The sequence below is a fragment of the Streptomyces sp. NPDC048636 genome (genome assembly GCF_040650655.1).
GTDB lineage: Bacteria > Actinomycetota > Actinomycetes > Streptomycetales > Streptomycetaceae > Streptomyces.
The window spans coordinates 1-115,343 of record NZ_JBEZHR010000014.1 but is presented as its reverse complement, the minus strand read 5'-3'; the positions used below and the strand labels follow the sequence as shown (position 1 = coordinate 115,343).

At 72.1% G+C, this 115,343-nt stretch carries 55 protein-coding genes (1 of these 55 running past the window's edge); 19 read left to right on the top strand and 36 right to left on the bottom strand.

Annotated features, from left to right (window positions below; genetic code table 11):
- The 5 genes from AB0C66_RS29285 to AB0C66_RS29265 all read right to left on the bottom strand — a co-directional run.
- Positions 1-1,066: the 5' portion of a glycosyltransferase 87 family protein gene (locus AB0C66_RS29285; protein ID WP_362445087.1), read on the bottom strand. The gene continues 176 nt to the left of window position 1, outside the view; 1,066 of the gene's 1,242 nt are visible here — the first part of the coding sequence; its start codon is at positions 1,064-1,066; its stop codon lies off the left edge, out of view.
- Positions 1,063-2,517: a polyprenol phosphomannose-dependent alpha 1,6 mannosyltransferase MptB gene (gene mptB / locus AB0C66_RS29280; protein ID WP_362445084.1), complete on the bottom strand. Its 1,455-nt coding sequence runs from the start codon at positions 2,515-2,517 to the stop codon at positions 1,063-1,065. Before mptB ends, AB0C66_RS29285 begins: the two co-directional genes overlap by 4 nt.
- A gap of 136 nt (positions 2,518-2,653) precedes the next feature.
- Positions 2,654-3,865, bottom strand: coding sequence for an FAD-dependent oxidoreductase (locus tag AB0C66_RS29275; RefSeq protein WP_362445082.1), 1,212 nt, complete (start codon positions 3,863-3,865; stop codon positions 2,654-2,656).
- Positions 3,862-4,059 (bottom strand): ferredoxin, encoded by a 198-nt coding sequence (locus AB0C66_RS29270; RefSeq protein ID WP_362445079.1) that lies wholly within the window; start codon positions 4,057-4,059, stop codon positions 3,862-3,864. The genes AB0C66_RS29275 and AB0C66_RS29270 overlap by 4 nt, the downstream gene beginning before the upstream one ends.
- A gap of 66 nt (positions 4,060-4,125) precedes the next feature.
- The gene (locus AB0C66_RS29265) at positions 4,126-5,361 is read right to left on the bottom strand and encodes a cytochrome P450 (protein WP_362445076.1); all 1,236 of its coding nucleotides are present in this window, start codon (positions 5,359-5,361) and stop codon (positions 4,126-4,128) included.
- A 493-nt stretch (positions 5,362-5,854) separates the two neighbouring features.
- Between AB0C66_RS29265 and AB0C66_RS29260 the strand changes: the two genes are divergently transcribed.
- On the top strand, positions 5,855-7,792 hold the full coding sequence (locus AB0C66_RS29260) for an FUSC family protein (protein ID WP_362445073.1): 1,938 nt from the start codon (positions 5,855-5,857) through the stop codon (positions 7,790-7,792).
- Between the two features lie 84 nt (positions 7,793-7,876).
- Here the strand turns inward: AB0C66_RS29260 and AB0C66_RS29255 are convergent, their stop codons facing one another.
- The 7 genes from AB0C66_RS29255 to AB0C66_RS29225 all read right to left on the bottom strand — a co-directional run bounded on the left by AB0C66_RS29255 (position 7,877) and on the right by AB0C66_RS29225 (position 13,450).
- On the bottom strand, positions 7,877-8,542 hold the full coding sequence (locus tag AB0C66_RS29255; RefSeq protein WP_362445070.1) for an alpha-ketoglutarate-dependent dioxygenase AlkB: 666 nt from the start codon (positions 8,540-8,542) through the stop codon (positions 7,877-7,879).
- Positions 8,530-9,114, bottom strand: a complete 585-nt coding sequence (locus tag AB0C66_RS29250) for a hypothetical protein (protein WP_362445067.1) — start codon at positions 9,112-9,114, stop codon at positions 8,530-8,532. The genes AB0C66_RS29255 and AB0C66_RS29250 overlap by 13 nt, the downstream gene beginning before the upstream one ends.
- Entirely contained in the window at positions 9,108-9,401 is a 294-nt protein-coding gene (locus AB0C66_RS29245) for an Ada metal-binding domain-containing protein (protein WP_362445065.1), read from the bottom strand. The genes AB0C66_RS29250 and AB0C66_RS29245 overlap by 7 nt, the downstream gene beginning before the upstream one ends.
- A 14-nt stretch (positions 9,402-9,415) precedes the next feature.
- Positions 9,416-10,144 carry a 2OG-Fe(II) oxygenase gene (locus AB0C66_RS29240; RefSeq protein WP_362445062.1) on the bottom strand — a complete coding sequence of 243 codons (729 nt, stop codon included), beginning with the start codon at positions 10,142-10,144 and terminating at the stop codon, positions 9,416-9,418.
- Positions 10,141-10,692, bottom strand: a complete 552-nt coding sequence (locus AB0C66_RS29235) for a methylated-DNA--[protein]-cysteine S-methyltransferase (protein WP_362445059.1) — start codon at positions 10,690-10,692, stop codon at positions 10,141-10,143. The genes AB0C66_RS29240 and AB0C66_RS29235 overlap by 4 nt, the downstream gene beginning before the upstream one ends.
- 90 nt (positions 10,693-10,782) lie before the next feature.
- Positions 10,783-12,261, bottom strand: a complete 1,479-nt coding sequence (locus AB0C66_RS29230) for an AlkA N-terminal domain-containing protein (RefSeq protein ID WP_362445056.1) — start codon at positions 12,259-12,261, stop codon at positions 10,783-10,785.
- A 100-nt stretch (positions 12,262-12,361) separates the two neighbouring features.
- Positions 12,362-13,450, bottom strand: coding sequence for a DMT family transporter (locus AB0C66_RS29225; protein WP_362445053.1), 1,089 nt, complete (start codon positions 13,448-13,450; stop codon positions 12,362-12,364).
- Between the two features lie 399 nt (positions 13,451-13,849).
- Between AB0C66_RS29225 and AB0C66_RS29220 the strand changes: the two genes are divergently transcribed.
- Entirely contained in the window at positions 13,850-16,198 is a 2,349-nt protein-coding gene (locus tag AB0C66_RS29220; protein WP_362445050.1) for a pyruvate dehydrogenase, read from the top strand.
- Positions 16,199-16,244: 46 nt separating this feature from the next.
- Here the strand turns inward: AB0C66_RS29220 and AB0C66_RS29215 are convergent, their stop codons facing one another.
- Positions 16,245-17,021, bottom strand: coding sequence for an SDR family oxidoreductase (locus AB0C66_RS29215; RefSeq protein ID WP_362445047.1), 777 nt, complete (start codon positions 17,019-17,021; stop codon positions 16,245-16,247).
- 130 nt (positions 17,022-17,151) lie between these two features.
- Between AB0C66_RS29215 and AB0C66_RS29210 the strand changes: the two genes are divergently transcribed.
- Together AB0C66_RS29210 and AB0C66_RS29205 are read left to right on the top strand one after the other, a co-directional pair.
- A complete protein-coding gene (locus tag AB0C66_RS29210) occupies positions 17,152-17,769 on the top strand; it encodes a TetR/AcrR family transcriptional regulator (RefSeq protein WP_362445044.1) in 618 nt (205 codons plus the stop codon).
- 45 nt (positions 17,770-17,814) lie between these two features.
- Positions 17,815-19,029 carry a DUF4032 domain-containing protein gene (locus tag AB0C66_RS29205; RefSeq protein ID WP_362445041.1) on the top strand — a complete coding sequence of 405 codons (1,215 nt, stop codon included), beginning with the start codon at positions 17,815-17,817 and terminating at the stop codon, positions 19,027-19,029.
- A 78-nt stretch (positions 19,030-19,107) separates the two neighbouring features.
- On the opposite strand, the gene AB0C66_RS29200 is transcribed toward AB0C66_RS29205, so the two are convergent.
- The 5 genes from AB0C66_RS29200 to AB0C66_RS29180 all read right to left on the bottom strand — a co-directional run bounded on the left by AB0C66_RS29200 (position 19,108) and on the right by AB0C66_RS29180 (position 23,399).
- Positions 19,108-19,836 (bottom strand): SRPBCC domain-containing protein, encoded by a 729-nt coding sequence (locus AB0C66_RS29200; protein WP_362445038.1) that lies wholly within the window; start codon positions 19,834-19,836, stop codon positions 19,108-19,110.
- Positions 19,837-19,871: 35 nt separating this feature from the next.
- The gene (locus tag AB0C66_RS29195; RefSeq protein WP_362445036.1) at positions 19,872-20,519 is read right to left on the bottom strand and encodes a helix-turn-helix domain-containing protein; all 648 of its coding nucleotides are present in this window, start codon (positions 20,517-20,519) and stop codon (positions 19,872-19,874) included.
- A 184-nt stretch (positions 20,520-20,703) separates the two neighbouring features.
- Positions 20,704-21,462: an alpha/beta fold hydrolase gene (locus tag AB0C66_RS29190; protein WP_362445033.1), complete on the bottom strand. Its 759-nt coding sequence runs from the start codon at positions 21,460-21,462 to the stop codon at positions 20,704-20,706.
- Positions 21,463-21,603: 141 nt separating this feature from the next.
- On the bottom strand, positions 21,604-22,491 hold the full coding sequence (locus AB0C66_RS29185) for an alpha-L-glutamate ligase (protein WP_362445030.1): 888 nt from the start codon (positions 22,489-22,491) through the stop codon (positions 21,604-21,606).
- Entirely contained in the window at positions 22,491-23,399 is a 909-nt protein-coding gene (locus AB0C66_RS29180) for a hypothetical protein (RefSeq protein WP_362445027.1), read from the bottom strand. Before AB0C66_RS29180 ends, AB0C66_RS29185 begins: the two co-directional genes overlap by 1 nt.
- 203 nt (positions 23,400-23,602) lie before the next feature.
- On the opposite strand from AB0C66_RS29180, the gene AB0C66_RS29175 reads away from it, so the two are divergent.
- On the top strand, positions 23,603-24,727 hold the full coding sequence (locus AB0C66_RS29175; protein WP_362445025.1) for a carbohydrate kinase: 1,125 nt from the start codon (positions 23,603-23,605) through the stop codon (positions 24,725-24,727).
- On the top strand, positions 24,724-25,662 hold the full coding sequence (locus AB0C66_RS29170; RefSeq protein ID WP_362445022.1) for a pseudouridine-5'-phosphate glycosidase: 939 nt from the start codon (positions 24,724-24,726) through the stop codon (positions 25,660-25,662). Before AB0C66_RS29175 ends, AB0C66_RS29170 begins: the two co-directional genes overlap by 4 nt.
- Positions 25,663-25,695: 33 nt before the next feature.
- On the opposite strand, the gene AB0C66_RS29165 is transcribed toward AB0C66_RS29170, so the two are convergent.
- Positions 25,696-26,355: a PhzF family phenazine biosynthesis protein gene (locus tag AB0C66_RS29165; RefSeq protein WP_362445019.1), complete on the bottom strand. Its 660-nt coding sequence runs from the start codon at positions 26,353-26,355 to the stop codon at positions 25,696-25,698.
- Between the two features lie 87 nt (positions 26,356-26,442).
- On the opposite strand from AB0C66_RS29165, the gene AB0C66_RS29160 reads away from it, so the two are divergent.
- From AB0C66_RS29160 to AB0C66_RS29145, 4 genes are all read left to right on the top strand, one after another.
- Complete coding sequence (locus AB0C66_RS29160) at positions 26,443-27,225, top strand: GNAT family N-acetyltransferase (RefSeq protein WP_362445016.1); 783 nt, start codon at positions 26,443-26,445, stop codon at positions 27,223-27,225.
- A gap of 100 nt (positions 27,226-27,325) precedes the next feature.
- Positions 27,326-27,652 (top strand): MmcQ/YjbR family DNA-binding protein, encoded by a 327-nt coding sequence (locus AB0C66_RS29155; protein WP_362445013.1) that lies wholly within the window; start codon positions 27,326-27,328, stop codon positions 27,650-27,652.
- 188 nt (positions 27,653-27,840) lie between these two features.
- Entirely contained in the window at positions 27,841-28,314 is a 474-nt protein-coding gene (locus tag AB0C66_RS29150) for a hypothetical protein (protein WP_362445010.1), read from the top strand.
- Positions 28,315-28,426: 112 nt separating this feature from the next.
- Positions 28,427-28,726 (top strand): hypothetical protein, encoded by a 300-nt coding sequence (locus AB0C66_RS29145; RefSeq protein WP_362445008.1) that lies wholly within the window; start codon positions 28,427-28,429, stop codon positions 28,724-28,726.
- Between the two features lie 598 nt (positions 28,727-29,324).
- Here AB0C66_RS29145 and AB0C66_RS29140 read toward each other — a convergent pair.
- The 5 genes from AB0C66_RS29140 to sigJ all read right to left on the bottom strand — a co-directional run bounded on the left by AB0C66_RS29140 (position 29,325) and on the right by sigJ (position 36,950).
- Positions 29,325-31,757 (bottom strand): tetratricopeptide repeat protein, encoded by a 2,433-nt coding sequence (locus tag AB0C66_RS29140; RefSeq protein ID WP_362445005.1) that lies wholly within the window; start codon positions 31,755-31,757, stop codon positions 29,325-29,327.
- Between the two features lie 144 nt (positions 31,758-31,901).
- Entirely contained in the window at positions 31,902-32,678 is a 777-nt protein-coding gene (locus AB0C66_RS29135; protein ID WP_362445002.1) for an FHA domain-containing protein, read from the bottom strand.
- A gap of 36 nt (positions 32,679-32,714) precedes the next feature.
- The gene (locus tag AB0C66_RS29130; protein WP_362444999.1) at positions 32,715-34,700 is read right to left on the bottom strand and encodes a serine/threonine-protein kinase; all 1,986 of its coding nucleotides are present in this window, start codon (positions 34,698-34,700) and stop codon (positions 32,715-32,717) included.
- A gap of 206 nt (positions 34,701-34,906) precedes the next feature.
- Complete coding sequence (locus AB0C66_RS29125) at positions 34,907-36,004, bottom strand: FAD-dependent oxidoreductase (protein WP_362444996.1); 1,098 nt, start codon at positions 36,002-36,004, stop codon at positions 34,907-34,909.
- 73 nt (positions 36,005-36,077) lie between these two features.
- On the bottom strand, positions 36,078-36,950 hold the full coding sequence (gene sigJ, locus AB0C66_RS29120; protein ID WP_362444993.1) for an RNA polymerase sigma factor SigJ: 873 nt from the start codon (positions 36,948-36,950) through the stop codon (positions 36,078-36,080).
- 196 nt (positions 36,951-37,146) lie between these two features.
- Between sigJ and AB0C66_RS29115 the strand changes: the two genes are divergently transcribed.
- The gene (locus tag AB0C66_RS29115; protein WP_362444990.1) at positions 37,147-39,678 is read left to right on the top strand and encodes an ATP-dependent Clp protease ATP-binding subunit; all 2,532 of its coding nucleotides are present in this window, start codon (positions 37,147-37,149) and stop codon (positions 39,676-39,678) included.
- 40 nt (positions 39,679-39,718) lie between these two features.
- Here AB0C66_RS29115 and AB0C66_RS29110 read toward each other — a convergent pair whose 3' ends face one another.
- Positions 39,719-40,888, bottom strand: a complete 1,170-nt coding sequence (locus tag AB0C66_RS29110; protein ID WP_362444987.1) for a CapA family protein — start codon at positions 40,886-40,888, stop codon at positions 39,719-39,721.
- Positions 40,889-41,178: 290 nt separating this feature from the next.
- Between AB0C66_RS29110 and AB0C66_RS29105 the strand changes: the two genes are divergently transcribed.
- The gene (locus tag AB0C66_RS29105) at positions 41,179-42,051 is read left to right on the top strand and encodes a class I SAM-dependent methyltransferase (RefSeq protein ID WP_362444984.1); all 873 of its coding nucleotides are present in this window, start codon (positions 41,179-41,181) and stop codon (positions 42,049-42,051) included.
- 136 nt (positions 42,052-42,187) lie between these two features.
- Here AB0C66_RS29105 and AB0C66_RS29100 read toward each other — a convergent pair whose 3' ends face one another.
- The 4 genes from AB0C66_RS29100 to AB0C66_RS29085 all read right to left on the bottom strand — a co-directional run bounded on the left by AB0C66_RS29100 (position 42,188) and on the right by AB0C66_RS29085 (position 46,770).
- Complete coding sequence (locus tag AB0C66_RS29100; RefSeq protein WP_362444981.1) at positions 42,188-44,092, bottom strand: Xaa-Pro dipeptidyl-peptidase; 1,905 nt, start codon at positions 44,090-44,092, stop codon at positions 42,188-42,190.
- A 118-nt stretch (positions 44,093-44,210) separates the two neighbouring features.
- On the bottom strand, positions 44,211-44,441 hold the full coding sequence (locus AB0C66_RS29095; RefSeq protein ID WP_362444979.1) for a DUF5988 family protein: 231 nt from the start codon (positions 44,439-44,441) through the stop codon (positions 44,211-44,213).
- 29 nt (positions 44,442-44,470) lie between these two features.
- Positions 44,471-45,241, bottom strand: coding sequence for an AfsR/SARP family transcriptional regulator (locus AB0C66_RS29090; protein ID WP_362444976.1), 771 nt, complete (start codon positions 45,239-45,241; stop codon positions 44,471-44,473).
- Between the two features lie 716 nt (positions 45,242-45,957).
- The gene (locus tag AB0C66_RS29085) at positions 45,958-46,770 is read right to left on the bottom strand and encodes a methyltransferase domain-containing protein (RefSeq protein WP_362444973.1); all 813 of its coding nucleotides are present in this window, start codon (positions 46,768-46,770) and stop codon (positions 45,958-45,960) included.
- 247 nt (positions 46,771-47,017) lie between these two features.
- Between AB0C66_RS29085 and AB0C66_RS29080 the strand changes: the two genes are divergently transcribed.
- Genes AB0C66_RS29080 through AB0C66_RS29055 form a run of 6 tightly spaced genes read left to right on the top strand, consistent with a single transcriptional unit; the run spans position 47,018 to position 102,515 of the window.
- Positions 47,018-54,301 carry a beta-ketoacyl synthase N-terminal-like domain-containing protein gene (locus AB0C66_RS29080; protein ID WP_362444970.1) on the top strand — a complete coding sequence of 2,428 codons (7,284 nt, stop codon included), beginning with the start codon at positions 47,018-47,020 and terminating at the stop codon, positions 54,299-54,301.
- Between the two features lie 46 nt (positions 54,302-54,347).
- A complete protein-coding gene (locus AB0C66_RS29075; protein WP_362444967.1) occupies positions 54,348-61,073 on the top strand; it encodes a type I polyketide synthase in 6,726 nt (2,241 codons plus the stop codon).
- 42 nt (positions 61,074-61,115) lie between these two features.
- A complete protein-coding gene (locus tag AB0C66_RS29070; RefSeq protein WP_362444964.1) occupies positions 61,116-73,220 on the top strand; it encodes an SDR family NAD(P)-dependent oxidoreductase in 12,105 nt (4,034 codons plus the stop codon).
- Positions 73,221-73,236: 16 nt separating this feature from the next.
- The gene (locus AB0C66_RS29065) at positions 73,237-85,344 is read left to right on the top strand and encodes an SDR family NAD(P)-dependent oxidoreductase (RefSeq protein ID WP_362444961.1); all 12,108 of its coding nucleotides are present in this window, start codon (positions 73,237-73,239) and stop codon (positions 85,342-85,344) included.
- A 43-nt stretch (positions 85,345-85,387) separates the two neighbouring features.
- Complete coding sequence (locus AB0C66_RS29060) at positions 85,388-97,459, top strand: SDR family NAD(P)-dependent oxidoreductase (protein ID WP_362444958.1); 12,072 nt, start codon at positions 85,388-85,390, stop codon at positions 97,457-97,459.
- 16 nt (positions 97,460-97,475) lie between these two features.
- The gene (locus tag AB0C66_RS29055; protein ID WP_362444955.1) at positions 97,476-102,515 is read left to right on the top strand and encodes a type I polyketide synthase; all 5,040 of its coding nucleotides are present in this window, start codon (positions 97,476-97,478) and stop codon (positions 102,513-102,515) included.
- Between the two features lie 75 nt (positions 102,516-102,590).
- On the opposite strand, the gene AB0C66_RS29050 is transcribed toward AB0C66_RS29055, so the two are convergent.
- On the bottom strand, positions 102,591-103,460 hold the full coding sequence (locus tag AB0C66_RS29050; protein ID WP_362444952.1) for an alpha/beta hydrolase: 870 nt from the start codon (positions 103,458-103,460) through the stop codon (positions 102,591-102,593).
- 281 nt (positions 103,461-103,741) lie between these two features.
- On the opposite strand from AB0C66_RS29050, the gene AB0C66_RS29045 reads away from it, so the two are divergent.
- Complete coding sequence (locus AB0C66_RS29045; RefSeq protein ID WP_362444949.1) at positions 103,742-105,001, top strand: cytochrome P450; 1,260 nt, start codon at positions 103,742-103,744, stop codon at positions 104,999-105,001.
- A gap of 81 nt (positions 105,002-105,082) precedes the next feature.
- On the opposite strand, the gene AB0C66_RS29040 is transcribed toward AB0C66_RS29045, so the two are convergent.
- The 6 genes from AB0C66_RS29040 to AB0C66_RS29015 all read right to left on the bottom strand — a co-directional run.
- Entirely contained in the window at positions 105,083-105,421 is a 339-nt protein-coding gene (locus AB0C66_RS29040; RefSeq protein WP_362444946.1) for an acyl carrier protein, read from the bottom strand.
- 86 nt (positions 105,422-105,507) lie between these two features.
- A complete protein-coding gene (locus AB0C66_RS29035) occupies positions 105,508-109,524 on the bottom strand; it encodes a type I polyketide synthase (protein WP_362444943.1) in 4,017 nt (1,338 codons plus the stop codon).
- On the bottom strand, positions 109,521-110,951 hold the full coding sequence (locus tag AB0C66_RS29030) for an FAD-dependent monooxygenase (protein WP_362444940.1): 1,431 nt from the start codon (positions 110,949-110,951) through the stop codon (positions 109,521-109,523). Before AB0C66_RS29030 ends, AB0C66_RS29035 begins: the two co-directional genes overlap by 4 nt.
- Positions 110,952-110,986: 35 nt before the next feature.
- Positions 110,987-111,454 carry a nuclear transport factor 2 family protein gene (locus AB0C66_RS29025; RefSeq protein WP_362444937.1) on the bottom strand — a complete coding sequence of 156 codons (468 nt, stop codon included), beginning with the start codon at positions 111,452-111,454 and terminating at the stop codon, positions 110,987-110,989.
- Between the two features lie 47 nt (positions 111,455-111,501).
- Positions 111,502-111,939 carry a nuclear transport factor 2 family protein gene (locus AB0C66_RS29020; RefSeq protein WP_362444934.1) on the bottom strand — a complete coding sequence of 146 codons (438 nt, stop codon included), beginning with the start codon at positions 111,937-111,939 and terminating at the stop codon, positions 111,502-111,504.
- Positions 111,932-115,343, bottom strand: a 3,412-nt coding sequence (locus AB0C66_RS29015) for a type I polyketide synthase (RefSeq protein ID WP_362444931.1), incomplete at its 5' end; no start/stop codon positions are given. The genes AB0C66_RS29015 and AB0C66_RS29020, both read right to left, overlap by 8 nt.

Here is a 115,343-nt window from a genome sequence, read left to right as displayed (position 1 = left end):
CCAGACTGCTGCACAGCAGCGCGTAGACCACCGCCGCCGTGCGCAGCAGCGTCCGGCGGCGGGCCGGGGACGCACCCGGCCGCAAGCCGGACTCGGCCAGCACCGCCAACGCCGGGATCAGCCACACCAGATGGTGTATCCAGGTGATCGGGCTGATCAGACACGCGGCCACACCGGTCAGCGCGACACCGGCCGTCTCGTCCCCGGCGGCCGCCGCGTCACGCACCCGGTACGCCCAGACCGCCAGGACCGCGAGCACTCCGAGCCCCCACACCGCACCGCTCGGCTGGAGCGGTTCGACCAGCCGCGCCAGCACCCCCTCCCAGGACTGGTTGGAGACATAGGCGAGCGCACCGATGCGGTCGGTGTCCCACAGCGCCTCGGTCCAGTACTCCCGCGAGGCACCCGGTGCCGCCCACGCGGCCAGCAGTGTGGCGGCCACCGCGGTGCCCGCGGCGAGGGCGGCGGCACGCCACCGCCGGGTCACCGCCAGATAGACGATGAAGATCGCCGGGGTGAGTTTGATGGCCGCGGCCAGACCGGTGCCGCAGCCGGCGAACCGGGCGCGGCCGTGTCCCGCCGACAGCAGCCAGGCGTCGAAGACCACCAGGACCAGCAGCAACAGATTGACCTGGCCGAAGCTGAAGGTGTCCCGTACCGGCTCCAGCAGCGCGAACAGACATCCCGCCACGGTGAAGGCGAACCACGGGATCCAGCCCTGCCGGCGCACCAGCGGGCCGATCAGCCAGCCCAGCACGGCGGCCGAGGCGGCCACGTTGAGCGCCGTGCTGATGGTGACCGCGCCCGGCCAGCTCACCAGTGTCATCGGCAGCATGCACAGGGCGGCGAACGGCGGATAGGTGAAGCCGTAGTCCGCGCCGTCCGCCCCGGGGAGGGTGAACTCGTAGATGTGGCCGTCCCGCAGCCAGTGGCCGACCGCCCCGTAGTACACATGGAGGTCGAACCAGTTCCGGTGCAGCGGGACCGTGGCCAGGAACAGCGCCACCGCCGCCAGCAGACCGGACGCCAGCAGCAGCCGTCCGCGCGGGGTGCCCGGCCCGCTCATACCGGACGCTCCGGGCGGTGGCCGCCGGAGGTGGCGGGCCCGGTGGCGAATCCCGGCGTATGCCGGGCGCCCCACAGTGCGAGGAGCGCCAGCGCCCCTCCGCACACCGCGAACGTCAACTGCCGTGCGTCCGGGGCGAATCCACTCGGCAGTACGGCCAGCGCCAGCACTCCGCTGCCCGCCGCCACCGCCCGGCGCACCGCTCCGGCCGGCGCCGCCGCCGCGAGCAGGAACAGTCCCCACAGCACGTACCAGGGCCGCAGCGCCGGGCCGAGCAGGGCCACTGCCGTCAAGCTCAGCCCCAGCGCGTACAGCGGACCGCGCGGCGGCCGCAGCCAGACCACGGCCACCGCCGCGGCGGTGGCCAGCAGCCCCAGTGCTTGCCACGCCGGGGTGGCGAGCGGTGCCAGACCGCTGCCGACCGCGTCCAGCAGGGCGCCGGTGGCACGTCCGAGGATGCTGGTCAGCGCCCAGTTGCCGGGCGACGCCGGGGTGGAGAGCGCGCTGATCCAGCCGTATCCGGTGCCGGTCACGGCGGTGGCCGCGCCCGTGGTGGCGAGCGCCAGCGCGGCGGTGGCCAGCACGGCAGCCACCCGCCGTCCGCGGCCCGCCACCTGGTGTGCCCACAGGGAGGCCACCGCCAGCAGCCCCAGTGCGGCGGGCGCCTTGACGAGGGCGGCGAGGGTGACCAGTACCGCACCGCACGCCGGCCACCGGCCCGTGGCGGCCACCAGCCCGGCGCCCAGCAGTCCGAGCATCACCGCGTCGTTGTGCGCCCCGCCCACCAGATGCAGCAGCAACAGCGGGTTGAGCGCCCCGAGCCACAGCGCACCGGCCGGATCGGTGCCGCAGCGCCGGGCGAGCACCGGAAGCGCCAGCACCATCAGCGCCACCCCGACCAGCGCGACCAGCCGCAGCCCCAGCACCCCGAGGGACGGTTCGGCGCGCGAGGCGTGTGCGACCGCGCTCTCGAACGCCAGGGACACCGGACCGTACGGGGCAGGGGTGTGCTGCCAGAGCGGCGCCACCTCTTCCGCGAGCGGTCCGCCCAGCCGGATCGGGCCATGGGAGTAGACGTCGATCCGCGCGTGCACCATCGCGCCCTGGGCGAGATAGCTGTACACATCCCGGCTGAACAGCGGGGGAGCGGGCAGCAGCGGTGCCGCCCACACGGCGAGCGTGAGCAGCATGCTCCGGGTGCCGGGCGGCCGCGGCCCACGCACCGCGCGGCCCAGCCACCACCAGGCCGCGATCAGCAGGACCAGCCCGAAGTAGGTGCTGACCAGGCCGAGCGCGGCTCTGCCGGAGTCGGGGGTGAGGGCGTCCGCAGCCGGCAGCGCACCGGCCGTCGCTCCCCCCAGCGCCAGCGCCACGGTGCCCGCGAGCCCGAGCAGCCGGCAGTGGCGGGGAGCGACGGTGACACCTCGGACGAGAACACGACGGACCAGCATCCGACCAGCCTCACCAGAGCGCATGGCCGAGACTTGACGTCGCGGTCACCGGCGGCTTGCCGTGAGGTGTCGGCCCGGGCCGGGATGGCGCCTCCCCTCCCGGCCGGCCGCCGGTACCGCCTCTCTCAGCCCGCGCTCACCAGGCGGCGGCGGTCAGGCACTCCCGTGCGCCGATGGACGACCAGGGTGCCCGCTCGACCACCAGCTGGCGCAGTTTGCGCAGTTCCCGCGGGCAGTTCCAGCCGAGCACCCCGACCACCCGGCCCCGGTGACCGTAGGCGGCGACGAAGCGGCGGTGCTCCAGCTCACCGTGGAGCACGGTGAGCTCGGCATCGGCCGGGAAGACGCCGTACGCCTGGATACGGGCGTCGTACTGGTCGGTCCAGAAGTACGGCACCGGGGCGAACGGGAGCTCCTCGCCCAGCAGATTGCGGGCCACGGCCTGCGCCTGCTCGGTCGCGTTCAGCCGGTGCTCCAGCCGCATCGGCGCGTCGAAGTGGCTGTTGTGCCAGGAGGCCACGTCCCCGGCCGCGTAGACCCCCGGCGCGGCCCGGCAGGTGGCGTCGCACTCCACGCCGTTGGTCAGCAGCAGCCCTGACCCCTGGAGCCAGCCGGTGGCCGGGGCGGCGCCGACCGCGACCACCACCAGATCGGCGTCCAGCTTGACGCCGTCGGTCAGCTCCAGCCCGGTCACCCGGCCATCCGTCTCCAGGAACTGGTTCACCCCGGTGCCGCAGCGCACGGACACCCCGTGGTCCTGGTGGAGCTGTCCCACGAGCGCGCCGACGAGGTCGCCGAACTGGCGCCGCATGGGCACCGGCCGGGGGTCGATCAGGGTGACGTCCAGCCCCATGCCACGGGCGGCCGCCGCCGCTTCGGCGCCGAGGAAACCGGCCCCGACCACGGCCACCTTGGGCCCGCGCAGCATGGCGGCGCGCAGCGCGAGGGCGTCGTCGAGGGTGCGCAGCAGATGCATTCCCGCCAGCTCGACACCGGGTAACCGGCAGGGGTTCACCCCGGTGGCGATGACGAGCGAGCCGTAGGGCACGCTGTCACCGCCGTCCAGCAGCACCCGCCCGGCGCCGATGTCCAGTCCGGTGGCGGACCTGCCGAACAGCAACTCGGCGTCCAGCGCGGACAGTTCCTCGTCGGTGCGCAGTCTGATCCGGTCCGGCTCCCAGGTGCCCGCCAGGATCTGCTTGGACAGCGGGGGCCGGTCGTACGGGGTGTGCGGCTCGTCCCCGATAAGGGTGAGACGGCCGTCGTAGCCGAGGGTGCGGAGGGTCACGGCCGTGGTGAGCCCGGCCACGGAGGCTCCCACGATGACCACGTTGCGGGTGTTGTTCACGACTCTGCCAGGGTGATAGCGAGGGCTGGGCATACGGCGGCGGCGTGACGGACGTCGTCGTGCGCCTCGGCGGGCGGGGCGTCGTCCAGCAGGATCGCGACACCGTCCTCGTCGCGCTGGTCGAAGACATCCTGCGCGGCGAGCACGCATTGGCCGGAGGCCACGCATTTGTCCTGGTGCAAGGTCACCCGCATAGGGCTTTCTCTCCTCGATCGGGGGTGGGGGGTTGTCGGAGCGACGCTGGTGGAGGCGGAACCGCCTCACCAGGCGACAGGTAGTTCATGGACCCCGTAGACGATGGAGTCGTGCTTGTAGGGGAGTGCGGCCGGGTCGGCTGCCAGGCGCAGCGTGGGGATGCGCCGGTAGAGCGTGCTGTAGACGACCTGGAGCTCCACCCGGGCCAGCTGCTGGCCCAGACACTGGTGGACGCCGTAGCCGAAGGCCACGTGGTGGCGGGCGTCACGGCCAAGGTCGAGAGTGTCGGGTTCGGCGAAGACCGCCGCGTCGTGGTTGGCCGCGTCGATGGCCAGGATGACGGCCTCGCCCGCGCGGATCAGCTGACCGCCGAGGTCGATGTCCTCCAGCGCCACCCGGCGCAGCCCGGTCTGCACGATGGTGAGATGGCGCAGCAGTTCCTCCACCGCCGCGGCCACGCGGGCCGGGTCGTCGGTGGCGCGCAGCGCGGCGAGCTGCTCGGGATGGCGGAGCAGCGCGAGAGTGCCCAGCGCGATCATGTTGGCGGTGGTCTCATGCCCCGCGACCAGCAGCAGCATGGCGATGGCCGCCAGGTCCCGCCGCTCGAGCAGACCGGGGCCCACCTGCCCGGTGGCCAGCACGGAGAGCAGATCGTCCGCGGGGCGGGCCAGCTTCTCGCCCACCAGCCCGTCCAGATAGTCCATCAGGATCCGCTGGGCCTCGGTGGCCCGGGCCGCGGAGTTGCGGTTGAGCAGGGCCGCGCTGTTGCGCTGGAAGAAGGCGTGGTCGGCGTAGGGGACACCGAGCAGCCGGCAGATGACCAGGGACGGCAGCGGCAGCGCGAACTCCCGCACCAGATCGGCGGGGCAGGGCCCGGCCAACATGGTGTCGATCAGCTCGTCCACCAGTTGCTGGATGGCGGGGCGCATCGCCTGGATACGCCTGACCGTGAACGGGGCGGTGACCAGTCTGCGCAGCCGGGCGTGGGTGGGGTCGTCCATCACGATGAAGGACGTCTGGCGGCGGGCGCGCTCCAGACTGCCCTGGCTCACCTGCGGATAGCCGGGGTGCAGGATGTCACTGCTGATCCGGGGGTCTCCGGCCAGGGCACGCAGCTCCTCGTACCGGGTGACCAGCCAGGCATCGCTGTCGTCCCACAGCCGGACCTTCCGCAGTGGTGCCGTCGCCTGTAACTCCCGCAGTCCGGCGGGTGGGGAGAAGGGGCAGTGCGGGCTCCTGTCGATGGGGTAGCCCGGTTCCGGGCCGGTGCCGCTCGCCGTGTCCGTGAGGGTGTCGGTCATCTCTCCTCCGTTGCCGGTGTAGGGCCTGGAGCAGTTGCTCAACGCGTGTACCGACGGGGTACTAAACGTGCGTTCGGTAACGCGGCGGTTACGGAGGCTAGTTGGGTCCGGCCGGGGAACACAACACGCTCCGTCTAAAGATGGCCACGCTTCGGACACATATGAGCGTGGCATGTGCGCTTCATGGACCTGTGTGATCGGGTTCGGTCATCACCAATATCGGGGCGATCGTGTGCCGTTCATCCCCCGGCTGACCGGCGCCCCGCGCCCCTCCCCGCTCCGGTGTACGACCACCGCCGGACGCCCCGGGATCACCCAGATCTCACATGGCGGAAATACACGGGTTACGGAAGTTCCGCATGACTCCCTTACGGTCGAGGAGACCTGGCCTGATATCCACGCGATCGGGATTCCGAAGCACTACTCGTACCCAGACCGCAACCGCACGCCCACCGCATCCGTGCCGACGCGGTAACCGCACCACGGAGGACCCTTGCGCGTTCGCCCCGCTCCGCCCGACTGGCTGATCCATCCCCTGCGCGGGGTATGGGGGACCGGCGGCCCCGTGCCCTGGGGCGCCGTCGTCCGCGGGGCGCTCGGAGTCGGCCCCGTGGTGGCCGCCGGAGCCGCCTCGGGACACACCTCCGCCGGGGTCACCGCCGGGATCGGCGCGATGTTCGCCCATATCAACGACCGCCCCGCGACTCGCGCCACCCGGGTCGTCCGCATCGGGCTGCCCGCCCTCGCCGGAGCCGTCGGCATGCTCACCGGCGCCTGGCTGGGCACCCTCGGCCTCGGCGCGGCGATCGTGGGCGCGCTCGCCGCCGTCGGGCTGTTCTCGGGTGCGCTCAGCGCCGTCGGGCCGGTCTGCTCGGCGGCCGGGGTGCAGCTGATGGTGCTGTGCGTCGTCGGCGTAGGAATGCCCCTGCCGGAACCCCCGGCGGCCCGTGCCGGGCTGGTCCTCACCGGTGCCGTCTGGGTGATCACCATGGCGGCGCTGCTGCCCCGGGCGGCCCGGCTGTTCCGACGCCGCCCGGTCGCGCGTTCCGACGCGGGCGAGGCCGTGGCCGCCGTCTACGACGCCCTCGCCGGGCTGTTGGCCGCGGTCGGCACCGAGGGCGGCCGCCCCGCCCGGCGTCGACTGACCACCGCGTACGACACCGCCTACGAAGCGCTCTACGCCCACCGGCTGCCGCTCCACCGCCCCGATGTCCGCGCACGCGCGCTGCGCGACCGCCTCGCGGTGGCCGGAGCGCTCAGCGAGGCGGCGCTCACCCTGCTGTGGGAGGACGCGCCCCTCCCCGACGACCTGGCCCGCACTCCCGCCCGGCTCGCCCGCTCGATCCGCACCGGACGGCCCCCCGGCCCGCTGCCCGCGCCCGTCCCGGACACCGCGGGCAAGGTGGCCGTGCACCGCGCGGTACTGCTCGCCGCCCGTGTCTTCGACGGCGAACCGGCGCCCGCCGTCGGTCCCGTGGGCCCCGGCCTCCGGCAGCGGCTGCGCCGCGCCTCGGGTGCGGCCGGTCGCGAGTACGCGGCCCGGGTGGCGCTGTGCGTCGGGGTGAGCACCGCGCTCGCCCGCGAACTCCCCGGTGACCACTGGTACTGGCTCCCCGCCACGGCCGCCTTCCTCGTCAAACCGGATATGGGCCCGCTGTTCTCCCGGGCCGTCTCCAGGGCGCTCGGCACCGCGGTGGGCGTGACCGTCTTCGGCGCGCTCGCCGCCCTCCTCGGCCCGGTGGCCGGGGTGCCCGGTGTCTGGCCGGTGGCCGTGGCCGCGCTCTGCTCGGCCCTGATCCCCGTCTCCGTGCGCCACTTCGCGCTCCAGACCGCCGTCCTCACCCCGCTGCTGCTCTCCCTGGTCTACCTCGGCGGGGACACCGACCCCGGGTACACCCGGCTGAGGGACACCCTGCTGGCCTGCGGGGTGGTGCTGGCCGCCGGGGCACTGCCGGGGCTCGGCGGGCCACGGGCCCAGGTGTCCGTCCGGCTCTCGCTCGCCGTCCGTGCCACCCGCGACCACCTCGACCGGGTGCTGGCCGCCGACACCCGCTACCCGGAACGGCTCCGGCTGCGCCGTGAGGCGTACCGGGCCCTGGCCGACGCCCGCCGGGCGGTGGCGGTGTCCGGCGCCGAACACCCGCCCTTCGGACGGGACCTGGCGGTGTGGGCCCCGGTGGTCTCCGCGCTGGAGGAGATCGTGGACACCGCGACGGCCTGTGGTGTCCGGCTCGACCAGGGCGCCGCGGCCCCGGATCCGGAGCTGGTGACGCGGCTGCGGACCGCGCTGTCGGACCTGGCCGACGCGGTGGCGGCCCGCCGCCCTCCGACGGATCTGGCGCTGCCCGTGGGCGGTGCGGTGGCGGACTGCGCCACGCTCGCGGATGTCACCGCCGGACTGCGCCGGGCGCGTCAACTGGCCTCCTCGTAGGGGCTGTTACTCGCCGTACGCTGTCCCGCCGGGGCCGGTTCGCGGGACCCGTCCCGCCGGATCCGCCCCGCCGGTGTCGGCCCGTCAGCTCGTCTCCGTCAGCCCGGTGACGCGCATGGTGATGTTCAGCCGCCCCGCCGTCAGTCCGGTCGCCGGATCGCCGGTGCCGGGCAGGATCCTCGGCACACCGTGATAGGCGTAGCGCGAGGGGCCACCGAAGACGAACAGATCGCCGGAGGCGAGTTCGAGATCGGTGTAGGGCCTGGTGCGGGTCTCGGTGTTGCCGAAGCGGAACACACAGGTGTCGCCGACGGTGAGGGACACCACCGGTGCGCTGGAGCGCTCGTCCTTGTCCTGGTGCATACCGAGCTTCGCCTGCGCGTCATAGAAGTTGATGAGCGCCGTGTCGGGGGTGTAGCCGTCCGCGGCCCGCTCGTCCTCGTACGCCGCCACCAGTGCGCGGCGGCCCATCTCCACCATCCAGTCCGGGAACGCCGCCACCCGCGCGCCGTTCACGTCGTCCGCGGTCCGGGTGTAGGCGTACGGCTTCCAGTGCCAGCCCACGCACACCGTGCGCACGGACATCACCCCGCCGTTCGGCAGCCGGGTACGGCGGATGGGCACCGGGCCGGTGGCCCAGGCGCGGCAGGCCGTGACCAGGCGGCGCTGTGCGTCCAGGTCGAGCCAGCCGGGCAGATGGACGGCGCCGGGTGCCACGGACAGCCGCGGCCGGGGGATCAGCGCGTCCACCGCGGGTCACCGCCCTCCGGTGCCGGGTGGGAGGTCACCCAGCGGTGCCGGATGTCCCAGCTTCCACCGTCGGCGGTGGCCCCGCGCAGGCCGTGCAGTGTGCCGGGACCGGCCACCGCCGGGAGGCGCGAGTCCCGCAGCGAGGCGAACGCGACGGTGCGCCCCGGATCCCAGTCGGTGCTGTGCCGCAACCGCCGGCTCATCCGGATCCAGCCCAGCGGCGCGGCGGCCACCACCCAGGCGTCCGGTGCCGGTGCGGTCAGCCGCCGGGCCGGGCGCAGCCACGACGCGGCGGTCTCGGGCCAGTCCACCACCGCGACGAGCTGTCCGCCCCGTTCCTGCCAGGCGGTGGCGAACGCCGCGGCGGCGGCGCGCGAGGCGGTGTCGCGGCCGTGGCCGACGGCCACCGTCCCGGTGCGGGGCGCCAGGGCGGTCACCAGGCGGATGACGGCGGCGAGTTCGGCCGCGGTGTGCGGCACGGGACCCGGCAGCGCGCCGTACGCCCTCTCCTCGGCCTCGCCGAGCAGGGGTGAGACGGGCCGCTCATCGGGGTATCGCGAGGTGTTCAGCACGGCTCAGTGGTCTCCCGGTTCGCTTTCCAGCGGGTGTACCGCGCGGGGAGGCACACCGCGTACGGCCGGTATCCGGCCGCGAGCGCGGTGGCCTCGTCCGCGAAGAACACCCGGTCCCGCCGGTAGCCGCCGCGGGCCAGGGCCCGCAGCGCCGAGGGACAGTCCAGCCTCCCGTAGATCCTGGCCCGCCGATGGCCGCCGAGCGTGCCCGGAGCCATGGCGCGGTAGGGACGTCCCGCCGCGTCCAACAGCGTGTACATACGGACGGTGTCCGGTGCGGTGGCCATCGTGGTGGCCGTGGTCAGGAGGCGTCATGGAAGACCAGGCCCAGGGCGTGGCGGTGGCCGGAGCGCACGGTGCTCACCCCGTGCCGCATCGCCCCGGCGGACCAGCCGCGCGCCGAGCGCACCGGCCGGTCGCGGGTGGTGAAGATCAGCCCGTGGCCCTGCTTCAGCACATTGACCGTGCCGCGCGACTGGGCCCGGGGCCGCTGCTCCACCAGCAGGAACTCCCCGCCGGTGTAGTCGCTGCCCTGCTCGTCGAGGCCGATGACCACCTGCAACGGAAAGACCATCTCGCCGAACACATCGCGGTGCAGCGCGTTCCAGTCGCCCGCCCCGTAACGCAGCAGGATCTGGGCCGACCGGCTCTGCCCCGCCGCGTGGCACATCGTGAGCCACGCCTCCAGGGTGTCCGGCCAGGGCGCGGGGCGCCCCAGCCGGTCCGCCCAGTCGCGTGCGACGGCCAGCAGATACGGATAGAAGGCGGCACGCAACTCTGCCACCGGGGTGGGCAGTTCATGGCTGAAGTACCGGTACTGGCCGGAGCCGAAGCGGTGCCGGGCCATGTCGACGGTCGAGCGGAAGCGCGCCTCCTGGTCGTACAGCCCCGCCAGGGAGCGGCACTCGGCGGGCGTCAGCAGCTTCGGAGTGAGCGCACAGCCGTAGGTGTCCAGCTCCCCGGCCATGGCCTGCCAGTCGGCCGCGTCCAGGGCGCGGCGCGCCCTGGTGGCCGTGTTCTTGGTGATCATGCGTGGTCCTTGATGCCCTCGACGCCCTTCATGGCTTCGACGCCGTCGATGCCTTCGACCCCTTCGAGCCGCAGCAGACTGCGCTTGCGCTCCGGACCGCCCGCGTAGCCGCTCAGCGAACCGTCGGCGCCGATGACCCGGTGGCACGGGCGCACGACCAGCAGCGGATTGCGGCCGATGGCCGTACCGACCGCCCGCACGGCGGTGCGCGACGCCCCCGCCCGCTCGGCCAGCGCGCCATAGCTGAGGGTCGTGCCGTACGGGATCTCCTCCAGCGCCTGCCAGACCCGCTGCTGGAACGGGGTGCCGCCGGAGGTGAACTCGATGTCGAACCGGGTGCGCCGCCCCGCGAAGTACGACCGCAGCTGGTCCACGATCGCGGCGAACGCCGCGTCGTCACGCCGCCAGCCGTCGCCGACCGTCGCCCCGCCCCGCTGCTCGGGCACCGAGACTGAGGCCAGCCGGACACCGCCCGGGGCGGTCGTGGACTCCTCCCCCGCCAGCAGCATTTCGCCCAGCGGGCTGTCGAACATGGTGTAGACAGTCATGGTTTCGTTCGCTTTCCTGTGAAGTGTCCTGATCGCTATCCAGTCTGCGGAAATCGGACACCGGATGCTGGCGGGATTCGGACATCGTGTTCATGGTGCGGCCGTGGCCGTGACCGGGGCGTTCCAGCAGTGGTGCATCGCGTACGAGCGCCATGGCCGCCAGCTCTCCGCGTCCTCCAGACGTACTCCGGCGCGGCGCGCCCCCGCACGTACCGCGACGTCCCCCGCGAGCAGCACATCGGGGTCGCCCAGCGCCCGCATCCGGATATAACCGGCCGTCCACGGGCCGATCCCACGCAGCGCCAGCAGCTCCCGCTCGCTGCGCTCCCGGTCGGCTCCGGAGTCCAGGCGTACGGAGCCGTCGGCGAGCGCGGTGGCGATGCCACGCAGCGTCGTACGTCTGCTCCCGGGCATACCGAGCTCGGTGAGCGGCGCGTCGGCCAGGTCCTCGGCGCGGGGGAAGAGATGGGTGAGCGCCCCGTCGGGCTCGGCGAGGGGTTCGCCGTACGCCGCCACCAGCGCATCGCCCAGCCCGCGCCCCGCGGCCACCGAGACCTGCTGGCCGAGGACGGCGCGCACCGCCAGCTCCGACGGGTCCACCGCACCCGGGGAGCGCAGCCCCGGCCGCGCCGCCACCAGGGGCGCCAGCGCGGGATCGGTGCCCAGCCGCTCGGCGACCGCGTAGGGATCGGCGTCCAGGTCGAACAGCCGCCGCATCCGCTGGGTGGCCGTGGTGAGATCGCGTAGCTCGGTCAGCCGCAACCGGCAGTCCAGCCAGCCGCCTTCGCCGAGGCGTTCATCCACCTCGGCGATGCCATGGCCGTGCGGCAGCCGCAGGGTGCGGCGGTAGGTGCGGGCGCCGGGCGCGCCGATGACCTCCTCCACCCCGCCGAGGGCCCGCCGGGCGAGGTAGTCGAAGACCTCGGTGGCCGCGTACGGCCCTCGGTGGGCGAGCCGCAGCGCGACACCGGGACGTGTGCCGCCCCGCCCCGGCCGTTCGATGGGTTTCGTCCGCGGCCCGGCGGCGCGCAGCTCGCCCGGGGTGGCGGCGTAGATCTCGCGCAGGGTGTCGTTGAACTGGCGAACGCTGGAGAATCCGGCGGCGAAGGCGATCTCCGCGGTCTGCATCCGGGTGGTCTGGAGAAGGACCCGGGCGGTGTGGGCGCGCTGGGCGCGGGCGAGTGCGATGGGTCCGGCGCCGAGTTCGGCGTTGAGCTGCCGCTGCACCTGGCGGGCGCTGTAGCCCAGCCGGTCCGCCAGCCCCGCCACACCCTCGCGGTCCACCACCCCGTCACCGATCATCCGCATCGCACGGCCGACCACATCGGCACGCGCGTTCCACGCGGCAGAACCCGGTACGGCGTCGGGCCGGCAGCGACGGCACGCCCGGAACCCCTCACCCTGCGCGGCCGCCGCCGTGGGAAAGAACCGCACGTTCCGCCGCCGCGGCGTGGTCGCGGGACAGCTCGGACGACAGTAGATACCGGTCGTGGCCACCGCGAAGAAGAACTCCCCGTCGAACCGCGCGTCCCGCCCACGCACCGCCTCGTACCTGCTGTCCTCGCTCATCACCCTCCCACTGTGCGCCATGCCGGGGGAGCGGTGCTGGCGGAAATCGGACACCGCGTTCGGGGCGGCGAGGCGGCGAGGCGGCGAGGGGTGGCCCGGCTCAGCGAGGACAGTGGTCGCGCGGTGGCGCCTGCGACGATCCAGGGCGGCCCGCGGACCCGGTTGCCGTGGCGTGCGCGGTGGCGGAGCGGGTGGCATTCGGGGTGCCGGTGGCCACGGTCCGCGAGCCCCTGCCGCGTCGCCAGGGCAGGGCGGCGATCGCGATGGCCACCAGCGCCACGGCGATCCCCACGAAGGTCGAGGGGGTGACCTCGGCACCCGCCCGGGGAAACGCCAGATTCAGCGCGAGCGACCCCAGCAGCTGGCCGGTGATGGTGGCCAGTCCGAGGATGAGCACACCGAGGTGGTGGACGGCCGCGATGGCGATCCCGATGAACACGATCCCGACCGGTCCGCCGCAGTAGACGTACCAGTCCGGTGCGAAGGTGCTCGGCGGCCCGACCGCGAGCGCGTGCACGGCGAACACGGTGACCAGGACGGTGGCGCCCACCGCGAAGTTGGTGAAGGTCGCGGTCGGGGCCGAGCCGGTGGCGACCCGTACATGGCCGTTGACGGCCTGCTGCCAGCTCACACAGGCCCCGGCCACGAGCGGCAGGGCGAGCGTCCAGAGCGGGACGTCGGCGCTCAGCTTGTCCGCCGTGGACACCCCGACCGCCGCGAGGACGAGGACCGACCCGATGATCCGGGGCGCCGTCAGCGGCTGCGGTCCCGCGGGCCCGAGCCCCCTGCGGTCGAAGACCAGCCCGGCGGCGGTCTGTCCGGCCACCACGGCCACCGTGAAGAGTGCCACTCCGAGCACGGTGACCGTCAGGGACTGCGAGAGCACCAGCAGCGCGCCACCGCAGCCACCGAGCACCTGCCACCACTTCAGCCGGTCTTCCCGCACCGCCCGGACCACGGCCCCGGGACCCGTACGCCCCCGCCCGTCCACCTGGTCCCGGCGTCCGGCCCGCCGGGCACCCGAGAGGAGCAGCCCGGCGGCCATCACCACCAGTCCGGAGCCGAAGGAGATGAGCGCCGCGGCGTAGGGGTCGTGCGTCCCGTGCGCCAACTCGCCGTTGAGACGGGACTGTACGGCGATGAGCCCACCGGAGACGACCGCGAGCAGCAGCCAGACGGCGTACATCATGGATCCTCTCGTACCGGTGCGATGGGCGGCTGAGAGGCTACGCCACCCGCCCGACAGGGGTGGAACCCGCCCCCGCGCGCATGCGGTGCGCCCCGCCGGAACGGCCCCGGCCGCCTACCGGACGGCCACCGGCGAGGAGTTGCCCTCCGGCGCGTTCACCATCGGTCCCATGGCCGCCGGCAGTGGGCGACAGGGGCCGGGGCCGGGGGCCGGGACCCGGTAGCCCTTGCGGAGCGCGCGGGCGGAACGGAGACTACGTCTCGCTGGTGATCTCCGAATCCGCTGGCCACGCCGCGTCCCACCAGGACGCGCACGACCGGGGCGCATTCCCACCAGACCGCGCCTGACGAATACGCCGTCCCACCACGACGGTCCCGAACGCCGAGGAGACCGACCCTCATGACCACGAAGACCAGCGCGAGAACGCCCGGGGCCAAGGTCTCCGACGCGCTCGCGGCACAGGACGCGCTGCTGCACGAGGTGGAGCAGCGGGTGCTCTGGCTGGCCACCGCGATCATCGACCACGCCAACCGGGTGCGGCCCAACCCCACCGGGCTGAAGGTGGGCGGGCACCAGGCCTCGTCGGCGTCGATGACGACGATCATGACGGCGCTGTGGTTCGACCGGCTGCGGGCGGGGGACCGGGTGTCGGTGAAACCGCATGCCTCCCCGGTGCTGCACGCGATCAACTATCTGCTGGGGGAGCTGGACGAGCGGTATCTCACCACGCTGCGGGAGTTCGGCGGTCTCCAGAGCTATCCGTCGCGGTCCAAGGACCCCGACCCCGTCGACTACTCCACCGGTTCGGTGGGCATCGGGGCCACCGCGCCGATCTGGGGCGCGCTGGCCCGCCGCTACACCGAGTCCGTCGCGGGCGGCGCGGGCACCGGGCGGCAGTACTCGCTGGTCGGGGACGCGGAGCTGGACGAGGGCGCCTGCTGGGAAGCGATCCTCGACCCGATGGTCGGCGAGCTGGGCGAGATCTGCTGGATCGTCGATGTGAACCGGCAGTCGCTGGACCGGGTGGTGCCCAACATCGGCGCCAACCGCCTCCAGGGCATGTTCGAGGCCGCGGGCTGGCAGGTGCTCACCGTCAAATACGGACGGCTGCTGCGGGAGCTGTTCGCCCGGCCCGGCGGGGACGCCCTGCGGCGGCGGATCGACGAGATGACCAACCCCGAGTACCAGCGGCTGCTGCGCTGCACCCCGGAGCAGCTGCGCACCCGGCTGCCCGGCGACGGCCCCGACGCCGCCGCCCTGCACGGTCTGATCGAGCCGCTGGACGACGCCACCCTGCACGCCGCCATCCGCAACCTCGGCGGACACGATCTGCGGGCGCTCGACGAGGCGCTCGGTGCCATCGACGACACCCGGCCCACCGTGATCTTCGCGTACACGGTGAAGGGGAACGGACTGGCCAGCGAGGGCCATCCGCAGAACCACTCCTCCCTGCTCTCGGCCGACCAGATGGCCGAGCTGGGCGAGCGGGTCGGGATGTCGCTCGACGACCCGTGGCGGCGGTTCGCCCCGGACTCGGCCGCAGGGCGGCTGTGCGCCGCGGTGGCCGCCCGGCTGCGGCGTGAACCGGTCACCCTCACCCCGGTTCCGGAGCTGCCCACCGACATCGGCCGCACCCCCTCCGGAAAGGCCACCACCCAGGCCGCGCTCGGCCGCGCGCTGCTGGACCTCACCCGGGCGGCCCCGGAGGCGGCGCGCCGCGTGGTGACGCTCTGCCCCGACGTCAGCTCCTCCACCAACCTCGGCGGCTGGGTCAACAAGGTCGGGGTGTGGTCGGCGGCCGAGGACCGCCGCGACTGGTTCGAGGACGACCCCGAGACCATCCTGCACTGGCGCGAGCGGCCCACCGGCCAGCACCTCGAACTCGGCATCGCGGAAGGCAACCTGGTCGGGCTGCTCGCCGAACTGGGCGCCACCTGGAGCCGCTGGGGCCAGCCGCTGCTGCCGATCGGGGTGCTCTACGACCCGTTCGTCGAACGGGCCCTGGAACCCTGGTCGTTCGGGATCTACGCGGGCGGACAGTCGATCCTGGTCGGTACGCCCTCGGGCGTCACCCTGGCCCCCGAGGGCGGGGCACACCAGTCGGTGACCACTCCCTCGGTCGGGCTCGAACAGCCCGGCTGCGTCACCTACGAGCCCGCCTTCGCGATCGACGTGGAGTGGACGCTGCTGGCCTCGCTGGCACAGCTCGGACGGCCCGACGGCACCTCCGCCTATCTGCGGCTCTCCACCCGCCCGGTGGACCAGAGCCTCGCCGCCGTGCCCACCGACCCGGCGGCCCGTGAGCGCCGCCGCCGACAGGCCGTCGCCGGGGCGTACCCGCTGGTGCGCTCCGCCGGGCAGCCCGCGGTCACCATCGCCGCGATGGGCGCGGTGGTGCCCGAGGCGCTGCTGGCGGCCGAGCGGCTTCAGGCGCAGGGGACCCCCGCCGACGTCGTCTGTGTGACCAGCCCCGGGCTGCTCTTCGACGCCGTGCAGGCCCGTTCCGGCCGGGGCGAGGGCGACAGCTGGGTCCTGGACGCGGCGTTCCCCGCGCACCGGGCGGCCCCCCTGGTCACCGTGCTCGACGGCCATCCGCACACCCTGGCGTTCCTCAGTGGTGTCAACCAGGTGCGCGCCACCCACCTCGGGGTGACCCGGTTCGGCCAGTCCGGCGATCTGGAATCGGTGTACCGCTACCACGGGCTGGACGCCGACAGCATCGTCGGCGCCGCGCTCGACGTGTCCTGACGGTCCGCGGGGCCGAGCGGTAGGAAGGGGCGGCGGGCGCGGCGGTCTAGCGGACCGCCAGCCCGCCGTCCACGTTCATGATGGTGCCGGTCGTCCACCCGGCCTGGGGCGAGGCGAGGAAGGCCGCGGCGGCGGCCACCTCCCTCGGCGCCCCGATCCGGCCCAGGGGATAGGCGTCACCGGTGCGCCGGTCGTGTTCCGCCCGCTGCTCGGCGCTCATCGGGTCGATGTGCTCGCGCTCGTACGCCGCGGTGCGCACCGCGCCGGGGGCGATGGCGTTGACCCGGACCCCGGACGGGCCCAGTTCCCCGGCGAGCGCCCGCGTCATCGCGTTGATCGCGCCGCGGCCGGCGGAGTAGGCCGCGGACGGGCGGTCGGTCCCGGTCGAATCCGCCCAGTAGCTGGTGATGTTGACGATGCTGCCGCGCCCGGCGGTGAGTGCCGGAAGCAGCGCCTGGGCGAGCAGGAACGGCACCCGCACATTGAGGTGGAGCATGGTGTCGAAGGTGTCGGCCGAGGTCTGGGCGAGCGGGCTGAAATGTGCCGTTCCCGCGTTGTTGACGAGGGTGTCCACCCGGTCGGTGAGCTCCAGCACCCGCTGTGCGGCGGTGGTCACGGCGTCGTGGTCGGCCAGATCGAGGCGGAGGGTGCGAACGGTCGTCCCGTGGCGGGACAGGGTCTGCCGGGCCCGGTCCAGCTTCTCCGGATCGCCCGCGATCAGGACGAGGTCGGCGCCTTCCGTGGCGAACGCGTCGGCGATGGCGTAACCGAGACCCTCGCTGCCGCCGGTGATCACTGCGGTGGTGCCGACGAGATGAGGCAAGGCCGGGCTCCTTCGGGGTGACGGTGGACGGCGGACGGACCCCCGTAAGCGGACAGATCATGTCCGGTTAACCTCTCCGCAGCGTAGATATGTGGACAGAATCTGTCCAATTCTGTCTAGGGTTGAGGACATGCCCTCCGCAGAGCGGCCCGAGCGACCGCCCCGCGCGGACGCCCGGCGCAACGCCGCCCGGGTGCTCACCGGCGCGCGCCAGGCGGTCGCCGCCCACGGCCTCGATGTCAGCTACCACGAGATCGCACGACGGGCGGGCGTCGGCGTCGGCACCGTCTACCGCCGCTACCCCGAACGTGGTGAGCTGATGGAGGCCGTCCTCCTCGATCTGCTCGGTGAACTGACCGCCGGTGCCGAACGGGCGCTGAGCCGGGGAGCCGACTGGCCCGCCTTCACCCGCTTCTTCACCGATCTCGCGTTGCGCACCGGCGGGAACGCGGGGCTCTCGGCCTCCCTCGACGACCGCGGCGGTCCTCGGGTGGCCGCCGCCCGTCGGCAACTGCTCGAACTCCTGCGACGGCTGACCGAACGGGCCCAGCGCGTGGGCACTCTGCGCCCGGATCTGTGCTGGTATGACCTCCCATTCCTGGCCAAGGCCGCCACCAGCGGTGCCGGAGTGCTGGATCTGTCCGCCGACCCACGACGGGCCGAGCGCTGCATCAGGGTCGTCCTGGACGGGATGCGGCCACCGGCGGCCGGTCCCGGTCAGGAGGGACCGGCGGCCGGTCCGCCCTGACCGGGCCGGCTCCGCTCGCGCACCCGTACCGCACACTGGTGTGTCATGGAGTTGCAGATCACCGCCACCTCGCCCGAGCACCCGGCATCCCTCCTCGATCTGCCGTGGCACATCCCGCTGGAGGAGTGGCCGGACGAGCACCTGGTCTCGCTGCCCCGCGGTATCTCCCGCCATGTCGTCCGGTTCGCCCGCGCGGGCGGCGAGGTGGTGGCGGTCAAGGAGGTCGGCGAGTGGGCGGCGGTCCGCGAGTACGGACTGCTGCGCGATCTGGACCGGCTCGCGATCCCCGCGGTGGACGCGCTCGCGGTGGTCACCGGACGCACCGGCGAGGACGCCGAGCCGCTGGAACCGGTGCTGGTCACCCGGCATCTGGTGGGGTCGCTGCCGTACCGCTCGATGTTCGAGACGACGATGCGGCCCAGCACCATCAAGCGGCTGCTCGACGCGCTCGCCGTACTCCTGGTGCGGCTGCATCTCGCGGGCTTCGCCTGGGGCGACTGCTCACTGTCCAACACCCTCTTCCGACGGGACGCGGGCGCCTATGCCGCGTATCTGGTGGACGCCGAGACCGGCCAGCTCCAGCCGCGGCTGACCACCGGACAACGCGAGTACGACGTCGAGGTGGCCCGGGTGAACATCGCGGGCGAGCTGATGGACCTGGAGGCCAGCGGCTCACTCCATCCCTCGGTCGACCCGGTGCTCTTCGGTCGAGCCATCGCCGAGCGGTACGCCGAGCTGTGGCACGAGCTGACCCGGCAGTCGGTCTATCCGCTGGCCAAACGCCACTACATCGACCGGCGGGTGCGGCGCCTGAACGACCTGGGGTTCGATGTGGCGGAGATGCAGATCGAGCGCTCGCCCGACGGGGACGCGGTCACCTTCGTGCCCAAGGTCGTCGACGCGGGCCATCACCAGCGCCAGCTGCTGCGGCTGACCGGGCTGGACGCGGAGGAGAACCAGGCCCGCAGTCTGCTGAACGACCTGGAGACCTGGATGGCCACCCAGGACGACTACGCGCCCGGCGATCCGCTGGGCGCGCGGCCGGAGGTGCTGGCCCACCGCTGGGTCCGCGATGTCTTCCGGCCGACGGTGCGCGCCGTGCCCCTGGAGCTGCGCGGCGCGACCGACACCGCGCAGATCTACTACGAGCTGCTGGAACACCGCTGGCAGCTGTCGGAGCGGGTCCGTCATGACGTGGGCCTGGACGCCACGGTCGAGGACTACATCCGGACCGTGCTGGCCGGTCGTCCGCACGGCTGAGCCGTCCGCACGGCTGAGCCGTCCGCACGGCTGAGCCGTCCGCGACGGCCCATGGCGACCCGCGGCGTCTCGGATGGCTCAGCTGAAGAGACCCGCGAGCCAGGACCGCCAGGCCTCACCGGTCCGCTCGGCGTCGGCGTCCGGGCCGAAGTCGTGCACACCGAAGCCGACCGGGGCGCCGAAGTGGTTCCGGCCGAACAGGCGGAACATCGCCCGGTCCGTGCGCAGCCCGATGAAGTACGCGTTGCGGTAGTCGAGCACGGCCTCCGCCGGGCCGACGCCGGGCAGTTCGACCCGGACCGAGGCGCCCTCCGCGGTGCCTTCCGTGAGCCCGAGTCCACGGGCGACCACCTCGAAGGCGCCCGGCGCGTTGGACGCGTCCGGTCCGTCGCCACCGGAGAACACGGCGGGCCGTCCGGTGAAGTGCTCCAGATACTGGCGCAGCGTGTGCAGATAGAAGTCGGTGTGCTTGGCGGCGCCGTCGTACTGGTTGTCCCAGTCGTCGACGAAGATGCCGCTGTGCACATAGCGCACCCAGGATCCGCCGCCCACCCGCGGCTCGATGATGTGGTCGAGCTGGTTGAGGGTCTGCTGGGAGATCCCCTCCACCTCCTCGACCCGGCCGGTCAGCCGGTGCGGAGGGTCCCAGGTGGTGACGGTGCCGCCGAAGGGCGCGGCGCCGCCCTGCCGCGGTTCGTACTCCATCGGCCACAGCCATCCGGCCGTGCCGGTGGTGATCGCGTCCCAGACCTGCTCCGGGTCGGCGTCCGTCTCGAACTCGCGGACGATCTCGAATTCCTTCGACATGGTGGTACTCCTTCGCCGGATTTCACCGGACTCGATCATTCTGAACGGGGCTCTTCGACGGCGGGCTTTTCGACGGCGGGAGGGTCAACAGCGGGCGGACCGGGTTTGACCGTGGGGTGGAGTGCGACGACGACCCGGTGGTCCCGGCCGCCCTCCGCATCGTCGGTGTGGTACTTGGAGATCAGCGCACCGACACCCCGCGTGAGCTCCTCCACGAACGCGGCCCGGTCGGCGGCCGAGGCGAAGCGCACCTCGCCGTCCAGCGCGTAGGTCGCCAGCCGCTTGCGGGCCCGTGCCGCCCCGGTGATCAGCGTGCCGACGTCCCGCACCAGCCGGGCCGCCACCGCCAGCAGCCAGCGGGCGGAGAGCTGATCGCGGAAGCGGGCCGGGTCGGGCTCGACCGCGGCGAGGGCGGCGGGCGAGATCACATAGGACGCCGCGGTGGCCCGCATCAGCCGCTCGGTGACATTGCCCTTTCTGCGCTCACCGACCAACTCGACCAGGCCGTGCCGCTCCAGCGCCTTGAGGTGGTAGTTCACCTTCTGCCGGGGCAGTCCGACCCGGCCGGCGAGCATGGCCGCCGACGCGGGTTCGGCGGCGAGCTCGGCGAGCAGCTTGGCCCGGACGGGGTCCAGCGAGACGGCCGCTGCCGTCGCGTCCTCGATCACGCTCACGTCCAACATGGCTCCACCGTCCCACCGAAAACTTTATTTGTCCAGACTCTCAAAGTTGTCGGTCAATGGACGGCGCGGGCGCGGGCGGGCGGGGGCGCGGTCCACGGGGAAGATTCACGGGGGAGCGCACGTACAACAGCGCCCCGCCGAGGCCCGGTGTCCGGGCCGACGGGGCGCGAGAGCCGTGAGCGGGTCAGGCGGGCGGCGAGGACAGCACCTCGGAGATCGACGCGATGACGCGCGGCGCCTCGCTGTTCAGATAGAAGTGGCCACCGGGGTAGGTGCGCAGCGCGAAGTCACCCGTGGTGTGCTCGCTCCAGGCGCGGACCTCCTCGACCGACGCCTTGGGGTCGCTGGTGCCCACATGGGCGTGGATCGGGGCGGCCAGCCGCGGGCCCGGCGCGTAGCGGTAGGTCTCGGCGGCCTTGTAGTCGTTGCGGATCGCGGGCAGCACCATCCGCAGGATCTCGTCGTCGCCGAGGAGCTGGGAGTCGGTGCCGCTGAGCGACTTCACCTCGGCGATCAGACCCTCGTCGTCCCGCTGGTGCACCGTCTCGTCGCGGTGGGCGGAGGGCGCGCGGCGCCCCGAGGCGAACAGCGCCACCGGCACCACGCCCTTCTGCTCCAGGCGCAGCGCGACCTCGAAGCCGAGGGTCGCCCCCATGCTGTGGCCGAAAAGCGCGAGGGGCTTGTCCGTCCACGGCAGCAGCTCCGGGACCAGGGCGTCGGCCAGGTCGCGGATGGAGTCGAGGCACTTCTCGCTCCGGCGGTCCTGGCGGCCCGGGTACTGGATGGCGAGGACGTCGACCTTGGGGGACAGGGCCTTGGAGACCGGGAAGAAGTAGGAGGCCGATCCGCCGGCGTGGGGCAGGCACACCAGTCGCGTCGCCGCCTCCGGCGCGGGATGGAACTGCCTGATCCACAGACTCGTGCCGGTGGGCTGTGCGGTCACCTGACGTCCTTTCGTACCGCGGGATCGACCGGCCGCTGTCGCGGACCGGCCGTACGCATGGCTGGACCTCGCACGGAGGAGAGGTTCAGCCTGCCGGGGTCAACGCGCCCCCGGCAACCCCTATTTCGGCCGCTGACGCCCCTAAGGTCCGGTCCGTCCCTCGTTCACCTGCGGCTTCAGGGGGACGGGGAGCACGCCCACGTCCGCGCGCCGGTGGGGCGCGCCGTGCGCGGCGGTGCGCAGCGCCAGCTCCGCCAGCGCGCGCGGGGCGCCCACCTGTCCGCGGACCCCCGGAAACGCGTTGATGTCCACGATCAGGGGGGTGCCGCCGCCCGTGTCGATCACATCCACGCCGTACACCTCCAGGGCGAAGACCGAACCGACCTCGTGCACCAGTTCCCGCCAGACCGGCGGCAGTTCACCGAGGGCCGGCGGAAGGCCGGGGCCGGGGCCGTCGGGTGCCAGTTCCGAGCGGCGCCGCGCGGCGAACACCGTGCCCGCGATCACCCAGAGCTTATGGTCCCAGCCGTCGTTGGGGGTGAGGTCCTGGACCACCACGGGCTCATCGGGCCAGGCGGCGGCCAGGTCCCGTAGCGCCGCGGTGGTGTCGGCCCGCGCCACCAGATCGTGCCGACGGCTGTGGCGGCTCTTCACCACGACCGGACCGCCGAGCCGTTCCGCCGCCAAACCGCCGAGCGCCGGTACGGTGCGGGTGGCGGCGAACGGCAGCCCGGCCCGGCGGGCCAGCCCGGCCATCGCCGTCCGGTCCTGACAGAGTCCGGTGGCCGCTGCCGAGTTCACCACCGGGGCGCCGCGCCGCTCCAGGGCGCGGGCGAGCGTCAGCGCCCGGGGCGTTCTGGCCTTCAGCAGATACACATCGGCGAGGGCGTCGGGGGAGTCCGGGTGGTTCGCCGTGCCGTGCGCGGCGGCGGGGTCCAGGGTCACCACCTCATGGCGGGGTGTCAGCAGGGCCGTGGTGTCGGCGAGAAGCTGATGACCGGGGTCGGAGGTGATCAGGCCGATACGCATCAGCCGCCGCTCACCGCCGTCACCGCCGCCGCGCGCACGGGCGCAGCGGCCCCCAACGGAGGCCCGGCCACCGCACCCTGAAGGGGGAGCCGGGGGCCGTCGCCGCGCGCCAGCTCCAGCACCGCACGCGCCACCCGCGCCGCCGCGTCCGGCACCTCCCGGAAGCTGGGGAAGTCGTTCACATCGACGACCACCGGGCCCTCCGGCCCCAGCAGTACATCGATCCCGTACAGATCGAGTCCGTAGACCACCCCGACCTCGGTGGCGAGGGCGGCCACCTCCGCGGGCAGCGCCACCCGCCGACCGGGTACGCCCCGGTCGGGCCCGAGCGGTGAGGGGCGCTCGGCCGCGTACAGCTCACCGCCCGCGCAGTACACCTTGAGGTCGAGGCCCGAGTTCGGTACGTACGGCTGGGCGATGAGCACACCGTCCGCGGCCAGTTCGGGGCTCAGCGAGGCCAGCCGCCGAGGTGAGCCCACCAGCCGTACCGCCCGCCCGGAGCTGCCGTCCGCGGGCTTGACCACCAGTGGGTACGCCGAATCCGGTATCTCGGCGAGGGCCTCGGGCCGGGCCGCCGTCCAGGTCGGTGGCACCGGCAGGCCGCGGCTGTGTCCGATCGCCGCCGCCAGCGCCTTGTCCCGCACACCGCGGATCGAGCGGGCGTCGTTGACGGTGGTGAGCCCGACCGCCGCCGCGGCCTCCAGCAGGGTCAGACCGGGGCCGCCGGAGACGGTCTTGAGTACCCACGCGTCATGGCTGCCCGCCCGTACCGCGTCCGAGATACGGGTGAGGGAGGTGCCCGGGCGGATCACATCGACCTGATGCCCCCAGGCGGAGAGCTGGTGGATCACCTCGCGGGGCATCCCGTCGTGGCGATAGCGCTCCTCCACCAGAAAGCAGAGTCTCATCGGGCTTCTTCCTCGTCACCGGACAGGTTCTCCTGGGCTGTTGCCAGGTGTCCGGCCAGCCGAGGCCCCTCAGGATGTCATCCGCCGTTCCGGCGTGATCTTCTGCCCCGGGGATGGCGGGCGACCGGGCTCTCCCGTCACCGCCCGGACTCCGCTGATGCGACTCTGTTTATTCGACTAAGTTTCCTTTACTCTGCTGAACCATGATGCTGACGCACCGGGAGCGCGAAATCCTCGCGTTGCTGCGACGGGATCCGCTGGCCGGACCCCAGACCATCGCCGACGCCCTCGGGACCACCCGGGCCGCGGTCAACGTCCATCTGTCCAACCTGGGCAAGAAGGGCGCCATCCTGGGCCGCGGCTACATCGTGCGCCAGGAGAACGCGGTGGTGGTCATCGGCGGGGCCAATGTGGACGTCAAGGTGCGCAGCCTCGCCCCCGTCGCGTACCACACCAGCAACCCCGGCCGGTCCCACACCAGCCCCGGCGGAGTGGCCCGCAATATCGCCGAGAACCTCGCCCGGCTGGGCACCCCCACCCATCTCATCGCCGCCGTCGGCCAGGACCCGGCGGGGGAGCGGCTGCTGAGCGAGACCCGGGCCACCGGGGTGCGGGTGGACCATGTGCACCGCAGCGCCCACCCCACCGGCACCTACACGGCGGTGCTGGACGCCGACGGCGATCTGGTGGTGGCCATCGCCGATATGGCCGCCACGGACGGTCTCGGTCCGGCACACCTGGACCACGCGCGGGAGCTCGTCGGCCACGCCAGCATGCTGGTGCTGGACGGCAATCTCTCCCCCCAGGTGCTGGCCTACGCGCTGGACATCGCGTCCGCCACCGGCGTCCAGACCCTGATCGACCCGGTGAGCGTCCCCAAGGCGGCGCTGCTCGCCCCGCTGTTCTCCGGTGCACGCCCGGTGTTCGCCGTCACCCCCAACCTGGCCGAGCTCGGCGCGCTGACGGGGCATCCGGTCGGCGGGGACGACCGCGCACTGCTCACCGCGGTGACCACCCTCCACGAGCGCGGGGTCCAGCAGGTGTGGGTACGGCTCGGGGAGCGCGGCAGCCTGCTCAGCACCGCCGACGCGGGCCACACCTTCCTGGACGCGCCACCGGCCGACGTACAGGACGTGACCGGCGCCGGGGACGCCATGCTCGGAGCCTTCGTCCACGCCCTGCTCACCGGTGCCGAACCGGTCGAGGCCGGCCGCTTCGGCCACGCCGCGGCGGCCCTGACCGTGGCCACCACCGCCACCGTACGACCCGACCTGACCGTGCGTCTGATCGAGGACGCGCTGAACGCCCCCCTGCGGAGGACCCCATGACCAGCCCTCACCCCCGGCTCACCCTCGGTGCGGAGGTCCGGGACGCGCTGCGCGACGGCCGCCCCGTGGTCGCGCTGGAGTCCACCATCATCAGCCACGGGATGCCGTATCCGCAGAACGTGGAGATGGCCACCGAGGTCGAGGAGATCATCCGCGGCGAGGGCGCCGTCCCCGCCACCATCGCCGTGCTGCACGGCGAACCCCGCGTCGGACTCGACCGGGAGGATCTCGAGCTGCTCGCCACCAGCCCCGAGGTGCGCAAGGTCAGTGTGCGCGATCTGGCCCAGGTGATGGCGCGCGGCGGGCACGGCGCGACCACCGTGGCGAGCACGATGCGGCTCGCGTCGCTCGCCGGTATCAAGGTGTTCGTCACCGGTGGCATCGGCGGTGTCCACCGCGGTGCGCAGCACACCTTCGACATCAGCGCCGACCTCACCGAACTGTCCACCACCCCGGTGGCGGTGATCAGCGCCGGGGTGAAGAGCATCCTCGACATCGGGCTGACCCTGGAAACCCTGGAGACCCTGGGCGTGCCCGTCCTCAGCTATGGCACGGACGCCTTTCCCGCCTTCTACTCCCGGGTCAGCGGCTTCCCGTCCCCGCTGCGCGCCGACTCCCCCGAGGAGATCGCCGCCATCATGCGCGCCCAGTGGGGCCTGGGTCTGAGGGCGGGGCTGTCCATCGCCAACCCGGTGCCCGAGGCCGACGAGCTCCCCGCCGAGCGGATCGACGGCATCATCGAGCAGGCGCTCGCCGAGATGACGGAGGCGGGAATCACCGGCAAGGACGCCACCCCCTATCTGCTCGGCCGGATCGTCGAGCTCACGAAGGGGGAGAGCCTGGCCACCAATATCGCGCTGGTCAAGAACAACGCGCGCCTCGGAGCCCGGATCGCCCTCAACTACGCGCGGTCGGCGGAGGACACCGCGGCATAGCCGGGTCCGTCCACCACGGTGTGCGGGTCCCGACTACAGCGTGCGGGTCTCGACGAGGACGACCCGGCCGCCGATCTCGACGGAGCCGTCCGGCTGGGGGCTGGTGAGGATCTGTGCACCCGCGCCCTGCGTGATGTTGAGGGAGCGGCCCAGCTCGTACGACAGGGTCAGCGCGGCCGAGCCGGTGGCCTCGTCCTCCACGATCGCGTCGCCCCGGCGGGGGAAGCCACGGGCCCGTACCCGCCCGGCCGGTTCGTCCAGCCACGCCCACGCGTAGAGCCAGCCCTCGCCCTCCGGCGGGGCGGGGAGCGCGTCGACCTCGGCCGCCGAGGCGTACTGCTGGGCGCGCCGCCCCGAGGCCCACTCGGGGCGGCCGGTGACCCACGTGAACTCGCCGTCCTGGCGGGCGAAGACCTCACCGGCGGGCGGCAGCAGCTCGGGCACATCCAGCAGCCAGGCGGTGCCCACCAGGGGATGGCCCGCGAACGGCAACCGGGCGCTGGGGGTGTAGATGTCCACGACGCCCCGTTCCGGGTCGTCCACGAACACGGTCTCGCTGAAGCCCAGTTGGGCGGCGAGCCGCTGCCGCCGCTGTTCACCGCGTACCGCGCGGCCGTCGCGCACCACACCGAGTTCATTGCCGCCACGGCCGTAGGGCCCGCAGAACACCCTGAGCACGTCGAGATCCGTCACCCCGGCATTCAAACATGATCGCCAGCCGGAGCGGTCCGGTCGGGAAACCGGTTGCCGGACCGCCGCGGGCGGTGCTGAGGTGAGCGGATGGATCGAGACGCGGTACTGGCGCTGTACGACCGGCGGATGCGCCGGGGAGCCCTGCCCGATGGCCCCGGCGCGCGTATCGAGCGCGCGGGCGCGGTGGTGCGCCAGACCGGCGCCCGCCAGGACTGGAACGGGGTGCTCTGGTCCGATCTGGACCCGTCCACCGCGGACGCGGAGATCGCGGCGCAGATTCGCCATTTCGCCGCCCTGGGCCATGAGTTCGAGTGGAAGCTCCACGCACACGATCAGCCGGACGACCTCGCCGAGCGGCTCCGGGCGGCCGGTTTCACCCCCGGGCCCGCGGAGACCCTGATGGTCGCGGGAACCGGGGACGTGGACGCCGGGGAGGGGTCGCCCGAGGGCATCCGGCTCTGCCCGGTGAGGGACGCGGCCGGTGTGGAGGCGGTGGCCGAGGTACGCGAACGGGTCTTCGGACCCGACGGCGGGCGTCTTCGGCACCGGTTGCTCGCCCGGCTCGCCGAGGCGCCCGGCACCGCCGTCGCGGTCCTCGCCATGGCCGGTGACCGCCCGGTGAGCGCGGCACGGCTGGAGCTGACGCCGGGCGCCCCCTTCGCCGGGCTCTGGGGCGGCGGCACGGTGCCGGAGTGGCGCGGCCGGGGTGTCTACCGCTCGCTGGTCGCCTACCGCGCCCGGGTCGCGGCCGACCACGGTTACCCCTGGCTCCAGGTCGACGCGTCCGATATGAGCCGCCCGGTGCTGCGACGGCTCGGCTTCGTACCGCTGACCACCACGATCCCGTTCGTTCACCCGGGCCGGACCTGACGGGTGGATCGTGTCGGGCCCCCGGCGTCCGGCGATCCATCCGGCGATCCAACGGACAGGCCCCGGCTCCGCTGTCGGTGGTGTGCCTTACGGTCGGCCCATGACGACGTCCGACGATGTCCGCGAGATCGCTCTGTCGCTGCCCGAGACGGCGGAGAAGGTCGCCTGGTCCATGCCCACGTTCCGGGTGGCCGGGAAGATGTTCGCCACCCTTCCCGAGGACGAGACCTCGATCGCCGTCCGATGCCCCAAGGAGGAGCGCGACGAACTCGTGCTCGCCGAGCCGGAGAAGTTCTGGATCGCCGACCACGAGGCCGGGTTCGCCTGGGTCCGGGTCCGGCTCGCCGCGCTGGAGGACCGCGAGGAGCTGCGGGATATCCTCCTCGACTCGTGGCGGCAGGCCGCCCCCACCCGACTGCTGGACTAAAACCCTGCCCGCTCGCCGTCCCGTCCCCTCCCGCGGACCGCCCACGACCGCACCTCTCCTCGAATTGTCCGGTATCCCCGTTCGAGGACGTCACCGACACGGGTGAAAGCCGGGCCACTTCCGGGCTATCGGAGTGCTGGATTCCGCTGAGCGGGGTTCCCTGGAGGGGGATCGGCAAGGGAGGCCGCATGGTGCACGGCCATAGGACCAGCCGCTCCGCGGACCGCCGCGGACCCTGCGCGACCGTCCTGGTCGTGCTGCTGGCGCTGACACTGCTGCACACCGTGCTGTCCCAGGGCGCCTCTCAGACTCCGCCCCCTGACCAGGGCCACTGCGGTGCGTTCCGCGTTCCGGCCCCCGCCGCGCCGCGCGCGCAGGAGGAGACCTCCGGCGCGGCGCGGCCCGCCGCGCTTCCGGTCCGAGACGGCGATGGGCACCCCGCCGGTCACACCGGACACGGTGGTCCCGGCGGTCACGCCGGGCGTGCCTGCGCCACCTCGGCCCCCGGCGCCCGCTCGGTCTCGGCCGCGCCCGGCCATATGGTGCTCGCCGCGGTCCGCGGCCGGATCGCCGACCACACCACCGGCCCCGGCACTTCCGACACCGGAGCGGCGCCCCTCGCCCTCCAGTTCTCCTCGCGCAGCGTCGTTCTGCGCTGCTGACCGGCCCCGGGCCGTCCGTCACCCGCTCTCCACGCGTGCCCAGCGGGCCGCGGGGACGGTCCGCCCTTCGCCCCGTCAGCAGTCAGATCTCCGACACCGCAGGAGTACAGCCATGCCTCTCGACGTCCACGCCGCCATGCGGGCGATGATGCGGGCCGAGGCGGCCCGGTGCCCGTCCGCCCCGGCCAACGCCGCACCGCCGCCCCCGCCCGCCATCGACCCGGACGAGCCGATGATCGATCCGCCCGCCCCCACAGGGGACCCGCGGCCGGTCACCGCCGCCGTATCGGCCCCGGCGAACGCGCCGCGACGGCGCCCGCCGAGGCCGCACCGCTGGCGGACGCTACCGCGCGCCCTGCGGCGGGTCTGGTCGTTCCCCCTGGTCCGGAGCGGACCGGCCGGGGACCGATGACACCGGTCGCGGCCCGTACACCGACGGCCGTCCGGGCCCCGGGAGCCGTCGCGGTTCACCACCGTGCCGGGGGACCGGAAACGCGTCGGCCCACCGTGGCCCGCGCACCTAGGCCAGGCACCTGGGCCGAGCAGCCCGGGCCGCGCATCTCGGCCGAGCACTTGGGCCAGGCACCCGGACTGCGCACCCGGGCCGAGTACCTGGGCCAGGCACTTGGGCCGAGCACTTGGGCCGCGCCCGCGCATCTCGGCCGCGCACCTGGGCCACGCACCTGGGCCGAGCACCCCGGACCGCGCATCTCGGCCGAGCACCTGGGCTAGGCACCCGGGTCGAGCAGTCCGGACCGCGCATCTCGGCCGAGCACTTGGGCCGCGCACCTGGGCCGAGCAGTCCGGACCGCGCACTCTGGCCGCGTACCCGGGCCACGCGCCCGGACCCTGTGCGGCCACGACCGCTCCGCCATGGTGATCCGCTGACTTTCGACGACCAGGTCGGCCCGCGGGGCGCAGACGGTGCCGCCGTAGGCGGTCCGGGCGCGCCGCGAGAACCCCGGCCGCCGCACCCCGCGCTCACACTGTCACGGCATCCGTGCGGCTGCTCAACCGCCGGTCCCTGACGGCCCGTTCGACAGGAGCCTCTCGCGCTGCGCCACGGCCCAGGCGTAGCCGGGGTCCAGCGCCACGGCGCGCTCCAGGTCCGCCAGCGCCTCCGCGCGCCTGTCCAGGGCCTCGAGGGCCATCGCCCGGCTCCCCAGGGCCCACGCGTACCCGGGATCGAGCGCGAGCGCACGGTCGTACTGTGTCACGGCCTCCTCATGACGGCCCGCCAGCCGGTAGACATCACCCCGCTCTCCCGCCGTGCCCGCCACCTCTGGCTCCAGCTCCTCCGCCCGGTCCAGATCCGCCAGCGCACCCGTCACATCCCCCACCACACCGCGCAGATGGGCCCGCCGGACCAGGGCCCAGACATAGTCCCCACGCAGCCCGACGGCCCGGTCGAGATCGGCCAGAGCCTCCCGCGCCCTGCCGAGCGCCGCCTTCGTCTGGCCCCGACTGCCCAGGGCGACCGGATCCGCCGGGTCGGCCTCGACCACCCGGTCCAGCCACTCCAGCGCCTCCTCGTACCGGCGCGCCCTGCGATAGGTCTCACCGCGCTCGCGCGGGATCCAGGTCGAACCCGGCTCCAGGGCGTCCGCGCGGTCCAGCGCGGCCAGCGCGTCGTCGACATTCCCGGCGGCCCGGTGGACCACCGCGCTGCCGAAATGGGCGCGTACACAGCCGGGGTCGAGCTCCAGCGCCCGCCGGAAGTCGGCCAGGGCCTCGTCATACTCCTCGACCGAGCGGCGGTGCCAGCCGCGGACGACCAGCGCCCCGACCCGTCCGGCGACGTCCAGCTCCGCCCGGTCCAACAGCAGGCCCATCACCTCGACCCCACGCCGCCGTTCGTCCGCCAGCGCCGCGAGCGCGCTCTTGCCCCAGGCGCGCACGGCGTCGTCATCGGTGTCCTCACCGGCTTCCAGGAGCGTGCGCGCCCACTGCCGCGCCACCACCGTGCCCGCGTCACAGGCGTCGATCCCATCCCGCAGCACGCCGGGCAGCGCCACGGCGGGCCGGGCGCACAGCAGGTGATAGCACTCCTCGAGGCGCAGCGCCCGCCAGCGCTCCCGCTGCCATGGCGCGGCCGCGGGCTCCCGCTCGCCGGTGTCGGCCTCCCGGCCTCGGGCGAAGGACTCCGCGAGCCGGGTGTGGGCCGCGCTCCACCGCTGGGGCGAGGTGGTCCGGCGGAGCCTCAGCATGGGCGCGCGGACCACGTCGTGATAGCGGGCGAGCCCCGCGCGCTCGGTCACGAACGGGAGCGCGCGCAGCCAGCCGAACAGCTCCGCCGGGTCCGCCGGGTCCGTGCTCCCGGCCCGGGCGGACTCCTCGTGCACCGCCGCCCGGAACACGTCCTCGTTCAACCGGCGGGGCAGCGCGCCCGCCAGGGCGGCGGTCCGGCGCACCGGATCCCGCTCCCACTTCAGGAACCGCTCGACGGCCGTGGCGCTGGGGTCGTCCACCCCGTCCGGCCCGTCCGCGTTCTCGGCGAGCGTGGAGACGAGCACCGGCAACCGGCCCGACAGCCGCAGCACATCACGCACCACCGGCTCGTCCGTGACCCCCTTGGCGGCGAGCAGCTGCCGCGCCTCGGCCTCGGTGAACGGCTCCAGCGGCAGCTCGGCGACCACATCGCTGAGCTCGGCCCAGCAGCCGGGGTCGAGCCGGGTCTGCCCGGCGAGCACGAGCACCGTGTTGGCGGGCAGGGTGCCGTACCGCTCGCTGGTGAGCAGGGCGCGCAGCCACGGATCGAGCGACGGACCGGTGCGCTCATAGGTGTCGAAGCACAGCACGGCCCATGGCGCCGCGGCCGCCGCCTCCGACAACTCCCGGACCAGCAGCGGGGTCAGCGCCTGTACGGGGTCCAGCACCAGCTGGACGTCCTTGGGGTCGCGGAAGCGCGAGCTGAGCGCCGCCCGCACCCGGTCCGTGCCCTGGGCGAGCGGCACCGGGTCGACCGCGCCCGCCAGCGCCCCGACACCGGGCACCAGACCCAGCCCCGCCAGCCCGGCCCGCGCGGCGGCCAGGCTGCCGGTGGAGGGCGCCACCGGCTCGCCGTCCACCGGTATCGCCGCCGCCTCATGACGGCGCTGCCGGTAGAGGGCCAGCTTGCGGTCCAGGGCGGTGAACGGGTGCCCCTGCCGGGCGAACGCTGCGCTGATCGCGGCCATCGCCTCGACCACGCCGTCGGCCGACTCGTCGACACAGGCGGTGAGGGCGCCGTGCTCCTGACGGGCGGTCTGCTCCAGCTGACGCAGCAGCCAGGACTTGCCCACCCCCGCGTGGCCGTGGACGTGGAAGACGAAGCGATGCCGCTCATCGTCCGGTGGCAGGCCGAAATTGGCCCGGAACGCGTCCAGTTCGCCGCGACGCCCCACGAATCCGGCGCGTCTGCGCCGCTGGATCAGCTCCTGCATCGACGGCCGTGCCCGCCCCATCGACCCCTCCTCCCCGTCGCGCCCAGTCTGCCAGCCGGATCGGACAACGGGGCCGCCATCCCCTCAGCCGCCATCCCCTCAGCCGGGGAACCAGCCGGGCCAGCCGCGGAACCAGCCGGGGAGCCAGCCGGGTCGGCCGGGGTATCAGCCGGGGAACTCGTCCTCGATCAGCTCCAGATCCGGTGGCACCAGCGTCGTCGACTCGGTGAGCCCCTTGAGCAGGTTGTGCAGCAGTGTGTGGTCGCTCGGCCCGGCGAACTCCCGCTCCCGCACCACCGGATAGGGAAAGTCGCCACCCTTGGTCAGCCGATGGCGCACGGCTTCCACCTTGTGCTCGATCCGGCGCTTGGACCACTTCGCGTCCGGGTGGAGACAGCCGAGTTCGGCGGCCGCCTCCCGGTACGACAGCGGCCGTGGATCCACCTCGTAGAGCAGATAGCGCTGGCCCAGGACCACCAGGACCAGCCGCTCGTCCTCCTCCAGGTGCCACCGTTTGGGCGGCACGGTGAGGGCGGCCTGCCGGGGCACAAGACCTTCGCCACCGTGGTCGGTCACAAACAGCTCGACCAGGTGTTCCCGGGGGCCCGAGCCCTTCACGAACAACGGGGTGTAGCCGGTGGCGAGCGGCATCGGCTCGGTACTGGTGTGCATCATCTGCCCACGGGGCAGCCGCAGCAGCTGCTGTCCGGTGTTGCGCAGCCACCACTGGCGGTCCTGGTAGGTGAGTTCGCCGTGGCGACGGCTCACCCGCAGGTCGTCCTCGCCGACCCGGAGATCGACCTCCGGCTCCCCGCCGCGCCCGAACCGGATGGTCGCACCCGGCCGCGGTGCCACCGCGAGACCACCGGTCAGCGAACGCGCGTGCAGGGTGCCCGGCCGGGAGGGGGTGACGCCGTAGGCGAGGCTCCGGGGGTGGTTCATCCTGGCTCTCCTTGGCGGTTCGGATCCGTGGCGGCGTCAGGCCGAGCGCAGTACGGCGGCGGCCGAGCGGGTGAGCTTTCTGGCCGTGGTGCACAGCTCGTCCGCGGCGGAGTCCCCGGCCACCACCAGATTGAGCGTCTCGACCGCCTTCTGGCCGTGCTGGTCCGCGTACGAGCGGTACACCACACGGGCCAGACAGGTCCCCTCGCCCTCCCCCTCCGGTTCGACGAACGCGCGGTAGCCGCTGAAGAGCGTTGGGGTCCCGTCCTCGCCGTCCAGCGGCTGGCCGCGGTCGAAGCGCAGGTCCACCGAGAGGTCCCGGGTGCTGCTGGACCAGTCGCAGTCCCACCCCGCGTAGCCGACGTCCGGGTCGTTCGCGTCGATACCGGGGACGACCTCCAGGGCGGCGGGGTCCAGCAGCTCACAGGCGTGTTTCCGGGCCAGCGAGGCGGCGGGGAGCGCGGGTGAACGGCGTGCGATCCCGCCCCGGTTGAGCGCCTTCACCGCGGTGTCGGTGGCCGCGTCGGCGATGTCGCACAGCGCTGCCCGCCCCGACTCCACCTGTTTCGCGGTCACCCGTACGAAGGCGTCGTCCTCACCGGAGATCACCAGGCTCCGTTCGCACGCCTCGCCATCGCTTTGGTCCTTGATGATCCCGACCTTGCCCACGGTCTTCGGCGGTCCGGTCAGCTCCGGCGGCGGCCCGTGCTCGAAGTCCACGTTCATGTCCACGACGCCCTTACCGTCCGCGCTCACCAGGACGTCGCAGCGGTCGAAGTTGCCGTAGTCCCGGTCGAGTTCGGTGTCCCCGAAGCGGCGCAGCGCCGTGGCCTCGGTGAGGGCGCAGGGATCGGCCGTGGAAGGGTCGCCGAAGGTCGACGCGCCGTCCCGCGCGGACACGTCCTTCGACGACGCGGACCCCGAACGGGTGTGCTTCTCGTCGGCCCGGCCGCCCGGGGTGAACGGGTTCAACGGGGTGAAGGGCAGGACGACGGCGAGGGCCACCGTGACCGCCCCGGCCCCGACCAGCCCGGGGCGGCGCCGGACGAGCCCCGTCAGTCGGCTGCCGTGCCATGACTCCGCCGGGGAACCGTCGGGGTCGTCCCCGTCGGCGTTCGCGTGGCCATCCGCCTGTCCGGTGGCCGGGAGGGTGGTGAGGGCACGGAGGTCGGCCAGATTCGGCAGGGTGTCCGTATCCCCGGCGGCCCGCTCCAGCAGGGCGCGGACCTCGGCCGCCCCGGGTCGCCGTGCCGGATCGGCGCGCAGCATCGCCGGGAGCACCGTGGCCAACGGCCCCAGTTCGCACCCCAGTTCGGGGTCCTCGCCACCGTCTTCCACGGACTCCCGCATCACCACGGTGCTCCGGGGTTCGGTCCTGGGGAGCTGTCCGCCACGTCCGGGCGGGCTTCCGGTGACCAGCGCGTACAGGGTGGCGCCGAGGGAGAACACGTCGGACGCCGGTTCGGGTACGCCCCGGACGACCTCGGGCGCGGCATAGGCGGGGGTGTAGCCGATGGCGGTGTTCGGTGTGATGGACTGCCGGTGGCCGAGCCGGTAGGCGGTGCCGAAGTCGGTCAGCTTGGCCGAACCGCTCTCGGTGACCACGATGTTTCCCGGCTTGATGTCGCAGTGCACGATGCCCTCGCGGTGCAGGGCGGCCAGCGCGTCCGCGATCTGCGCGCCCACACGCGCGGCGAGCTCCGCCGGTACCGGTGGCCACTTGTCCAGACTTCCACCGCGTACGTACTCGAGTACCAGCCACGAGGTGGAGCGGTTGCGCCGGCCCACGCGGACCGCGTCGTACAGGGTGACGACATGCGGATGGCTGAACCGTGCCAGCGCCCGGGCCTCGGCCCGTAACCGGTCGAAGGCGAGGGTGCTGCCGTCCTCCAGGGCGGTGCGCTTGAGTACCACCCGGCGGCCCAACTCCTTGTCGTACGCGGGCCAGACCTCGCCCATTCCGCCGCGCATGGGCTGCTTCTCGAGCCGGTACCGCCCCCCGACGTCCTCCCCTGAGCGCACCGTGTCTCCCCTCACCCATCGTCGTCACTCCGCTGCGGACAGCGCGCGGATCGAACCTACTGGGTGAGGGAAGCGGGGGTCCGGCGCTTACGTACGGTCGGACGCTGATTCACACTCCGCTCACACCGTCACCATCTGTGCGGAGATTATGAGCGGAGCGCGACAGGCTGCCATTGGGGCCCTCGTCCATCATGCCCACGACAGGGTCAGCCAAAGCCCGGCAGATGTGCGACCGCTCCCGGGCGGCGGGCGGCCAGCCGCAGGGTGCGGATCGTGGAGCGCACCACCTGTTCCTTGACGCGGGCCGCCATGCCACCGCGCAGCACCACATCGCGCGGAGAGTCATCCGCGTGTACGGCCTGGATCAGACCGTCATGGCGGCCGAGGCTCACACACTGCACCAGATAGCGGAAGCGCAGTGGCCGCGGCTGCTCCCCGCGCGCCTCGGCGAGGATGGCGGAGGCCGCGTACGAACCGGTCGGCAGCGCGGTGGCACAGGCCATCCGCAGTGGTCCGGCGGCCGGTGTGCGGACGGCGGCCGCGTCCCCTGCCGCGTAGATCCGCGGGTACGAGACGGAGCGCAGCGCGCCGTCGACACGGATACGTCCCGTGGGGTCGAGCGCCAGTCCGGCGGCCGCGGCGAGTCCGGTGTTCGCCGTCATCGAGGCGGCCCAGACCACCGCGTCGGAGCCGAGGTCCTCGGGGCGCGCCACGGTGCGGCCCTCCTCGATCCGCACCCCGAGACCGGTCAGTACCGTGCGAGCGTGCGCCCGGCCCTTGGGGGACAGCCCGGTGCCGATCTCCCCTCCGGTGACCAGCCGAACGCTCCAGTCGCGGTGTGTTTCGGCGATCTCGGCGGCCAGTTCGAGACCGGTGAGACCGCCGCCGACCACCGACAGGCGGCCGGGCCCGTCGAGCAGGCGCTTGTGCAGTTCGGCGGCGGTCTCCGGGGTGAAGGCCCGCTCACCGGGGTCGGCGGTACGGCTGCCCAATGCGTACACCAGCCGGTTGTACGGCAGTTCGCGGCCGTCGTCGGTGACGACCCGGTGGCCGACGGGGTCGATCCTGGTGGCGCGGGCCGCGACATGGGTGACGCCCGTGCCGTGCAGCAGCACGCTCAGCGGATGGCTCACCCCGGCGCGTCCGGCGGCCCGTTCGTGGAGCCGGACGCGTTCGGTGAAGTGGGCCGCCGGGTCGACGAGGGTGACGCGGGCGTGCGGGGCGAGGCGCAGGGCGGCCAGCAGCCCCGCGTACCCCGCGCCCACCACCACGTGCTGTTCCGTGTGGTTCTTCTGCTTCGCCATGCCGAACGACCTCCTCGGGACCGGTGTCATGAGAGGGACGACACGGCGGTGCGGAGTGTGACGGTGAACGCGGTCACAGGTTCCGCAGCTCCAGGTGGCGCAGCTTGTCGGGGTTGAGGACGGCGTCGATCTCGGTGATCCGCCCGAGGTGCACGGTGAACGCGAACACCGCGCCACGGTGGTGTGCCGCGTCCACGATGACCAGACCGGGGGCGCCGTTGACGTCGACCCGGTGCACGGACATCGTCGCCGGGTCGAAGCCACGGGTGAGACGGTGGGCGAAGCGGGCGACCTTCTCGTTGCCGAGGACCGGCAGCCGGGCCGCGGTCACCTTGCCGCCACCGTCCGAACGCCAGACCACCTCCGGATCGAGGATCTCCAGCAGTCCGTCCAGGTCGCCGCCCATGACCGCCCGCAGGAACGCGTCCACCGCACGCCGGTGTTCGGCGCGGTCCACCGAGCGGCGCGGTGCCTCCGCCCGCACCCGCCGCCGGGCGCGGGAGGCCAACTGCCGTACGGATTCCGGGCTGCGGCCCACCACCTCGGCGATCTCGGGGAACGGCACCGAGAACACATCGTGCAGGATGAACGCGGTCCGCTCGGCCGGGGTGAGCCGCTCCAGCACCGTCATCAGCGCGATCCCCACCGACTCGTCGAGCGTCACCCGGTCCTCGGGTCCACCGTCCGCGACCACCGGCTCCGGCAGCCAGGGGCCGACATACGCCTCGCGGCGGACACGGGCGGAACCGAGCAGGTCGTAACAGATCCGGCTGACGACAGTGGTCAGATAGGCGCGCGGATCGGCCGCCTCGCCGTCGGGCAGCGCCTGCCACCGCAGCCAGGTCTCCTGCACCGCGTCATCGGCGTCGGCCACCGAGCCGGTGATGCGGTAGGCCACCGCCCACAACCGGTCCCGCTGCTCCTCGAAATCCGACAGTTCCGCCATGGCTTTGATCATCCTCTCGTGGGCGCGGGCTCAGGGGCCGGAAGAGAAGCCCGGAAGGCCCGGAAGAGAAGACGGAGCGGCGGGCGGAAGTGTGACATCGGTGCCACCCGGGGGCGACACCCCTCCGCCAGGTCCGGGGCGGCCCCCGGTTCCCGGACAGCGGGTCATAGAGAGCGATCACCCGTAAAATAGTGATATGGGCAGCGGCAACGAAGGCCCTGACGACTACGGGCCAGACCCCCTGGGCGATTTCCTCGCACGCTTCCTCGGGACCGGGCCGGCCGGGCACCGGTCCGATTCCCGGCATGTCGACTTCGGCCGTCTCATGAGCGAGACCGCGCGGAACCTGGTCTCCTCGGCCGCGTCGTACGCCGCCGAGCACGGCAGTACCGACCTGGACACCGAGCATCTGCTGCGGGCGGCCCTGCTGGCCGAACCCACCCGCACGATGGTCTCCCGCGCCGGAGCCGACCCGGACCGGCTCGCCGAGCAGATCGACCGGGAGGCGGGGGAGGGGCCGCCGCGCAACTCGGTCGCCGTCACCCCCGCCGTCAAGCGGGCGCTGCTCGACGCCCACGAGATATCCCGCTCCCGGGGCTCCTCGTATATCGGCCCCGAGCATGTGCTGATCGCGCTCGCCGCCAACCGGGACTCCACGGCGGGCCAGATCCTGAACGCGGCCCGTTTCGAACCCCGCGACAGCCCCCAGGGCGGTCTCGCGGCGGGGGCGGTCCCGGTGGACCAGCGGCCCGTCATGGACCGCCGGCCGAACACCCCCACCCTCGACAGGTTCGGCCGCGATCTGACCGAGCTGGCCCGTGAGGGCCGGATCGACCCGGTGATCGGCCGTGACGAGGAGATCGAGCAGAGCATCGAGGTGCTCGCCCGCCGGGGCAAGAACAACCCCGTGCTCATCGGCGAGGCGGGGGTCGGCAAAACCGCCGTCGTCGAGGGGCTGGCCCAGCGGATCGCCGACGCCGACGTACCGGACATCCTGCTCGGCCGCCGGGTCATCCAGCTCGACTTCGCGGGCATCGTGGCGGGCACCCGCTTCCGCGGTGACTTCGAACAGCGGCTCACCGGCATCATCGACGAGATCCGCGCCAACACCGACGAGTTGATCATCTTCATCGACGAGCTGCACACCGTCGTGGGCGCGGGAGGGGGCTCCGAGGGCGGTTCGATGGACGCCAGCAACCTTCTCAAGCCCGCGCTCGCCCGCGGGGAACTCCACGTCATGGGGGCGAGCACGCTCCAGGAGTACCGCCAGTACATCGAGAAGGACGCCGCCCTCGCCCGCCGCTTCCAGCCCATCATGGTCCCCGAGCCCACCACCACCTCCGCCGTGTCCATCCTGCACGGGCTGCGCGACCGCTACGAGGCCCACCACCAGGTCCGCTACACCGACGAGGCGCTGCTCGCGGCCGTCGAACTGGCCGACCGCTATCTCACCGACCGCTTCCTGCCCGACAAGGCCATCGATCTGATGGACCAGGCCGGAGCCCGGGTCCGGCTGCGCTCCAGCGCCCGGGGCACCGATCTGCGCGCCCTGGAGCGCGAGGTCGAGCAGCTCACCCGGGACAAGGACCAGGCCGTCGCCTCCGAGCAGTACGAACGCGCCACCTCGCTGCGTGACCGGATCGCCGAGCTGGGCGCCCGGATCACCGAGGGCTCCGGCACCCAGTTCCACGGCACCCGGGTCGCCGAGGTCACCGTCGAGGACGTCGCGGACATCGTCTCCCGGCAGACCGGCATCCCCGTCAGCAGCCTCACCCAGGAGGAACGGGACCGGCTGCTCGGCCTCGAGGAACATCTCCACCAGCGGGTGATCGGCCAGGAGGAGGCCGTCTCCGCCGTGTCCGACGCCGTACTGCGCTCCCGCGCCGGACTCTCCGACCCCGACCGGCCCAGTGGCAGCTTCCTCTTCCTGGGCCCCACCGGGGTCGGCAAGACCGAACTCGCCCGTGCCCTGGCCGAGGCGCTCTTCGGCAGCGAGGACCGGATGATCCGCCTCGATATGAGCGAATACCAGGAGAAGCACACCGTCAGCCGTCTGATCGGCGCCCCGCCCGGCTATGTGGGCCATGACGAGGCCGGACAGCTGACCGAGGCGGTGCGCCGCCAGCCCTACTCACTGGTGCTGCTGGACGAGGTGGAGAAGGCCCACCCGGACGTGTTCAACGTGCTGCTCCAGGTCCTCGACGACGGCAGGCTCACCGACGCCCAGGGCCGCACCATCGACTTCAAGAACACCGTCATCGTGATGACCAGCAACCTCGGCTCCGAGGCGATCACCGGACGCGGCGCCGTCCTCGGCTTCGGCGGCGGGGACGAGGAGGCCGATGAGGACGCCCGCAGGGAACGGGTGCTGCGTCCGCTGCGCGAACACTTCCGCCCCGAGTTCCTGAACCGCGTCGACGAGACCGTCATCTTCCGGCGGCTAGCCGATGAGCAACTGCGCCAGATCACCGATGTGCTGCTGGAGGAGACCCGGCGCAGACTGCGCGCCCAGGACGTGCCCGTCGACTTCACCCCGGCCGCCGTCGACTGGCTGGCTCAGCGTGGCCACCAGCCGGAGTACGGCGCCCGGCCGCTGCGCCGTACGATCCAGCGCGAGGTCGACAACCCCCTCTCGCGGATGCTGCTCGGTGGCGCCCTGCGCCCGCACAGCCGGGTCGAAGTGGACGTGGAGGACGGCAAGTTGGCGTTCCACACGCAGGGCGGCTGAGGCCCGCCGCTCGGCGGCGGGCCTCAGCCCTCGGAGGTGGTCAGCGGCCCATGGCGAGCCCGTCCTTCTTGGCGCCCCGGCTGAGCACCGCTTCCTGGATGGTGCTCAGCGCGCTGGTCCAGCCGCCGTTGCCCGGGCTCTTCTCCAGTGCGCGGGGCAGATTCACCAGGGAGATCGGGTCGTTGGCCACGGCGTGCGGGATGTACTCCGCCTTCTTCACCCGCCATGCCTTGCCCTCGGCGGCGGGCGGCGAGAAGGTGAAGCGGGCCGCCGAGCCCATCTGACCGCGCTTGTCGCCCATGACGCCCGCGATCTGGTCGCCCATGCCGTACACCACCCAGGTGCCGTTGACCTTCTCGTACGCCTGCGGGATATGGGCGTGGGTGCCGATGATGAGGTCGATGTCCCGGCGGCCCCGGTTGGCGGACGCGGTGAGCTTCTTGGCCAGCGAGAGCTGGAGCTTGTCCGGCGCCTGCTGCCACTCGGTTCCCCAGTGCACACTGACCACGACCACATCGGCCCCGGCCCGCCGGGCGGCGCGGGCGTCCTTGACGATCCGCTTGGGGTCGATGACATTGACCAGCCACGGCTTGCCCTCGGGCACCGGGATGCCATTGGTGCCATAGGTGTACGCGAGCTGCGCCACCTTGGCGCCACCGGCCTCCATCAGGGCGGGACGGGTGCTCTCGGCGGCCGAGCGTGCCGAACCGGCGTGCTTGAGCCCGGCGTGGTCCATCGCGTCGAGGGTGCGGACGACCCCGTCGGTTCCGGCGTCCAGGGTGTGGTTGGAGGCGGTGGAGCAGGAGTCGTAGCCGAGTTTCTTGACGGCCACGGCGAGTTGGGGCGGGGTCTTGAAGGTGGGATAGCCGGTGAACGGGCCCTCGTCGGCGCCGTAGACCGTCTCCATATGGCAGATCGCCAGATCGGCCTGGGCGACGACGGGCGCCGCGGCGGAGATCATGCGCTGGAAGTCATAGCCCTTGCCACTGGCGTCCGCCCGCGCCTGACGGATGACCGAGTCATGGACGAGGAGATCGCCGGTGGCCACCAGGGTGAAGTCCTTGGCGGGCTCCCCTTGGGCCGGGGCGGCCGTCTTGGAGGGCTTCTCCTCGGCTTCCGGGGCGGTGGACGCCCCGCCGCCGCATGCGGTGACGGTGCCGAACAGCGCGACGGCGAGGATCGCCGTCCGATGGTGTCGGTGAGAGGACACGGTTCACTCCGCACTCGTATGGGGGCATATCGGTCGGATTGTCATATTTATTGCACGGAGTGCGGGGTTCTTGCGGAACGGTGCGCAGCTTCACCGGATCGGCGGATCGGAAGCCTCCGGGCCGACCACGGGCGCGCGAGGGTGGCCCGGCTCCGGCGTGCGGCCTCCCGGACCCCTGGGATCGGGCCGAACCACCCCTATTGCGCGAAAGGTTGATGGTGCGCGGAGCGCCGAGCTGAAAGGATGGGCCCGCTACGCCGCATTCAGGGGTCCCAGGGGGAGGACGCTCCATGCAGGTCGGCCGGCCCAGCATCACCGCCCGCGCCGCCGCCGCCCTGCGCGCGGCACATCAGGCGCTGGAAGGGGGCCGGGTGTTCTCGGACCCCCTGGCACCCCGCATCCTCGGATCCGATCTCGATGACCCGGTGGTCGAGGCGGCCTTCCGGCCCGAGCGGGGGGATGTCCGGCTGACGGTGGCCGCCCGCGCGCGATTCGCCGAGGACGCGGTCGGCGCGGCAGTCGAGCGCGGAGTGCGGCAGTCCGTGGTGCTGGGCGCGGGGCTGGACACCTTCGGCTGTCGCAATCCGCATAGGGGGGCCGGTCTGCGGGTGTTCGAGGTGGACCATCCCGCGACACAGGAGTGGAAACGGCACCGGCTGGCCGAGTCGGGGATCGCCGTACCGCCGTCCCTCACCTTCGCACCGGTCGACTTCGAGCGCTCCGGGCTGGCCGAGGGGCTGGGTGCGGCGGGGTTCGACCCGGCGCGCCCGGCGTTCTTCCTCTGGCTGGGCGTGGTGCCGTATCTGACCCGCGCCGCCGTCTTCGACACCCTCGGCTTCATCGCGGGACTGCCCGCCGGATCAGGAGCGGTGTTCGACTACGGAGAGCCACCGGAGCGGCTGCCGCCCGAGCAGCGCGCCGTCCATGAGGCGCGCGCGGCATGGGCGGCGGAGGCCGGGGAGCCGTTCCTGAGCCACTTCACCCCGGAGGAGGTGCGGTCCGCCCTCCATGACCTCGGCTTCTCGGCGCTCGAGGACATCCGCTACGGCGCTCTCGCCGCCCGCTACCCGGGCGGGACCGGTGGGGACACGGCCGAGGCGACCCCGGATCTGGGCGCCCATCTGGTGCACACCTGGCGCGGGGCGCGGACCACGGTCCGGTGAGGCGCTAGCTCCGCTCGAGCCCCGGCCGCCACGATGAGGGGGACGCTCCTCAGGTGCTCGCGCGGCGCAGGGGGGAGGCCCGAGCCGCCTCCGGCTCGGGCCTCGTCAGGTGTCGCTCCGGTGAGGCGCGATGGGGTCAATGCCCCTTGCCGCGCGGTGGCTTGAGGGGTGTCGCGGTGGTCACCGGTACGGTGATCCGGCTGCCGCCGAGGTCCACCGTCACCTTCGCCGCGGTGGGGTCCTCGAAGTACAGGAAGTCGGCGTCGGTGCCGCCGATGACCAGCCCCAGGCGGTGTCCCGGTTTGATCCGGTAGTCGTTCGGCAGGGTCCGCCAGGTGACGCGGGCGTACTCCCCGGGTGTCATCGGCTCGGGGGTGCTGGCCGAGTGGCGGTTCTGCACATCCATCCAGCCACGGGCGATGACCTCGAACGGCTTGTTCGCCGTCACATTGGCCGTCTTCTTGTAGCAGCCGTTGTCCTGGGCGGTGCTCTCACCGTGGCAGGACTCCTCGGGCAGCCCGCGCAGACCGTCGTGGATCCCGTTCTGCGGTTCGTTCCGCAGCCAGTCGATCCGCTCGTCCTCGCCGTAGTCGACCAGGAGCGTCGTGAGGTTCGACGTCGGCTTGTCCAGCGAGAGCCGCAGGTCCACGGTGGGCGTACCGGAGAGCCGGACGGTGTTCGGCAAGGGCGGGGTGACAAACGCCAGCCGACCGGGCCGACTGGTCGCGGGGTCGGAGCTGAGATCGGCCTCGCTCAGCTTGAGATCCGTGAACGATCCGGTGCCCTGGGCTGCTTGGGGCGAGAGTGAGCCGTCGGGCGCGGGACGCAGTGATACCGAGGAGGTACGTGCGGGCCAGTCGGCCTGGGTGGTCCAGCTGTCCGGCCCGGTCTGGAGATCGACCCGGGGCTCGTCCATGATCCCGTTCTGGAGACCGTAGAGCCAGTGGTCGAACCAGCGGTGCACGGTGGACACCCACTGTGCCCGCCGTCCGGGCCAGTCGAAGGGATCGGTGTGCCCGTAGTTTCCGAGCCACAACTTGCGCGGCACATCGCGCTGTGCCAGCGGCGCCCACCAGTTGGCGAACTGGTCGATGCGCACGTTGTAGTCATTGGTGTCATGGACCGCGAACACACTGGTGTGGACCTTGCCCGCCTCGGGCGCCGGTGGCGCGAGGTAATCGCGCTCGCGCCAGTAGGCGTTGTAGTTGCCGGTGGCGTCGTCCTCACCGGCCGCGAGCGCGTCGCGGACCGCCTGGCACTTCGTATCGGGATCGGAGTCCAGCTCACCGGCCAGCCAGGGCCCGAAACCGTTCCAGTGCTTGGCGCCGTTGTGGCGGGCGAAGTCGTACCAGGAACTGATCGCCGATATCGGGACGATCGTCTCCAGCCCCTCCACTCCCGTGCCCGCCAAGGCGTTGGCCAGGGTGCCCTCGTAGGAGTGGCCGATCATTCCGGCCTTACCGGTGGACCAGCCGGCCTTGACCTCGCTGCCGTCCGCCCGGTACGCCGTGGCGCGGCCGCCGAGCCAGTCGACGGCCGCCTTGGCCGCGGCCACATCGGCAGGTCCGCCGACGGTGGGACAGCCGTCGGATCTGCCGGTCCCCGTGGAGTCGACGTCGACGACGGCGTAGCCGCGGGGTACGAAGTAGTTGTCGTAGAACAGCGGGAAACTCACCGGGTTGCCCTGGGCGTCCCAGGTCTTCTTCTCCGCCTCGAATCCGCGCCCGACGGTGTCGTTGTAGGGGCTGGCCATCATGATGGCCGGCACTTTGAGCCCCCGCTCCGTCTCCTTGGGGCGGATGATGTCGACGGCTGCCCGGTCCTTGTGTCCGTCCCCGTCGCTGTCCACGGGGGTCTGGACCATGATGTGTTCGCGGATGGCGTCCTGATAGGAGAAGACCGGCTGGGTGCGGCCGTGGGCCACACTGATCGACGGCCCGGCCGGGGTGCGGGCCGACGCGGGCCCGGCGGGCAGGGTGGCGAGACATGTCGACAGCGCGAGCGCGGCGATCACGACCCCCCGCCGTCGTGAGGTGAGCACGCGGGACCTCCTGGTCGGTGTGGACTCGCTGGGAACGTCGCTGTGAAACCGCCGGGGACAGGAACGGCGGTCCGGCCCGGGGACAGCCGCCGATGGCTGTCCCCGGGCCGGCGGGGAGTTACTCCGCGATCTTCGTCCGCCTGGTCCAGCGGAAGATCGCCGGGGCGAAGTCATCCGCGCCGCCGATGAGTTCGAAGTGCTCATAGCCATCGCGGTGCTGGATTTTGAGCCTTCCGGTGATGAGGGTCGACCGCTCGGCCCGGAGCGCCCGTGGCAGATCGTCCGGACCGCCCTCGAGCACCACATCGACCTCGGTGTCATCGGCCAGGAAACCGACCTGTTCGTTCATGTGTACCCCTCCGTCCATCCGCGGATTTCCTATGCGGGGACCTGAAGTTCAAGCCGGTCATCCGAGGTGAGGATGGCCCGCTGCATGTCCTGGAGGGCCCGGCAGGGCTCCAGTCCGAGTTCTTCGTTGAGCGTCTTGCGCGCCGCCTGGTAGACATGCAGGGCGTCCGCCCGGCGGCCACAGCGGTAGAGCGCCAGCATCAGCTGGCGGTGCAGAGCTTCCCGCAAGGGGTGCTCGGTGGTCAGCTGGTAGAGATCACTCACCAGTTCACGATGGCGGCCGAGCATGAGCCGGGAATCCGTCAGCATCTCGACACACTCCAGCCGGGCCTCTTTCAACCAGGTCTGAAATCCCTCGAGGATCGGTCCATGGCAAACGTCGCCCAGCAGCGGGTCCCGCCAGAGGTCGAGGGCGGATTCGAAGGCGGCGGTGGCCTGCTTGTAGTGTCCCTCCCGAAGATGGTCACGGCCCTCGCCCACCAGGCGTTCGAAGCAATGGAAGTCGAGTTCGTCGGGCCCCAGTTGCAGGACATATCCCGGGGTCCGGGTCTGGACCGGACTCTCACTCCGGGAGGGGCGGCGCAGGAACTTTCGAATCTGCGAGACATATACGTGGAGACCGGCGATGGCCCGCCGTGGCGGATCCTCTCCCCAGATCTCCGAGATGAGCTGGTCGATGGGAACCACCTGGTCAGCGCGGACCAGAAGAACGGTCAGCAGGACCTCGATCTTCCGGGCTCTGATGGTTAATTTCTTCTCCCCCTCGACCACCCGGAGAGGTCCCATGATCTCATATCGCACAGTACGTCCCATCCCAGCGGCCGACGGGTGCGGTTGGCGGGCAGACGGGGCGGGCTCTGGCGTGTTGCTCCAGTCGCGGGCCCGGGCTGCCCGGGTGTCGCGCCGGTCTGTCGGTCCCGGGGCCGCGCAGCCCCAAGGGGGATGGGAAGAAGCAGGAAACCGCCGAGCCGCCCACGTGTGAAAAGTGGCCCCGGTATGCCTCGCGGCACGGGGACGGACGGTTCCGCCGGACCCACCGAGTCACGTCGTTCGCGACTGCCATTACTCACCCCTCATTTATTGCGGACCTGCCGATGATTGTGACAACGGACGAGCCAGAGGTGCTACGGCAGGTTCCCCAAAGTCGTAAGCGCGTCCTATGACTATCCACCCCGCCTAGAATCCGGATATACGCATCCTCGAGACGTGTCCCCGGCCAGTGAGAATACGGGGCTCTCGTTGATGGGGACAACCGTGCGATACGAGATCTTGACGCCGTTCCGCATGGTCGGTACGGACGGGTTATTTCTCGAGCAGTCCGGAAGATCGGGGTCCGGATTCTTTGGATCTTAAGGTGTTGCAGTCCGCGAAGAGAATACGCGGACCGCAACGGCCGGGACAAGCGTCTCCAGCGAGATCTGGGGTGGTCGCGCCGTTGATGAGGGGTGGGTAATCCGCGACCCCAGGGGTCGGGTACCCCTACCGAACGTTTGGGATAAACGTCGGATTCTGTGTGGTCAGGGTTTGTGGGCGACCACGATCGCACATCCGGCGCTGGGCACCGTCGGCAGCGCCGACTTGGCGGCGTCGAGCACTTCCTGGACGCTGACCCCGTGCCGCTCCTCGAACTCCCGGCGGCAGCGGATGATGCCGTCGATCATGCGGTTGGCCGTGTCCTTCGTGTGCTCGGTGACATCGGTGAGTTCATCGAGCGTCAGCCCGGCGTCGCTGATCAGGCCGGGCCAGTCCGCCAGCTGGGTCAGCGAGGTGACGACCTTCGGATCGTCCTCCGGCCGGTAGCTGCCGTCGCTCGGCGGTGTCACGTCCGTCAGCACCAGCCGCCCTCCGGGCTTCAGCAGCCGGGCCATCTCCCGCAGTGCCGTCGGCCGGTCCATGTGATTGATCGATTCGAATGCGAGTACGGCATCGAATGACGCATCGCCAAAAGGCGTGGCCATGGCATCCGCGTATTGGAATGACACCCGATCGGACAGCTGCTCGATTCGGGCGGATTCGGTCGCCTGTTTGACCTGGAGCTCGCTGATCGTGATGCCCACGACATTGGCGCCGGTGGCCGTCGCCACCCGCATCGCGGGTTTCCCGATACCGCAACCGGCGTCCAGTACCCGGTCTCCCGGGCCCACGCGTAGACGTTCGATGAGCAGATCGGTGAAGCGATCCGTGGCCTCCTGTACCGAACTGGTGTCTGACGGACCGTCCCAGTAGCCGAAGTGGAAGTTGTCGTCCCACGCCATCTGCAACAGTGGCCCGAGGGTGCTGTAGTAGTCCGACACCGTGCCGTCCGGCGGTACGGATGAGGGGGATGTCATGGCGCTCCTCCTGATTCTCGGAAGATCCGGTCGGCCATCGAGGGCAGGGTGAGGGCCCACCCGTCAAGTCATGATCCGGGGTGCCGTTAACGCGTCTCTAAAGTGACCGGCCGCGGAACTTTTTGGTGTGCCTTTAGACCTGCGGCCCAGGATGGGCGATGTGCTCGCACCGATCATCAATACGGAGCGGGAGTGCCTCCCATGACCAAGGACACCCACCTGATTTCCCCACCCCACCAGCGGTGTGATGGATAGCGCCGCGCCCACCCGGACATCACGGCTCACGGAGCCCGTCGCCGTGGTGGGAATGGCGTGTCGGCTGCCGAAGTCGCCCAGCCCGTCAGCCTTCTGGCGACTGCTGCGACAAGGCGGCGACGCCATCACGGCGATGCCCGCCGACCGCCGCCGCGCCGGGGCCGCCACCGGCCAGGACGGTCCGGAGACGGCCTGGCCCGGCGGATTCCTCGACCGTGTCGACACCTTCGACGCCGCCTTCTTCGGCATCTCGCCGCGCGAGGCGGTGGTGATGGACCCCCAGCAGCGGCTGGTCCTCGAACTCGCCTGGGAGGCCTTCGAGGACGCCGGTATCCGCCCCGCGGCGGTGCGCGGCAGCGCCACCGGTGTGTTCGTGGGTGCCATCTGGGACGAGTACGCCGCCGTGCTGCGTCGGCACCCCACCGGCGCCCGCCCCCGGCACGCCATGACCGGAGTGCACCGCAGCATCATCGCCAACCGTGTCTCGTACGGCTACGGACTGCGTGGCCCCAGCATCACCGTGGACACCGCACAGTCCTCCGGGCTGGTGGCCGTGCACACCGCGTGCGAGAGCCTGCGGCGCGAGGAATGCACCCTTGCGCTGGCCGGTGGCGTCAACCTCATCCTCACCGAGGACAGCATGGAGGCCGCCGCCGCCCAGTTCGGCGGACTCTCCCCGGACGGCCGCTGCCACACCTTCGACGCCCGCGCCAACGGCTTCGTCCGTGGCGAGGGCGGGGGGATCGTACTGCTCAAACCGCTCGCCGCCGCCCTTCGCGACGGCGATGCCATTTACTGCGTCATCCGCTCGGGCGCCGTCAACAACGACGGCGCCACGGACGGGCTCACCGCCCCCAGCCCGGTGGCACAAGAAGAGGTCATCCGCACCGCACACCAGCGGGCCGGTGTCTCGCCCGCCGATGTCCAGTACGTCGAACTCCATGGCACCGGGACCCCCGTGGGCGATCCCGTCGAAGCCGCGGCCCTCGGCGCCGCCCTCGGCACCGCACGGATCGACGGCACTCCGCTGCTCGTCGGCTCCGCAAAGACCAACGTGGGCCACCTCGAAGGCGCCGCGGGAATCGTCGGACTGCTCAAGACCGCTCTCGCCATCCGCCACCGGCAGCTCCCGCCCAGCCTCCACTTCGCCACACCCCATCCCCATATTCCGCTGGCCGATCTCGGACTGCGGGTCCAGGACACCCTCACCGACTGGCCGCGCCCCGACCGGCCACTGCTCGCCGGGGTCAGCTCCTTCGGCATGGGCGGAACCAACTGTCATCTGGTGCTCGCCGAGGCCCCCGCCCCCGCCCCCGCCTCCGCCGCCGAGGCCCCCGACGCCGCTGGTATCGCGTCTTCCACGGGCCAACTCCCCGCCGTGCCCTGGGTGATCTCCGCGAAGAGCCCCGCGGCCCTGCGCGACCAGGCCGTACGGCTGCGGGAACACCTCGCCGCGGACGACCAGCCGGGCGGCACGCCGGAGGACATCGGGTACGCCCTGGCCACCACCCGGACGGCGTTCCCCCATCGCGCCGTCATCCTCGGCGGTGCGGACGACCCGGACGGGCTGCCCCGCGGGCTGGACGCGCTCGCCGAGGGCACCGAGACCTCCGGGCTGGTCCGGGGCCGGGTGGCCGACGGCGGTGTCGCGGTGCTCTTCAGCGGGCAGGGAAGCCAACGTCCGGCCATGGGGCGGGAGTTGTATGCCACCCATCCGGCCTTCGCCACCGCCCTGGACGAGGTGTGCGCAGATCTGGACCGCCACCTGGACCAGCCGCTGCGCGAGGTGATGTTCGACCGGAACACCACGGCGCTGGACCGGACCGCGTACACCCAGCCCGCGCTGTTCGCCGTCGAAGTCGCCCTGTACCGGCTGGCCGAGAGCTGGGGACTGCGTCCACAGTGGCTCATGGGCCACTCCGTCGGCGAGCTCGCCGCCGCCCATGTCGCCGGAGTGCTCTCGCTGCCCGACGCCTGCACCCTGGTCGCCGCCCGGGGCCGCCTCATGCAGTCGGTCACGGCCTCCGGCGCGATGGCCGCCTGGCAGGCCACGGCCGACGAGGCCACCGAGGCCCTCGCCGGCGCGGAGGACCGGCTCGCCATCGCGGCCGTCAACGGCCCCTCCTCCGTGGTGGTCTCCGGCGACCGCGACGCCGTCCACCAGGCCACCGACGCCTGGCGGGCCCGCGGCCGCAAGGCCCATCCGCTCAAGGTCAGCCACGCCTTCCACTCGCCCCATATGGACGGTGTCCTCGACGAACTGCGCGCCATCGCCGCCGGGCTGACCTTCGCCGCTCCGGCCATCCCTGTCGTCTCCAACGTGACCGGCCGCATCGCCACCCCCGAGCAGCTCGCCTCGCCCGACTACTGGGCGAGCCACGCACGCGACGCGGTCCGGTTCATGGACGGTGTACACACCCTCTGCGAGGCGGGCGCCACCACCTTCGTCGAACTCGGCCCGGACGCCCTCCTCGCCGCCATGGCCCGCGAATGCCTCGCCGACCGTCCCGCCGCGGCCCCCGGACAGCCCCGACCCGCCGCCCTGGCCGTACTGCGCCGCGACCGTTCCGAGCCACGGACCTTCGCCACCGCCCTGGCCCAGGCGTACGTACGCGGCGCCGAGGTGCGCTGGGAGCGGTCCTTCGCCGGACACCCCCGTCGACCTGTGGCCCTGCCGACCTACGCCTTCCAGCGCGAGCGCCACTGGCCCGACACCACTCTCGAGGCCGTCCCGGGCACCCCGCCCGCCACCGAGGAGAACGCACCGCCGCCCGCCCCGAACCCGGCCCCGGTGCACACGGCCGACCCGCTGGACACCGTCCGTACCCAGGTGGCCATCGTCCTCGGACACAGCGATCCACGCGCCGTCGAGCCAGGTCTGACCTTCAAGGAGCTGGGTTTCGACTCGCTGGCCGCGACCGAACTCGGCGAACGGCTCGCCGAGGCCACCGGTCTGCCCCTCACCGCCACCCTCACCTTCGACCATCCCACGCCCCTCGCCGTCGCCGCGTATCTGCGCGCCGCCACCTCCCCGGCCGCCCCGGCCACGCACCTTCCCGCCGCACACCGCCCGGCCGCCGCACATCTCGATGACGAACCCCTCGCCGTCGTGTCCATGAGCTGCCGCTACCCGGGCGGCGCCTCCTCACCGGAGGCGCTGTGGCGGTTGGTGGCCGACGGCGTGGACGCCATCGGGGAGTTCCCCCGGGACCGCGGCTGGGACCTGGCCACGCTCTTCGACCCCGACCCGGAGCGCCCCGGCACCACCTATGCCCACGAGGGCGGATTCCTCTACGACGCGGCCGGGTTCGACGCGGAGTTCTTCGGTATCAGTCCGCGCGAGGCACTGGCGGCCGATCCGCAGCAGCGGCTGTTGCTGGAGACCGCGTGGGAGGCGTTCGAGCGGGCGGGTCTGCGCGCCACCGCCCTCAAGGGCAGCCCGACGGGGGTGTTCGTCGGGGTGATGCCCCAGGACTACGGGCCACGGCTGCACGAGGCACCCAAGAGCCTCGACGGACATCTGCTCACCGGTGGCACCCCGAGCGTGGTGTCCGGCCGGGTGGCCTTCACCTTCGGACTCGAGGGTCCCGCGGTCTCCGTGGACACCGCCTGCTCCTCCTCCCTGGTGGCCCTGCATCTGGCCGCGCAGTCGCTGCGTCGCGGTGACTGCTCGCTCGCCCTCGCGGGCGGGGTCACCGTGATGGCCGCCCCGGGCATGTTCACCGGTTTCTCACGGCAGCGCGGACTCGCTCCGGACGGACGGTGCAAACCGTTCGCCGCGGCGGCCGACGGCACCGGCTGGGCCGAGGGAGTCGGACTGGTCCTGCTGGAACGGCTGTCCGACGCACGGCGCCACGGCCATCCGGTCCTGGCGCTGATCCGGGGCTCCGCGGTCAACCAGGACGGCGCGTCCAACGGGCTCACCGCCCCGAACGGGCCCTCCCAGCAACGGGTGATACGCGCCGCGCTCGCCACCGCCGGACTCGCACCGTCGGAGGTGGACGCCGTCGAGGCGCACGGGACGGGCACCACCCTCGGCGACCCGATCGAGGCCCAGGCACTGCTGGCCACCTACGGACAGGAACGGCCGACCGACCGGCCGCTGTGGCTGGGCTCCCTCAAGTCGAACATCGGCCACACCCAGGCCGCGGCGGGCGTGGCGGGGGTCATCAAGATGGTGATGGCGCTGCGTCACGGCACTTTGCCCGCCTCCCTGCACATCGACGCGCCGAGCCCCCATGTCGCCTGGGACGGCGGCGCGGTGCGGCTGCTGACCGAGCCGGTGGCCTGGCGGGACACCGAACGCCCTCGTCGCGCGGCCGTGTCCTCCTTCGGCATCAGCGGCACCAACGCGCATCTGATCGTGGAACAGGCCCCCGAGCCGGACCCGGCCGAAGCCGCCGGCAAGGAGGATCCGGGGCCCATGCCACACGGGGTGGTGCCGTGGGTGCTGTCCGCGCGGAGCGCACAGGCCCTGCGGGGCCAGGCCCGGGCGCTGGCCGACCATCTGGCCCGCACTCCCGGAGCCTCGTCCGCGGACATCGGCTGGTCGCTGATCAGGACCCGTTCGGTGTTCGAGCACCGGGCCGTCCTGGTCGGCCAGGACCGCGACACCCTGTCGGCGGCCCTCGCGGCGCTGGCCGCGGGGGAGAACCACCCGGCCGTGATGGGTCCCGGTGCCATTCACCCCGGGGCCGGGACGGCCGACGGCCGGGGACCGGTGCTGGTGTTCCCCGGGCAGGGCTCGCAGTGGGCGGGGATGGGTGCGGAGCTGCTGGACGGCTCCCCGGTGTTCGCGGCGCGGATCGCGGAGTGCGAACGTGCCCTCGCACCCTATGTGGACTGGTCGTTGACCGATGTGCTGCGCGGGACAGCGGGTGCGGCGGACCTGGGCCGGGTGGATGTCGTCCAGCCGGTGCTCTGGGCCGCGATGGTGTCGCTGGCCGCCGTATGGGCCGCGTACGGCGTCCGCCCCTCGGCCGTGGTGGGCCACAGTCAGGGTGAGATCGCGGCGGCCGTGGTGGCGGGCGCGCTCTCCCTGGACGACGCCGCGCGGATCGTGGCCCTGCGCAGCCGGGCGTTGCGGCAGCTCGCGGGCGGCGGCGCCATGGCCTCCCTCGGGCTCGGCCGGGAACGGGTGGCCGAACTGCTGCTCCGGCTCGACGACCGGGCGGACGCGGTGGTGGTGGCGGCCGTCAACGGGCCCGAGTCCATCGTGGTGTCCGGCCCGCCCGAGCAGGTGGCCGTGGTGGTGGAGGAGTGCCAGAAGGACGGCGAACGCGCCCGGCTGATCGAGGTGGACTACGCCTCCCACAGCTCACAGGTCGACGGCATCAGCGACGAACTCGCCTTACTTCTGGCGGGAGTTGAGCCACTCGACGCTTCTGCACGCGTTTCCGCCGGGAAGGCGGCGTTCTACTCGACCGTGACCGGCGGCCCGGTCGGCGCGGAGGCCCTGGACACCGCGTACTGGGTGCGCAATCTGCGGGAGCAGGTGCGGTTCGCCGACACGGTCGAAGCGCTGCTGGCCGATGGCCACCGGGTGTTCATCGAGGCCAGCACCCATCCGGTGCTCACCATGGGAATGCGCGAGACCTTCGAACAGAGCGGGATCGACGCCGCGGCCGTGCCCACTCTGCGCCGTGACCACGGCGATCCCGCCCAGCTGGCCCGGTCGCTGGCGCAGGCGTTCACCGCCGGTGTGGAGGTGGAGTGGGCGGCGCTGTTCCCGGTCGAGCCCCGCCCCCGTACCGTCGAACTGCCCACCTACGCCTTCCAGCGCGACCGCTACTGGCTTGACGGTGCCGGTGGCCGGGGCGGCGATCCGGCTGACCTCGGACTCACCGCCGTAGGACATCCACAACTGGGCGCCGCCGTACGGCTCGCCGACGGTGGCGGCCATGTGCTGACGGGTCGTCTCTCGGCACAGACCCATCCCTGGCTGGGCGAACACGCGGTGGCCGGGGTGACCCTGGTGCCCGGGGCCGCACTGGTGGAGTGGGTGCTGCGGGCGGCCGATGTGGTCGGCGGCGGCCAGGTGGAAGAACTCACCCTGAAGCAGCCGCTGATCTGGCCCGGAACCGGTGGACTCCGGATACAGGTGATGGTCGGCCCGGTCGGTGACGACGGACGCCATGACGTGGCCGTCTACTCCCGGCCCGAGGACACCGCGGAGCCCGGCCCCGCGCACCCCGACTGCGCCGACACCGAATTCAGTTGCCACGCCGTCGGCGTACTCGGCCCTGCCGCCCCCGAGGACCGGACGGCGGAGCTGACCGGAGCGTGGCCGCCGTCGGCCGCGATGCAGGTGGACACCGACGGCTGCTACGCACACCTCGCCGCCTCGGGATACGCGTACGGCCCGGCCTTCCAGGGGGTGCGGGCGCTCTGGCGCGACGGCCACGACCTGTTGGCCGAGGTGGAACTGGCAAAGCATGCCGGGGAACCGACCGGATTCGGCATCCACCCGGTGCTCCTGGACTCCGTACTGCACCCGGTGCTGCTGGACGCCGCCCGAGCCCAAGAGGAGAGGATGTGGCTGCCGTTCACCTTCAGCGGTGTATCGCTGTGGGCGTCCGAGGCGACCACGGTACGGGTACGGATCACCGCGCCGCCGCCCGGCCCGGACGGCGGCCGGGAGTTGCGCGTGGTCGTCGCCGACGCCGTGGGGGCGCCGGTGCTGACCGTCGATGGGCTGGTGATGCGCCCGGCCGCCCCCGACCAGCTCAAGGCCACGGCCTCACGCGCCTCGACCCCGGCCACGGCCTCGTCCAACGGTGGTGCGAGTGCGCGGCGGCGCGCCGCGGCCGCCACCGACGAGCGACCCGTCGACTGGGCCGCCCGGCTGGCGGGGCTGTCGGCGGCGGACAGGTATCGGCAGATGCTCCACCTGGTCCGTGGCCACGCCGCCACGGTGCTGGGACGCGCGGACGCCGACGCCGTGCACGCCGACGCCAGCTTCAAGGAGCTGGGTTTCGAGTCGCTCACCGCCGTGGAGCTGCGCGACCGTCTCGCCGCCGCCACCGGGTTGCGGCTGCCCGCGGCACTCATCTTCCGCCATCCGACCCCGGCGGGGGTGGTGAACCATCTGGTGCGGCGGCTCACACCGGATGAATCCGGCTCCGCCACGTCCAGCGTCCCCGCCCCGGCGGCCGAACCGGCGCGATCCAGCACGGCCCGTCGTTCCGCGGCCGAACCGAGCGCGGCGGAACGGCTGGAGTCCGCGTCCGCGGATCAGGTCCTTGACTTTATCGACAACGAGCTTGGTGTGTCCTGAATATGCCGGGTGCGACGAACGCTGAAGGCCGGGTGAGGTGAACCTCATGGCGAACGAAGAGAAACTCGTCGAATATCTCAAGCGCGTCTCCGCCGATCTCCACGACACGCGGCTGCGACTGCGTGAGGTGGAGGAGCGGGCGCAGGAGCCGGTGGCCGTGGTGGGCATGGCCTGTCGCTTTCCCGGCGGGGTCACCTCCCCGGAGGAGCTGTGGGAGTTGCTCGTCTCGGGCGTCGACGCCATCGGCGACTTCCCCACCGATCGCGGCTGGGATCTGGACGGCCTCTACCACCCCGACCCGGAGCACTACGGCACCAGCTGTGTCCGCCAGGGTGGTTTTGTCGCGGCCGACCGGTTCGACGCGGCTTTCTTCGGCATCAGTCCGCGCGAAGCGCTCGCCATGGACCCACAGCAGCGGCTGGTGCTGGAGACCGCGTGGGAAGCGCTCGAACGGGCCGGTATCGACCCCCACACCCTGAAAGGCACCCGCACCGGTGTCTACGCCGGGGTGTCCAGCCAGGACTATCTGGCCCGCGCGCCACGGATCCCGGAAGGCTTTGAGGGATACGCCACCACCGGCAGCCTGACCAGCGTGATTTCGGGCCGGGTCGCCTACACCTTGGGCCTGGAGGGGCCCGCGGTGACCGTGGACACCGCCTGCTCGGCCTCGCTCGTGGCCATGCACCTGGGTTGCCAGGCACTCCGGCAGGGCGAATGCACCATGGCGCTGGCGGGAGGAGTCACCTCACTCGCCACTCCCATCATGTTCACCGAGTTCACCCGGCAGGGAGCACTGGCCCCCGACGGACGCTGTAAGTCGTTCGCCGCCACCGCCGACGGCACCGGATTCTCCGAAGGTGTCGGCCTGGTAGTGCTCGAACGGCTGTCGGACGCGCTGCGCGACGGCCACCGGGTGCTGGCGGTCATCCGCGGCTCGGCCATCAACCAGGACGGTGCCAGCAACGGGCTCACCGCCCCCAACGACGTCGCCCAGGAACGGGTCATCGGGCAGGCCCTCGCCAGTGCGCGGCTCGGCCCGGGCGATGTGGACGTCGTGGAAGCACACGGGACCGGCACCAAACTGGGCGACCCGATCGAGGCCGAGGCGCTGATCGCCACCTACGGCCAGGACCGCCCCGACGACCGTCCGCTGCTGCTCGGCTCACTCAAGTCCCATATCGGGCACACTCATGCCGCGGCCGGTGTCGCGGGTGTGATCAAGATGGTGATGGCCCTGCGCCACGCGGAACTGCCCGCCAATCTCCACCTCGACGAGCCCACCCCGCATGTGGAGTGGGACGGCAGTGGTGTCCGGCTCCTCGACCAGCCCACCGCCTGGCCCCCGCTGGACCGGCCGCGGCGGGCCGCGGTCTCCTCCTTCGGCGTCTCCGGCACCAACGCCCATCTGATCCTGGAGCAGGCTCCCGACGCGGAGAACGCGGCGGCCGCGGAGGACACGGAGAACGCGGAGGGGACGGATGAGTCGGTCCCGGTGGGCGGTTGTCCGGGCGGAGTGGTCCCCTGGGCGCTCTCCGCGCGCAGTGCGGAGGCGCTGGGCGGCCAGGCGGCGGCGCTGGCCGGACGGATATCACGGGACGCCGATGCCGCGCCCGGCGAAATCGGATGGTCGCTGATCACTACGCGTGCGGTCTTCGAGCACCGTGCGGTGGTGTTGGGGGCGGACCGCGAGGAGCTGATGGCCGGTGTCGAGGCGCTGGCGGCGGGCACCGCGCATCCCGCTGTGGTGTCCTCGGGCATCGCCGTGGCCACGAGCGACGCCGGTCCGGTGCTGGTGTTCCCGGGGCAGGGTTCACAGTGGGTGGGCATGGGTGCGGGTCTGTTGGAGGTCTCGCCGGTGTTCGCGGAGCGGGTGGCCGAGTGCGAAGGTGCCCTCGCACCGTATGTGGACTGGTCGTTGACTCAGGTGCTGCGGGGGGCGGACGACGCGGCGGACCTGGGCCGTGTGGATGTGGTGCAGCCGGTGTTGTGGGCGGTGATGGTGTCGCTGGCCGCGGTGTGGGCCGGACACGGAGTACGGCCCGCCGCGGTGGTGGGGCACAGTCAGGGTGAGATCGCGGCCGCGGTGGTGGCGGGTGCGCTGTCGTTGGAGGACGGCGCGCGGATCGTGGCACTGCGCAGCAAGGCGTTGCGGAAGCTGGCCGGTGGCGGCGCGATGGCCTCTCTCGGTGTGAGCCAGCGGTGCGCCGGTCAGCTGCTCACCGCACTGGGGGAGAAGACCGCCGGAGTCGGGATCGCGGCTGTCAACGGGCCCGCTTCCACAGTGGTGTCGGGTCCGCCGGAGCAGGTGGCCGCCGTGGTCACGGCATGCCAGGAGAACGGTGACCGGGCCCGGCTGATCGAGGTGGACTATGCCTCGCACAGCCCCCAGGTCGACCGGATCACGGACGAGTTGCACACCGTGCTGAGCGGTGTCCGCCCGAAGGCGGCTCCCGAGGTGGCGTTCTACTCCACGGTGACCGGCGGCCGCGCCGACACCACCACACTGGACACCGCGTACTGGGTGACCAATCTGCGCGAGCGCGTACGGTTCGCGGACGCCGTCGCGGAGCTGCTGGCCGATGGCCATCGCGTGTTCATCGAGGCCAGCACCCATCCGGTGCTGACGGTCGGAATGCAGGAGACCTTCGAGGACGCCGATGTCCAGGCGGTGACGGTGCCCACGCTGCGCCGGGATGAGGGTGGACAGCGGCAGTTGGCGCGGTCGCTCGCGGAGGCCTTCACCGCCGGGGTGGCGGTGGACTGGACGGTATTCTTCCCGGCCGAGCCCCGCCCCCGTACCGTCGAGCTGCCCACTTACGCCTTCCAGCACCAGCGGTACTGGCTGGACGGGCTCAGTGACCGTGGCACCGATCCGGCCGACCTCGGTCTGGTGTCCGCCGGACATCCGCTGCTCAGCGCGTCCGTCGAACTGGCCGATGGCGGCAGCACTCTGCTGACGGGACGGCTGTCGGCACAGACACACCACTGGCTCGGTGAACACGTCGTCGCGGACACCGTCCTGGTCCCCGGTACGGCCCTGGTGGAATGGGCCCTGCGCGCGGCCGACGAGGTGGGCGGCGGTGGGGTGGAGGAACTGGCGCTCCAGGTGCCGCTGGTGCTGCCGTCGTCGGGTGGGGTCCGCCTCCAGGTGGTCGTCGGTGAGCAGGGCGACGACGGACGCCGCGAGGTGCGGATGTACTCGCGCCCCGATGACCTCTCAAGCTCGGACACCGGCTGGGTGTGCCACGCCGACGGTGTGCTGAGCCCGCCGTCCGAGGCTCCGGCGCCCGCGGCCGACCAGGACGGCGTATGGCCGCCGACGGGTGCGAAACCCGTGGAGCTGGCCGACTTCTACGAGCGGATCGCGGCCTCGGGATACGCCTATGGGCCGTCCTTCCAGGGGCTGCACGCGGTGTGGCGGGACGGTGCGGATCTGCTCGCCGAGGTGGTGCTGCCGGAGGCGGCCGGGGAGCCGTCCGGATTCGGTGTCCACCCCGCCCTGCTCGACGCGGCACTGCACCCCGTACTGCTCACCGACGGGTCCGCGGACGAGGCCGAACCGGCCGATGGTCGGGTGTGGTTGCCGTTCACCTGGAACGGAGTGTCGCTGTGGGCCGCTGGGGCCACCCGGGTGCGGATCCGGCTGTCCCCCGGTGAGCGCGGCGGGGACGGCGAGCGGACCGTGCGCGTGAACGTGGCGGACGCGGTGGGGGCACCCGTGCTCAGCGCCGATGCGGTGGTGCTGCGAGCGGCCGATACCGAGCAGCTGCGGAAGGCCCGGACACCCGCCGCGGACGGCCTGTTCGCCATGGACTGGCAGCCTCTGCCGGTTGCGGCGACACCGAACGGAAGTGGCCCGGCCCGCCCCGTCGAGTGGGCGGTAGTGGGCACCGGGCTACCGCTGGTGTCGCCCGCCGCGGTGTGCCATTCGGACCTGGAGGCGCTGATCAGCGCGCTGGACGGCGGCGCCGCCACCCCGGACGTCGTGCTGGCGTCCGTGGCGGAGCCGACCGACGGCGGCGATCCGGCGGCCGGGGGACTCGCCTCCGCGGAGCGGACCCTCGCACTGCTCCAGGGCTGGCTGGCCGAACCACGGCTGGCCGAAGCCAGGTTGGTGGTGGTCACCTGCGGTGCCGTCGCCACTGGTGGGCTCGCGGGTGAGGGAGCCGAGCCCGTGGAGGTGGCCGGAGCCGCCGTATGGGGTCTGGTGCGCAGTGCGCAGACGGAGAACCCGGGCCGGTTCCTGCTGCTCGATCTCGACCCGGACACCTCGGCCCACGGCGGAGCGCCCGCCTACGACGGGGCGCCCGTCCCCGGGGCCGACCTCCTCCCGGACGCGGTGGCACGGGCGCTGGAGCTCGACGAGTCACAACTCGCGCTGCGCGACGGACGGGTGCTGATACCCCGGTTCGTCCGCGCCGGATCCGCACACGGCCTCGTACCCCCGGCGGGGGCGTCGGCGTGGCGGCTCGGAACGGAGGGCGCCGCGACGCTGGACAGCGTACGGCCGGTGGCCTGTCCTCACGTGCTGACGCCCCTGGACGCGGGCCGGGTACGGATCGATGTCCATGCCGCGGGGGTCAACTTCCGTGACGCGCTGATCGCGTTGGGGATGTACCCCGGTGGTGCGGAGTTCGGGGGCAGTGAGGGCGCGGGTGTGGTGCGGGAAGTGGGCCCGGGTGTGACCGGTCTCGCGGTCGGCGACCGGGTCATGGGCCTCTTCGAGGGCGCCTTCGGTCCGGTGGCCGTCGCCGACGCGCGCACCGTGGTACCCATCCCCTCCGGCTGGAGTTTCCAGCAGGCGGCGGGGGTGCCGGTGGTGTTCCTGACGGCGTGGTACGGGCTGGTGGAGTTGGGTGGGCTGGGTGCGGGTGAGTCGGTGCTGATTCATGCCGCGGCGGGTGGTGTGGGGATGGCGGCGGTGCAGGTGGCCCGGCATGTGGGGGCGGAGGTGTTTGCCACGGCGAGCCCCGGTAAGCATGTGGTGCTGGAGTCCATGGGTGTTGATGCCGCTCATCGTGCGTCTTCGCGGGATGTGGCCTTCGAGGACGCACTGCGCGAAGCCACGGGTGGGCGCGGTGTGGATGTGGTGCTCAACAGTCTCGCGGGGGAGTTCATCGACGCGTCGCTGCGGCTGCTGGGCGAGGGCGGTCGTTTCCTGGAGATGGGCAAGACCGACATCCGCGACCCGGAACATGACCACCCCGGCGTGCGATACCACCCCTACGATCTGATCGCGGACGCCGGGCCCGACCGCATCGGCCGGATGCTGGGTGAGTTGGGCCGGTTGTTCGAGGCGGGGGCGCTGGAGCCGCTGCCGGTGCGGTCATGGCCGTTGAACCGGGCGCGGGAGGCGTTGCGGTATCTGAGTCAGGCGAAGCACACGGGCAAGCTGGTGCTGGACGTACCCGCCCCGGTGGACCCGGACGGCACGGTGCTCATCACCGGCGGCACCGGCACCCTCGGCGGGCATGTGGCCGATCACCTCGTCCGTACGCGGGACATCCGGCATCTGCTGCTGGTGAGCCGTAGCGGACTCGAGGCCCCGGGCGCCCGGGAGTTGGCCTCGCGCCTCACCGGCCTCGGCGCCGCGGTGCGTGTCGAGGCGCTGGACATCACCGACGCCGCCGCGCTGAACGGCCTCATCGAGGACATCGACCCGGCTCATCCGCTGACGGGTGTGATCCACGCCGCAGGCGTCGTGGACGACGCCATGCTTCCTTCGCAGAACACGGAGCGGCTGGCACGGGCCTGGGCCGCCAAGGCCGGGGCCGCGGTCCGGCTGCACCGGGCCACGGAGCGGCTGCGGCTGGGCATGTTCGTCATGTTCTCCTCCTTCGCCTCCGACCTCGGCACCCCGGGCCAGGCCAACTACGCCGCGGCCAACGCCTTCTGCGACGGTCTGGCCACCTATCGCCAGGCCCTGGGCCTGCCCGGACTGTCGGTGGCATGGGGCCTGTGGGCGGACACCAGCGGGCTCACCGCGCGGCTCGCCGACACCGACCTGGCCCGGATCGGCCGCCTCGGTATCAAGGCCAACAGTACCGAGGAGGGCCTGGCCCTGCTGGACGCCGCATATCACCACGGCCACCCGCATCTGCTGGCGCTCAACCTGGACACCAGGGCACTGGCCGCCCAGGCGGCCACCTCCCTGCCCGCGCCCCTGCGCGCCCTCGCGGCCACCGGCGGCCGACGCGTCAGGCCGACCGCCACCGCGGGGGTCCGGCCCACCGACTGGGGCGCCCGGCTCGGCGGGCTGCCGTCGTCCGAACAGCACCGGCTGCTGCTCAACCTCGTGCGCACCCACGCCGCCACCGTCCTGGGACACGCCGATGCCGCCGTCATCCACGCCGACGCGTCGTTCAAGGACCTCGGCTTCGACTCGCTGACCGCCGTCGAACTGCGCAACCGGCTCGCCGCCGCCACCGGACTACGGCTGCCCGCCGCCCTGGTCTTCGACCAGCCGGAAGCCGCGGTCCTCGCCGAACACCTGCGGCAGCAGCTGGCGCCGGAGGACGGCACCGTGGCGGCCCCCCGGCCCGACACCCCCCATCCCCTCCTCAACGAGCTGCTCAGGCTGGAGAACAGCCTGTCCGCCGTGGTCGTGGAGGACGTGGACCCGGGCGTGGTCACGGCGCGGCTGGAGACCCTGCTGTCGAAGTGGAAGGCGATCTGCGCGCCCTCCGACGACACCAACGCCGTGGAACGGCTCCAGGTCGCCTCCGCTGATCAGGTTCTCGCATTCATCGACAACGAACTTGGCCTGTCATGAACAACGTGGCGCGCCTCTCCGCTGAAGGCCGGGTGACCCTCTGTGACGCATGCTAATGAAGAGAAGCTGGTCGACTATCTGAGGCGCGTCGCCGGCGATCTCCATGAAACACGTCAGCGGCTGCGGGAGATGGAGGACCGCTCCCAGGAGCCGGTGGCCGTGGTCAGCATGGCCTGCCGCTACCCGGGCGGTGTGACCACGCCCGAGGAGCTCTGGCGGCTGGTCGCCGCGGGCGGACACGCGATGGGCGCATTCCCCGCCGATCGCGGCTGGGACCTGGAAGGGCTCTTCCACCCGGACCCCGACCACCCCGGCACCAGCCACGCCAGGGAGGGCGGCTTCCTCTACGACGCCGACCGCTTCGACCCCGAGTTCTTCGGCATCAGCCCACGCGAGGCGCTGGCCATCGACCCCCAGCAACGGCTGCTGCTCGAGGTGTCCTGGGAACTCCTCGAACGCGCGGGGATCGACCCGGCCTCGCTCAAGGGGAGTTCGACCGGTGTCTACGCGGGCACCGCCCTGCCCGGCTTCGGCACTCCGCATATCGAGAAGAGCGCCGAAGGCTACCTGGTCACCGGCAACGCCCCCAGTGTGCTGTCCGGCCGGGTGGCGTACACCCTCGGCCTCGAGGGACCGGCCGTCACGGTGGACACGGCGTGTTCGTCGTCGCTGGTCGCGATGCACCTGGCCTGCCAGGCGCTGCGGCAGGGCGAATGCGGGCTGGCGCTCGCCGGCGGCGTCACGGTGATGGCCATCCCGAACGTGTTCACCGAGTTCTCCCGGCAGCGCGGTCTGGCTCCCGACGGCCGTTGCAAGGCGTTCTCCGAGGAAGCGGACGGCACCGCGTTCTCCGAGGGCGTCGGCCTGGTACTGCTGGAGCGGCTGTCCGACGCCCGGCGCAACGGCCACCGGGTCCTGGCGGTCATCCGCGGTTCCGCCATCAACCAGGACGGCGCCTCCAACGGCCTCACCGCGCCCAACGGTCCGTCCCAACAGCGCGTCATCGCCCAGGCGTTGGCGAACGCCCGGCTGTCCCCGGCCGAGGTGGACGCGGTCGAGGCGCATGGCACCGGCACCCGGCTCGGCGACCCCATCGAGGCCCACGCCCTGCTGACCACCTACGGCCAGGACCGGGCCGACGGCCGTCCGCTGTGGCTGGGGTCGGTGAAGTCCAACATCGGCCACACCCAGGGCGCGGCGGGGGTGGCCGGTGTCATCAAGATGGTCATGGCGATGCGGCACGGGACGCTGCCCGCCACCGTGCATCTCACCCGGCCCACCCCACATGTGAATTGGGACGTGGGCGGCGTCCGTCTGCTCACCGAAGCCGTGGACTGGCCGGGCGGGGACCGGCCGCGCCGGGCGGGAGTGTCGTCCTTCGGCATCTCCGGGACCAACGCCCATCTGCTGCTCGAGCAGCCGCCCGCCGCGGCCGTACCGGTCGAGCACACACCGCCGCGGGACGGTGTTCTCGTCCCGTGGACCCTGTCCGCACGCGGTGACCAGGCGCTGCGCGCCCAGGCCGGGGCACTCGCCGACCATCTGACCGCCCGGCCGCGGCTGCCCGTCGCCGATGTGGCCTGGTCGCTCACCCGGACCCGCTCCGCCTTCGAACACCGTGCCGTGGCGGTGGCCGACACCCGTGAGGAACTGCTCGCGGCCATACGGGCCCTGGCCGACGGCGAGCGCCACCCCGCGCTGACCCGGGCAGCCGCCCCCATCCGCTCCGGCGGCACCGCCTTCATGTTCACCGGGCAGGGCAGCCAGCGGCCCGGGATGGGGCGTGAGCTGTACCGGACGTACCCGGTGTTCGCCACCGCCTTCGACGATGTCTGCGCACAGCTGGACCCCCTGCTCGGACGCTCGCTGCGCGACCTGGTGTTCGCGGCCGAGGACTCCGAGGAGGCACGGGCGCTGCACGCCACCGGGGTGACCCAGGCGGCCCTGTTCGCCCTGGAGACCGCCCTCTTCCGGCTGGTCGAGTCCTTCGGCGTCGTCCCCGCGTTCCTCACCGGACACTCCGTGGGGGAACTGGTGGCCGCCCATGCGGCGGGTGTGCTGTCCCTGCCGGACGCCTGCACGCTCGTCGCCGCCCGGGGACGGCTGATGCAGGCACTGCCCGCCGGTGGCGCCATGGCCGCCGTCGAAACCACCGAGGACCACATCCTGCCCCTGCTCACGGGCCGCGAGGACCGCGTCTCGCTGGCCGCCGTCAACGGCCCCACGGCTGTCGTGGTGTCCGGGGACGCCGAGGCCGTCGAGGACATCGCCCGCACCCTGAAGGAACAGGGACACCGGACCAAGCGGCTGCGGGTCAGCCACGCCTTCCACTCCCCGCTGCTGGACCCCATGCTCGAGGACTTCCGCGCGGTGGCCCGCGGACTCACCTACCACCCGCCGCGGATCCCGGTGATCTCCAACCTCACCGGGGAACCGGCCACCGCCGACCAGCTCCGCGACCCCGAATACTGGGTACGCCACGTCCGTCAGCCCGTCCGCTTCCACGACGGGCTGCGCACCCTGCACACCGAGGGCACCACCCGCTACCTCGAACTCGGGCCGGACGCCGTCCTCACCACCATGGCCCAGGATGCTCTGAGCGCGGAGGACACCGCACCGGACGGCGCACCGGCGTTCGCCACCGCACTGCGCGAGGGCCGCGACGAACCGCGCACCCTGCTGGCCGCGCTGACCACCCTCCACCTCGACGGGGCCACCGTCGACTTCGCCGCCGCGCTGCCGGAGACCGCGGCCCCTACCGACCTGCCCACCTACCGGTTCCAGCGACAGCGGTACTGGCGGGCCGTGCCCACCGCCACCGCCGACATGCGTGCGGTCGGCCTCGGCACCACCGACCATCCGCTGCTCCAGGCCGCCGTGGAGACACCCGACGGCGGACTGCTGCTCACCGGACGGCTGTCCGCGCACACCCACGCCTGGCTGACCGACCACACCATCGCGGACAGCGTGCCCCTGCCGGGAACGGCCGTCCTCGAACTGGCCCTCCTCGCCGGGGCCCGGACCGGCTGCGAACTCCTCGACGACCTCACCCTGGAGACCCCGCTGCTGCTGACCACCGCGGGCGCGGTGCGTATCCAGCTCGCGGTCACCGCCCCCGACCCCTCCGGCAGGCGCTCCCTCACCCTCTCCTCCCGGCCCGACGACGAGCGGAGCGACGCAGGGGAGACCCCCTGGATCCGCCACGCCACCGGTGTCCTCACCCCCGCCACCGCGGCCGCCCGGGCCGAACCACCGGTGGCCGCATGGCCCCCGCCCGACGCCGTACCCGTCGATGTGGCGGACCTCTACCGGCGGCTGGCCGACCAGGGCTACGTCTACGGACCGGCGTTCCGCGGACTGCACGCCGCCTGGACACACGGCGACGAGATGCTCGCCGAGGTGCGTCTCGCGGCCGAACAACGGGGCGAGGCCGACACCTACGGACTGCACCCCGCCCTCCTCGACAGCGCCCTGCACCCCATCGAGGAGCTCTTCAACGGCGGCCGCGACCCGGCCGACACCACGGCGTCCACCGTGCGGCTCCCGTTCTCCTTCAGCGGTGTCCGGCTGTACGCCACCGGCGCCACCCGGCTGCGCGTCCGCATCACCCCGACCGCCCCGGACGCGGTCACCCTGGCGCTCACCGACGACCGCGGCGCGGCCGTCGCCACCATCGACTCGCTCGGCCTCCGTGAGATCTCCGCCGACCGCTGGCGCTCCGCCCGGGCCGCGGCCGACACCCCGCTGTACCGGCTGGACTGGCAGCCCGGCCCCACGGTCACCGGTGAGCCGTCGACCGGCGAGCGGTGGGCGGTGGCCGGACCGGACCCCCTGGGCCTGGCCACCGGACCGGACACGGCCGCCCATCCCGACCTGTCCGCGCTGGCGGCCGCCGTCGACGGTGGACAGCCGGTTCCGGACCTGGTCCTCGTGGAATGCCACGGCCTCACACAGGTCACCGACGCCGCGGCAGAGGAGGCCGGTCCAGCAGTAGAGGACACCTCCGCCCGGCTGGCGGAAGAGGACATCCCCGCCCGGGTGCGGGCCGCCGCCCATCACCTGCTCTGCACATTGCGTACCTGGCTCACCGACGAGCGGTTCGCCACGGCCCGACTGGCCGTCGTGACCCGCGGCGCCGTGGCCACCGGCCCCGGTGACCCGGCCGCCGACCTGGTCACCGCCCCCCTCTGGGGCCTGGTCCGCGCCGCGCAGGCGGAACACCCCGGCCGCCTCCTGCTGGTGGACCTCGACACCGACCCCCGCTCTCCTCAGGCCCTGCGCACCGCGCTCCCGGCCGCCACTGCCGCCGACGAATCCGAACTGGTCCTGAGGGGCGGGGAGATACACGTGCCACGCCTGGTCGTGGTCCGCCCCGATCAGGACGCGACACCCCCCGTCCTCGACCCGGAGGGCACCGCACTGATCACCGGTGGCACCGGCGCCCTGGGCCGACTTGTCGCCCGCCACCTGGCCTCCGCACACGGCGTACGCCACCTTCTCTTGGTCAGCCGGAGCGGCGGCGACTCATCCGACCTGGACACCCTCACCGGTGAACTGGCCACGCTGGGTGCCCGGATCCGCGTCGCCGCCTGCGACGCCGCCGATCCGCGGGCCCTGGCCGACCTGCTCGCCACCGTCCCCGACACCCATCCGCTGACGGCGGTCGTCCACGCCGCCGGGGTGCTCGACGACGGTGTGGTCACCGCGATGACACCCGATCAGCTCGACACCGTCCTCACTCCCAAGCTCGACGCCGCCTGGCATCTGCACCGGCTGACCCGGGACCGGGATCCGGCCGTGTTCGTGATGTTCTCCTCGGCCGCCTCCGTCATGGGCAACGGCGGCCAGGCCAACTACGCGGCGGCCAACATGTTCCTCAACGCGCTCGCCGAACACCGCAGGGCCGACGGCCGTACGGCCCACACCCTGGCCTGGGGACTGCTGGCCTCGGCCGGAGGGATGACCGGCCACCTCGACGAGACCGATCTCGCCAGGATGGCCCGCTCCGGCACCGCCCCGGTCTCCAACGAGCAGGCGCTGGCACTCCTCGACGCGGCGCTCACCACCGGCCACCCCACCCTCGTACCCGCCAGGTTCGACACGGCGGCGCTGCGCACGCGGGCCGCCACCGGGCCGCTGCCCCCCGTGCTGCGACGCCTGGTGCGCACACCCGCGCGGGCGGTCGCGGACACCGGGGCGGGGGCGTGGGCCGCGCGGCTGACCGGTCTCTCCACCGAGCAGCAGGACCGGGCCGTCGCCGAGCTGGTGCGTGACCAGATCGCCGCCGTCCTCGCCCATCCGAACCCGGAGGACATCGAGCCGGGCCGCGCCTTCCAGGAGCTCGGCTTCGACTCGCTCACCGCCCTGGACCTGCGCAACCGCCTGGGCACGGCCACCGGCACCCGGATCCCGGCCACCGTCATCTTCGACTACCCGACCCCCGACGCCCTGGTCCGCTTCCTGCGCGACCAGCTCATCGGTACGGACCCGGCCGCGCGCCCCGGCGCACCGGCCACCGTTGCGGTGGCAGCCGATGACGATCCGATCGCCATCGTCGGCATGGCCTGCCGCTACCCGGGCGGGGTCGGCTCGCCGGAGGAACTGTGGCGGCTGGTATCCGAAGGGACGGACGCCATCGGGGAGTTCCCCGCGGACCGCGGCTGGAACCTCGCCGACCTCTTCGACCCGGACCCCGACCACACCGGCACCAGCTACGCCCGCGAAGGCGGATTCCTCCACGACGCCCCGCGCTTCGACGCCGACTTCTTCGGGATCAGCCCGCGCGAGGCACTGGCCACCGACCCCCAGCAGCGACTGCTGCTCGAGACGGCCTGGCAGGCGTTCGAGAGCGCGGGGATCGACCCGGCCACGCTGCGCGGCAGCCAGAGCGCGGTGATCACCGGTGTCATGTACGACGACTACGGCAGCCGCTTCCTGGGGCGTACACCGGAGGGCGTCGAGGGACGCCTGATGACCGGCAGCACACCGAGTATCGCGTCGGGGCGAGTGGCGTTCACCTTCGGCCTGGAGGGGCCCGCGGTGACGGTGGACACCGCCTGCTCATCGTCGCTGGTGGCGATGCATCTGGCCGCCCAGGCGCTACGGCAGGGCGAATGCACCCTGGCCCTGGCCGGCGGGGTGACCGTGATGGCCACCCCCAACACCTTCGTCGAGTTCTCACGGCAGCGCGGGCTGGCTGCCGACGGCCGCTGCAAACCGTTCGCGGCGGCGGCCGACGGCACCGGCTGGGGCGAGGGCATCGGCCTGCTGGTCCTCGAACGCCTCTCCGACGCCCGGCGTCATGGACGTCAGGTGCTGGCCGTCATCCGCGGCTCCGCCGTCAACCAGGACGGCGCCTCCAACGGGCTCACCGCCCCCAACGGACCGTCGCAGCAACGGGTGATCCGCGCCGCGCTGGCCACCGCCCGGCTCGCCCCGGCCGACGTGGACGTGGTGGAGGCACACGGCACCGGGACCACCCTGGGCGACCCGATCGAGGCCCAGGCGCTGCTGGCCACCTACGGCCAGGAACGCCCCGACGGACAGCCGCTGTGGCTGGGGTCGGTGAAGTCCAACATCGGCCACACCCAGGCTGCCGCCGGAGTGGCCGGTGTCATCAAGATGGTGATGGCGATGCGCCACGGGCTGCTGCCCGCGTCCCTGCACATCGACACCCCCAGCCCGCATGTGGACTGGGACGACGGCGCGGTACGGCTGCTCACCGAGGCCGTCGCATGGCCCCGCGTCGAGCGGCCCCGCCGTGCGGGGGTGTCCTCCTTCGGTATCAGCGGCACCAACGCCCATGTGATCCTCGAACAGGCCCCCGCAACGGCCCTCGCGACGGCGGCCGCGCCCGCCACCGGCGCGGTGCCCTGGGTGATGTCCGCACGCGGCGCCACCGCCCTGCGTGACCAGGCCCGGGCCCTCGTCGCGCGGCTGATCTCGGATGACATCCCGTCACCCACCGACGTCGGCTGGTCGCTGCTGACCACCCGCACCCTCTTCGACCACCGTGCCGTGGTGGTCGGCGAGGACCGCGGCGAGCTGCTGGCGGCCGTGGCGGCACTCGCGGCCGACGAGACCCACCCGGGCGTGGTGCACTCCGGCACCGCCGCCACCACCGGTGGCAACGGCCCGGTGCTGGTCTTCCCCGGCCAGGGCTCCCAGTGGATCGGCATGGGCGCGGGGCTGATGGAGGTCTCGCCGGTGTTCGCGGAGCGCGCGGCCGCCTGCGAACGCGCCCTGGCGCCGTACGTCGACTGGTCGCTCACCGATGTGCTCCGCGCCACCGAAGGTGTCGCCGACCTCAGTCGGGTGGATGTGGTGCAACCCGTGCTGTGGGCGGTGATGGTGTCCCTCGCCGCCGTGTGGGAGGGCTACGGGGTCAGGCCCGCCGCCGTCGTCGGCCACAGCCAGGGCGAGATCGCCGCGGCCTGCGTCGCCGGGGCACTGTCCCTGGACGACGGCGCCCGGATCGTGGCCCTGCGCAGCCAGGCGCTGCGCCGACTGGCCGGCGGCGGGGCGATGGCCTCGCTGGGCATCGGCGAGGAGCAGGTGGTCGCGCTGCTGGACGGCCTCGGAGCCCGTGTCGCCTCGGTGGTCGTGGCCGCCGTCAACGGACCGGCGTCCACGGTGGTGTCCGGCCCCCCGGAGCAGGTGGCGGTGGCCGCGACGGCCTGCCGGGACACCGGTGAGCGGGCCCGGATGATCGAGGTGGACTACGCCTCCCACAGCCCCCAGGTGGACGAGATCACCGGTGAACTCGCCACGCTGCTGGCCGGAGTCGAACCACTCGCGGTCCCCGCCGACCAGGTGGCGTTCTACTCGACCGTGACCAGGGGCCGTACCGACACCACCGTGCTGGACACCGCGTACTGGGTGCGCAACCTACGCGAACAGGTGCGGTTCGCCGACGCCATCGAAGCGCTGCTGGCCGACGGCCACCGCGTGTTCATCGAGGCCAGCACCCACCCCGTACTGACCGTCGGGATGCAGGAGACCTTCGAGGAAGCCGCCGTCGACGCCGTCACGGTGCCCACGCTCCGCCGTGACCACGGCGATCTCGCCCAGCTTCTGCGGTCCGTTGCCCAGGCGTTCACCGCCGGTATCGAGGTGGACTGGACCGGCCTGTTCCGCTCGGACCCGGCACCCCGCACGATCGCCCTTCCCACCTACGCCTTCCAGCGCGAGCGCTACTGGCTGGAGGACACCGGCGGCCGCGGTGGCGACGCGGCCGGACTCGGGCTCGTCGCCGCCGAACACCCGCTGCTGGGCGCGTCGTTGGAGGTCGCTGACGGCAGCACCCGACTGCTCACCGGCCGGATCGCGGCCGGTGGCGGCGAGGGCTGGCTCGCCGACCACAAGGTGGCGGGCGCCACGCTCGTCCCCGGTGCCGCACAGGTCGAATGGGCGCTCCGGGCCGCCGACGAGGCGGGCTGCGACACCGTGGAGGAACTGACGTCACAGATACCGCTGGTGCTCCCGGACTCCGGCGGGCTGCGCGTCCAGGTCGTGGTGGGAGACGCCGCCGACGACGGACGACGTGACGTACGGATATACACCCGGCCCGACCAGGACACCACCGACACCGCGTGGACGTGCCACGCGACCGGGGTGCTCGCCCCGGCCCGCGACGGCGCGGCGCACACCCCGTCCGTCACCGGTGTGTGGCCCCCCGCGGGTGCCGAACCCGTGGACGCGGACGCCCTCTACGAACGTGCCGCGGCCACCGGATACGGATACGGGCCCGCGTTCCGCGGTGTACGCAAACTGTGGCGCGACGGCGCCGACGTGCTCGCCGAGGTGACACTTCCCGAAGCCGCGGGGGACCAGCGCGGATTCGGTATCCACCCGGCCCTGCTCGACGCCGTACTGCACCCGGCCGCCCTGCTGGCCGACCCGGACGGGCGGCCCGCGGACGGCGATACGCTCTGGCTGCCGTTCGCCTGGAACGGAGTGGCGCTGTGGGCGTCGGGCGCGACCACCGTACGCGTCCGGCTGTCCCCGCACGACCAGGACACCGACACCCGGCACACCCTGAGGGTGACCGTGGCCGACGCCGTGGGCGACCCCGTACTCACCGTCGACGCGCTGGAACTGCGGCACGCCCGTACCGACCAGCTGCGGGCCGTCGGCCACACCGGCACCGACGGTCTGTTCATCCTCGACTGGATCCCCCTGCCCACACCCGCCCCGGGCACGGACACCGCGCTGCCCGCACCGGCCGCCACGGAAGGCACGTGGGCGGTGCTCGGTCCGGAGGACACCGACTGGCACACCACCGATGTGGTGCGCCACCGCGATCTGGAGGCACTGATCGCGTCGCTCGAGGCCGACGCCCCGGTGCCCGCGGTCGTCCTGACCGGTGTGCCGCGTGTTCCGCCCGCGGCGGCGGGGCGGGAGGTGGACGAGACGCACGCCCTGGCCACCGCTCAGGACACCCTGCGACTGGTACAGGGCTGGCTGGCCGAACCACGGCTGTCCGGCGCCCGTCTGGTGGTGGTGACCCATGGCGCCGTGGCCGCCGGTGACACCCCGGGCGACGATGTCGGCGCGGCCCCGGACCCCGCCGGCGCCGCCGTATGGGGGCTGGTGCGCAGTGCGCAGTCGGAGAACCCGGACCGGCTGGTCCTGCTCGACCTCGACCCCGCCGGCGAGGCCGACCCGGACGAGACCGGCGCCGCCGTGGTGGACGCGGTACTGCGCGCCGCCGTTCTGGACGAACCACAGGTGGCGGTACGGACCGGGCGGGTGTGGGCACCCCGGCTCGTACGCGCCGGTGGCCCCGGCAGCGGCGGCCTGGTCGCCCCGGCGGCGGAGCAGGCGTGGCGGCTGGCGGTGCGCGGCGCCGCCACCGTGGAGAACGTGACACCGGTGCCGTGCCCCGAGGTGCTCGAACCGCTGGGCCCCGGTGAGGTCCGCATCGCCGTACACGCGGCGGGCCTCAACTTCCGGGACGCCCTCATCGTCGTGGGCATGTACCCCGGTGGCGGGGTTTTCCAGGGCAGCGAAGGCGCCGGAGTGGTGCTGGACGTCGGCGCCGAGGTGACCGGGCTCGCCCCCGGGGACCGCGTCATGGGCCTGTTCGAGGGTGCCTTCGGCCCGTACGCGGTGGCGGACGCACGGATGGTGGTGCCGGTCCCGGACGGCTGGAGCCACCAACAGGCCGCCGCCGTGCCGGTGGTGTTCCTCACGGCCTGGTACGGCCTGGTGGATCTGGCCGGGCTGACGGCGGGCGAATCGGTGCTCATCCACGCCGCGACCGGCGGTGTCGGCATGGCCGCCGTGCAGATCGCCCGTCACCTCGGCGCCGAGGTCTATGCCACGGCCGGACCCGGTAAACACGCGGTACTCGAGGAGATGGGCATCGACAGCGCCCACCGCGCCACCTCCCGCGACCTCGGCTTCGAGGACACACTGCGCGACGCCACCGGTGGCCGTGGTGTGGACGTGGTGCTCAACAGCCTCGCCGGACCGTTCGTGGACGCCTCGCTGCGGCTGCTGAGCGACGGCGGCAGGCTCTCCGAGATGGGCAAGACGGACATCCGCGACCCCGAGGACATCGCGGCCGCCCACCCCGGTGTCCGCTATCGGGCCTTCGACCTGGTGCCCGACGCAGGACCCGACCGCATCGGAGAGATGCTGCGCGAGCTGAGCGCGCTGTTCGGCATCGGTGTGCTGGGCCCCGCGCCCGTACGGCCACGGCCGCTGAGCCGGGCACGCGACGCGCTGCGACAGCTCAGCCAGGCCCGCCACACCGGCAAACTGGTGCTGGACGTGCCACCGGCCGTCGACCCGGACGGCACCGTGCTCATCACCGGCGGCACCGGCACCCTCGGCGGACATGTCGCCGAACACCTCGTCCGCTCGTGGCACATCGGCCACCTGGTGCTGGTCAGCAGGCGCGGCGAGGAAGCCCCGGGCGCGTCCGAACTGGCCGCCCGGCTCACCGCGTTCGGTGCACGGGTACGGATCGTCGCCGCCGATGTCACGGACGCCACGGCGGTGGCGGAGCTGGTGGCGGGCATCGACCCCGCACATCCCCTCACCGGGGTCATCCATGCCACCGGACTCCTCGACGATGCCGTGGTCACCTCCCAGACCCCCGAACGGCTGGGGCGGGTGTGGGCGGCGAAGGCCGCGGCGGCCGCTCATCTGCATGCCGCGACGGCGGGTCTGCGGCTGGGGATGTTCGTGATGTTCTCGTCGGCGGCCGGGGTGATGGGCAGCCCTGGGCAGGCCAACTACGCGGCGGCCAACGCCTTCTGCGACGCCCTGGCCGCCCACCGCAGGGCGTCCGGACTGCCCGGTGTGTCCGTGGCCTGGGGGCTGTGGGCCGAAGCAAGCGGTATGACCGGCCACCTCGCCGAGTCCGACCTCGCCCGGATGGCCCGCACCGGAATCCGCCCCCTGACCGCACAGCACGGGCTCACGTTGCTCGACGCCGCCGTGCAGCACGGCGCCGACCTCCTCGTCGCCGCCGACGTGGACACCCGGACCGTCGCCGGGCTGCCCACCGACACCGTTCCCACCACCCTGCGTGCACTGGCCGCCACGAGTGGTACGAGCGGCACCAGTCGGCGCACGGCGGCGGCCGACAGCGGCGGTCAGCGAGTCGACTGGGCGGCGCGGCTGGCCGGGCTGTCGGCGACCGAACGCCACCGCCTCGTACTCAACCTGGTCCGTGGCCACGCGGCCACCGTGCTCGGCCACACCGATGTGGACGCCGTCCAGGCGGACACCAGCTTCAAGGAGCTCGGGTTCGACTCCCTGACCGCCGTCGAACTGCGCAACCGGCTCGCGGCCGCCACCGGACTGCGGCTGCCCGCCGCCATGGTCTTCGACTACCCCGAGGCCACCGCGCTCGCCGAACACCTGCTGGAACGGCTGGCACCCGGCGAAGGCGCCACCGATCGGCGGGACGGCGTGGACCCGGTCCTCAACGAACTGGCCCGGCTGGACACCACCCTCACCGCCCTGGACACCGACGACGAAGGCCGCCAGCGGATCACCAAACGGCTCAGCGGACTCCTGGCGAAGTGGAACGGCGGCGGCGCCACCGACCCCGCCGCCAGCACCGGCTACAGCGGCCTGGAGTCCGCGTCGGACGACGAGATGTTCGAGCTCATTGACCGTGAACTGCCCTGATGGAGGAGCGGAACTGATGTCGGGTACGGAAGAGAAGCTCCGCCAGTACCTCAAGCGCGTGACCGCCGACCTGGGGCAGACACGTCAGCGGTTGCGCGAGGTGGAGGAGCGAGCCCAGGAGCCGGTGGCCATCGTCAGCATGGCCTGCCGCTTCCCGGGCGGGATCGCCTCGCCCGAGGACCTGTGGCGGCTGGTCGCCTCGCGCGGTGACGCCATCGGTCCCTTCCCCGCCGACCGTGGCTGGGACCTGGAAGGCATCCACCACCCGGACCCCGACCACCCCGGTACCAGCTACGTCCGGCACGGCGGATTCCTCGACCGCGCCGACGGCTTCGACGCCACCTTCTTCGGCATCAGCCCCCGGGAGGCCCTCGCGGCCGAACCACAGCAGCGCCAACTCCTCGAGATCTCCTGGGAACTGCTCGAACGCGCCGGAATCGACCCCCGTTCGCTGAAGGGCACCCCGACCGGCGTCTACGCGGGCGCCGGCATCCTCGGCTTCGGCACCCCGCATATCGAGCAGAGCGCCGAAGGCTATCTGCTCACCGGCAACACCCTCAGCGTCGTCTCCGGCCGCGTGGCCTTCACCCTCGGCCTGGAAGGGCCCGCGGTCACCGTCGACACCGCGTGCTCGTCGTCCCTCGTGGCCATGCACCTGGCCTGCCAGGCGCTGCGCCAGGGCGAATGCACCCTCGCCATGGCCGGTGGTGTGACCGTCATGACCACCCCCAACACCTTCGTGGAGTTCTCCCGCCAGCGTGGACTGGCACCCGACGGCCGCTGCAAACCCTTCGCGGCCGCCGCGGACGGCACCGGTTTCTCGGAAGGTGTCGGACTGCTGCTTCTGGAGCGGCTGTCCGACGCGCGGCGCAACGGTCACCAGGTGCTGGCGGTCATCCGTGGCTCGGCCATCAACCAGGACGGCGCCAGCAACGGACTCACCGCCCCCAACGGCCCCTCGCAGCAGCGGGTGATCCGACAGGCCCTCGCCAACGCCCAGCTGTCCTCCGCCGAGGTCGACGCCGTCGAGGCACATGGCACGGGCACCACCTTGGGCGACCCGATCGAGGCCGACGCGCTCCTGGCCACCTATGGCCGGGACCGTGCGGAGGACCGGCCGTTGTGGCTGGGGTCGTTGAAGTCGAACATCGGCCATACGCAGGGTGCGGCGGGTGTGGCCGGTGTCATCAAGATGGTGATGGCCCTGCGCCACGAGGTGTTGCCCGCCACTCTCCATGTCGACGAGCCGACACCGCACGCGGACTGGAACGGCGGTGGGGTACGGCTGCTCACCGAGGAAGTGCCGTGGCCGCGTGACGAACGTCCGCGTCGGGCCGGAGTGTCGGCGTTCGGGATTTCAGGGACCAACGCGCATGTGATCGTGGAGCAGGCTCCTGAGGCGGAGGAGGTGGCGGAGTCTGCCCCGGGGGACGCTTCCCCGGGGGATGGGGAGTGCGTTGGTGGGGTGGTCCCGTGGGTGGTGTCGGGGCGGAGTCCGGAGGCGTTGCGGGGCCAGGCGGCGGCGCTCGTGGGTCGAGTGTCCGGTGATCTTGGGACGACGCCGGTGGAGGTGGGCTGGTCGTTGGTGACGGCGCGTTCGGTGTTTGAGCACCGTGCGGTGGTGTTGGGGGCGGGCCGTGCGGAGTTGGCGGGTGCGGTCGAGGCGCTTGCCGCGGGTGAGTCGCATCCGGGCGTGGTGTCGTCGGGCGCTGCTGGTGTGGTGGGTGGTGTCGGTCCGGTGTTGGTGTTTCCGGGGCAGGGGTCGCAGTGGGTGGGTATGGGTGCCGGGTTGCTCGACGTTTCGCCGGTGTTCGCGGGGCGGGTGGCGGAGTGTGAGCGGGCGTTGGCGCCGTTTGTGGATTGGTCGTTGACGGAGGTGTTGCGGGGGGCTGAGGGCGCGGCGGATCTGGGCCGTGTGGATGTGGTGCAGCCGGTGTTGTGGGCGGTGATGGTGTCGTTGGCGGCGGTGTGGGCTGGTTATGGTGTGCGGCCTGCTGCGGTGGTGGGTCATAGTCAGGGTGAGATCGCGGCGGCGGTGGTGGCGGGTGCGTTGTCGTTGGAGGATGGCGCGCGGATTGTGGCGTTGCGGAGCAAGGCGTTGCGGAAGCTGGCCGGTGGCGGGGCGATGGCCTCGTTGGGGGTCGGTCAGGAGCGCGCTGGTGAGGTGCTCTCCGGGCTGGGCGAGGCGGCTGCCGGTGTGGGGGTGGCGGCGGTCAATGGTCCGGGGTCGACGGTGGTGTCGGGTCCGCCGGAGCAGGTGGCTGCGGTGGTTGCGGTGTGTGAGGAGGGGGGTGATCGGGCTCGGTTGATCGAGGTGGATTATGCCTCGCATGGTCCTCAGGTTGATGAGATTCATGATGAGTTGATGGGTGTCCTGGAGGGTGTGCGGCCGGTTGCGGTGTCGGAGGTGGCGTTTTATTCGACGGTGACGGGTGGCCGTGTTGATAGCACGACGCTGGATACCGGGTATTGGGTGTGCAATCTGCGGGAGCGGGTGCGGTTCGGGGACACGGTTGAGGCGTTGCTTGCCGATGGTCATCGGGTGTTTGTTGAGGTCAGTACGCATCCGGTGTTGACGGTGGGGATGCAGGAGACGTTCGAGGAGGTTGATGTTCTGGCGGTGACGGTGCCGACGTTGCGCCGTGAGCATGGTGGTCAGCGGCAGTTGGTGCAGTCGCTGGCGGAGGCGTTCACCGCTGGTGTGGAGGTGGACTGGACGCCGCTGTTCCCGGCCGAGCCCCGACCCCGTACCGTCGAACTCCCCACCTACGCCTTCCAGCACCAGCGGTTCTGGATGGCCGGTTCGGGCGGGTTCGGTGACCCCGGCGACCTCGGCCTCGACTCCGCCGACCATCCCCTTCTGGGCGCCGCCGTGGAACTGGCCGATGGCAGCACACATCTGCTGACCGGCCGAATCGCCGCCGGTGGCGGGGACGGCTGGCTCAGCGAACATGTGGTGGCGGGCGCCGTACTGGCACCAGGGGCCGCCCTGGTGGAGTGGGTGCTCCGCGCGGCCGACGAGGTCGGTTGCGGTGGCATCGAGGAACTGGCGCTCCAGGCGCCGCTGGTGCTCCCCGAGTCGGCCGGACTGCGGGTCCAGGTGGTCGTGGGCGAGGCGGCCGACGACGGACGGCGCGAGGTGCAGGTCTACTCCCGTCCCGAGACTGACGGGACGTGGGAGTGCCATGCGGACGGTGTGCTGAGCCCGCCCGCCGATGACACCAGTTCGGACGGCACGGCATCCGCGCCGGAGGGGCTCGGCGGGGTCTGGCCCCCGGCAGGAGCGCACCCCGTGGACCTGGAGGGGTTCTACGAACGCGCCGAGGCATCGGGATATGGGTACGGGCCGTCGTTCCAGGGGCTGCGCGCGGTGTGGCGGGATGGTACGGATGTCCTGGCCGAAGTGGCGCTGCCCGAGGACGCGGGCGACGGGAACGGGTTCGGTATCCACCCCGCTCTGCTCGACGCCGCACTGCACCCCGGTCTCCTCCTCACCGGATCCGAGCGGGATGGGGAACGGGAGCGGGACGGCGACCAGGTATGGCTGCCGTTCGCGTGGCACGGTGTAGCACTGTGGGCCGCCGGAGCGACCACCGCCAGGGTGCGGCTGTCCCCGCAACGGCGAGGCGCGGAGGACGAACAAGGGCTGCGCATCGTCGTGGCCGACGCCCTGGGCGACCCTGTCCTTACAGTCGACTCGCTGGTGACGCGCCCGGCCTCGATCGGCCAGCTGCGGGCCGCCGGAAGGCGCGGTGGAGACGGCCTCTTCACGCTGGAGTGGACGCCATTGCCGCAGCTGGCCGGGTCCGGGGAGCCGGTGAGCAATGGGGCCGTGCTGGGTGCTGATGGCCCGCATCCGGATCTGGAGACGTTCCTCGCGGCGCTCGAGGGTGAAGAGGCCGAAGAGACCGTTCCCCCAGTGGTCTTCGCCGAACTGACGCCCCCCGGTGTCGCCGGGCCGGAAGCTGAGGGCCTGGCGCTGGTGGAGCGGGCATTGGCGCTGGTGCAGGGCTGGTTGGCCGAACCGCGTTGCGTCGACGCCCGACTGGTGCTGGTGACACGAGGCGCTGTCGCGGCCGGTGACCAGCGGGCGGTTGAGGTCGACGTGGCGGCCGCCGCGCTATGGGGTCTGGTCCGCAGCGCACAGGCCGAACACCCGCAACGTCTGGTCCTGCTCGACCTGGCCCCCGGGGCCGATGCGGATGTGGCGGGTGAGGTCGCGCGGAGCGCCATCGCCCGGGCGGTGGAGCGGGACGAGACACAGCTCGCGGTCAGGGATGGCGAAGTGCTGGTGCCGCGGCTCGTCCGTGCCGCCATGACCGACGACGCGCCACGCGATATGCCGACGAGGCTCGACCCGGATGGCACGGTGTTGATCACGGGTGGCACCGGGACTCTTGGTGCCCTGGTGGCTGAGCATCTGGTGTGTGCGTGGGGGGTTCGGCATCTGGTGTTGGTGAGCCGTCGTGGTGTGGAGGCTCCGGGTGTGGGGGAGTTGGCTGCTCGGCTGGAGGAGTTGGGCGCGCGCCTGCGTATCGTCGCGGTGGATGTGTCGGATGTGGGCGCGGTGGCGGACCTGGTGGCCGGGATCGATCCGGCGCATCCGCTGACGGGTGTCATTCATGCGGCGGGTGTTCTGGATGATGCGGTGATCACCGCGCAGACGCCGGATCAGGTGGCGCGGGTGTGGTCGGCGAAGGCGACGGCCGCCGCGCATCTGCATGCCGCGACGGCTGATCTTCCGCTGGCCATGTTCGTCATGTTCTCGTCCGCGGCGGCAGTGCTCGGCAGCCCGGGTCAGTCCAACTACGCGGCGGCCAACGCCTTCTGCGATGCCCTGGCCGCCCACCGTCAGGCCGAGGGCCTGCCGGGGGTGTCCGTGGCCTGGGGCCTATGGGCCGAGTCCAGCGAGCTGACCGGGAAGCTCGGTGAAACGGACCGTGCGCGGATGTCCCGTTCCGGCATCACGGCGATGACCAGTACGAAGGCACTGAACCTCTTGGACACCGCCTGTGCCCATGGCCGCCCTCAACTCCTCGCCGCCGAGCTGAACGTGGCGGGGTTGGTGGGTGGAGAGGTGCCGGGTGTGTTGCGTGGGTTGGTGGGTGGTGGTGTGCGGCGGAGGTTGGCGGCTGTTGGTGGTGAGGTGTCGGGTCTGGTCGGCCGCTTGGCGGGGTTGGATGCGGTGGGTCGGGTGGGTGTGGTGCTGGAGGTGGTGCGTGGTGCGGTGGCGGTGGTGTTGGGGTTTGGTTCGGCGGGTGAGGTGCGGGCGGAGGCGGCGTTCAAGGAGTTGGGTTTCGACTCGTTGACGGCGGTGGAGTTGCGTAACCGGCTTTCGGTGGCGACGGGGTTGCGTCTTCCGGCGACGATGGTGTTCGACTATCCGACGCCGCGTGTGTTGGCCGAGTATCTGTGCACCCGGCTGACCGGCGAGACCAGCCGTTCCAGTGCGGCGGTCGCGGTGGCGGCGGAGTCGGATGAACCGGTGGCGATCGTCGCGATGACCTGCCGCTTCCCGGGTGGGGTGAGTTCCCCCGAGGGACTGTGGGAGCTGCTCGCCACGAACGGCGAAGGCATCGGGGAGTTCCCCACCGGCCGGGGCTGGGACCTCGACGGACTCTTCCACCCCGACCCCGACCACCCCGGCACGTCCTACACCCGCAAGGGCGGCTTCCTCTATGACGCGGGTGAGTTCGATGCGGGGTTCTTCGGGATCAATCCGCGGGAGGCGTTGGCGACGGATCCGCAGCAGCGGTTGTTGCTGGAGGCGTCGTGGGAGGTGCTGGAGCGGGCCGGAATCGATCCGTTGTCCTTGAAGGGCAGTCCCACGGGTGTCTACGCGGGTGTCATGTATCACGACTACGCCGCCGGGCTGAGCGGTGACCCTCGGCTCGAGGGCTACTCCATGCTCGCCAGCTCAGGCAGTGTGGTGTCGGGGCGGGTGGCGTACTCGCTGGGTCTTGAGGGGCCGGCGGTGACGGTCGACACGGCGTGTTCGTCGTCGTTGGTGGCGATGCATCTGGCGGCGCAGGCGCTGCGTCGGGGCGAGTGCACGCTCGCGCTGGCCGGTGGGGTCACGGTGATGGCCACTCCGGATGTCTTCACCGGGTTCTCGCGGCAGCGCGGGCTGGCGCCCGACGGCCGCTGCAAGCCCTTCGCGGCCGCTGCCGATGGCACCGGCTGGAGCGAAGGGGTCGGACTGCTCCTGCTGGAGCGGTTGTCGGAGGCTCGGCGCCGCGGTCATCGGGTGCTGGCGGTGATACGTGGTTCGGCGGTGAATCAGGATGGTGCGTCCAATGGTCTGACGGCGCCGAATGGTCCGTCGCAGCAGCGGGTGATCCGGCAGGCGCTGGCGAGTGCCCGGTTGTCTCCGTCCGATATCGACGCGGTCGAGGCCCATGGCACGGGCACGACGCTGGGCGACCCCATCGAGGCTCAGGCGTTGCTGGCCACCTACGGTCAGGAGCGGCCCGGGGACCGGCCCCTGTTGTTGGGGTCGATCAAGTCGAATATTGGTCATACGCAGGCGGCTGCGGGTGTGGCGGGTGTGATCAAGATGGTGGAGGCGATGCGGCATGGTGTGCTGCCCGCCTCTCTGCACATCGACGAGCCGACACCACATGTGGACTGGGAGAGCGGTGCGGTGCGGCTCCTGACGGAGTCCGTCGCATGGCCGGAGGCGGATCGTCCGCGCCGGGCGGGTGTGTCCTCCTTCGGCGCCTCCGGCACCAACGCCCATCTCATCCTCGAACACGCCCCGGAAGACGCAGTATCGGCGCAGGAGCCTGCTGCCGAGCCGCCTGCCGGCGCTATCCCTTGGGTACTGTCGGCACGCAGCACGCAGGCCCTGCACGCACAGGCCACCACCCTCACCGCCCACCTCACCACGCAACCCGATATGTCAGCGGTGGACATCGGCTGGTCGCTCGCCGCCACCCGCTCGCTGTTCGAGCACCGGGCGGTGATCGTCGGCGAGGACCGCGACGACATGGTCGCGGCCCTGGAGGCCCTGGCCGCCGACGAGCCACATCCGTCGGTCGTACGTCCCGGCACCGGCACCGGGACCGGCACCGGGTCCGGCGCCGAGGGAAAGACCGTCTGGATGTTCAGCGGCCAGGGCAGTCAGCGCCTGGGAATGGGAGCCGAGCTCTACGACCGGTTCCCGGTTTTCGCCACAGCGTTCGACGAGGTCTGCGACCTGCTCGACCCACATCTCGAACACCCACTGCGTGAGGCGGCCTTCACCGGCGTGGCCGATCAGCCCGAGCTGCTGGATCACACCACCTACGCGCAGGCCGGACTCTTCGCGTTGCACATCGCTTTGGCCCGGCTGCTGTCCTCCCTGGGGCAGGCCCCGGATGTGGTGCTCGGCCACTCGATCGGGGAGATCGCCGCCGCCCAGGTGGCCGGAGTGTTCGATCTGGAGGACGCATGCCGACTGGTGGCCAGCCGCGCCACGTTGATGGGCCAGCTCCCGGCGGGTGGTGGAATGTCCTCGATCGCGGCCACCGCCGATGAGCTCGCCACCGACCTCGAGGAGTGCGACGGCCAAGTCGGTATCGCCGCGCTGAACACTCCTGGCAGCACTGTCATCTCCGGACCCGTCGAACTCGTCGACCGCGTCAGCGCGGTATGGGCGGAGAGAGGTCGAAAGACCAAGGCCCTGACGGTGAGCCACGCCTTCCACTCACCGCTCATGGACCCCATCCTGGAGCCCTTCACTCGGGCGATCGAGGGGCTGACCTACCATCCGCCCACCATTCCGATACTCAGCAACCTCACCGGCGCGCCCGCCGACGAACTCATCGCCACACCAGGCTACTGGGCCCAGCACATCCGTCAGCCGGTCCTGTTCCACCCCGCCATCACACACCTCGCCCCCGAGGCGGGTGTCTTCCTCGAACTCGGCCCTGACCCTGTCCTTGCCTCCGCGACCCAGCACACCCTTCAGCACACACCGGAGGGCGAAGCGCCGGTCGCTGCCGGGGAATCGGCGGCTAACGAGGCTCCCGGCCCGCTGGTGGCGGCCACGCTGACCCGTAAGCGTTCCGACAGCCACGGGTTCGGGCACGCCCTCGCCCAGCTGCACGCCCACGGCGGCGACGTCGACTGGGCGGCCTGGTTCCCGGCCCATCCGGCGCCACGGACGGTGGGGCTGCCCACCTACGCCTTCCAGCGGGAGCGCTACTGGCTCCCCGCGAGCGGCGGGCTCGGTGATGTGGCCGCCGCCGGATTGCAGCGTGTGCAGCACGCCCTGCTGCCCGCGGCGGTCGGCCTCACCGACGGCGGACTCGTGCTCACCGGCCGCGTCTCGGCCACTGGTACGGGCGGATGGCTGGCCGAACATGTGATGGCGGGCGCCGTCCTGGTGCCCGGCGCCGCGCTCGTCGAGTGGGCCCTGCGCGCCGCGGACGAGGCGGGCTGCGGTGGTGTGGAGGAGCTCGCGCTCCAGATCCCGCTGATCCTGCCCGCATCCGGCGGGCTACGGGTACAGGTGGTCGTGGGCGCCGCCACTGAGGACGGGCGGCGCGATGTCAGGGTGTACTCCCGCCCCGATCGGGACGTCGAACCCGGTGCGGACGCCGGATGGGTGTGCCATGCCGACGGTGTGCTGAGCCCCGGCTCCCCGGAGAAGACCGCGGAAGCGCCGGGCGCCTGGCCGCCCTCGGGCGCCGAACCCGTACGGCTGGACGGGTTCTACGAGCGCGTGGCGGCCGCGGGGTACGCGTACGGGCCCTCGTTCCAGGGGCTGCGCGCCGTGTGGCGGGACGGCGAGGACGTACTCGCCGAGGTGGCACTGCCCGACACCGTGGCGGACCGGGACGGATTCGGGATCCACCCCGCGCTGCTGGACGCCGCCCTTCATCCCGCGCTGCTCCTGGACCGGTCCGATGAGGAGCGGGATGACGCCCAGGTGTGGTTGCCGTTCGCCTGGAACGGTGTGACGTTGTGGGCGGGTGGCGCGACGACGGTACGCGTCCGACTCTCGCCGAACGAGAGCGGTGGCGAGGGCGAACGGCATCTGAAGGTGGTCATGGCCGATGCCGAGGGTGGCCCCGTGCTGACAGTCGACACGCTGACGATGCGACCGGCAGCTGCCGACCAGTTGCGGGCGGCCGGTGGCAGCGACCTCGATGGGCTGTTCACCCTGGACTGGACCCCGATGCCGATGCCGGAGCGCGCGACCGACACAGTCGGAGACGGGCCGGAGACAGGGGACGGCGGCGACTGGGTGGAGCTGGGCGCCGACGCGTGCGCACCGCTCGTCCCCGGCGCCGTACACCATCCGCATCTCGAGGCGTTGACGGCCGGGCTCGACGATGGCGCACCGACCCCGTCGGTGGCGCTCGCGCATCTGACGGGCACCGGCGCTCCCGCCGATGGCCTGGCCCTGACGGAACGAGCCCTGGAACTGGTACGGGGCTGGCTGGCCGAACCACGGCTGGCGGACTGCCGCTTGGTGATCGTGACACGTGGCGCCGCCCCCGTCACCGAGGCGGAGGCACCGGGGAACGGCGGAACGGTGGATGTCCCCGGTGCCGCTGTCTGCGGACTGGTGCGCAGCGCACAGGCGGAGAACCCGGGGCGCTTTCTCCTGGTGGACCTGGACCCGGACGATGCGAGGCACACCAACCACGAACCACCCGCACAGAGTGTGCGAAACGGTGTCGCGTACGCGGTGGAGAGGGGCGAGCCCCAGGTCGCGGTGCGGGACGGACGGGTGTGGGTGCCCCGGCTGGTGCGCGCCACTGGCGCGAGCAGCGGCGGGGTGACCGGCCCGGTGGGACACCCGGCGTGGCGGCTGGAGCTGACGGGCCCGGCGACCATGGAGAACGTCAGGCCGGTGCCATGCCCCGAAGTGCTGGAGCCCTTGGGTGCCGGGCAGGTGCGAATGGCCGTACACGCCGCCGGTGTCAACTTCCGTGACGCACTGATCAGTCTGGGCATGGTGCCAGATCAGACCGGCCTCGGTGGCGAGGGCGCCGGTGTCGTGGTGGACGTTGGACCGGATGTCACCGATATCGCGGTGGGCGACCGAGTCATGGGCGTCTTCGACCGAGCCTTCGGCCCGTGGGCGGTGGCGGACGCCCGGATGGTGGCCCCGATTCCGGCCGGCTGGAGTTTCCAGCAGGCGGCGGGGGTGCCGGTGGTGTTCCTGACGGCGTGGTACGGGCTGGTGGAGTTGGGTGGGCTGGGTGCGGGTGAGTCGGTGCTGATTCATGCCGCGGCGGGTGGTGTGGGGATGGCGGCGGTGCAGGTGGCCCGTCATGTGGGGGCGGAGGTGTTTGCCACGGCGAGCCCCGGTAAGCATGCGGTGCTGGAGTCCATGGGTGTTGATGCCGCTCATCGTGCGTCTTCGCGGGATGTGGCCTTCGAGGACGCACTGGGCGAAGCCACGGGCGGGCGCGGTGTGGATGTGGTGCTCAACAGTCTGGCGGGGGAGTTCATCGACGCCTCCCTGCGGCTGCTGGGCGAGGGCGGTCGTTTCCTGGAGATGGGCAAGACCGATATCCGCGATCCGGAGCAGATCGCGGCCGCCCACCCCGATGTGGCCTATCGGGTATACGACCTGATCACTGATGCCGGGCCCGATCGCATCGGCCGGATGCTGCGGGAATTGCGCCGCCTGTTCGAGGCGGGTGTGCTGGAGCCGCTGCCGGTGCGTTCGTGGCCGTTGAGCCGTGCGCGGGAGGCGTTGCGGTATCTGAGTCAGGCGAAGCACACGGGCAAGCTGGTGCTGGACGTACCCGCTCCGGTGGACCCGGACGGCACGGTCGTGATCACCGGTGGTACGGGCACGCTGGGTGGGCTGGTCGCGGAACATCTTGTCCGTGTCTGGAAGATGGGCCATCTGGTGCTGGTGAGCCGGAGGGGTTCCGATGCGCCCGGCGCGAAGGAGCTTGCCTCCCGGCTGGAGGAGCTCGGTGCGGATGTGCGGATTGTCGCCGCCGATATCACCGATGCCGCCGCGGTCGAGGCTCTTGTGGCGGGCGTCGATCCGGCGTATCCGCTGACCGGGGTGATTCATGCCGCGGGTGTTCTGGATGACGCGGTGGTCACCTCCCAGACTCCGGAACGGCTGGGGCGGGTGTGGGCGGCCAAGGCCGCTGCGGCCGCGCATCTGCATGCCGCGACGGCGGGTCTGCGGCTGGGGATGTTTGTGATGTTCTCGTCGGCTGCGGGGGTGATGGGCAGTCCTGGGCAGGCCAACTACGCGGCGGCCAACGCCTTCTGCGACGCCCTCGCCGCCCACCGCCAGGCCCAAGGACTGCCCGGAGTCTCCGTGGCCTGGGGCCTGTGGGCCGAGTCCAGTGATATGACAGGCAATCTCACCGAAGCCGACTTGGCCCGAATGGCGCGCTCGGGCGCCACGCCGATGTCCAGCGAGTACGCGCTGCGACTGCTCGACGCCGCCGCCGAAAACGGCGGGCACCAACTGATCGCGGCGGATATGAACGTACGGGCCCTGGCCACACAGCCCGCCGACACCCTGCCCGCCCCACTCCGCGCCCTGGCGGCCATGAACACCGCTGGCGCGGCAGGACGGCGTACGGCGGCTGCCGGTGATGTGCGACCGGCCGACTGGTCCGCACGACTCGCTGGACTGTCCGCGGACGAACGCCATCGAGCCGTGCTCCAACTGGTCCGTGGCCATGTGGCGGCCGTACTCGGACACGCCGGTACGGAAGCGGTGCAGGCGGACGCGAACTTCAAGGAACTCGGCTTCGACTCCCTGACCGCCGTCGAACTGCGCAACCGGCTCGGCGCCGCCACCGGACTGCGGCTGCCCGCCGCACTCGTCTTCGACTATCCGGAGGCAGGCGTACTCGCCGACTACCTGCTGGAACGCATCGCCCCCGGGGACGGCACCGCGCCCGGCCCGGACCGCGTCGACCCCGTCCTCAACGAACTGGCCAGGCTGGAAGCCACCCTGATCGGCCTCGAAGTGGAGGACGACGCGTCCACGGCGGTCACGGCACGCCTGGAAAGCCTGCTGGCGAAGTGGAAGGCGACACGGAAGTCGGCGGACGCCGCCGCGGAGAAGACCGCGGCAGAGAGGCTTGAGTCCGCGTCCGCGGCCCAGGTCCTCGACTTTATCGACAACGAACTTGGCGTGTCCTGAATGTGCCGGGCGCGACGATCGCTGAAGGCCGGGTGAACCCCTCGTGGTGAACGTGAATGAAGAGAAGCTGGTCGAGTATCTCAAGCGTGTTTCCGCGGATCTGCACGATACGCGACTGCGTTTGCGTGAGGTGGAGGAGCGGGCCCAGGAGCCGGTGGCCATCGTGAGCATGGCTTGCCGCTTCCCGGGCGGAGTGGACACCCCGGAGGCGCTGTGGCGATTGGTCACCGACGGTGTGGACGCCATCGCCGACTTCCCCACCGATCGCGGCTGGGACCTGGACAGCCTCTACCATCCGGACCCGGATCACCCCGGCACCACCTACGTCCGCCGTGGTGGATTCCTCGATGGCGCCGACCAGTTCGACCCCCAGTTCTTCGGCATCAGCCCGCGCGAAGCATTGGCCACCAGCCCACAGCAGCGACTGCTGCTGGAAACCGCGTGGGAGGCATGTGAACGGGCGGGAATCGACCCGCTCTCCCTCAAGGGCTCCCCGACCGGTGTCTACGCCGGGACGGCCACCACAGGCGGCACCTCGGCGGGCGACCTCCCGCAGAAGGGCGGCGAGGGCTACGCGGGCAACGCTCCGAGCCTCCTGTCCGGCAGGGTGTCCTACACCTTCGGTCTGGAAGGGCCCGCCGTCACAGTGGAGACGGCATGCTCATCGTCGCTGGTGGCACTGCATCTGGCCGGTCAGGCGCTGCGCCAGGGCGAGTGCTCCCTCGCACTCGCCGGCGGGGTGACGGTCATGACCACCCCCGAAGTCTTCACCGGCTTCTCCCGGCAGCGCGGACTCTCTCCGGACGGCCGCTGCAAGGCGTTCGCGGCCACCGCGGACGGTACGGGCTGGGGAGAAGGTGTCGGCCTGGTGCTCCTGGAGCGGCTGTCCGACGCGCGGCGCAACGGTCACCAGGTGCTGGCGGTCATCCGTGGCTCGGCCATCAACCAGGACGGCGCCAGCAATGGTTTCACCGCCCCCAACGGTCCCTCGCAGCAGCGGGTGATCCGACAGGCCCTCGCCAGCGCCCGGCTGTCCCCGTCGGAAGTGGACGCCGTTGAGGCGCATGGCACCGGGACCAAGCTGGGCGACCCGATCGAGGCCGACGCGCTGATCGCCACCTATGGCCGGGATCGTGCGGAGGACCGGCCTTTGTGGCTGGGGTCGTTGAAGTCGAACATCGGCCATACGCAGGGTGCGGCGGGTGTGGCCGGTGTCATCAAGATGGTGATGGCACTGCGCCATGAGCTGCTGCCCGCCACCTTGCATATCGATGAGGTCACCCCACATGTGGAGTGGGACGGCGGCGGAGTACGGCCGCTGACCGAGGCGGTCACGTGGCCGAGCGGCGATCGGCCGCGTCGGGCGGGTGTGTCCTCCTTCGGTATCAGTGGGACCAATGCGCATGTGATCGTGGAGCAGGCTCCTGAGGCGGAGGAGGTGGCGGAGTCTGCCCCGGGGGACTCTTTCCCGGGGGATGGGGAGTGCGTTGGTGGGGTGGTCCCGTGGGTGGTGTCGGGGCGGAGTGCGGAGGCGTTGCGGGGCCAGGCGGCGGCGCTCGCGGGTCGAGTGTCGGAGCACGCCGAACTCACACCCGTAGGTCTCGGTTGGTCGTTGGTGACGGCGCGTTCGGTGTTTGAGCACCGTGCGGTGGTGTTGGGGGCGGACCGTGCGGAGTTGGCGGGTGCGGTCGAGGCGCTTGCGGCGGGTGAGTCGCATCCGGGCGTGGTGTCGTCGGGCGCTGCTGGTGTGGTGGGTGGTGTCGGTCCGGTGTTGGTGTTTCCGGGGCAGGGGTCGCAGTGGGTGGGTATGGGCGCCGGGTTGCTCGACGTTTCGCCGGTGTTCGCGGGGCGGGTGGCGGAGTGTGAGCGGGCGTTGGCGCCGTTTGTGGATTGGTCGTTGACGGAGGTGTTGCGGGGGGCTGAGGGCGCGGCGGATCTGAGTCGTGTGGATGTGGTGCAGCCGGTGTTGTGGGCGGTGATGGTGTCGTTGGCGGCGGTGTGGGCTGGTTATGGTGTGCGGCCTGCTGCGGTGGTGGGTCATAGTCAGGGTGAGATCGCGGCGGCGGTGGTGGCGGGTGCGTTGTCGTTGGAGGATGGCGCGCGGATTGTGGCGTTGCGGAGCAAGGCGTTGCGGAAGCTGGCCGGTGGCGGGGCGATGGCCTCACTCGGTGTGGGGGAGGACCGGTTCGCCCAGCTGCTCGGTGAACTCGGTGACCGGGCTGTTGGTGTGGGGGTGGCTGCGGTCAATGGTCCGGGGTCGACGGTGGTGTCGGGTCCGCCGGAGCAGGTGGCTGCGGTGGTTGCGGTGTGTGAGGAGGGGGGTGATCGGGCTCGGTTGATCGAGGTGGATTATGCCTCGCATGGTCCTCAGGTTGATGAGATTCATGATGAGTTGATGAGTGTCCTGGAGGGTGTTCGGCCGGTTGCGGTGTCGGAGGTGGCGTTTTATTCGACGGTGACGGGTGGCCGTGTTGATACCACGACGCTGGATACCGGGTATTGGGTGTGCAATCTGCGGGAGCGGGTGCGGTTCGGGGACACGGTTGAGGCGTTGCTCGCCGATGGTCATCGGGTGTTTGTTGAGGTCAGTACGCATCCGGTGTTGACGGTGGGGATGCAGGAGACGTTCGAGGCGGTTGATGTTCTGGCGGTGACGGTGCCGACGTTGCGTCGTGAGCATGGTGGTCAGCGGCAGTTGGTGCAGTCGCTGGCGGAGGCGTTCACCGCTGGTGTGGAGGTGGACTGGACGCCGCTGTTCCCGGCCGAGCCCCGACCCCGTACCGTCGAACTCCCCACCTACGCCTTCCAACGGCGGCGATACTGGGCCACCTCGACGGACGGAATGGGCGATGTCGGCGCCGCGGGGTTGCAGCGGGTGGAGCATGCGCTGTTGCCTGCCGCGGTGGGGCTCGCCGACGGCGGATGGGTACTCACCGGCCGCATCGCGGCCGGTGGCGGCAGTGGCTGGCTGAGCGAGCACGCAGTGGCGGGCACCGTGCTGGTACCGGGCGCGGCCCTGGTGGAGTGGGCCCTGCGTGCGGCCGATGAGGTGGGGTGCGCGGGTGTTGAGGAGCTGGCGCTCCAGGTTCCCCTCGTCCTCCCCGAGGCGGGCGGGCTCCGTGTCCAGGTGGTCGTGGACCAGGCCGACGACACGGGGCGGCGCGATGTGCGCGTGTACGCCCGCCCCGACCGTGACGCCCAACCCGGTGTCGACGCGGGTTGGACATGCCATGCGGAAGGTGTGCTGAGTCCGTCTGGCGTGGGGACGCAGCCGGACGACCTGGGTGGGGTATGGCCTCCCGCGGGTGCGGAGTCCGTGAGTGTCGAGGGCTTCTACGAGCATGCCGTGGCCTCGGGATACGCCTACGGGCCGTCGTTCCAGGGCCTGCGCGCGGTGTGGCGGGACGGTGGGGACGTGCTCGCCGAACTCTCCCTGCCCGAGGCCGCCGGAGACCACGACGGGTTCGGAATCCATCCGGCGCTGCTGGACGCCGCCCTACATCCCGTGCTCCTTGCCGATCGGGCCGACACAGCCGGTGCGCCGGATGGTGACAAGGAGCTGTGGCTGCCGTTCTCCTGGAACAGTGTCTCCCTGTGGGCGGCCGAAGCGACCACGATCCGGGTCCGGATCTCGCCTCATGGGAATGACACCGACGGGGAGCGCGGGCTACGGGTGACCGTGGCCGATGCCGTGGGCGAGCCCGTTCTGACCGTCGATTCTCTGACGATGCGCCCGGCCGACGCCGATCAGTTGCGTGCCGTGAGCGGACGGGACATCGACGGGTTGCTCACGGTGGAGTGGATTCCCCTCCCGACCGGGACCGCCGCCCCGGTATCCCCGGACGCGGGCGCGTACGCGGTGTTGGGCGAGGCCACCGGCGTCGAGGGCGGGAGCGTGCTGCGCCACCCGGACCTGGAGGCGCTGATCGCCGCCATGGACGAGGGCGCGGTCGCGCCTGCGGTGGCCATGACCTTTCTGCCGCCCGCCGCCGACCCGAGCGGAACGGACCTGGCCACCGGGGCGGCTGATGGATTGGGCGCCGTCGAGCGGGTGCTGGAATGGGTACAGGGCTGGCTGGCGGAGCCGCGTTTGGCCGACGCCAGGCTGGTGGTGGTGACGCGGAGCGCGGTCGATGTCCGTAGCGGTGAGCTCGAGGTGACTGCGGCGGGGGTCTGGGGATTGCTGCGGAGCGCCCAAGCAGAGCACCCGGACCGTTTCCTGCTTCTTGACATCGAGACTGACCCCGCTCCGGACATCGTCGAGGGTGTGCTTGCCGCCGTGGCCCGCGGCATACGGATGGACGAGTCACAGATGGCTCTGCGGGGCGAGCAGGTGCTCGTACCCCGGCTGAGGCGCGCTCGGGGCGCCGAAGGTACCGAGTTGGCAACCGCGTCCGAGACGCTCGATCCGGACGGCACGGTACTGATCACCGGTGGTACGGGCCTGCTCGGCGGTCTGGTGGCTGAGCATCTGGTGCGTGCGTGGGGGGTTCGGCATCTGGTGTTGGTGAGCCGTCGTGGTGTGGAGGCTCCGGGTGCGGGGGAGTTGGCTGCTCGGCTGGAGGAGTTGGGCGCGGGCCTGCGTATCGTCGCGGTGGATGTGTCGGATGTGGGCGCGGTGGCGGACCTGGTGGCCGGGATCGATCCGGCGCATCCGCTGACGGGTGTCATTCATGCGGCGGGTGTTCTGGATGACGCGGTGATCACCTCGCAGACGCCGGATCAGGTGGCGCGGGTGTGGTCGGCCAAGGCGACGGCCGCCGCGCATCTGCATGCCGCGACGGCTGATCTTCCACTGGCCATGTTCGTCATGTTCTCCTCGGCCGCCGGAGTGCTGGGGAACGCGGGCCAGGCCGGATACGCCGCCGCCAACGCGTTCGTCGACGCCCTTGCCGCCCATCGTCGGTCCCGCGGACTCCCGGGGCTGTCCGTGGCCTGGGGGCTGTGGGAGCAGGCGAGCGCCATGACCGGACACATGGGCCGCACAGAGCTGACCCGGTTGCGCGGTATGCGGCCACTCTCTTCCGAACGCGGACTCGCGCTGCTGGACGCCGCCTGCCGACTTCCCCAGTCTCTGGTGGTCGCCGTTGACATGGATGCGGCGGGGTTGGTGGGTGGAGAGGTGCCGGGTGTGTTGCGTGGGTTGGTGGGTGGTGGTGTGCGGCGGAGGTTGGCGGCTGTTGGTGGTGAGGTGTCGGGTCTGGTCGGCCGCTTGGCGGGGTTGGATGCGGTGGGTCGGGTGGGTGTGGTGCTGGAGGTGGTGCGTGGTGCGGTGGCGGTGGTGTTGGGGTTTGGTTCTGTGGGTGAGGTGCGGGCGGAGGCGGCGTTCAAGGAGTTGGGTTTTGACTCGTTGACGGCGGTGGAGTTGCGTAACCGGCTTTCGGTGGCGACGGGGTTGCGTCTTCCGGCGACGATGGTGTTCGACTATCCGACGCCGCGTGTGTTGGCCGAGTATCTGTGCACCCGGCTGACCGGCGAGACCACCGGGACGAACACTCCCGTCCTGGCTGTGTCCGACTCCGATGAGCCGGTGGCCATCATCGGAATGACCTGCCGCTTCCCCGGCGATGCGAACTCCCCGGAAGAGCTGTGGGATCTGGTCGCCGCCGGGAAGGACGTCATCGGTGAGTTTCCGACCGGCCGGGGGTGGGACCTCGACCGTCTCTTTCACCCGGACCCGGACCACCCCGGTACGAGCTACGCCGATCGAGGTGCGTTCGTCCATGACGCGGATGAGTTCGATGCGGGGTTCTTCGGGATCAATCCGCGGGAGGCGCTGGCGACGGATCCGCAGCAGCGGTTGTTGCTGGAGGCGTCGTGGGAGGTGCTGGAGCGGGCCGGAATCGATCCGTTGTCCTTGAAGGGCAGCCCCACGGGTGTCTACGCGGGTGTCATGTATCACGACTACGCGGCCGGGCTGAGCAGCGGAGACGATGCGAAGCTCGAAGGTTATGCGATGCTCGCCGGTTCCGGGAGTGTGGTGTCGGGGCGGGTGGCCTACTCGCTGGGTCTCGAAGGTCCGGCGGTGACGGTCGACACCGCCTGCTCCTCCTCCTTGGTGGCGATGCATCTGGCGGCGCAGGCGCTGCGTCGGGGCGAGTGCACGCTCGCGCTGGCCGGTGGGGTCACGGTGATGGCCACTCCGGATGTCTTCACCGGGTTCTCGCGGCAGCGCGGGCTGGCGCCCGACGGCCGCTGCAAGCCCTTCGCGGCCGCGGCGGACGGTACGGGCTGGGGCGAGGGCGTGGGCGTTCTCCTGCTGGAGCGGTTGTCGGAGGCTCGGCGCCGCGGTCATCGGGTGCTGGCGGTGATACGTGGTTCGGCGGTGAATCAGGATGGTGCCTCGAATGGTCTGACGGCGCCGAATGGTCCGTCGCAGCAGCGGGTGATCCGGCAGGCGCTGGCGAGTGCACGGTTGTCTCCGTCCGATATCGACGCGGTCGAGGCCCATGGCACGGGCACGACGCTGGGTGACCCGATCGAGGCTCAGGCGTTGCTGGCCACCTACGGTCAGGAGCGGCCCGGGGACCGGCCCCTGTTGTTGGGTTCGATCAAGTCGAATATTGGTCATACGCAGGCGGCTGCGGGTGTGGCGGGTGTGATCAAGATGGTGGAGGCGATGCGGCATGGTGTGCTGCCCGCCTCGCTGCACATCGACGAGCCGACACCACATGTGGACTGGGAGAGCGGAGCGGTACGGCTCCTGACGGAGTCCGTCGCGTGGCCGGAGGCGGATCGTCCGCGCCGGGCGGGTGTGTCCTCCTTCGGCGCCTCCGGCACCAACGCCCATCTCATCCTCGAACACGCCCCGGAAGAGGCAGTATCGGCGCAGGAGCCTGCTGCCGAGCCGCCTGCCGGCGCTATCCCCTGGGTACTGTCGGCACGCAGCACGCAGGCCCTGCACGCACAGGCCACCACCCTGGCGGCGCACTTGGCGAAGGATGGCGGAGCCACGCCCGCCGAGGTCGGTTGGTCGCTGATCACCACGCGTTCGGTGTTCGAGCACCGCGCGGTGGTCATGGGCGAGGACCGCGATGAGCTGGTCAACGCGGTCCGGGCACTGGCGAGCGGTGAGTCGGACACGGGTGCGGTGTTGTCCGGCACGGCCTTGACCACGAGCGATACCGGTCCGGTGTTGGTGTTTCCGGGTCAGGGTTCGCAGTGGGTGGGTATGGGTGCGGGGTTGCTGGATGCTTCGCCGGTGTTCGCGGAGCGGGTGGCCGAGTGTGAGCGGGCGTTGGCGCCGTATGTGGATTGGTCGTTGTCGGAGGTGCTGCGGGGCACGGGCGGGTCGGCCGACCTGGGTCGTGTGGATGTGGTGCAGCCGGTGTTGTGGGCGGTGATGGTGTCGTTGGCGGCGGTGTGGGCTGGGTATGGTGTGCGGCCTGCCGCGGTGGTGGGTCATAGTCAGGGTGAGATCGCGGCGGCGGTGGTGGCGGGTGCGCTGTCGTTGGAGGATGGTGCGAAGGTGGTGGCCCGGCGCAGCAAGGCGCTGCGGCGACTGGCCGGTGGTGGTGCGATGGCATCCCTCGGCGTGGGCCAGGACCAGGCCGCACAGTTGCTCTCGACACTGGCCGACCGGGCCGACGGCGTGGGTATCGCCGCAGTAAATGGGCCTGCGTCGACCGTGGTGTCGGGCCCACCCGACCAGGTGGCCACCGTCGTGGCGGCATGTGAGGAGAGCGGCGAACGGGCCCGGCTGATCGAGGTGGACTACGCCTCGCACGGCCCTCAGGTCGACGAGATCCACGACGAGCTGATGGCTGTCCTGGACGGTATCGGCCCCGTCAGCACCTCCGGTTCGGCAGCCGTGTTCTACTCCACGGTGAGTGGCGGCCCGGTCGACACCGCCACCTTGGACACCGCCTACTGGGTGACCAATCTGCGCGAGCGCGTACGGTTCGCCGACACGATCGAAGCGCTGCTGTCCGCCGGTCATCGGGTGTTCATCGAGGCCAGTACCCATCCGGTACTGACGCTCGGGATGCAGGAGACCTTCGAGCGGGCGGGCGTCGAGGCGGTAACGGTGCCGACGCTGCGCCGTGACCACGGTGGCCGACAGCAGCTTGTGCGGTCACTCGGCCAGGCGTTCACCGCGGGCATCGACGTCGACTGGACCCCCCTCTGTCCCACCTCTCCGCCCCCGCGCGTGGTGGCCTTGCCCACCTACGCGTTCCAGCGTGAGCGGTACTGGCTCGACAGCCGTGGCGGCCGTGGGGGCGATCCGGCCGACCTCGGTCTGACCCCCGCCGGACACCCGCTGCTGGGCGCCGCCGTGGAGCTCGCCGACGGCAGCGGTCATGTGCTGACCGGCCGGATCTCCGCACGCGGGCACGGCTGGCTCGGCGACCATATGGTGGCGGGCACGGTGCTGGTGCCGGGAGCGGCGCTGACCGAGTGGTCGCTGCGCGCGGCGGACGAGGTCGGCTGCGGTGGTGTGGAGGAGCTGATGCTCCAAGTCCCGCTGGTGCTCACGGAGTCGGGTGCCCGGCGGGTGCAGGTGGTCGTGGGCGAGAGCGGGGATGACGGTCGGCGCGACGTACGGATCTACTCGCGCCTCGATGACCCCACCGGCTCGCACTCCGGATGGGTCTGCCATGCGGAGGGCGTGCTGACCCCGCCCCTGGAGGGTGCGGACGAAGCACCGGGCTTGGACGGAGCGTGGCCACCGGCGGGTGCGCGCCCACTGGAGATGGAGGGCTTCTACGAGCGGGCGGCCGCCGCTGGATATGCCTACGGGCCCTCGTTCCAGGGGCTGCGCGCCGTGTGGCGGGACGGCGAGGACGTACTCGCCGAAGTGGCACTGCCCGACAGCGTGGCGGACCGGAACGGATTCGGCATCCACCCCGCGCTGCTGGACGCCGCCCTGCACCCGGCCCTGCTCATCGACCAGCTCGAGACCACCGACACCGATCCCGAGCCCACCGACGGCAAGGTGTGGTTGCCCTTCGCCTGGAACGGTGTGGCGCTGTGGGCGGCCGAGGCGACGACCGCGCGGGTCCGGCTCTCGCCCCATCCGGGGATCGCGGAAGGCGAGCGCGGACTGCGGGTGACCGTGGCCGATGCCGTCGGCGCGCCGGTGCTGACGGTCGACTCGGTGGCGATGCGGCCCGCGAGCGTCGATCAGCTGCGGATGGCGAACACGGACCGTGCGGACAGTCTGTTCACCGTTGACTGGACCGCCCTGCCGCTCGCCCCCGAGGCCGGGGAGACGGAGGCGGCCGACAGCGACGACTGGGCCGCACTGGGCGCCGGTGGCCATCCGGACTTGGCAGCGCTGATCGCGGCACTCGACAGCGGCGCGCCCGTCCCGTCAGTGGTTCTCGCCGATGTCCTGTCCAGCCGCCTGGACGACATCGCGCCGGAGATCGGTGGGGACCACTTCCAGCGGGCGGCGGTCGAAGGGCTGGCGCTCACGGAGCGTACGTTGGAGCTGGTCCAGGGCTGGCTCGCCGAACCGCGGCTGGCCGACGCCCGGCTTGTGGTGCTGACACGAGGCGCCGTCCCGGCGGACGGCCACCACGGCATCGCTTCCGGCCAGGAGTATGCGGATGTGGCTGCCGCCGCGGTGTGGGGCCTGGTCCGCAGCGCGCAGTCGGAGAACCCTGGACGCTTCATCCTCCTGGACGTCGACCACGGCACCGATGGCACCGACGGCATGGGTGCGAGCCCCGACCCCGTACGCGTCGCCGTGGCACAGGCCCTGCGTGCTGACGAGCCCCAACTGGCGCTGCGCGCGGGACGGGTACTGGTGCCACGTCTCGTCCGCGCCGATAAGGGAGGTGCCGGGCTGGTCGGTCCGGTACACCAGCCGGCGGCCTGGCGGCTGGACACCGCGGGCACCGCGACGCTGGAGAACGTGGCTCCCGTGGCGTGCCCGGAGGTGCTGGACGCCCTGGCGGCGGGGCAGGTACGCGTCGCCGTGCACGCGGCCGGTGTCAACTTCCGTGATGTGCTGGTGAGTCTGGGCATGGTCCCCGGTCAGACCGGCCTCGGCGGCGAGGGCGCCGGTGTGGTGGTGGATGTCGCACGGGATGTCACCGATGTCGCGGTGGGCGACCGGGTCATGGGCATCCTCGACCAGTCGTTCGGCCCGCTGGCGGTCACGGACGCCCGGCTCGTGGCGCCGATACCGACCGGCTGGAGTTTCCAGCAGGCGGCCGCCGCCCCCGTGGCCTATCTGACCGCCTGGTACGGGCTGGTGGAGCTGGGCGGGTTGAGCACGGACGAATCGGTGCTCATCCACGCGGCAACCGGCGGTGTGGGCACGGCGGCCGTACGGATCGCCCGTCATCTGGGTGCCGAGGTCTATGCCACCGCCAGCCCCGGTAAGCATCCGGTGCTGGCGGCCATGGGCATCGACGCCGCACACCGCGCCTCTTCCCGCGACCTGGCCTTCGAGGACATATTGCGCGAAGCCACCGGTGGCCGTGGTGTGGACGTGGTGCTCAACAGCCTGGCCGGGGAGTTCATCGACGCGTCGCTGCGGCTGCTCACGGAGGGCGGCCGACTGCTGGAGATGGGCAAGACCGATATCCGCGACCCGGAGCAGATCGCGGCCACCCACCCGGGGGTGTCCTATCAGGTCTACGACCTGATCACCGGCGCGGGCCCGGACCTTATCCACCGGATGTGGCACCATTTGACCCAGCTCTTCGAGGCGGGTGTGCTGGAGCCGCTGCCGGTGCGTTCGTGGCCGTTGAGCCGTGCGCGGGACGCCCTGCGGTGCCTCAGTCAGGCGAAGCACACGGGCAAGCTGGTGCTGGACGTACCCGCTCCGGTGGACCCGGACGGCACGGTCGTGATCACCGGTGGTACGGGCACGCTGGGTGGGCTGGTCGCGGAACACCTTGTCCGTGTCTGGAAGATGGGCCATCTGGTGCTGGTGAGCCGGAGGGGTTCCGATGCGCCCGGCGCGAAGGAGCTTGCCTCGCGGCTGGAGGAGCTCGGTGCGGATGTGCGGATTGTCGCCGCCGATATCACCGATGCCGCCGCGGTCGAGGCTCTTGTGGCGGGCGTCGATCCGGCGTATCCGCTGACCGGGGTGATTCATGCCGCGGGTGTTCTGGATGACGCGGTGGTCACCTCCCAGACTCCGGAACGGCTGGGGCGGGTGTGGGCGGCCAAGGCCGCTGCGGCCGCGCATCTGCATGCCGCGACGGCCGGTCTGCGGCTGGGGATGTTTGTGATGTTCTCGTCGGCTGCGGGGGTGATGGGCAGTCCTGGGCAGGCCAACTACGCGGCGGCCAACGCCTTCTGCGACGCCCTCGCCGCCCACCGCCAGGCCCAAGGACTGCCCGGAGTCTCCGTGGCCTGGGGCCTATGGGCCGAAGCAAGCGGTATGACCGGCCACCTCGCCGAGGCCGACCTCGCCCGGATGGCACGCTCCGGGATCGCGGCGATGCCCAGTGAACAGGCGCTGGAGCTGCTGGACGCCGCGTGCTGGCACGGAGCCCCCCAGCCCGCGGCCGTCCAGTTGGACGTACGCGCCCTGGCCGCCCGGCCCGCCGACACCCTGCCCGCCCTGCTGCGCACCCTGACCGCCGACGGTGCGGCCACCCGGCGCACCGCCGCCACCGGGCGGCCCGCCGCCGGTCTGGTCGGTCGCCTCGCCCCGCTTCCGCCGGATGAGCAGCACCACGTCCTGCTCACGCTGGTGCGCGGTCAGGCGGCCGCGGTCCTGGGCCACAGCGATGTGCGGGCGGTGTCCGGCGACACCCCGTTCAAGGACATGGGATTCGACTCGCTGACCGCGGTGGAGCTGCGCAACCGGCTCTCCGCGGACACCGGGCTGCGACTGCCCGCCACCTTTGTCTTCCGGCACCCGACACCGTCGGCCATCGCCGCGGAACTGCGCGAGCAACTGTGCCCCGCACAGGAGGCGGCCCAGGCACCCGTCTTCGGTGAGCTGGAGAGGCTGGAGGCGGCGATGGCGGCGTTCGCCCCCGACGAGGAAGGCCGCGGCAGGCTGGCCAAACGCCTGGAGACGCTGCTGTGGCGGCTCAACGACGGCTCCGCCGAGACCACCCTCGAACACACCGCGGACGACGGTGTTCTCGAGTCCGCGTCGGACGACGAGTTGTTCGAGTTCATCGACAGGGAATTGCCCTCTTGACCGTGAGTGAGGACTGATGTCGGGTACGGAAGACAAGCTCCGCCAGTATCTGCGCCGGGTCACGGTCGATCTCGGACAGGCTCGGCAGCGACTGCGCGAGGTCGAGGAGCGAGCCCAGGAGCCGGTGGCCGTCGTGAGCATGGCCTGCCGCTATCCGGGCGGGGTGAGCTGCCCGGAGGAGCTGTGGGAGCTGGTCTCCTCGGGCGGCGACGGGATCAGCGCGTTCCCGACCGACCGCGGATGGGATCTGGAGGGGCTCTACCATCCGGACCCCGACCACCCGGGCACCAGCTATGTCCGGCACGGAGGATTCCTCCGTGACGCCGACCGTTTCGACGCCGACTTCTTCGGCATCAGTCCGAGGGAAGCGCTGGCGATGGACCCTCAGCAGCGGCTGCTGCTGGAGGTGTCCTGGGAACTGTTCGAGCGGGCGGGTATCGACCCGGTCGCGGTGAAGGGCACCCCGACCGGTGTGTACGCGGGCGTCTCCAGCCAGGACTATCTGTCCCGGATGCCTCATGTCCCCGAGGGGTTCGAGGGCTATGCCACGACCGGCAGTCTGACCTCGGTGGTATCCGGCCGGGTGGCGTACGCCTTCGGACTGGAGGGCCCGGCGGTCACGGTGGACACCGCGTGTTCGTCGTCGCTCGTCGCCATGCACCTGGCGTGCCAATCGCTGCGCCAGGGCGAATGCGAACTCGCGCTCGCGGGCGGGGTCACCGCGCTCACCACCCCTACCGCCTTCGCCGAGTTCTCCAGGCAGCGCGGATTGGCCCCGGACGGGCGCTGCAAGTCCTTCGCGGCGGGCGCGGACGGCACCGGCTTCTCCGAGGGCGTCGGGCTGGTGCTGCTGGAGCGGTTGTCGGACGCCCGGCGCAACGGCCACCGCGTGCTCGCCGTCATCCGCGGCTCGGCCGTCAACCAGGACGGCGCGAGCAATGGACTCACCGCCCCCAACGACGTCTCGCAGGAACGGGTGATCCGGCAGGCGCTGGAGAACGCACGGCTGGCCCCCGACCAGGTCGACGCGGTGGAGGCGCATGGAACCGGAACCTCCCTCGGCGACCCGATCGAGGCTCATGCGCTGCTGGCCACCTACGGCAGGGAACGTCCCGAGGACCGGCCGCTGTGGCTTGGTTCGCTCAAGTCCAACATCGGACACGCCCAGGCGGCGGCCGGGGTGGCGGGCGTCATCAAGATGGTCATGGCCCTTCGGCACGAACGGCTGCCGGTCACCCTGCACATCGACGAGCCGACCCCCCATGTGGAGTGGGACGGTGGCGGGGTGCGGCTGCTGACCGAACCGGTGGAGTGGCCGAAGGGCGAGCGCCCTCGCCGCGCCGGCGTGTCCTCCTTCGGGATCAGCGGCACCAACGCCCATCTGATCCTCGAGCAGGCACCCGACCTGGTCGAGCCCGAACCCACTGATCCGTACGAGCCCGGATCCATGGACCGGGTCGAGTCGCGGGACGACGGTGTGGCCGGGGCGGTGCCGTGGGTGCTGTCCGCGCGCGGTCAGCGGGCCCTCCGGGCCCAGGCGGCCGCGCTCGCGGCGCGTGTGGCCGCCGATCCGCGGCTGTCGGCAACCGATGTGGGCTGGTCGCTGACCACCACCCGGTCGGTGTTCGACCATCGGGCCGTGGTGTGGGGCGAGGACCGGCAGGAGCTGCTCGCGGCCGTGGAGGCGCTGGCCGCGGGGGAGGCCCACCCCGGTGTGATCCACCCCGGTGGCGCCGCGCCTGCCGCGGACCTGGGTCCGGTGTTGGTGTTTCCGGGTCAGGGTTCGCAGTGGGTGGGTATGGGTGCGGGGTTGCTGGATGCTTCGCCGGTGTTCGCGGAGCGGGTGGCCGAGTGTGAGCGGGCGCTGGCGCCATATGTGGATTGGTCGTTGTCGGAGGTGCTGCGGGGTACGGGCGGGTCGGCCGATCTGGGTCGTGTGGATGTGGTGCAGCCGGTGTTGTGGGCGGTGATGGTGTCGTTGGCGGCGGTGTGGGCTGGGTATGGTGTGCGGCCTGCCGCGGTGGTGGGTCATAGTCAGGGTGAGATCGCGGCGGCGGTGGTGGCGGGCGCGTTGTCGTTGGAGGATGGTGCGAAGGTGGTGGCCCGGCGCAGCAAGGCGCTGCGGCGACTGGCCGGTGGTGGTGCGATGGCATCCCTCGGGGTGGGCCAGGACCAGGCCGTCAAGCTGCTGTCCGGACTGGGCGACGAGGCGGCCGACGTCGGTGTGGCGGCCGTCAACGGCCCCGCCTCCACGGTGATTTCGGGTCCGCCCGAGCAGGTCGCGCGTGCCGTGGCCGGGTGCCAGGAGAACGGTGACCGGGCCCGGCTGATCGAGGTGGACTACGCCTCGCACAGCCCCCAGATGGACGAGATCGCCGATGAGCTGATGGAGGCGCTGGCCGGGGTCCGGCCGGTACCGTCGACCGTGGCGTTCTACTCCACCGTCAGCGGGCGCCGCGTCGACACCACCGAACTGGACACCGGCTATTGGGTGACCAATCTGCGCGAGCCGGTGCGTTTCGCCGACGCCGTACGGGCTCTGCTGGCCGATGGGCACCGGGTGTTCATCGAGGCCAGCACCCATCCGGTACTGACCGTCGGCATGCAGGAGACCTTCGAGGAGGCAGCCGCCGACGCGGTCACCGTCCCCACGCTCCGCCGGGACCACGGCGGCAGGGCACAGCTGGTGCGGGCGCTCGCGCAGGCGTTCACCGCCGGGGTCGCCGTCGACTGGACCACGCTCTGGCGGACCGGCGGCGGGGCACCATGTGTGGTCGACCTGCCCACGTACGCCTTCCAGCGCGAGCGGTACTGGCTGGCCGACTCGGTGTCGTTCCACACGGTGGCGACGGCCGACGAGGACGAGTCACGGTTCTGGGCCGCCGTCGAGGGCGGGGACCTGGACGCGCTGAGTGAGACCCTGCGCCTCACCGCGGACGGCGGTCACCGCTCCTCGCTCGGCGAAGTGCTGCCAGTGCTCTCCGAGTGGCGACGGGCACGGCGTGAGCGGACCACCGTGGACTCCTGGCGCTATCGCGTCACCTGGCAGCCGCTGGACGATCCGGGCCCGGGGGATGCGGGCTCCTGGCTGGTGGTCCGGCCGGAGGGCCGTGCCACCGGCTGGGCAGAGGTGTGTGCCGGGGCGCTGGCCGCTGGCGGCGGCCGGGTGCACCGGCTGGACGTGGCCGACACCGTCGACCGCGACATCCTCGCCGAGCTGCTGCGCTCCCGCCACGCCGATATGGAGCAGCCGCTGACGGGTGTGCTGTCCCTGCTGGCCCTCGACGAGAAGGGTGGTGGGCCCGCCGCCGATGAGGTGGTCTCCGGGCCGACCGGCACCCTCACCCTGGTGCAGGCCCTCGCGGACGCGGCGATCGACGCGCCGCTGTGGTGTGCCACCCGTGGCGCCGTCTCCATCGGCGACGGTGATCCGCTGGACGCTCCGGCACAGGCCCAGCTGTGGGGACTTGGCAGGGTGGCGGCGCTGGAGCTTCCCGAACGGTGGGGCGGACTGCTGGACCTCCCCGCCTCCCCCGACGAGGTGGCCCCGGAGCGGCTGCGCGGTCTGCTCACGGCGGCGGCCGGCGAAGACCAGGTGGCGCTGCGCGCCGACGGGGCGTTCGGCCGCAGACTGGTACCCGCCCCGGTCGGCAGTGGTGTCCCGGAGCGGCGCTGGACACCTCGGGGCACCGTGCTCATCACGGGCGACGCCGACGGCCCCGCCGCCCATATCGCCCGCTGGATGGCCACCGAGGGCGCACGGCATGTGGTGCTGCTGGGCCCCGGCAGGGGGAGCGGCCCCGGCACCGTCGAGCTGACGGCCGAACTCGCCGCGCTCGACGTGCAGTTGACCGTCGCGGACTGCGCGCCCGCGGACCGCGACGGGGTGGCCCGGCTGGCCGAGGAGCTGTCCGCGTCCGGTGACCGGGTCCGCACCATCGTCCACACCTCGGCCTCCGGCGAGCTGACCCCGCTGATGGAGCTCACCCCGGAACGGCTGGCCGGGGAGATCTCCGCCCAACTGGCCGATACGGCACCGCAGCTGGCCGAAGTCTGTGGACTGGACCCCGAGGACACCGTCGTCCACTTCTCCACCGTGGCCACCGCATGGGGCAGCAAGGACCATGGCGCGTACGCGGCGGCCACCGCCTTCCTCGACGCACTCGCGGAGCACCACCGGGCCCACGGCCGGAGCACGGTGTCCCTCGCCTGGGGACTGTGGGACCTGGCGGACGACGGGGACACCGGCGGGGACAGCGGCGGTGAGGGGCAGGGCGAAGCGCTGGGCGTGCACACCGAGCGCTCCCGGCGGCAGGGGCTGACGCCCCTGGACCCCCGGCTGGCACTGACCGCCCTGCGCCAGGCACTCGACCACGGCGACCCCGCGCTGGCCATCGCCGATGTCGGCTGGGAGCGGTTCGTCTCCCTGTTCACACTGGCCAGGGCGAGCAGGCTGTTCGACGGGGTACCGGCCGCCCGGCAGGCCGTGGAAACCGGGCTCGACCCCGCTGACGGTGTCGGCAGCGCCGAGGCGTCGGCGCTGCGCCAGGAGGTGGCAGCGCTGCCCGAGGACGAGCGGACCGGCAGGCTGCTCGCGCTCGTCCGCGCCCATGTGGCGGCCGTCCTCCACTACCCGTCGCCCGGGGCGGTCGAACCGGACCGGCCCTTCAAGGAGCTGGGGTTCGACTCCATCGCGGCGGTCGAGCTCCGCAACCGGCTGCGCGCCGCCACCGGACTGAGTCTGCCCACGACGGTGGTCTTCGACTATCCGACACCGGACGCACTGGCCGGCTATCTGCTGGCCCATGTGCTCCCGGAGGAGTCGGCGACGGACCATCCGGCGCTCGGACATGTCGAGGGGCTGGAGTCGGCGCTCGCCGCGCTGCCCGCCGGGGATCCGCGCCGCGCGGGTCTGGTGAACCGGTTGCAGGCCCTGTTGTGGAAGTACACCGGGACCGCCGACGAGGCCACCGGGGAGGCCGCGGACGGGGACGACCTCACCGCGGCCACCGCCGATGAGATGTTCGCGCTCATCGACCGCGAACTGGGAGCCTGATCACCCGGGCGGCACCGGAAACGTGCCGAACCCCCCGTACGCCACCTTCGTACGGGGGGTTCGCCACACCACCGGTCAGGGTGCGCGGTGCGCCGCCCGCCCCGCCGTGCGGGCGAGTTCGAGCAGATCGTCGGCCACCCGCTTGGGGTGCTGGGCGTGCAGATCGTGTTCGGAGTCGGGGTACTCCCGCATGGTCGCGTCGCGCAGCGCCGCCGTGGTGGTCAAGATGCGTGAGCGGATGCGCTCCGCCCACCGCCGGTCCGCCCCCTTGGGGATGGCGGGCATCAGCAGGGTGGGCGCCTCGACTGCCGCGTACCACGGTCCCGGCGGCTCGTTCCAGATGCTCCGCAGGATCGACATGTGCTGCTCGATGGACATGCGCCGGGACAGCGAACCATCCGGGTTGACACGCATGGTGGCCACCGCGGCGTCGATGGCGGCGGGGGACCAGTCGGGGTGGATGGCGCGGAAGTAGTCGCTGACGCTCCGCACCGTGGCGCCCTCCAGGGAGGCCGGGCGCAGCGCCCCGACGAACGCCTCCCAGGAGTTGAAGGTCTTGGCCGGTTCGAGCCAGCCGCCGTCCACCAGGGCCAGCGCGGCGACGAGTTCGGGGTGCTCGGCGGCCAGCCGGACGGAGACATTGCCGCCCCAGGAGTGTCCGGCGACGACCACCCGGGTCAGCCCGAGCACACCGGCCGCCGCCACCAGGTCCGCCACCGCCGTCGGGGTGTCGTACCCCTTCTCCGGGGTGTCGGACTCCCCATGGCCACGCAGATCGACCGCGTACACCGGATGCCCCGCGGCGGCCAGATGGTCGGCGACCTCGTCCCACAGCCGCGCGCTGGAGGCCATGCCGTGGACCAGGAGGAAGGGGAGTGCCTCGGTTCCCGGCCGGTGCCGGAAATGCAATGTCACATCGTCGGTTACGGGCACGGAAAGATCCATGAGGAAATTCTAGCCGGGCGTCGGACCCTGTTCGAGGGCTGTGGGTGTGAGGTACGCGCGGATTAGGGCCGCTTAAGCGAGCCGGGGGACACTTACCCTGAGCTGGACCGCCTGAGCGCAGGAGAGACCGGGTATTGCTTGGCATTCCGTCGGCGCCGCAAAGGCCGTACGCGCAATCGGCGTACCGCGACAGCATGCGCATTCTCCGCCGGAGCCGTAACCGCCGCCGGGCGATTCGTGCCGATTGCCGACCGTAGACTCCGAGCCTGAAGTGAGGCGCCGTGTATCCCCCGGAATCCAGGTTCGCCCGTGTCGAGAACATCGACCTCACCGACTTGTCCTTCTGGGCCCGGCCGTACGGCGATCGCGACGCGGCCTTCGCGGCGCTGCGCCGACGGCCCGAGCCCGTGCGCTTCCACGAGCCGGCCCTGCCCGGGTTCGCCCATGGGTCCGGCTATTACGCGATGGTGCGGCATGCCGATATCGCCGAAGTGAGCCGACGGCCGCAGGATTTCGGCTCCCTGCCCACCGCGATCAGCATCGTCGATCTCCCGGAGGAGTTCAACAGCTTCTTCGGCTCGATGATCAATATGGACAATCCCCAGCACGCCCGGCTGCGGCGGCTGGTCTCCCGTGCGTTCGGCCGCGGAATGGCGGCGGAATTCGAGGCGGCCTCGCATACGGCGGCACGGCAGATCGTCGACGATCTGATGGCGGACGGTCCGGGTGACTTCGTCCGCCAGGTCGCCGCGATCATGCCGATCGCCGTACTCAGCGGGATGATGGGAATTCCCCGCGACGACTACGAGTTCATCTACGACCGGTCGAACGTCATCGTCGGAACCTTCGACCCCGAATATGTACCGCGCCCCGACCAGGCGACGGCGGCGCTGCTGAAGACCTCGCACGAACTGGCGGACTACATCTCCCGGCTCGCCGCGGACCGGACCCGCAATCCGACCGGGGACCTCATCACCCGGCTGGTGCAGGCGCAGATCGACGGTGAGCGGCTGAGCTCCGAGGAACTGTCCTCCTTCTTCATCCTCCTGGTCGTCGCCGGGATGGAGACCACCCGCAACGCCATCTCCCGCGGTCTGCTGCTGCTGACCGAACACCCCGAACAGCGCGAACTCCTGCTGTCCGACTTCGACAAGTACGCCCCCGGCGCGGTGGAGGAGATCCTGCGGGTCGCCACCCCCATCAACTGGATGCGGCGCACCGTCACCCGCGACTGCGAGGTGAACGGCAACCGCTTCAGGGAGGGCGACAAGCTGCTGCTCTTCTACTGGTCCGCCAACCGGGACGAGGAGGTCTTCAGTGACCCCTACCGCTTCGACATCACCCGGGATCCCAATCCCCATATGAGCTTCGGTTCCGTCGGTCCGCACTTCTGCCTGGGCGCCCATCTCGCCCGGATGGAGGTCACCGTGCTCTTCCGCGAGCTGTTCGCCCGGCTGCCGGAGATCCGCACGGTGGGCGCACCCCGGCGGTTGACGGCCAGTTTCGTGGAGGCCATCAAACACGTGGACTGCGCGTTCTGAAGGCTCCGGCGCATCGCGAAGACGCCGCGTGGCAGGGGATCGCTCCCCCTCCACGCGGCGTCGCCGTGGTGAGCCGCCCGGCTAGGCCGTGGCGCCGTCAGCGGAGTTGACCGCCGTGTACGCCTCGGCCAGATAGTGGCCGAGCTGCGCGGGGGTGGGGTACTCGAGGATGGCGACGAGGGGGATCTCCACGTCGGTGAGGGTCATGAGGTTGCGGGTGAGCTCGAGTGCGGTCAGTGAGGTGAGGCCGTTCTCCAGGAAGTTGCTTTCCCCGTCGATCGGTGTGGGGGCCAGGATGTCGGCGAGCTGGGTCCGGACGGTTTCCCGCAGGATGTCCTCACGCTCCTCCGGAGTGGCGATGGAGAGGGCCTGGTGCAGTGCCGCACCGTCGAGTTCGGCTTCGCTGTTGTCCGTGTGCATGGCGGATCCGTTCGGTTGTCGGGATGCGGTGGCGTCGCCGGTGGCGTGGTCATCGACCGCGCTGCGGACGTTCGAGCCGGGTACGTTCAATGGGATCTCCCGCCTGATGGGGGCTGAAGGCCGGAAACGTCATCGAAGAGCCGATCCGTTCCCCGTTCGGAAGCCTGTGCCGTAAGCCATTTCTCGTCGAGGTCCGCGAGGACCACGGACGACGTGTCCGCCATGACCGTCTGCCGCAGCAGCGCGGCCGCGGCGTGCGGGGTCAGTGGCGACATCCCGGTGTCGCGGAGCCGTTCGGTGACCGCGGGGGACGCACCGGGATCGTCCAGGGCGCCCCAGCTCACCGACACCGCGGGGACACCGCGCGCGCGGCACTCCTCGGCGAGCGCGCGCAGATGGGCGTGGGCCGGGGCCTGGTTGCCGAGCCCGGGTACGGGCAGGACTCCGACGGCCGAGGAGCCGAGCACCAGCGCCGACAGTTCGTTGGTCCGGGCGAGTGCGCAGAGGTTCGCGGGCCCGGCCACCATCCTCGGCCACTCTTCCGCGATCCGCGCCGGGTCCAGTGGCCCCACCGCATCGCCCAGCGGTGCCGCGAGGTGCAGTACCGCGGTCAGCGGACACTGCCCGGGAAGGTCGGCGAGGGCGCTGGCGAGGGCTTCGGCGTCCGCCGGGTCGACGGCGGCCACCGACACCCCGACACCCGAGGCGGTAACCTCGGCCACCAGTCCGTCGGCCGGGGTCGCGGTGCCGACGAGCAGCAGATGACCCGCGCCCGCGTGCGCCGCCCAGCGGGCCGCATACGCGCCGAACGGGGTGTCCGCGCCCGTGATCAGCACCGTGCCACGCATCGCCCACCCACCCCGTGCGCTCGGCCCGGGCCTGTCACGGACGAGGCGCCGGGCGAAGGAGCTGTCGGCGCGTACGGCCACCTCGCCTTCGCCATGAGCCGCTGTCAGCACACCGGCGAGCCGCCGTCCGGCCCGGTCGTCGAACCGGTGCGGCAGATCGACCAGACCGCCCCGGAGCCCGGGGTGCTCCATGGCCCCTATGCCACCCAGCCCCCAGAGTTGGGCCTGATCGGGCCGGGCCGCCGGGTCACCGCGGTCGACGCGCACACCGCCACGGGTGGCGATCCACACCGGCGCTTCGATCCCGGCCCCCTCCAGCCCTTCCATCAGCCGGATCGTGGGGGCGAGTGCGGGGCTCGGACCGTTGTCGGCCGGTGGCTCGCCGTCGGCCACCGCCAGCAGTGAGAGCACACCCGCCACCGAGCGCCCGGCCACGGCCGTGGAGAGGGACCGGGCACCGGGATCGTCCTGGGGGGACGATGGTCCCGGTGGGCCCGGGCAGACGACGACGTCCGCGCCGTGGGCGCGCAGCGCGTCCGTGACAGCGGTGGCCATGACCTCCGCCGCCGGGTCGTCGGAGGTGACCACCAGCCAGGTGTCCGACAGCCGCGGAGCCACCACATCGGCCAGCGCCTTCCAGGCGACGCGGTAGCGCCAGCCGCGCTGCCGCCGCCAGGCCGCCAGAGCCGGGAGGACCTCCCGCAAAGCGGTGTGACTGTCCGCCGGGAGGTCGAGGGACTGTTCCAGCACCGACAGATCGCCGGTGTCCACGGCGTTCCAGAAGGCGGTGTCGACCCAGCTCTCCACCTGCGCCGGACCGTCCGCCGGTGCCTCGTTCGCCAGCCAGAAACGGCGGCGCTGGAAGGCGTAGGTGGGCAGTTCGACCGGAAGGGGAGCAGGGGAGCTGTCGAAGAACGCGGCCCAGTCGACGGTGGCCCCCGCGATATGCAGCCGGGCCAGCGCACGGGTCAGCTCCCGCACCTCGGACCGCCCGTCGTGGAAGGGCGACAGGGCTGACGTGGACGTAGTGCGGGGCTGCGGACCGAGATCCCAGACCACGGACACCTCGTCCAGGGTGTCGACGGGGTGCTCCGCCGGAGGTGGTCCGGCGTCCCGGTCGTGCCGAGTCCAGTAGTCGGCGGTGGCGATCCGCTCATCGACGGGGTGGCCGGTGACGCCGCTGAGGACCGGGACGACCGGCTGCTGACAGACCACACCACGGACCCCGGACGGAGAGTCGGCGGCGGCCAGACGGCAGGCGTCGGGCAGCTCCAGTACCCCGGCGATATGCGCGGCGGCGATCTCGCCCAGCGCATGGCCCATCACCGCCCCGGGGCGCACCCCCAGCGACTCCAGCAGCCGGGCCACCGCGATATGCCGTGCGAACAGCCCGGCCCGCGACGCCAGTGCCCCGGGCCCGCCCTTCACCCCGAGCAGACCGCAGACCTCGTCGAACGCCGCGGCGAACACCGGGAAGCGCTCGTACAGCTCCGCGCCCGCCCCGGCACGGCCCGCGTCTTCGCCACCGAAGAAGAACACCATCCTGCCCGTGGAGTCCGCCGTGCCCGGACGGACCAGCCCCGGCCCTACCACGGCCTGATGGGGCTCGGCCGCGGCCAGCGCCGCGAGCCCCGCCCGCAGCTCCTCGAGGTTCTGCCCCATCACCACCGCACGGTGCTCGAACACCGAGCGGCAGGTCACCAGCGACCAGCCCACCTCGACCGGTGACGGGCAGTCATCGGCGGCCATCCACTCGGCCAGCGCCTGTGCCTGGCCGCGCAGCGCCGCCGCGCTCCGTCCCGACAGCACCCAGGGCACGGGACCCGCCACGGGGGCCTCGGCACCCTCCGCCCCGGTCTCCTCCGGTTCGGCGGCTGGCTGCTCGAGAATCACATGGGCATTGGTGCCGCTCGCGCTGAAGGAGGACACCGCGGCCCGCCGCGGCCGCTCGACCCGCGGCCACTCAGTCCGCTCGGTCAGCAGCCGTACGGCGCCCTTGCGCCAGCTCACCAGCCGGGTGGGCCGGTCGATGTGCAGCGACCGCGGCAGCACACCGTGCCGCATCGCCATCACCATCTTGATGACGCCCGCCATGCCCGCGGCCGCCTGGGTGTGACCGATGTTCGACTTGACCGAGCCCAGCAGCAGCGGCCGGTCCTCCGGCCGGTCCTGGCCGTAGGTGGACAGCAGCGCCTGGAGCTCGATGGAATCGCCGAAGGCGGTACCGGTGCCATGCGCCTCCACCGCGTCCACCTCGGCCGTGGCCAGCCGCGCACGGTCCAACGCGTCCCGGATCAGCTGTTGTTGGGCCGGACCGTTGGGCGCGGCCATCCCGGTGCTGGCGCCGTCCTGGTTGATCGCCGAGCCGCGGATGACCGCGAGCACCCGGTGGCCGTTGCGGCGCGCGTCCGACAGCCGCTCCAGCAGGACGAGCCCGGCCCCCTCGCCGTACACCATGCCGTCGGCGGCGTCCGCGAACGCCTTGCACCGCACATCGGGGGAGAGCTGGCGCTGACTGGACGCCACCTGGAACACACTCGCGGTGTAGAGGATGGCCGCCCCGCCCGCCAGTGCGAGGGTGCAGTCGCCCTGGCGCAGCGCCTGTCCCGCCTGGTGCATCGCCACCAGCGACGACGAACACGCGGTGTCGAGGGTGACCGCCGGGCCCTGGAGCCCCAGGGTGAACGCCACCCGGCCCGAGGACACGCTCCCGGCGTTGCCGTTGCCCACCGGGCCCAGCAGACCTTCCGGGATCTCGTCCAGCCGGGAGGCGTAGTCGTGGTACATCACCCCCGTGTACACACCGGTGGAACTGCCGCGCAGGGTGGACGGGGCGATACCCGCGCTTTCCACGGCCTCCCACGCCAGCTCCAGCAGCATCCGCTGCTGCGGCTCGATGGCCGCCGCCTCCCGCTCGCCGATGCCGAAGAAGTCCGCGTCGAACGCGCTCGCGTCATGGATGAAGCCGCCCGCGCGCACGATGGAGGTGCCGTGGTGGTCCGGATCGGGGTGGTAGAGGTTCTCCAGGTCCCAGCCACGGTCGGTGGGGAAGGCGGAGACCGCGTCCCGCTCCTCGGCCACCAGCTCCCACAACTGCGCGGGAGTGCGCACACCACCGGGAAACCGGCAGGCCATGCCCACGATGGCGATCGGCTCCTCGCGCGCCGACCGGGCCTCTTCGAGCTGCCCCTTGGTGCGGTGCAGCTCGGCCGTCGTCCACTTCAAGTAGTCGACGAGCTTGTCCTCGTTCGTCATGAGCCGCCCACACCCACCGTGCTGCGTGGATTCAGATCGACCAGGGCCAATTCCTCGGCGGTCAGCGGTGGCGCGGTGAGCTCCGGGAGCACCCGGTCCTTGTGCATCAGCGACAGGAACCGGCTGGAGGCCAGTTCGGACTGTGGAGCGGTCAGGCTGATGACATCGGTCACCACATCGCACACCGCGGAGGAGCGGATCGACCGGTCGGCGATCAGATCCGAGAAGCGCTGCCGTGCCGCGACCCCGCCGCTCAGCCGGTGATCGGTCACGGCGACACGGCAGTTGACGTACTCCACGTCCTTGGACGCGGCCATGATCCATGGATCGTCCACCACGGCGCTGATGGCCTGCTGGGCGCGGCGGGCGGCGCCCGGATCGGCACCCGACGCCCGGAGTTCACCGTCCAGGGCGGCCGCGGCCCGCGCTGCCGCGCTCAGCCCGTGGCCGTAGATGGGGTTGAACGCGGCCAGCGCGTCCCCGAGCACGAGCAGCCCCTCCGGCCAGCCCTCCAGACGCTCCGGATACAGCCGCCTGTTGGCGCCGACCCGCGAGACGGCCACCGAGGTCAGCGGCTCGGCGCGGCTGATGAGATCGGCCACCAGCGGATGGCGCAGCGTCTCGGCGTACGGCAGGAAGTCCTCGTCCTGGGTGGGCAGCCCCGCGCCCCGGGTGCACGACAGCGTCACCATCCAGGTGCCGTCCTCCTGCGGATACACCACCCCGAAGCGGCCCGGTTCGCGCAGCCGGTGGTCGGCCGCCACATTGACCGCGGGGAACCCGGCGGCGGCGCCGGGCGGCGCCTGGTACACCCGGGTGGCGTACGCGATGCCCGCGTCCACCACGTCCTCCTCCAGCGGGGGCAGCTCCAGCGCCGACAGCCAGTGCCGCAACCGCGAGCCACGCCCCGACGCGTCGACGACCAGGTCCGCTTCCAGGGTTTCGACCGCACCGCTGTCCATGTCGCGCAACCGCACCCCGGCGACCCGCTTGGCGTCGCCGACGAGGTCGAGGATCTCGGTGCGCTGCCGCAGCGATATCCGCCCGTCGGCAAGGATCCGGTCGCGGACCATCCAGTCAAGGAACGGGCGGGTGCACATGATGGCGAACTGCCTCGCCGGGAACCGGTGCTGCCAGCCGTGGGACGTCAACGTCACCAGGTCCTGGTGGAAACCGACACGGCGGGCGCCCGCGTCCAGCAGTCCGTCGACGGTGCCGGGCAGCAGTGAGTCGACGATCCGCGCACCGCTCGACCACAACACGTGGACATGGCGCGCCTGTGGCGATCCCTTGCGGTGCCGGGGTCCGTCCGGCAGCACATCGCGCTCCACGACGGTGACGCTCTCCAGGTGGCGGGCCAGCACATGGGCGGCCAGCAACCCGGCCCAGCCCCCGCCCAAGACGATTCCGTGCTTCCGTTCGGTCATGGTTCTGCTCATGTCCCTTCAGCGCTTGCGGCCGGTCAGCTCCGGCTCGGGCTGCCCTTGGCGTTGACCATCTGTGCGAGGTTCTGGGTGACGGCCATGAAGTGGGCGACACCGGTGAGTTCGGGGCCGTCGCCCACCTTGGTGTCGGTGATCCCCCAGAACGCCTGGGCGTGGTGGACCAGTCCGTCGTCCCCCAGCTCGATCACACCGACGATGCTGAAGGTCAGCTTGGTCGGGGAGAGGACCGTGACCGTCGTCGGCACCGCCACTCGCCGTCCGTCCATCGAGGTGACCGGGCGGCCGGGACTCTCGTGCACCTGGCACTCGATGGACCACGCGATGTGCTCGCGCAGCGCCTCCTTGCCGATCAGTGGCGGCGCGCCCACCGGGTCCTCGAAGACGATGTCGTCCGAGAACAGCTCCAGGACGGCGTCCACATCACCGGAGTTCATCCGCGCCGCGTACTCCAGCGCCATTCTCTTGAGGGTCGCCTCATCGGCCATGACGGTCTCCTGTACGGGTCCGGGGTGGTGGGGTGCCGGTCCGGGGGTCAGTCCGCGACGCCAATGTCCGACCTCCCCCAGAACATCTGCAACTCCTGGATCAGACCGCCCTTCCCCGCCCGCATCATCACCACGTAGTCCCAGGTGATGCGCTTGCCCTCGGGGGAGGCCGGCTCCGTCAGCCAGCCGCGGCCGGCGAACACCGGGCCCAGGGGGAGGTAGTTCATGGTGGCGGTGACGGGCACCAGGACATGTGCGCCGTCCTGGCCCGCGACCGGCTGCCCGGGCACCTCCTCGATCTCCGCCGCCACCAGTTCCTCGAAGTGCGCGCGCAGCGCGTCACGTCCGGACCGGCGGACGGAGCCGACCGGGTCCTCGAAGGACACCTCGTCCGCGTAGAGTTCGAGAAGCCCGTCGACATCCGCGGCGTTCATCCGGCGGCTGTGCTCGAGGATCAGCTTCTTCCGGCTTCGCTCATCAATCACCGTGTACTCCCGTGTGCTCTCCGTCGCTGTCGCCCCGGCCCAGGTCCGGGCCCAGGTCCCGCCCGAGGTCCCGGTCGATGAACTGGAAGATCTCGTCGGTCGAGGCGTCGTGGATGCGGCCGCTCACCATGGCGTCCTCCGGCTCGCCGCCGTTCGGCCCGGCCAGCTTCGCCACGGTGGTCCGCAGGCGTTGGTGCAGTGTGCCGCGCGCCGTCTCGTCCTGGGCGGCGGCGAGCAGGGCACCCTCCAGCCGCTCCAGCTCACCCAGCAGCGCGGGCAGCGGATCGGCCTTCTCGGGTGCCAGCTCGGTGTGCAGATACGCCGCCAGAGCCACCGGGTTGGGATGGTCGAACACCAACGTGGTGGCCAGCCGCAGCCCGGTGACCGCGGTCAGCCGGTTGCGCAGCTCGATCGCGGTGAGCGAATCGAAGCCGAGCTCGAGGAAGCCGCGCTCGGTGTGGATCCGGCCGGGGTCGGCGTGGCCGAGGGCCGCCGCGGCGTGGGTCAGCACCAGATTCAGCAGAGTGCGGTGCTGCTCGGCCGGTGGCAGGGCGGCCAGATGCCCGGCCCAGTCCGTATGCGGTCGTGCCGAGGCCGCCGTGCGCCGTGCCGTGCCGCCAATGGTCAGGGCACGCAGCGGAGCGGGCAGGGTGAGCGCGGGCTGACCGGCCAGCGCCCGCACATCCAGGTCGATGGCGACGAGCTGGTGGGCGCCGTGCAGGACGGACGCGTCCAGCAGGGCGAGTGCCCGTTCGCGGGACATGGCGCCGATGCCCGAACGCGTCAGCCGAGCCCGGTCGGTGTCCTCCAGGTGGCCGGTCATCCCACTGGCGTCGGCCCACAGACCCCAGGCGATCGACACCGCCGGCAGCCCTCGGGTGCTCCGGTGGGCGGCCAGGGCGTCACAGTAGGCGTTCGCCGCGGCGTAGTTGGACTGTCCGGAGGCGCCCAGCGTCCCCGCCGTCGAGGAGAACATGACGAACATGCGCAGCGGCAGCTTCGCGGTCGCGGTGTGCAGTACGGTTGCCGCCGTGGCCTTCGGCCGCCATACACGGGCCAGCCGCTCCGGGGTCTGCGAGGTGACGACCGCGTCGTCCAGCACCCCCGCGGCGTGGATGACACCGGTCAGCGGATGCGCCGGGTCGATCCCGTCGAGCAGGCCGGACACCTCTTCGGGGTCGGTGACGTCGGCCGCGACGATCCGTACCTGGGCGCCCAACTCGGCCAATCGATCGGCGAGTTCCTTCGCGCCGGGTGCGTCCGGACCGCGTCGGCCGACCAGTAGCAGACGGCCGACCCGCCAGGTGCGCACCAGATGGTCGGCCACCAGGGCGCCCAGGGTGCCGGTGCCACCGGTGATCAGAACGGTGCCCTCGGGGTCGAGCACACCGGACACCTCCGGGCCGGTTTCGCCGTCCGCACCCGCCGCGGCTCCCGCGCCCGCGCGCGCCATCCGGGGGACCAGCACCCGACCCTCGCACACCGCGAGCTGAGGCTCCTGGAGCTCAAGCGCCCGCAGTACCGCGTCCGCCACGCCCTCCGGATCCCCGTCGAGGTCGAGCAGGACGAACCGGCCCGGGTTCTCGGACTGCGCACTGCGGATCAGCCCCCAGGCACCCGCGCCGCCCGGATCGGTCCCGGTGGTGTCCGACGGGGCCACGGCGGCCACCGCTCCCCGGGTGACGACCACCAGCCGTGCGTCGGCCAGCGCGGGCCGCGTCAGCCAGTCCTGCACCAGACGCAGCAGCTCCTCCGTCACTCCCAGCCCGTCGTGGCCGTCCTCACCGTCGGCCCGGACCGCGGTCAGCACCACCGAAGGGGCCGCCTCGCCCGCCTCCATGGCCTCCAGCAGCGCGTCCAGATGCCGGTGGCACACCACGGACGGGCCCGGTGGACCCGCGTCGGCCGCGACCGCCTCCGCAAGCCCCCAAGGGTCCTCGCCCAGCACCACCCAGTCGCCGTCACCGGCCACCGACCACGACGGTCCACCCGGCACCGGGGCGGGCAGGGCGGTCCAGTCCAGGGTGAACAGCCCGTCCACACCGCGCCAGGCCGCCGCGGCCCGCAGCCGGTCCGTCGCGGCCGGTCGGGTCACCAGCGAATCCACCGTCAGAACCGGTGCGCCCACCGCGTCGGCCACCGTCAGCCGCAGTGTCTGCCGTCGCTCGTCGCGCGACAGCCGCACCCGTACCGTGGTCGCCTCGGCCGCCCACAGGGACACCCCGTTCCACGCGAACGGCAGCCACACCTGGCCGTCGTCGTCCCGCCCCTCCGGCCGGTCCACCAGCAGTGAGGTGTGCAGGGCCGCGTCCAGCAGCGCCGGGTGGATCCCGAAGCCGTCCCGGTCACCGGCCGCGTCGGGCAGTGCCACCTCGGCCAGCACATCCGCCCCGTCGCGCCAGGCGGCCGTCAGCCCCCGGAACGCCGGGCCGTAGCCATAACCGGCCGCCTCCGCCTGCTCGTAGAACCCGTCGATGTCCAGCGCCTCCGCGCCCGCCGGGGGCCACGCCCCGGCCAGCCCCTCCGCCTGTGCGGGGCCGGGCGTGGGCGCACCCAGCACACCCGTGGCATGGCAGACCCATTCCGCGTCCGCGCCGGATCCGGCCACCTGGTCGGGCGACGAGTACATCCGCACCTCGCGCCGTCCGTCTTCCCCGGCGGCGGCCACCACCACCTGCACCCGCAAGCCCCCGGACTCGGGCAGCACCAGCGGGGCCTGGAGCGCCAGTTCCTCCACCGAGCCGCAGCCGACCTCGTCCGCCGCCCGCAGCGCCCACTCCACCAGCACCGCACCGGGGGCGAGCGCCGCACCGGCCACCACGTGTTCGGCGAGCCACGGGTGGGTGCCCGCGGACAGCCGTCCGGTGAGCAGCCGGGTGCTGCCATCGGCGAGTTCCACGGTGGCGCCGAGCAGCGGATGGTCCGCGGAGGCGAGCCCCAGACCGGCGGGGTCACCGCCCGGTCCGCCCTCGGGGTCCAGCCAGTACCGCTCGCGCTGGAAGGCGTACGTCGGCAGCTCGACCACCCGCGGGGCGGGCCCGGTACGGAACCAGCGGGCCCAGTCCACCGCCACCCCGGCCGTGAACGCCTGCGCCATCGAGCGGGCCAGCTGACGCGGACCGCCGTGGTCCCGGCGCAGGGTCGGCACCGCGGCCGCTTCGACCCCCGCTTCCTCGAAGCTCTCCTGCAAGCCGACGGTGAGGACGGGGTGGGTGCTGGCCTCGATGAATACGCGGTGGCCGTCGTCGAGCAGTGCGCGTACGGCGTCGGCGAACCGCACCCGCTCCCGTAGATTCGCCACCCAGTACGCGGTGTCGAGCCCGCTGGTGTCCATCCGCCGGGCGGTCACGGTGGAGTAGAACGCCACCTCCGCCTGGACCGGCTCGATCCCCGCGAGGACCTCC

What these genes read in the sequence shown, in the direction of transcription:
- mptB (WP_362445084.1), bottom strand. Translation starts at nt 2,517, where the DNA reads ATGCTGGTCCGTCGTGTTCTCGTCCGAGGTGTCACCGTCGCTCCCCGC.
- AB0C66_RS29270 (WP_362445079.1), bottom strand. Translation starts at nt 4,059, where the DNA reads ATGCGGGTGACCTTGCACCAGGACAAATGCGTGGCCTCCGGCCAATGC.
- AB0C66_RS29265 (WP_362445076.1), bottom strand. Translation starts at nt 5,361, where the DNA reads ATGACCGACACCCTCACGGACACGGCGAGCGGCACCGGCCCGGAACCG.
- AB0C66_RS29245 (WP_362445065.1), bottom strand. Translation starts at nt 9,401, where the DNA reads ATGGCCACCGCACCGGACACCGTCCGTATGTACACGCTGTTGGACGCG.
- AB0C66_RS29240 (WP_362445062.1), bottom strand. Translation starts at nt 10,144, where the DNA reads ATGATCACCAAGAACACGGCCACCAGGGCGCGCCGCGCCCTGGACGCG.
- AB0C66_RS29235 (WP_362445059.1), bottom strand. Translation starts at nt 10,692, where the DNA reads ATGACTGTCTACACCATGTTCGACAGCCCGCTGGGCGAAATGCTGCTG.
- AB0C66_RS29230 (WP_362445056.1), bottom strand. Translation starts at nt 12,261, where the DNA reads ATGAGCGAGGACAGCAGGTACGAGGCGGTGCGTGGGCGGGACGCGCGG.
- AB0C66_RS29225 (WP_362445053.1), bottom strand. Translation starts at nt 13,450, where the DNA reads ATGATGTACGCCGTCTGGCTGCTGCTCGCGGTCGTCTCCGGTGGGCTC.
- AB0C66_RS29220 (WP_362445050.1), top strand. Translation starts at nt 13,850, where the DNA reads ATGACCACGAAGACCAGCGCGAGAACGCCCGGGGCCAAGGTCTCCGAC.
- AB0C66_RS29210 (WP_362445044.1), top strand. Translation starts at nt 17,152, where the DNA reads ATGCCCTCCGCAGAGCGGCCCGAGCGACCGCCCCGCGCGGACGCCCGG.
- AB0C66_RS29205 (WP_362445041.1), top strand. Translation starts at nt 17,815, where the DNA reads ATGGAGTTGCAGATCACCGCCACCTCGCCCGAGCACCCGGCATCCCTC.
- AB0C66_RS29200 (WP_362445038.1), bottom strand. Translation starts at nt 19,836, where the DNA reads ATGTCGAAGGAATTCGAGATCGTCCGCGAGTTCGAGACGGACGCCGAC.
- AB0C66_RS29195 (WP_362445036.1), bottom strand. Translation starts at nt 20,519, where the DNA reads ATGTTGGACGTGAGCGTGATCGAGGACGCGACGGCAGCGGCCGTCTCG.
- AB0C66_RS29185 (WP_362445030.1), bottom strand. Translation starts at nt 22,491, where the DNA reads ATGCGTATCGGCCTGATCACCTCCGACCCCGGTCATCAGCTTCTCGCC.
- AB0C66_RS29180 (WP_362445027.1), bottom strand. Translation starts at nt 23,399, where the DNA reads ATGAGACTCTGCTTTCTGGTGGAGGAGCGCTATCGCCACGACGGGATG.
- AB0C66_RS29175 (WP_362445025.1), top strand. Translation starts at nt 23,603, where the DNA reads ATGATGCTGACGCACCGGGAGCGCGAAATCCTCGCGTTGCTGCGACGG.
- AB0C66_RS29170 (WP_362445022.1), top strand. Translation starts at nt 24,724, where the DNA reads ATGACCAGCCCTCACCCCCGGCTCACCCTCGGTGCGGAGGTCCGGGAC.
- AB0C66_RS29160 (WP_362445016.1), top strand. Translation starts at nt 26,443, where the DNA reads ATGGATCGAGACGCGGTACTGGCGCTGTACGACCGGCGGATGCGCCGG.
- AB0C66_RS29155 (WP_362445013.1), top strand. Translation starts at nt 27,326, where the DNA reads ATGACGACGTCCGACGATGTCCGCGAGATCGCTCTGTCGCTGCCCGAG.
- AB0C66_RS29150 (WP_362445010.1), top strand. Translation starts at nt 27,841, where the DNA reads ATGGTGCACGGCCATAGGACCAGCCGCTCCGCGGACCGCCGCGGACCC.
- AB0C66_RS29145 (WP_362445008.1), top strand. Translation starts at nt 28,427, where the DNA reads ATGCCTCTCGACGTCCACGCCGCCATGCGGGCGATGATGCGGGCCGAG.
- AB0C66_RS29140 (WP_362445005.1), bottom strand. Translation starts at nt 31,757, where the DNA reads ATGGGGCGGGCACGGCCGTCGATGCAGGAGCTGATCCAGCGGCGCAGA.
- AB0C66_RS29135 (WP_362445002.1), bottom strand. Translation starts at nt 32,678, where the DNA reads ATGAACCACCCCCGGAGCCTCGCCTACGGCGTCACCCCCTCCCGGCCG.
- AB0C66_RS29125 (WP_362444996.1), bottom strand. Translation starts at nt 36,004, where the DNA reads ATGGCGAAGCAGAAGAACCACACGGAACAGCACGTGGTGGTGGGCGCG.
- sigJ (WP_362444993.1), bottom strand. Translation starts at nt 36,950, where the DNA reads ATGGCGGAACTGTCGGATTTCGAGGAGCAGCGGGACCGGTTGTGGGCG.
- AB0C66_RS29115 (WP_362444990.1), top strand. Translation starts at nt 37,147, where the DNA reads ATGGGCAGCGGCAACGAAGGCCCTGACGACTACGGGCCAGACCCCCTG.
- AB0C66_RS29105 (WP_362444984.1), top strand. Translation starts at nt 41,179, where the DNA reads ATGCAGGTCGGCCGGCCCAGCATCACCGCCCGCGCCGCCGCCGCCCTG.
- AB0C66_RS29095 (WP_362444979.1), bottom strand. Translation starts at nt 44,441, where the DNA reads ATGAACGAACAGGTCGGTTTCCTGGCCGATGACACCGAGGTCGATGTG.
- AB0C66_RS29085 (WP_362444973.1), bottom strand. Translation starts at nt 46,770, where the DNA reads ATGACATCCCCCTCATCCGTACCGCCGGACGGCACGGTGTCGGACTAC.
- AB0C66_RS29080 (WP_362444970.1), top strand. Translation starts at nt 47,018, where the DNA reads ATGGATAGCGCCGCGCCCACCCGGACATCACGGCTCACGGAGCCCGTC.
- AB0C66_RS29075 (WP_362444967.1), top strand. Translation starts at nt 54,348, where the DNA reads ATGGCGAACGAAGAGAAACTCGTCGAATATCTCAAGCGCGTCTCCGCC.
- AB0C66_RS29065 (WP_362444961.1), top strand. Translation starts at nt 73,237, where the DNA reads ATGTCGGGTACGGAAGAGAAGCTCCGCCAGTACCTCAAGCGCGTGACC.
- AB0C66_RS29055 (WP_362444955.1), top strand. Translation starts at nt 97,476, where the DNA reads ATGTCGGGTACGGAAGACAAGCTCCGCCAGTATCTGCGCCGGGTCACG.
- AB0C66_RS29050 (WP_362444952.1), bottom strand. Translation starts at nt 103,460, where the DNA reads ATGGATCTTTCCGTGCCCGTAACCGACGATGTGACATTGCATTTCCGG.
- AB0C66_RS29040 (WP_362444946.1), bottom strand. Translation starts at nt 105,421, where the DNA reads ATGCACACGGACAACAGCGAAGCCGAACTCGACGGTGCGGCACTGCAC.
- AB0C66_RS29035 (WP_362444943.1), bottom strand. Translation starts at nt 109,524, where the DNA reads ATGACGAACGAGGACAAGCTCGTCGACTACTTGAAGTGGACGACGGCC.
- AB0C66_RS29030 (WP_362444940.1), bottom strand. Translation starts at nt 110,951, where the DNA reads ATGACCGAACGGAAGCACGGAATCGTCTTGGGCGGGGGCTGGGCCGGG.
- AB0C66_RS29025 (WP_362444937.1), bottom strand. Translation starts at nt 111,454, where the DNA reads ATGGCCGATGAGGCGACCCTCAAGAGAATGGCGCTGGAGTACGCGGCG.